We start from the raw sequence: 111,106 nt of genomic DNA, 5'->3' as shown, positions 1-111,106 counted from the left end.
GTCCTCCGCCTGCGCAGTCAGCGCACCGGCCGACGTCAAGGCGGAAACGCTGATGGATCTGCTGGGCAACCGCGAGTCGAGGTCCTGCCCACGCTATCAGCGGACCGCGAGCGACCCCTGCAACATCGTGGTCCATCGATCCGGGGGAAATCCGACCCAGGACATGACCGGGTCGATCGGCCATGCGAAGTCCTGGCAGGGTAATGGCGGCCCGCGCTGCAAGACGATCTGCCGCTTCACCGGCACGCAATACTGAGTGCGCCAAGCCGGCGGATCCGGGCCTCGCCCGGTTCTCGCCGGCTCCTATAGGCCCTCGCCGCGCCGGCGAGCGCCTCAACCCTGTCCGGCGTGGGACAGCAATGCGCGCAGGGTCCGGCCCGCGGCCTCGCCGGTCACCGGCAGCTTGGCGCCGCGCTCGAACTTTTCGATCGCCGCCCGGGTGCCCGGCCCCATCGCACCGTCCGGCTTGACCGGATAGCCGAGCTTCGACAGCGCCTTCTGCGCGCGCAACACCGGATCGGCGTCCTTTTCGGATTTGGCCGTCTTCGGGGCCTCTTTGGCGGTCTCCTTCGGTGCCGGCTTCGCGGCAGACCGGGTCGGGACGGCCCTGGGCGTCACCGAGGCGGTCGTCTCGTCGGAGCGGATCAGCTCGGCGATCGGATCGCGGACGACCTGCTTGGCCGCGGCGCGCTCGGGTTGCACCGACTCCTTGACGACATCCCGGATCGCCTCCTTCGGGGCCGCCGCCGCCTCGCGCGGGGGAGGGGCCTTCTGGGCCGCGACCTTGGGCAGGATCGGCGCCGGATGGCGGCCGGATTGATGGCCGAGGGCGTTGAAGCAGATGAAGCCGGCCGCCCCCACGGCCACGAGGCTGCTGACCACCGTGCCGGGGCTGTTCCGGCACGAGGCGCCCGTGGCCTTCATGGCCCCCACCAGCACGCCGCGCCAGTCGCTCGGGGCGGCGCGCCGCTGGACGGGACGGCGGGCGGAGCGTGCCTCGCCCGGGACGGTGATCTCGCGGTAGCCTGACATCGTGTCTCCTTCTCGCGGATCGCTGGCTCAGCCGGCGCGGCGCAGGGCCGGCTCCGACGCGGCGCCGGGTTCCGCGTCGAACAGGCCGAGCGGCAGGCGCACCACCGCCGGCGCAGGGGGGCGCCGCGCCGCGCACGGCCGTGCGGATCGGGGCGGGGCCGGCGGCGGCCGCCGGATCCCGGCAGACGAAAGGCAGCGTCACGGTGACGGCGGTCCCGGCACTCGGGGCGCTCTCGATCAGCATCGCGCCGCCGTGCAGGCCGACGAGGCCCTGCACCACCGAGAGGCCGAGGCCGGTTCCCTCGTGCTGGCGCTTGTAGCCGCCGCTGCCGGCCTGGAAGAACGGCGTGCCGAGCTTGGGCAAGTCGCCCTCGCCGACGCCGACGCCGGTATCGGCGACGACGATCTCCAGGCCATCCGGGCCACGGCGCAGGGACAGGTCGACCCGTCCGCCCCGCGGGGTGAACTTCACCGCGTTCGAGATCAGGTTGATCAGCACCTGTCGGCACGCGCTGGGATCGGCCGTGATCTCGATCGGGCCCGGCACGGAGGCCGCCAGCGTGACCCCTGCGGTCTCGGCCTTGAGACGCATCAGGTCGCAGCAGGTCTGCACCAGCGCAGCGGCATCGAACGTCTCCGGCGCGTAGTCGAAGTTGCCGCTCTGGATCCGGCTCATGTCGAGGAGCGTGTTGACGACGCCGAGGAGGTGGTGGCCGGAGGAGCCGATGATCCCGGCATATTCCCGGGCCTGGTCCGGGCTGAGGCTGACCGCGCCTTCACCGGCAAGCACTTCCGAGAAGCCGATGATCGCGTTGAGCGGCGTGCGTAGCTCGTGCGTGACGTTGGCCAGGAACCGCCCCTTGATCGCGTCGGCGCGCTCGGCCTCGGCGCGGGCGCGCTCCAGCTCCTCGGCGTGGCGGTGATGCTCGGTCATGTCGCGGGTCACCGCCACCACCGTCATGGCCGTGTCGTGGGGGCCGTGCGCGATCCGGTGGGCGCGCATCTCGGCATGGATCAGGCGGGCGCCGTCGGGCCGGCCGGCGGCGGGCTCGACGTGGAGGCGCAGCGGCAGCGTGGCCGGGCGCCCGCTGGCGGCGACGTCGCTCACCGCCTTGAGGAAGGCGGGACGGTCGGCGACGTGGACCCGCTCCAGCAGGCCGTGGCCGCGCAGCTGCGCCGCGTCGCTGCCGACCATCCGGCTCGCCGAGACCGACGCCTCGAGCACGCGGCCGTTGCGGTCGTGCCAGGTCACGAGGTCGTCGATCGCCGACAACAGCAACCGGTCGCGGGCCTCGTTGTCGCGCAGCCGCTCGCGCCAGGTGCCCTCGTTGCGCATGTGCTCCAGGGCCTGGGCGGCGACGTGGCCGATCGCGGTGATCGCGAAGACCGGAAGGGCGACGCTGGCGGAGATGTCCACCAGCGGGACGGCGCCGCCCCAGGAGCCCAGGAAGACCACCCCCAGGACGCCGAGGACGGCCAGGAATGCCGCGGCGGCGGTGGCCCGCATCGAGCCGGACACCAGGGCCTCCAGCGGGATCGCCACCAGCCAGACCGCTGCCGGGGATGTGGCTCCGCCGGTGAGGCCCGCGAGGCAGACCACCAGACCGGTCAGGCCGGCCGACGAGATCGCGTGCGCCATCCAGAGGCACCCGGTGCGGGCGAGCAGCACGGCGGCCAGCACCGGCAGCAGCAGGCTGGCGATCGCCACCACCTCGATGCCCGACGGCACCCCGCGCCAGAGCAGGTAAGGCGGCAGCGCCGCCATCATCACCACGCCGGTGGCGAGGCGCGACACCAGGAAGCGCTCATGCCGGAACCGGACGCTCGCATCATCCGCCACGGATTCGTGGACGAGCCCCGCGAGACGGTCGTCGAGCAGAGACGTCAGGGCTTTTTTTACAGGCAAGGCTCACACGCGCCGCGGTGAATGCCAATCGACATTCCCCGCGCCTCCGGCTCGACTTCAAAACGACTACCGGACAGTCGCAGGGGCGGCTTAAACGAGTGTTGCGCGACTTGGCCGAATGCGCGGGATGCTTTCCGTAAGGTAACCAGACTTCTACGCGCGGGCTTCGTTCACCATGGCGCGTGAAAACCGAACCGGTTGAGGCGGAGTTCACGAAACCGGACGGATTTTCGCGTTCGATAGCGCGCGACATCCGCCACGGAGCCCGCCCGATGACTTTCCTGCTGCGCGCCGCGCTGGTGATCGGCGCGCTCTCGTACTGCGCCCTGCTGCGCACCGGCGCGGATCCGGCCGCGGAGACCCGCAAGCTCACGGGCGCGGCCGCCGCGAACGCTCGGAATGCGGTTCCGGCCGCCCTCGACGCAATCCCTGCGGAGACCCGGGACCGGGCGGTGCGTGCGGTGCTGGCCCGGGGCCTGATGGCGGAGCTGAGCCGACGCGCCGGCGTTGACGAGCCCGAGCCGGCCTCGAACGACACGCTGGAAGCCTCCGACCGGCAGCCCGCCTGGCGGGGCCCGTCGGATCCGCGCTGATATCGGGTTTCCAAAGGGCCGAGCCCTTCTGAATCCCTGACCGCGATGGCTCAGCCGGCCTCGCCGCCGGTCGCCCGGAAGGCGCGCATCGGCAGGGGCGGGCGCTGTGCCCCGGCGCGCTCGGGGCCCTGGCGCAGCGTTGCCTCCGGGCCGTGCAGCGGCTGGTGGGCTTCACTGCGTCCGCGCTCGGCCAGCGGCGTATCGAGGATCGCCGCGATCAGGTCGCGGGAGGCCGGCCGGCTCACGGTCCGGAACAGGCGCACCAGGCCAGAGACACGCTCGGCCGAGCGCGCGACGCCCTGGTTGAGGGTGAGGAAGATGAAGACCGCCTCCTCCTCGTGCAGGCCGGCGGCGCGCAACCCGAGCGTCAGCAAGTCGTAGCGTGCCCCGGGATCGGTGACGACGGCGAGGAAGTCGTGGGCAATTCCGAGGCTGTCGGCCAGGGCCGCGATGAAGCGCGGGACGTCCTGGGCCGCCGAGAGGCCGGTCAGGGTCTCCGCCCAGGCCGCGCGGCGGCGGCGGGCAGGGCGCAGGGCGGCGGTCGCCTCGACGGTCCGGCCGATCACCTCGCGGCGAATCGGATCGGCGTGCAGGTAGAGCGGCACGAGGTCGGCGGCCGAGACATCCGGCCGGGCCAGGAGCCGGTGCGCGAGGTCGGCGACGCCGCGGCCGCGGCTCACGAGGCGGGCGAGCGCCGCACCGCGCAGGGTGATGCCGACATTGGCGGCGAGCGCCACGTCGATCTCGAGGCGGTCCTCGCGGGACAGTCCGTCGACCGCCTCGCGGCTCAGCCCAACCCGGGTGGCGATGCGGGCGGCGATGTCGGATCCGTCGGCGAGGGCGGCCTCGATCAGGCTGTGGCTCAGGACCGGGGCGAGCGTCACCACCGTGTCGCGGACGGCGCCGCCGCGGAGGGCGAGCGCCTCCAGGACGGTGGGTGGCGTCTCAGGGAAGGGGGCGAGCTTGCGGGCCACGACCTCGGCGGTCTCGTCGTCCACCGTAGGGATCAGGCCGCAGGCGAGGGATTCGAAAATCTCGACCTCGGCCCGGTCCCGTCCGGGTGCCCGAACGAACAAGTCGGTCTGCACGCGGAGGATCACCGGCTTGAGATCGAGATTCTCGATCCGTGCCAATTCGAGGAGCCCGGACAGGTCCGGCGGAGCGTCGACGGATGGGGGCATGAGGATCGGTTTACGCAAGACTGCAGTAAGCTCACGCTAACCGCATCGACGTGAATCGACCTTTAAGCCGCCTCCAGCGGTGCCGTGTCGTCCTGCATCATCCCGGGACCCCGCGGGGTCCGGCCCGGAGCGCTCAACGTCGGCGTAGATGCCGGTTCGGCCTCAGCGAGCGCGTCGGATCTAGGACGGAGAGCCGTTCCAGATCGCAACGCGATCGGGAACGGCCCTAATGCGTCAGCCAGAGGGACACCGTCAGCACCACCGCGATCGCCACGATGGCGCCCGCGAAGGCCGGGGTGATCCAGGGCGTGCGCGTCTGCATGATCCCGGCCGCCGCCTTCTCGGAGGGCGCGCGCTCGTTCTGCCGCGCCAGGCGGACTTCCTGGGAGGTCGGCGGTGCGCCTCCGGCCTCCTCGCAGGTGCCGAGCGGGGCGGCGCCGACATCGACATGGGGAATCTTGTCGCCGGTTCGCCCGCTGTCGATATCGCCCTTGAGCTGCGCCGAGGTCGGGTTATTCGAATCCGGCGGCGGATCGGCCTGAAGGTTTCCGGGTGACGGCGGGGTTTCGGATCTCAGCAGCATCGGTGGAACTCCAGTATCTGCGGGTCAACGCCCGATATCCGCTGCCGGCTGCGCCCATGGTGTCGCGGATCTCAAGTCTCGCCGGATCCGCGCTTCAGCAAGGGCCGCGCGAGGCTGTGCCCGTCGGCGGCGAACCCGGCGGCCTCGCAGAAGGCGCGCAGGTCGTCCTGGCCGGGCCCGACGCTCAGGACCAGCCGGTCGCAGCCAGCCTGGCGCGCCGCCCGCCCGGCCGCTTTCAGGAGCACTCGGCCGATGCCCCGGCGCCGGGACTCCGCCCCGACGATCAGGGTGGTGATCAGGCCCGTCGCCCTGGGCGCCTCCAGGGTGCGGACGGGACTGAGCGCGATCAGGCCGCTCGGCGGGCCCCATTCCACCGCCACCAGGGCCGTGCCGCCGCCGCCCTGGAGCGCGTCGAGCCGGACCGTCAGATCCGCCGCGCCGACCGCGACACCGGCCGCACCCAGGAGTTCGGCGAGACCCGGAGCGTCGGACCCTGCGGCGGCGCGGATCTCCAACCCGTAGCGATTGCCCAATCCACGCTCCCGTACCGTGTTGCCGGGCGGTCAACGCGAGCCTTCGCGATCGGTCCCATCCGGTGCATCTCAGATCCGGCGCCAGCCGGGTCGGGCCGGCTCGCCGCCGTCACGATACGGTGTGCGTTCCGCTCGGTCTGCGGAGCGGCCGACCCCGGGCAGGCCGGTGAGCCGCGGGGTCGAGATCCGGTCCGCCGCCGCGCCGGCACGCCTCGAACGGGATCACGCAGAGCCTGTCCGTCACCGGACGCGCAGTGGTGGGTTCGGAACGGGTGTGTCGTTGGGGGCTTTGCACCCCAGCCGAACGGGCCATGGGAGTGCGCAGCATGTCGAGCCGGATGCCGGACCGAACCAAGGACGGGCAAGGCGTTGATGCGCCGGACGCGGATGGGCGGTCGACGGCGCCCGGCCGTCAGCCAGAGGCCGACAAGCCTGAGAAGAGCGAGGCCGAGAAAGCCGAGACGGAGCGCGCCGCGGGGGATGTGGCCGACGATCTCGCCGACTTCGCCTGATCGGTTTCCACGGTGGGCGGGGCGGGCCCCGGAACGCAGATATGGTTCGGGCGGCGCACGGGATGTGCGCCGCCCGAACCATCAGTCGGATCGAGGCTCCGGGATTGGGGCCGCCCGAGACCGGGCGACCGGCTGGATCAGGCGGTTTCCTTGGCCTTGCGCGGACGGCTCGCCTTCTTCGGCTTCTCGGCCGGCTCCTCCTCGGGCTCCTGCACGGGCGCCGCGGACTTGCGGCGCTGCTGGCCAAGGCCAAGGCTGCGGGCGAGCTCGGAACGCTGCGCCGAGTAGCTGGCGGCCGTCGAGGGGTAGTCCCGCGGCAGGCCGAAGCGCTCGCGATACTGCTCGATGGTCAGGCCGTTGCGCGACAGGTGACGCTTCAGCGTCTTGTAGGGCTTGCCGTCGATGAACGAGATCAGCGCGTCCGGGGTCACCGACTTGCGGATCTGGGCCGGCGTGGGCTTGTCGGCCGTCTCGGTGACGGCAGCCGCCGGAGCGGAGAGCTTTGCCAGAGCCGCGTGAACGCCGGCCAGGAGCGCGGGCAATTCGCTGATCGGGACGGAATTGTTCGAGACATACGCGGACACGATGTCCGAGGCCTGCTCGATAAAGGTCTGCTGCTGATCTGTGGCGATGTCGTCCATCGATGACTCCCTCTATCCGACGGTGGGGCACGGTTCTATCGTCTGTGCAACAAAATCAAGTCGTCGTCGAGAGTTTCCTTACATAATGCGTCGGCCATGAACACGCATATTACTCAAGCCGTCGGTGCAGCTGAAATCGTCGGCCGAGCAACGCGACAGCGGCGAGCCGCACTTGAACGAGATCCGGTCCTTGCGGTCTGCAGGCGTTACGCCTTTGGGACGCGTCGATTCCGCGGCTTCGTCTGAGAAAATCGTTGCCCGGTCTCGCAACAGACCGGAAACACGTCGCACGCGGCGGGATCCGGGGCGTGAGCGGGTCACGGGATTGTATACTGTCGGCCCGATGACGATGTCGGCGGAATCAGATCTGGGGATGGCGGCGTGGATCAACCATCGGAGCAGGGCACGGTCTTCGGCGCCCACATCCCGTTCGTGGACCATTGCGGGATCGAGGCCCTGGACGTGCGGGAGGGCCGCACCCGGCTGCGCCTCGTCCTGCGGCCCGAGCACGCCAACAACCTCGGCATCGCCCATGGCGGCGTGATCTGCACGCTGCTCGATGTCGCCCTCGGGACCGCCGCCCGCCTGAAGGCCGGGCGGCCCGTGGTGACCCTGGACATGCAGACCCGGTTCCTCGCACCGGGGCGCGGAACCCTGATCGCGGAGGGGCGCGTCACCCGGGCCGGGCGCTCGGTGACCTTCTGCGAGGCCGAGATCCGCGACGCGCAGGGCGAGCTGGTGGCAAGCGCCACCGGCCTGCTCAAGCCCGTGGGCGAGGGCGCCCCGCGCTGACGCCGGTTCCGGTTCGGCGAATTGACGCCCACCGATTGACGCCCAATCGGCGCAGTGGGAAAGCCTACCGCATGACCATGCCGGACGCCGCCCGCGCAGCCCTGACTGCCCCCCTGTCCGAGGCCGACGTGACGGCCATGAAATCCGAGGCCGCGGCTTGGTTCGCGACCCTGCGCGACCACATCCTGGCGGCCTTCGAGGCCCTGGAGGCCGAGGTCGAGGGGCCGTTCCATCCGGATGCCCCCACGGGACCCGGCACCTTCGAGAAGACGCCCTGGAGCCGCACCGACCATACCGGTCGGCCCGGCGGCGGCGGCGTCATGGCGATGCTCAAGGGCCGGGTGTTCGAGAAGGCCGGCGTCCACATCTCCACGGTTCACGGCGAGTTCGCCCCGGAATTCCGTGCCCAGATGCCCGGGGCCGCCGAGGATCCGCGCTTCTTCGCCACCGGCATCTCGCTGATCGCGCATCCATGGAACCCGCATGTGCCGACGGTGCACATGAACACCCGCTTCGTGGTGACCACGAAGGCGTGGTTCGGCGGCGGCGCCGACCTCACGCCCGTTTTGGTGCGGCGGCGCAGCCAGGACGATCCTGACAGCCGGCATTTCCACGCCTGCCTGGAGCGCGCCTGCGCGGCCCACGGCGTCGACCATGCGGCCTACAAGGCTTGGTGCGACGAATACTTCCATCTCAAGCACCGCAACGAGCCCCGCGGCATCGGCGGTATCTTCTATGACTATCGCTGGACTGGAGATCCGCAGGCGGATCTGGCCTTCACCCGCGACGTGGGGCGCGCCTTCCTTGAGGCGTATCCGAAAATCGTGCGCGACAACGTCCACACCGCCTGGACCGAGGCTGATCGCGAGGAGCAGCAGGTCCGGCGCGGGCGCTACGTCGAGTTCAACCTGCTCTACGACCGGGGCACGATCTTCGGGCTGAAGACCGGCGGCAACGTCGCCTCGATCCTGTCGTCCCTGCCGCCCACCGTGCGCTGGCCATGAGGGTGTTCCGTTGAGCGCCGGGTTGCCGGCGGCTTTCGCGCCCCAGCAGGATGCGGCGCTGAAGGCCATCGCCGCCTGGCGGAAGGCCGGCGGAAGCCAGGTGTTCCGGCTGTTCGGCTATGCCGGCACCGGCAAGACCACGCTCGCCCGCCGGATCGCCGAGGATGTCGACGGCACCGTGGTCTACGGCGCCTTCACCGGCAAGGCGGCCTCGGTGATGCGCCAGAAGGGCTGCTACGACGCCGCCACGATCCACTCGCTGATCTACCGCACCAAGGAGGCGGAGGAGGGCGGCCCCACCTTCACGCTGAACCGGTCCGGCCCGGCCGCGAAGGCCGACCTGATCATCATCGACGAGTGCTCGATGGTCGATTCCGACCTCGGCAACGACCTGCTGTCCTTCGACCGGCCGGTGCTGGTGCTGGGCGACCCGGCGCAACTGCCCCCCGTGCGCGGCGGCGGCTTCTTCACGGAGGCCGAGCCCGACGTGATGCTCACCGAGGTGCACCGGCAGGCCAAGGACGACCCGATCGTCCGTATGGCCATGACCGTGCGCGAGGGCGGGCGGCTGGAACTCGGGACCTACGGGCAGAGCCGGATCGTCTCCCGGCGCACGCTGGACCCGGCCGAGGTGCTGGAATGCGACCAAGTCCTGGTCGGCCTCAACAAGACCCGCCGCCTCTACAACAACCGGCTCCGGGAACTCGCCGGCCACACCGACCCGATGCCGGCGGTGGGCGAGAAGCTGGTCTGCCTGCGCAACGACCGGGTGAAGGGCCTGCTCAACGGCTCGACCTGGACAGTGCAGGCCCTGCGCGCCCCGCCGCGCCCGGACCTGATCCGCCTCGACGTCGTGCCCGAGGACGACCCGGCGCTGCGCCGCCGCGCCACCGACATCAAGGTGCTGCGCGCGATGATCTCGGGCACGGACGAGGAGATCCCGCTGTTCCTGCGTCGCGAGACCGACGAGTTCACCTACGGCTACGCGCTGACCGTCCACAAGGCGCAGGGTTCGCAATGGGACCGGGTGACCTTGTTCGACGAATCCTACGCCTTCCGCGAGCACCGTGCCCGCTGGCTCTACACCGGCCTCACCCGGGCCGCGCAGGCGATCACGATCGTGGTCTGACCGGCCCACGCCGCAGCTTGTGAAGCCCGACCCCGCGTGCTACGCACCGCCCGTCTCATTGAGGCACCTCGCGGAGAGGTGGCAGAGCGGTTGAATGCACCGCACTCGAAATGCGGCATGCCTGCAAGGGCATCGGGGGTTCGAATCCCCCCCTCTCCGCCAAGTACCCCCTTAAGTGCTTGATCCGACACAAGCTATTGGTGCGTAAGGCTTTTTTCACCGCCTGGTGGTACACACAGGTGGTACACATTGCCCTTGCCGATGGCTCGACCCTGGAAGCATCCCAAGACCGGCGTCTACCATCTCCGCAGGCGCGTGCCCGCGGACTTGGTTAAGCTCGTCGGCAGGGAGATCGAGAAGCGCTCCCTCGGTACCAAGGACCCGACCGAGGCGAGGGCCCGGCACTTCGCCGCCACCATGGAGGTCGAGGAGCGCTGGGCGAACCTCCGCAAGGGGAACCAGCCGCTCAGCAACCGGCAGGTCCAGGCCCTGGCCGGCGAGATCTACAGCAGGAAGGTCGCCGAGCACGCCGACGACCCAGGCGCGCCCGAGGAATGGCGCCGCCGAACCTTGGCGGACAGAAGCCTGCAGGGTCTGCGGAAACTCAGCGCAGGGAAGCCGTCCGCCCTGCGGCTGGCGACCGGGTGGTCCGAGGCCGAGGCGGTGGTTCGGTCCCGTCACGGCGACGACGTCGACAGGTTCATCGCCAACAAGGGCCTGATCGTCTCGGAGGCGGATCACCGCCGCATCGTCCTGGCCGCCGCGGAGGCGAGCGCCCTGGCGAACGAGAGCCTTCTCCGCAATGCCGAGGGCGACTACACCCCTGACCGGAAGGCGGAGCGCTTCCCGGAGCCGTTCGCCGCGGCCGGGGCGCTCAAGCTCGATGTCCTCTGGATCGAATACAGGCGGTCGCTCCAGCCAAGCGAGGCCACCGTCAAGCGGTGGTACCCGATCCTGACGAAGTTCATGGCCTTCGTCGGCACCGAGGATATCCGCCGCGTCACGACCGCCGACGTCATCCGGTGGCGAGACAAGATGCTCGACGAGGCCATGGACCTGAGTCCTCTCACCGTCAGGGACGTCTATCTCGCGGCCCCGAAGGCCCTCTTCGGGTTCGCGGTCTCGCAGTCGAGGATCGGGAGCAACCCAGCCGCGGGCGTGGTCGTGCGGGTCAAGAAAAAGAAGAAGCTCCGCAAGTCGGGCTTCTCGTCGGAGGAGGCGGACTTGATCCTGTCCGCATCCCTGGCGCCGCAGAACGGCCTCGCATCCCGCGAGCTGAAGGACGCCCGCCGATGGGTGCCCTGGTTGTGCGCCTACTCCGGCGCGCGGGTGAACGAGATCACGCAACTTCGTGTTCAGGACGTCAAGCGGAGCGAGGGCGTGTGGGTCATGAACATCACCCCCGAGGCCGGCAACACCAAGACCGGCCCCCGCGAGGTGCCGCTCCACGACCATCTGGTCGAGCAAGGTTTCCTCGACTTCGTACGCTCCAAGAAGGCCGGCCCGCTGTTTTACAGCGTCGCCCGCCAGCGCGGCGCCTCGGCCGGCAACCCGACCTACGTGAAGGTCGGCGGGAAGCTCGCTGAGTGGGTTCGGGCCGTCGGCGTCGACGATGAGAACGTGCAGCCGAACCACGGGTGGCGACACCGGTTCAAGACGATCGGGCGAGCGGTTGGGATAGACTCAGCGAGGCTCGATGCCATCCAGGGTCATGCCCCGGCGACGGAGGGTGACAAGTATGGCGAGTTCCTCCCGAACGCCCTGAAGCTGGAGGTCGATAAGATCCCTCGCTACGAGGTCGTGGCAGGCGCCGCCATCGACAGGCGCAGGAAGTCGGTGACCGCGAAGGCATCGGACGGCTTGCTCGCCGTTGCGGAGGACGAAGGCCCGACATGAACCCGAACGCTTAGGGCTTGGCTCCGTGCACTTTCGTTCGACGTCCTTGGAACGCCGGACTGGCGTGCCGATCCGACACGCTTGCCGCCCGTTAAACGGCTGGGGCTTCCAAGCCCGTCTGGGGCGACGCTGGCAAGTCAGCCCCGGGTTGGTAGGCGTGAAGCCGGCGCGGAGTAGATCCCTAAGCCTTGGGACATAGCGTCTTCGCCCGGAAACCTTGCCATTCGGTGACCGTACGCGCAGTTGACCAGCGTCTTCACCACGGCGCCCGTTCCCAATCGAGAGCAGAACCGCGGCAACTACGAGATCCCGGCCTGGCGCTCCGTGAAGACCTCGACCACCAGGGGACCGGGTTCGCGATCCATAGCGTGATGTCGTGACCCGGTCGGCCCAACATGTCGTGACAGATCAGGGTGCTCGACCGAACGAGTTCGACGGCGATGTGACGAAAGTGTTCTTCATCGTTCGTGTCCAGGATGGCATCGACCATCCGAGCCGGACGCCCATGATCCAGCAGCACGTCGTCGACACCCTGGCCGACGCCCTCGTGGCCGAGGGGACGCTCGTGTCCACCTCGACGATCCAGAAGGCCCTGAGGCGGTATAATCGCCTGCCGGGGGAACCGGAAGGCAAAGGCGTCTCGAACCGGGACCTGCAGGACCCTCTCGCGGACTGGAAGAAGCGACGGCGCTACAAGGGTCATCTCGCGACGCTGGACCTGCCGGAGGAGATGGAGAAGGCTATCGCCTCATTCGCCGAGTTGGCGATGCGGATCGCGGAGGAGCGATCGGCCGCGGCGCACGAGCCGACGAAGCCATCGATGGAAGGTGCCGCGCTGCTAGGTCAGATGGAGCGCCTGGTCGGTCGGTTGGAGGAACGACTGGCCGGTCTGGCAGAGGAAAACCGCGCGTTGCGCGAGGCCATGGCGCCCACTCGGTCGGCATCGACCACCCCGCCCCCGGCAATCGGGGTCCCGAGCTTCGTCACCACCATGCCGCATGTCCGGATCGGACGCAGGAATGGCGTCTCCGCATCCGCGTCGAGGCATTTCTGGACCCGTCTCATCCTTGAGTTGACCGCCTTCATCAGGCGCTCGGGTCCGAAGACGGCAACGGAGTTGGTGGACGTGATCGACGACGAGACCAAGTCGCTTGCCGCATTGGCCTTCGACCCCATCGGCGTCGGAATGCTCGTCGAGAAACTCAAGTTCCGTCTTGAGAGGCGCAACCCCACCTTGGTGCTCAAGGATTGCCGTTACGACGTGAAGCGGCGGGATGCACCCAACCGGACGCGTCCCGAGGCTCAGGCGGCCTGATATCCTGAGAGGGCGAAATCGCGATCCCCTCGATGGCCCGGGCGAAGCTTCCCTCACGGTTGGGTCGCGGTCGGCGGTCTTCCTTGATCCGGCAGGGACTCCTCAAGGTAGAGCGGCTCAAACGTTCGGTCATCGGTAACGGGTAACGTTGGCAACTACCATTTGTCGATCGGACAGGATCCGGGGCGCCCGTCACCTTGGATGGCGCGACCGCTCGATGTGGCCTGAGCGGTCGTTAATCTCTCCCCAAGCCCTCGAAGTTGCGCCGTGACGCTTGAAGCGAATATCGGGTGGGATCAAATGCCGGGACGCCATTGAAGGCCGGGGAGATTGAAGGCAATCCTCGCCGAAGAGGGTCGCTGATCCGACAAGGCGTCAAAAGAAACAATGGGCGGGGGAATGTCGGGTTGGATCGAGCAGAGCGAAAAGCGTAGACACGCCGAGCTGTCTGGCTACGCCATCCTCGACACGGCCGCAGAGGCGGAGTTCGACGACATCGTGAAGGTGGCGTCAGAGGTCTGCGGCATGCCGGTGTCGCTGATCTCGCTCCTCGACGGCGACCGGCAGTGGTTCAAGGCCGAGACCGGTTTCGGCCAGGGCGAGACGCCGCGGTCCCAGTCGATCTGCGCCCACGCCGTGCAGCAGGACGGTGTCTTCGAGATCGAGGACCTGACGCGGGACGCCCGCACCTTGGCCAATCCGTTGGTGACCGGCGGTCCCCAGGTCCGCTTCTACGCGGGAGCCCCGCTGCGAACCCCAGACGGCGTGGCCCTGGGCGCCCTGTGCGTGCTCGATACCAAGCCGAACAAGCTCACGCCCTCGCAGGCATTCGTGCTCCGCACGCTGGCGCACCAGGTCGTGACGATCCTGGAACTGCGCCGTTCGCTTCGCCTGCGCAAGGAGAGCGACCGGCGCAACAAGGCGATCCTGGAAAGCGCGGTCGATTACGCCATCGTCTCCTTGGACATGAAGGGGATGGTGACGAGTTGGTCACCCGGCGCAGAGCAGATCCTCGGCTGGGACGAGGCCGAGATGTGCGGCAAGCCCGCCCATGTCTTCTTCACCGAGGAGGACGTCGCGGCCGGCATCCCCGAGCAGGAGATGGCCTCGGCCCTGCTGCACGGTCGCGGCACCGACAAGCGCTGGCACCTGCGCAAGGACGGCAGCCTGTTCTGGGCAAACGGCGAGATGATGCCGCTCAGGGACGAGGAAGGCCGCCACGAGGGCTTCCTCAAGATCCTGCGCGACCGCACGGATCAGCGCAACGTCGCCGCCAAGGGAGCGGCCGATGCCGCGTTCATGCGAAGCGTGCTCACGTCCTCGGCCGACTGCATCAAGGTCCTCGATCCGGACGCGAGGCTGACCTACATGAACGAGGGAGGCCTCGCCGTGATGGAGGCCGACGACTTCAACCAGGTCAACGGATGCGACTGGACCGGGTTCTGGCATGGCCAGGCCAGGGTCGACGCAAGGTCGGCGTTCTGGGAGGCCCTGGCCGGCGGCACCGGGCACTTCCAGGCACCCGCCGAAACGCTGAGGGGCACGCCGAAATGGTGGGACGTGCAGGTCACGCCGATCCGAGGGGCGGACGGCCAGCCCGAGCGGCTGCTTGTGGTCTCGCGCGATATCACCCGGCAACGGACGTCCGAGCATCAGGTCGCCGAGAGCGAGAAGCGCTGGCGCGGCCTCTTCGACGGCATGCAGGAAGGCTTCTTCGTCGGCGAGTTGGTGCGCGATGCGGACGGGCAAGCCGTCGACTACCGGTTCATCGAGATCAATCCGGCCTTCGCGAGGCAGTCCGGCCTTCCGGCCGACAGCATCGGTCGGACGATCCGGAGTTACGTGCCGGATATCGAGCAATGGCTCATCGATAGTTACGCGCACGTCGTCGACACCGGCGAGCCAGCCTTGTTCGAGATCGGTGTCCCCGGCCTGCACAGGTGGTTCGAGGTCCGTGCCAACAAGGAGACCGGCCAGCGCTTCGGCTGCCTGTTCCTCGACGTCACCGAACGGAAGCAAGGCGAGGTGCGGCGCGCGGCGATGGTCGAGCTGGGCGACCGCATGCGCAACTCGAACGATCCCGCCGAGATCCTGCGCGTGGCATCGGACATCCTCGGCCGTACGCTGGGTCTGTCCCATGCCGGTTACGGGGCGGTGGAGCACGACCGGGAGACCATCCTCGTCGACCAGGGATGGACGGCACCGGGACTACCCAGCATCGGCGGCACTCACGGCTTCCGGGACTACGGCACCTACATCGACACCCTGAAGGCAGGCCATGCCGTGATCATCGACGATACCGGCGACGACCCTCGCACCGCCTCGGATGCCGGCACGCTCGCCGCAATCCACGTGCGGTCGCTGTTGAACCTGCCGGTGATGGAGCACGGGCGGTTCGTAGCGTTGCTCTATGCCCTGAAGGATGTCCCGTACGCCTGGAGACCCGAGGAGATCAGCTTCGCCAACAACATCGCCGACCGGACGCGTGCTGCACTCGCGCGGATCGAGGCAGAGGAACGACAGAGGACGCTGAACCTCGAACTCAGCCACCGCATGAAGAACATGCTTGCGATGGTGCAGTCAATCGCCACGCAGACCATGCGCACGGCGACCGACCTCGACGCGGCCAAGGATGTCTTGGCCGGTCGGCTCATCGCCCTCGGCAAGTCCCACGACCTGCTGCTGGGCGGGGCGGTCGGCTCCGCGCCCATCGAGACCCTGATCAGCAGCGCCCTCGAAACCCACCAGGACAACTTCGGGCGCTTCGTCCTGGAAGGTCCGAGCTTCTCGATCGGATCCAAGGCGGCGATGTCGCTGTCGCTGATATTGCACGAGCTCGCCACCAACGCGGCCAAGTACGGCGCCCTGTCGACGGCCCAGGGCAAGGTGTCGATCGCCTGGTCCCTCCGCGACGAGGGCGGCGAGCCACACTGCGCCCTGCGGTGGTCAGAGCACGAGGGCCCCGTCGTAGTCCCTCCGACGCGAACCGGCTTCGGGTCCAGGCTGATCGGGCGTGGCCTCGCCGGCAGCTTCGGCGGCGAGGTGGACCTCTCCTACCCGCCCTCGGGCGTGGTGTGCCTGATCGACGCCCCACTCAGGGGCCTGCAGGCCGAGGACACGCCGGGGATCCGCCGTTAACACGTCGAAGTCAGGTCTCGGTGCCGGGCCAGGCAAGCTACGATGCTCGGCCAGGCGAACTACGGCCGTAGGGACTTCAGGGGCATGGGCTGGCGATCGACCGGCATCACCTCGCGCACGAATTGTCTTGCGATCCGCGCACTGAAGGGTTTCTCGATGAACGTCGCACCTTCCGGAAGGTCGCCCGCAGCGGGGCAACGCTCGCCGGACGCGACGACGATAGCCACGTGCGGCCAGTGCTCCGCCGTATGACGAGCCAGGGCGAACCCGTTCTCATCACCCGGCATCTGAACATCGGTGAACATCAACACCACCTTCTCGTGGTGCTGAGCCAGTACCCGCATGGCCTGCGCGGCGTTCATGGCCTCAAGGACCCTGAACCCCGCATCCTCCAGGATGCAGGTGGTCTCCATAAGGATCAGGGGGTCGTCGTCGACGACGAGGGCGAAGGGCGCTTCGCTGGCATTCGATTGGGTCACCGAGCCCAAGCGTCCGCCAGCTCCATGGTTGCAAGATAACATAGGTATATTTCGGAAAGGCACGAACGGCCTCGATAGGAACCTACTGCTGATGTCTCGCGCCTCGACCCGACCGGCCGTCCAGCGACTGCCGCCAAATTGGTCGCCGCTGAAACGGTAAAGGCTTTCATCGAGGCGGATCCTGGTGGTCGAGCTGGGGAGTGACCGGGAACGCATGTAACGGGTTTTACAATGTGATCCCGAGAAGCTGGTACGGCGAAGTCACTCGCCGACCTTCGTTGTTGCGCTGGCATCAGGGCGACCCCCGCGTTCCCGCCCGGCGAGCGTGATGGGAGGCATCCCAACGATGTCGTAGGTCGCCGAGGCGATGCCGATCCCGGCGTCGTCCAGCCCGGCCAGGATCTCGCGGCTCATCGCATCCTTGGCACCGCGGATCTGGTGTGTGCCGAGGATGAAGCGGACCGTGAGCTCCAGCCAGTTGTCGGTGATGCGGAAGAACACACGCGGTTCGAGATCGGCCGGGTCGACCCCGAAGCGTTCATGCAAATTGGCCTTGGCCTCCGCGGCCATCCCCGCGGCATCGAGGGCGTGCCGATGCGCGGCGGCGAGCATGATCGCCTCAACCCTCAGCCGGTCCGCCTCGTAGGTAATCGGAATGGCCATTTCCTCCCAAATGAACGGAAAGTCGCGGGTGTAGTTGAACACCGGCTCGGAGAAGATCTGCGCGTTGCTCACCGTGACGATGCGACCGGTGAACTGGCGGCTCCGGACCCACATTGCGGGCGACGCACCCTGGACGGACGGAGGCTGGCCCATCTCCATGATGGTGGTCTGGATGAAGCCTAGCCGGAGCACGTCGCCGCGCACCCCCCCCATGGTGATGCGATCGCCCACCGTGAAGGTCGAGCCGCGCAGGATCACGAAGTAGCCGGCGAGCGAGGTGACGACCTGCTGCAGGGCGAAGGCGAGGCCGGCCGACATCAACCCGAAGGCGGTGGCGAGCCTCGCGGGATCGTTGAACCAGATTGACAGCAGGCCGAGGACGAGCAGCACCGCCGCGACCAGGCTTATACCCTGACGTGTCCAGAACTTGGTCTGGAGCGTGGAATGGTCGGCGCGGGTCAAGACCAACCCGACCAGCGCGCGCAGGCCTATGCCGCCTCCCACGACCACGGCGACGAACACGAGGGAAAGAACCAGCTTGCGTCCGTTCTCGGCGTTCACGCCGACCCAATCGATTCCAAGGAAATGCAAGTCTTCGCCTTTCAGGTGGGTCGACGCTCTGCCGGATCAGTTTGCCTTCGGGGCCGTGACAGGCGCCGGCGGCTGGGGGGGAACGGGCTGCCCGGTCGCGGCCGGTGGCTGGTCCGAGAGCTTCTGCCGCGCCTCCGCCAACTGGGCCTGGGTCGCTGCCAGTTCCTGACGTGTCGTCCCAAGACGATCTTCAATGGCGGCCATTTCCTTGTTGCGGCCGGCTAACGCCTCGGTCAGCGTCGCGAGCTGCGCCTGGGCATCCGCCTGCTGCTTCCGAAGAGCCTCCACAGCCGAGGTCGCGCCATCACGGTCGGTCGTGAGCTTCTGGATGGCTTGCTCGGCCTGACCGCGCTCAGAGATCACCCGGTCCCGCTCGGACTTGGCGGTGGCCAGATCGGCCTGGGTCGACGCCAGCCCGTCCTTGGCCTGCTGCAATCGCTGTCCAACCTGGGTGATCTCATTGGCCAGCTTGTCCCGGTTGGCATTCAGGCCGGCGATGGCCTGTTCCAGGTCGGCGCGCTGCTTCGTCGCCTGCTCGGTTGCGGTCCGTGCTTCGGCGAGGTCCTTCTGAGCCGCAGCCGAGCCCTCGCGAGCCTTCTGCTGGCTCTCCTCGGCCTTGGCGAGGTCTGCGGTCTTCGCGGTCGCTTCCTGGGACATCGCGGCGATGTCGGCCCTTAGCTTGGCTTCCTGCTGGCGCGTCTCCTCAAGACGGCGCCCGACGTCGGAAAGCTCCTTCGTCCGCGCCGTCGCCGCCTGCTCGGCCGCGGTGGTGGCCTCCTTCATCGGCGCGAGCTTCAGCTCAGCCTGGCTGACCTGCCCCTGTACGTCGGCCAGCTTCTTGGTCTCCGCATCGGACGCCGCCTTGGCCTCGGTCGCCTTGGTCTCCGCCGCCTGCTGCTCCGAGGCGAAGTTCGCCGCCTTGGCCTTGGCCTGCTCGCCGGCCTGGGTGGCCTCACGGTCCTGCTGCTGAGCCGAGGCGATCCTGGCCTGGAGCGCCGCCAGGGTGCCGGCGGTCGACCTCTGTTGGTCGAGATCGCCCTGCAGAGCCGTCCGGCGCGCCTCCAGGTCACCGATGCGGTGGTCCCGCGCCGTCCGCTGCTTGGCGCCTGCGATGGAGGCGACAATCAACCAGATCAGAAGAACCGCCGCCACGACGGCAAGGCTGAACGGGAGGGGTCGGCGCAGTTCCGAACGGTAGTCGATGGCCATGGCGGTCTCGCGGTCTTGGAGGGGCGTATGGGTCAGATCGAGGCGGCGGCCTCGCCGGGGGTCGGTTCGGCACCGGCGGCACCGGGCCCGGGGCCGCGGACGGAAGCGGTCGAGCCGGCATGCCCGGCCTCGACCAGGGAGCCGATCATCGTCAGGAGCGCACGGTGCTCCGGCGATCCGCTCCCAGAGACAAGGAAGGCGGCAAGCTCGATCCGGGACGGAGACCCGCCGGAGAGCACGTTCGGCTCATGGTAGACGAACACGTCTGCCGGATCCTCGCCTTGGCAGAGGAACCAGTGGTCGTCGTTGCCGCCGGCGTGGATCGGCGTATGCAGAACGGTCATGTTAGGGCTCCCGATCCCTACGGTCCCGACGGCTTCGGGATCGCGTACGTCCGGGCCCGGATCGGACCAATCCCCTTGGTCGAAGGAGCGTGTCGGTCGGGGTCACGAACGGCACGATATGCGGTGGCTGGGCGCTGCCCGTTCCCCTTGAGCAGCATCACGGCACCGAGGCACATCATAAGCACCGGCACCGGATTGCGGCGGACCGCCTCCAGAGCGCCGTCGTACAGGCCGGCTCCGGTCGCGTCGCGTCGGACGGTGCCGAGCATGTCCTCGACGATGCCGGTGGGGGTCAGGCGCTGCGTGAGCCTGTCCAATGTCCGGTCCAGGCGGCCGCGGCTCGCCTCGATCTCGCGCTCCAGCGCATCGGCGTCGCTCGTCATGCGTCCACGTGCTCCTTGACGACGGTAGCGTCCTGCCGGAGCTGGCGGCCCGTCCGGGTCGGGACGAGTGCGCCAAATGAGAACAGGCTTTTCGTGATCAGTGCCAGGACGATGCCAACGACGAGGAAGACGACGCCGACGATCAGGGCGGAGAGCGCTTCCGAGCCGACGACAGTGGCAAGCCACGTCACCAGAGCGTCGACCAGGACCAGGAAGCCGACGACGGCGAATACCGCCGCGCCGGCCGTTGCCGCCAGGCCAACGATCATGCTTCTCAGGCTGGCGGCCACCTCCTGCCGGAATAAGGCGATCTCGGCGCCAACGACTTCTCCAGCAGCCCGGAGCGCCTCTGCCAATAGGCCCTGGAGCCGACTTGCCTGCGGTGGCGGTGGGACTGCGCTCATGGATACCCGCCCCATGCCTGCTTGCGCTCCGGTGCCTGGGACTTGCAGGCATCGCCTTCGCCGGACCGCAGCAGGTGGAAGGCGCCGTATCCTAGCGCCCCCACCACCAGGGCCGTCGCCAGCGGATGGCCGCGTGCGACCGCCTCAGCATCGCGATACAGGTCGCGCCAGCCGCGTCGCGCAACCTGGTCGGAGAGGGCATCGAGGTTGTCGGCGACCGTTTGGACGAACGGTTTCACCTGTGCCTGTCCGTCGAGTTCGCTGCCGCCCGAACGCAGCGCACGGGCAAGATCGGAGAGGAAGCCGGCCGCCTCGGTCTTGCGCCGGTCGGCATAGCCGCTGGCCTGGTCACGCACGGCATCGGCCAAGCCGGCCGGCGACCTGGCCGCCTGCATCGGGCCATCGGCGACGGGGGACGGACCCGCAGGTCGGATGGGATCGCTCATGGTGCTGCTCCTGACCTGCGGGACGCTTTGGAGGCGGGGCCGGACCTATCGGCGGCCGTGGACGACCATCGCAAGGAGGTAGCCGAGCGCGCCGGCCATCGCCGCCATCATCAGCGGGGACTCCTTGGCGTAGCTCGTCACCGTGTCGGCGCCCTGGCGGTAGGCGCGCTCGGCGTCGGGGAAGGCATCGCGGCCCTGCTTCAGGGCACCCTGCGCGAGGTCGCCGGCTTGGTCGGCCACGTCGCGCACCGCGTCCTTGGCCTGCCCGTACAGGTTCTCGACGTTGCCTTTGGCCTCGTTGGCGGCGCCCTTGGCCTGGGTCTCGCGGTCGCCGGTCACGTCACCGACGGCGCCCTGAACCTTGCCGCCGAATTCCTTCGCGGCGCCGGTGATGCGGTTCTCGTCCATGGTTCTTCTCCTGGGTTCTCGGACCGGACGGCGGTATGCCGAGGGCCCGGGGTGAAGGTCGTAGCGGGCTGGGCGCAAGCGTCAGTGCGCCGGCAGCCTTCCGTCGGGGGTATAGCGATCGACCGCCGAGGGGAGCTCACGGGAGAGCCTGGACAGTAGTTCGTCGTGCGAGAGGCCGGTCTGGCGGGACAGGGCGTCCATGACGTCGGGACCGATGGCCTGCCGCAGCTGTGGCGGGGCGATCTCGTGGTTGGGGCCATGGTTCACCCACGAGTCTGCTGCCGCGCCGTGTCCGTTCTGACGGAAGCTCTCGACCAACTGACCCAGTCCCCCGCCGAGCACGTTGCCGACGCCGGCCCCGCCCAGCGCACCACCGATGTTGCCGAGAAGGCCGCCGAGGCCGGTTTGCCCGGGGGTGGCCGCTGATCCTGAAGCGGCATGGCCGCCGCCGAGCATCTCGGCGATCTTATCCTTGTTCTGGAACCCGGCCACGGCCAGCAGCCCGAGCAGGGCGGTCATGGAAGGAAAGCCGTCACTCATGATCGTCTCCTCAAGGTGAGTTCCGCGCTCATCGTGACTGCGAGCGCCGTTCGTTCGTGGTTTCCTGGACGCGGTATCCAGCAATGGCACCGCGGCAACCTTCGGAGACCCTCGCCATCTTGGCGCGGAAGCAAGCCTCGACGTGGTCGCCGTTCGGATCGATGCCGGCGCAGAGCCGCAAATAGTCGCCGGTACAAGCCGACCGCAGTGCCTCCTCCGAGACACCGAGATCGCGCGCCTCGGCCGTGACGGTCGGCAAAGCGACGAGGGCCGCCAGGGTGAGGATGCGAAGCAGGGACATGTCCGCGGCGTCCGATGGTTTGGGGTGGACTGGTATTGGGGCGGCCGAAGGCCGCCCCCGGAAGCGAGGCTCAGACCGGCTTGTGCGGGACGGTCCCGGTGGCGGTGCCGGCCGTACCGGTACGCTCGACGTTGCCGCGCTCGTCGGTGACCTCGACCTCGGTGTGGCGCACCTTGTCGGTCACGGTCTCGACGCGGTCGGCCGCCTCCTTGCGGATGCCGACTTCGCCGACGACGCGGGCTTCCTTCGAGACCACCGCCTGCTCACGCATCTCGGTGGCTTCGATGACCTTGTCCTCGAACAGCGCCATGTCGCCCGGCGTGACCGCACGGTCGACCACGCGCCGGTCGACGTGCACGGTCTCGTCCCGCAGCGTGACGTTCTCGCTCACCGCCTTCTCGGCAGCGTAGGACCGCACACGGACGCGGCCGCTGTCGACCATGCGCTTGCCGACGTTGAGGCGCTCCTCGACCACCGGGATGTATTCGGTGCCCTGGGCCGTGCCGTGGGTGGCGACGGACTCGGTGGATCCAGCCGCATGCAGGCCGGTGGTCCCCGTCGAGCCTGGGATGGAAGCGGCCATCGCCGGCGCACCGGTCGCCTGGCCGCTCCAACCGTCCTTGCGCCAGGAGGCCTCGCGCTCGTCCATGTTTATCGAGCCGTGCTCCTCCAGGATGTCGTAGGTCCGCTCGGCGTATCCGTCCTCGACGGTCGCGGTAAGCATGGTGCCGCCGCGGTGCAGGCCCTCGGCATGAACGTGGCGATCCTCCTCCGGCATGAAGAACTCCTTCAGCGAGCCCCACATGCCTTCCTCGTGCGTCGTCGTGCCAGCGGTACCGGCCTCGCTGCCGGACAGGATCCGGACGCCGACCTCGGGGATGCCGAGGGCGACGAGCTTCGCCTTGGCGGCGGTCGCCTCGGGGTAGGTGTCGTACATGGCGGTGATGGTCTGGGTCATGGTTCGATCTCCGATGAGGGCGTGGGGGATAGGGCCGTGACGTGCCCCTCGGGGGACACGCGTTCGATCACGGCTTGCTGCCTGCGCAGCGTCACCGGCATCTCGACGTCCTCGCCCGCCGTGGTCTGGCGGACATGCACCTCCTCCCGCAGGACGAGGCGCTTCTCGACGACGAGGATCTCTTCCAGGACCGGGATGATGGTCACCCCGTTCTCCTCACGGACCACCGGTGGCGTCTCGCCCTCGGCCAGGGTCCGGTCGATCGGCACCCGGGTGACCCCGACCATGTCGCTACGCAGGGTCTCGCGCAGGACCTGGTCGGTGGTCTCGGTTCGGGTCGAGACCCGGATCCGCCCGGTCTCCACCGCCCGCTTGTCGATGCGGGCGGTCTCGGCGATCAGCGGCAGCGTGACGTGCTCACCTATGGCGACCTCCGTCGCCTCCTCGCCTCGTGAACCGAGGTGTTGCGGCTCGATGACGACGGGGTCGCTCACCGTCAGCCCCGACGCTGGGTCGTGACGACGGGGGCGGTCCGGGTGAGCACCGGATCGACGGCCGCACCACGGCCAGCGAAGAAGGCCGACAGCGCACCCAGGATCAGCGCCAGGGCACCGTAGAGCGCGCCCTGCGAGCCGACGCGTGCGGCGGTGTCGGCCGCTTGCTTGGCCTGCTCCTTGGTCTGGGCGACGGTGTCGTTGAACTGCTTGGTGTAATCGGCGACCTGGGTCCGGGCCTGCTCGACCGGGATGTTCTGCGCCTTGGCCAAGGCCTGGGCGGCCTTCTCCTGGGCGTCCTTCTGCTGGGCGCCATCACCGGTCACGGCGGCGCGCATGGCGCTGACGGCGGCGTTCTTCAGGGCCTCCGGGTCGTTGCCGGTGCCGTTGCGGACCTTGCTCTCGATGTTCGAGAACGGGTTGTCCATGCCGGGCAGCGAGGGGCCTGCGGTCTGCGCGGCGGTCTTCACCGAACCGCCGATCAGGTTTCCGGCGCCGCCCAGCGTGCTCGACACGGCACTCGATGCGCCGCTGACGATGCCGCCGACCGCGGAGGACAGCAGGTACACGACGACGAGCGTCGAGACCGCCCAGGCGAGCAGGCCGTGGTAGGCGGTGGTGGTGTTGGCGGGCTTGCCCGATAGCCGCCCGGCGAGCCAACCGCCCGCGGTGGCGGCGAGGATGCCGGAGATCACGAACCAGATCCCGGCGCCCGACGACAGGCTACCAGCGGTCGGGGTGCCGTTGCCGGCTGGGTCGACGGTCGACAGCCCGATGCCGAGCCCGACCATGTTGAGGATGACCTGGGCGACCAGCGCGATCACGGCGCCGGCGATCACGGCGCCCCAGGAGACGGAGTGCAGCGCCATCGTTCGCATGTCCTCGGCCGGGGTGGCGAGGCTGGTGGTGGGAAGGTCGCGGTCGTAGGCCGGACGGGTGGTATCAGGAGACAACGCCATAGTCGGAACTCTCTCGTCAGGAATTGTAAGGGCAGTCTTCGGCCGCTGCCGGCGGAAGCGGGTTTGGCCGGATCACAGGACCCGGCGGCGGCCTGCGAGGGCGTGATAGAGCCACAGCAGCAGCACCGCGCCGACGACGGCGACGAGCAGGCTGTAGAGGTTCACCCCGGAGACGCCGGGCTGGCCGAACTGGTTGAACAGGAAGCCGCCGACGACGGCGCCGACGACGCCGAGCAGGATGTCGACGACGAGCCCCTGACCGGTGTTGTTGACGATCTTGCTGCCGATAAAGCCGGCGATCAGGCCGAGGACGATCCAGGCGAGGAGGGACATGGTGCAGTTCCAATTCATGCAGTTGGGTGGGGGCCTGCCTCTGCGGACATGCTGACGGCGTGCAGAGGCTGAGTGCAGCCCGCGCGCCTACTCGCGGCCCAGCATCACCTGTGGGTCGAGCGCTTCGGTCTTGCTTTGGGGATCGACAACGTGTGTGCAGCTTCGATGGCGGCGATCTCGGCGGCGGCTTCCGCCTGGATCGCGTGGTCGCCCTCGATGATGCCGATGGCTTCTTTAATCAGCGCACGGGTATGGTCGGGTGAGAGCACCTTCCGACGCCCAGCCAAGCGGATCTCCTCATATCAGCCCGAGGGATGATCTTTCGAGATGCTCGCTTGAGCAGAGCTACCACTGCGTAATTAGGTATCCTACTCGAAGTTCCGACGATTCACATAAAGTACAATTGTACCAAATCGCCTTGGTAGTTTCGTCACGGTTTTGGCTCGTCTCAGCGCTGGCGCTGCGTGGTCGCACCAATCCCACGTTCCTGCGCCCACACCAGAACGGCGCTGCGACGGTTGACCCCGAGCTTGCGGTAGAGCGCCGAGACATGGTTGCGTACCGTGTTCGGCGACAGCTTCAGCTCGGCGCCGATCTCCCGGTCGGTGGCGCCCTGGCAGATCCGGGTGAGCATGTCCCGCTCGCGGATCGTCAGGTTCTCGACCGCAACCGATGGCCGGCCGGAGCGTGCCGGGTTGCGCAGGGTCGCCAACTTGTCGATCACCCCATGGCTGAACCACGATGCGTCCGCCATCACCGCCTCGATCGCGGTGATCAGCTCGCGCTCCGAGCGCTTGCGGCCGGTGATGTCCTGTAGGACGCACAGCACGCAGGCCTCGCCGTTGATGATCACCTGCTCGGCCGAGACCAGGCAGTCGATCTCAACCCCTGCCGCATCCTGCAACACGGCCTCGAAGCCCCGCACACCGCCAAGCCGCCTCAGATCGCGTGAGAACTTGCGCTGCTCGGCGCGATCGACCCAAAGCGCGAGATCCGCGAGCGATTGGCCGTCCACACTCTCGGGGGCGTGTCCGAACGCGGTCACGAAGGCCTGGTTGACGCTGGTGATCTGCAACCCGTCCGCACTCATCAATGCGCTCGGCACCGGTGAGAGGTCGAAGGCCTTGGCAAAGCGCTCCTCGCTATGGCGCAGGGACATCTCGGCTTTCCGGCGATCCTCCAGGTCGGCGAAGGTGAACAGCATGCATGGCTCGGTACCGCCCGGGCCCGGCATCTCGATCGCGTGCCCGGCCACGATGACGTAGCGCCCCTTCCCGCACGGCGTTGCGAGTTGCGCTTCCATTTGCGGAATGGTGTGGCCCGCGTGCAGGCGATGGATCGCCATCTCCCGCCGCTCGGCCTCGCGCAGCAGATCGATCTCGCAGAAAGTCCGTCCGAGCACGTCGTCCCGATGGTAGCCGGTGAGGTCGAGGAAGCCGTGGTTGACCCGCACGAAGCGCAGATCGGCGATCCGGCAGATGATCGCCGGGGCAGGGTTTGCGTTGAACATGCGCTCGAACCGGGCCTCGGCTTGGTAGCGCTCGCTCACATCCTGCATCACCAGGGCAAGGCCGGTCGGCGTGCCATCCGCATCCGTGGTCACCAAGCTGCGGATGCGGTGCATCCACCTGTGCGATGGATTTCGGGTCGGAACCAACTCGACCACGACGTCGCGAAACACCTCGCCAGCGAGCACGCGATCGAGGGGATGCTGCAGCGGTCCGATCTCCCGGTGATTGCGGTAGTGCAGCGTGAAGTTCGCGCGGTACTCGGACACGGTAGCGCCGAGATCGCTCGCATCCGCAACGCCATGCATCATCACGGCGGCGGCATTCGCGTATGCGATCGTCTGATCCGGCTCGATCAGGATCACGCCCTCAGACAGGCCGGCCACGATCTGCCGCATCTGCGTGTGGTGTGCTTCGTCGATCATCGGCGTGTCCCTCAATCAACAGAGCACAACACGCTCCAACCGTCACGTTCGGCCGCAAGGACCGCCAGCCGCCGTCCGAGATAGGGAAGCATGTCCCGCGAGGCTACGAGGTGCCTCGGTTCGGGACACGTTCCCCACCGTCCGCTTGGCGGTCGTCGAGCTTGCGGAGTTCGGTGGCGATGTCCTGAAGGCTGGCGTCGCCTTTGCGCAGGACACTGTCGGCCTCCGCGAGTTGTCTCCGTTCGGCGGTGGTGACGTCGCGTGCGCTCAGTACGACGACCGGGATCTCGGCGCATTCCGGCATGCCCCTGAGGCGATGGAGGAACGAGAAGCCGTCCATCACCGGCATGGTGAGGTCGAGGAGAACCAAGCGCGGCGTCGCCTCGCGGACCCTGTCCAACGCCTCGGCCCCGTCTCCGGCCTCGCGCACCGACCACCCGTTGCGTTCGAGCACGGCGCGGAGCCGCTCGCGCATGTCGGCGTCGTCGTCGACGACGAGCACGTCCCCAGCCCCCGCCCCGAGCCGGTCGAGGACGCCCTTGAGCCGTGCCCAGTCCACCGGCTTCGGCACCGCGTCCGCTGCCCCGAGCGAGGCGCCGAGTGCCGCGTCGGCGACGAAGCTCACCATCACCACCGGGATGTCCCGAGTGGCCGGGTCACCCTTGAGCGTGGTGAGCACCGTCCAGCCGTCCACCTCCGGCATCATCACGTCGAGCAGGATCACGCGCGGTGCGAGGCTACGCGCCAGGTCCAGGCCGGTGCGCCCATCCCCGGCCGTGCGCACAGAGAACCCCTGCCGCGTCAGGAACCGGCCCATGAGGTCGCGCTGGCTCGCCTCGTCGTCGATGACCAGGACTAAGCCGCGCGCGCCCGGGCCGGTGGCCTCGTCCGACGCCGGCCCCTCGATCACGTCCGAGCCATCGGGTTCCGGAAGGGTCGCTGGCACGACAAGGGTGAAGCAGGTGCCGTTGCCGACCTCGCTCGTGACGGTGACGTCGCCGCCGAGGAGTTGAGTGAAAGCCTTCGTCAGGGCCAGGCCCAACCCGGTCCCGCCGTACTTGCGGGTCGTGCTGTCGTCGGCCTGGACGAAGCGCTGGAAGAGCCGTTCGACCTGCTCCGGGCTCATGCCGATGCCCGTGTCCTGAACCGAGAAGACGAGGCGGTCGCCGTTCTCATCCGGTTCGCGGTGCGCGCGCAGGATGATGGTCCCGGCCTCGGTGAACTTCGCGGCGTTGGACATCAGGTTGAACAGGCACTGGCGCAACTTGGTCGCGTCGGTTCGCGCGACGGCGAGCCCTTCGCTCAGATCGAGCACGAGGCGGTTGCCCTTGTTGGCCACCAGGGCCTCGACGGTGCCGGCGGCGTCGCGCACGAACGCCTCGACGTCGATGTCCTCGGCGTAGGTCTCCATCTTGTCCGCCTCGACCTTCGACAGGTCGAGCACGTCGTTGATCAGCCCGAGCAGGTGCTTGGCGTTCGACTTGATCTTTCCGAGGTCCTTGAGCAGGCCGTCTTGCCCGAGCTCCTCCGCTTCCTCCTCCAACATCTCCGAGTAGCCGATCACGGCGGATAGCGGCGTCCGCAGCTCGTGGCTCATGTTGGCGAGAAAGCTGCTCTTGGCCCGGTTGGCATCCTCGGCAGCCTCGCGGGCGGCTTCGGCGTCGCGACGCGCATCCTCCAACGCCGCCTGGCTTGCCCGAAGGCCGGCATTGGCGGCGTCGATGCGTCCGAGCACCTCCTCACGCTCGACCATCGAGCGGCGCAACGCATCGCATACCCAGACCATGGCGAGCCCGACGACGAGATACTGCACCAGGGCTACGACCTGCCCGGAATCCAGCCCGACCGTGTCGTCGGACCGGCGGAAGAACCATGCGGCCGCCAGCAGGGAGGCCGCCATCGCGAGGACGCCCGGCCCTCGGCCAAGAGCAAGCGCGACGAGGAACACGATAGGCAGGTACAGGAGGAACGGGGCCGTATCGAGCGGCGCCAGGAAGCGCAGAAGCGTGGCAGCCGCGATCGCCGCGAAGGGTATGGCGTGGCGGACGACCAGACCGAACCCATGACCCGAGAGAATCTCCATGAACCTACGCAAGCCCTTAACTCTCCATGCGCGCTCGACCCTTCCTCACGCAGCGTCGCCGGCCTGGTCGGTGATCACCGTGAAGCTTGCGAGCGGAGCAGGTCCGAAGCTGGTTGTGATTGAGCAGTACGTTGGGTCGCGACCGTAGGCCATCACGATACGGCCGATCCGAGGCCGCTTATGCCGGGCATCGAACGTATACCAGCGCGGTCCCGCTGGACCATTGAGATAGACCTCGAATTAGGCGTGGAAGTCCATCTGCGCCGGGTCCTGAGGAACGCCGATGTCACCGAGATACCCCGTGGCGTAGCGCGCCGGGATGTTCATGCATCGGGACACTTCCGAGACACGGTGGGCTCGACCGTCGACCTCACCGGCGCCCCGGTGAGGTCGGTCACGGGCATGGCCCGACTGCGCGTCGGCCACGCCGTGTTCAGGTGACGCGTGACGGTACGGTTTCGAGCGGCCCCGCGTTCATCCTGCAGGCGCCACGCCTGCCGACCACCCACCATGCCCAGCCGTCGATCTATCCGGCGCTGGCTGGATATGAATCAACTCGCAACCAGGGATGCCACGGAGTATCGATGTCACGGGTACTGACGCTCGACTTGGCCCTAGGCCTCGCTCTTGCCGCACCGGCCACGGCGAGGCGAGGAACGGACGTCCTCAAACACTACTGCTCCGGCGACGCCGTGACCTTCTGCGGCGACCTTGATCCGGGCGGCAAGGAAATGAAGGCGTGCTTCATATGACACCGGGCCGAGCTGTCGAAGGGTTGCGGCCGGGCCATCAATGCCTACCGGGCAAAGGGCGGCCGATGATCGGCCGTCGTGCCGTACTGGCCGCCTCGCTCCTGGTGGCCGGCACGATGGCCTGCGCAGCGCAGAACCAGCCGATCACGAGTCCCCAGGACGCGCAATGCCGCGACGAGGCACGCAACAAGGTGTTCACCGCTCCGAATCCCAGGTACCTTTCCCCGTTCGCTCTCGGGGCGGAACTCTACCATGCGTGCATGCGCCGGCTCGGAGCCGAACCCAAGCGGTCGCCGCGCCGATAGCGCGGCGACCGTCGTCACCAAGCGTCGATGGGGCCGGGCGGCTGCGGCGTTGGCGTATCCGGGGGCGGGTCACCCTCGGGGGTCCCGGTACCTGGCGGCGGGTCGCCGATGGGCGGGACCGGATCGCCTGGGGTCGGCGTGTCGGACATGGGCTCGTCTCCCTTTCGCCGGCGATGCGCGTGCCGCCGGGTCCAGGGAAACGCGCGAGCCCTGCATGGGTCCCGGCGTCAGGGGACGACCGGCGTCTCCTCGAAGTGCACGTGGGTGATCACACGGCGCATCTCGGCGACGAGCGCCTCGACCTCGGCGGTCGGAATGCCGGGCTTCAGGTCAAACGCGAACGGCTTCATCGTGTCCGCAGCCGCCGCACCTGGCATGCCCTGCTGCTCCAGCAGGATGTAAGGGTTCCCGTTCTCATACTCCTTCACGCGGACGCACAGATCGATAAGTTGGGTCATGGTCGACTCCGAGGTCGTCGCTATGAGGAATGCGGGATCAGGCCGCGATGGCCCAAATGGCGTCGGACGGTACGGCACGTTGGTCATGACGCTCGGCGACGACCGCTCGGTCGAGGGCGTTCCGAGCGACCTCGATGTGTGCGGGAGATTGGCTTGCCTGCGCCAGCATCAGGAGATTGGCGACGTCGAGCCACGCGTGGCGGGACCGGACGACAGGCAGCCGCATGGCGTCGACGACACGACGCGCCTCGGCCACGTCGTGAAGGGCATCCGGAAATCCCGCGAGGCCCGTGGTGGTGACCGGGGACGGGAACGTGATGTCCTTGGGGCTCATGACTATGTCTCCTCCTACCGCGCCCATAGCAGAGCCCGGCAATTATGGTCGCACGATTGAGAAACCGTGGCCTTAATCGGATCGGTGTTTGCGCCTTGGCTTGAACAAAGGCGTCAACTGGCAGTCAGGTGATTTCCACCCGACGGAGCGCTGGAGCGCCGAGGATGTGCTATCGCTCGATTTCGAGGTGATGCGCACGAGCTCCCGGCCGGTTTTCGGACGGTGTCCGGGCCTACGACAGTTTGGCCTGGAGTGCCTTCATGGAAACCAGCGTGGCAGCGGCGGTGCTGTGCATCGTGGGTGGTGGCATCGCCGCCCAGGTCCTCGCGGCGCGCCTGCGCATCCCGGCCATCGTGCTCCTGCTCGGGGTCGGGTTCCTTGTCGGGCCCGTGCTCGGCTGGCTGCAACCCTCCGCCGACTTCGGACCGCATCTGCGGCCGCTGATTGGCCTTGCGGTAGCCATAGTGGTGTTCGAGGGCGGCCTCGCCCTCGACTTCCGCGAGCTTCGTGCGTCCGGCGAGGGCGTGCTCCGGCTCACCGCCTTCGCTCTGCCCATCAACTTCGTTCTCGGCACGCTCGCCGCCCACCTGATCGGTGGGATGATGTGGGGGCCGGCGTCCGTCTTCGGGGCCATCCTCGTCGTCACCGGTCCAACCGTGGTCCTACCGCTCCTGCGCCATGCCCGTCTGGAGCGGCGCTCGGCCGCATTCCTCAAGTGGGAGGCCATCGTCAACGATCCGGTCGGCGCGATCCTCACGGCGGTCGTGATCGAGATCCTCGTCGAGGTGCCCAACCATGCGGCGGAGGAGGCGGTGGGTTCCCTCGCGCTCCACCTCGCGGAGGGCGTGCTCGTCGCCAGCGGGCTGGGCGTCGGATCGGCCCTCTTCGTCGCCTGGGCGTTCCGCCGCGACCTCGTTCCGGAAACCTTGAAGACGCCGGTGCTGCTCGCGCTTGCCCTCGTCGCCTACGTCGTGCCGAACCTGCTGATGCACGAGGCCGGCCTGATCGGCGCCACCGTGTTCGGCATCGCTCTTGCCAACCGGCACGTGCCAGGGCTGGGGGAGCTGCGCCGCTTCAAGGAATCCCTCGTCGTCTTGCTCGTGTCCTGCTTGTTCGTGGTGCTGACCGCCGACCTTGACCTCGCGGTTCTCGGCAAGCTCTCCCTGCCGATCGTCGGGCTCACGGCGGCGGTCCTATTCGTGGTACGTCCGGCCGCGATCTGGCTCGCGACCCTGCGCAGCGACCTCTCGTGGCGCGAGCGATTGTTCGTCGGGTGGATCGGGCCGCGCGGCATCGTTGCGGCCGCCGTTGCCGGCTTGGCCGGTCCCCGTCTCAGCGATGCCGGGTATGCCGGCGGCGACCTGATCCAGCCCACCGTCTTCGCGGTCATCGTGGCTACAGTGCTCGCCCACGGGTTCTCGCTGGCACCGCTCGCGCGGAGGTTCGGCCTCTCGACGGCGGCTGACACGCAGCGCCTCGCGGTCGTCGGTGCCTCCCCATGGGCAAGCGACCTCGTGACCGCGCTACACCGGGCAGACGTCCCCGTCGTCCTGATCGACACCTATCCCGGCGCCTTGAAGGCCGCGCGGGAAGCAGGCGTGCCGACGCTTCAGGCCGAGCTTCTCTCCCGACATGCCGAGGAGGGTCTCGCCGATCATCCGCCGGACCATCTGCTCGCTGCGACCCGAGACGAACTCTACAATGCCCTGGTGTGCACGAGGCTGGCCCCCGAGCTCGGCCGGGAGCGGGTCTATCAGCTCGCACCATCGGCCGACCACCTGCTGCACGTGGACACCGGGGTCAGCCGGGACGCGCGCGGCAAGGTGCTAGGAGACGGGGAACTCGACTTTGATGCCCTGGCCGGCCGACACGAGGCCGGGTGGGGGTTCATGATCGTCCGTGCCGAGGAAGACCGCACGCAGGCCGACCTTCACCTGCTCTCGGTCGGCGCTGACGGGACCCTCGACATCATCTCGTCCGACCACGAGGCCAGGGAGGCATCAGCAGGTGCCAGGCTGCTTATCCTTCGCTCCCCGGCGCCCAAGGTGTCTTGAGCAAAGGAAAGCAGCGTCGCGGACGCGGCATCGGAAAAGATCTCGGATTGACAATCCGCAAGCGGTGTAAATCAACATTGTGCCGAAACCTGAACAGCCATATGATCTTATTTGTATTACTGGGTTGTTTCAGGTCACCGCTGCTGATTCATGATTTTGAAGCGAGATAATCGGTCGCGCCGGGCGTAACGGCGCTCACGATTGTCCTGATTAAAGCAAGGGCGAGCTTGCAGGCAAGAAGGACTGATTGCTCAACAGTTCGCTACCGAAGCCTCACGCGTTTATTATTGTTTGTCCCTTGCAAGAGCTCACTTCGTAAATGCGGCTCCATTAACCGTTATATTTTTAATATTATTGCTAACATATCGGATCTGCATGAACACGACATCTAGTAACAGCCAAATCTCACATTCAAACTAGGCGAGCCGAGCTTCAGTTAAAGGTGACCTCGCTTTACTCCAAAAGGGTTGGGAAAAAATTTGGTCCCGAAAGCGGACCAGTGCGCCGAAGATCATGGCGATGAGCGGCTCGGACCGCTTCCGCTGGAATAGGGCGATTAGCCGTCCGAGGTAACGTCTCGCGATCTCCTTGTTTGGGACCGAGGGCGCTTCGGCGTCTTCAAGCGGGATCAGGCCTGCCGCATCGTCCCTCTCCGCCATCGCCTCGCGGTATCCCATGCTCGCGCTTGACAACTTCAACCGCCAAGGTTCGTTACCAGGGGGATCGCGCGCTCGGCCGGGGGAAGCGGACGTATCCCTACCGGTCAGGTGCGACGCAGGCACCCCGTCATGAGGTCCGGACCCCTGCATGACCATCGCGGAAGGTTCGTCGCTGCGTTAGCCCGGCGTCCGACATCGAGCCGTCCCCTCTAGGCACAAGAGGTCGAGCTCAGGCGGACGCCGCGACGGTGTCTGCCATGCGTGCCCGACGCGCACCTAGGGGCTTCCGGTCGCCCACGGTGGTGTCCATGGCGGTCTGGTGCTCCATCTCGGCGTTCAGCTCTGCGCCGAGCAGCACGATGGTCGTCGAGATCCAGATCCACGTCATGAAGCCGATGACGGCACCCAGCGAGCCGTAGGTCTCGTTGTACTTGCCGAAGCTCGATACGTACCAGGAGAAGACGGCCGAGACGGCGATCCAGAGGAAGGCGGCCACTGCGCTGCCCGACGTCACCCAGCGCCACTGGGCTTTGTCCCGGCTGGGACCGTAACGGTAGAGGAGCGCCAGGCTTCCGAGGACCACCAACAGGAGGATCGGCCAACGCAGCAGGGCGATCACCCATTCCATCGAGCCGAGGTTCAGGAAGGCCAGGACCGCCGGAACCACCACGATGCCTACGAGGGCCAGGACCGCGAACAACAGCGCGCCGGCGGTGAAGGTGAGCGAGCGCAGGTTCAGCCAGACGAAGTTCCGCTTCTCCTTCTCCTCGTAGACGATGTTGAGGGCGTCGAAGATCGCCTTCATCCCGCCGTTGGCGCTCCAGATCGACAGGAGGATACCGAAGGCGGCAGTGAAGCCGAGTGTGCCTCCGCCCTTGGCAGCGATCCGCTTGACCTGCTCCCCGACGATGTCGAGGGCGCCGCTCGGCAGGATGCCCTGCAGGTTGGCGAGCTGCCCGTTGATGGTTTCCGGATCGGCGACGAGGCCATAGATCGAGACCAGGGCGCCGATGGCCGGGAACAGGGCGAGGATGGCGTAGAAGGTAACGCCGGCCGCAACCAGCAGCACGCGGTCGTTGCCGAACTCCTGGGCGACGCGCTTGCCGATGTCCCACCAGCCCTTGGCCGGGATCTCCGTCGGACCCTCCGCCTGCCGGCCTCGGTCCGCCTCGGTCCGGGCGACGCGCTCAGCCACTTCGCCCTCGTGGGCTAAAGGCCCATCCTCGGGACCGAGCTGGTCCCCGCGGTTCGCCCTCGGAGGCATGGAGCCACTCCGCGGTAACGCCACGACGCCGAGGAGCGCAGTGCCCAGGAAAATCGTCCACGCCAGGGATACGGTCGCGGAAGGCGAGGTGTCCGCAGGTGCCTTCGAAGCATTCGACATGAGCCGGCCCGCTGGTTGTGCCTAAGCCGGAAGCTCGGCCGGCATTCCAACGTGCGCCTGGCTTGTTCGTTGCGATAAGGTCTTGGCCGAACGATTTAATTCCAGAGAGCGGCAAGCGAACGATATCCCTTGACCCAGTGCCGGTTCGGCGGGTCCGCGAGCTTTCTCGATAACAAGATTTTCGGTTGGCGATGCCGCCATGCAAATGAATTAAAACTTAACATCAGACGGCAATTATGTTTTAGTGGCGATGACAGCACGTAATCCAAATGAAATGTTAGAGGCAAAAATATAGCAGAATATTTGCTTACTGAACGCTCTCACTCCAATCAGTGTTTCTTTTCGGTTCAATCGCCATGGTGTCGGGGGCGATTGCCTGGTTCCAATCCGCCCTGTCCTGCGTTTAGGGCTGGTGCTCCATGGAAGGGCACGGCGTCGAGGAGTCCCGCCAAGCATGTCGACCGCCGAGATGGGCGCCCCGCGCCAGCCAGCCCAGGTTCCTCCTCCGCTCTTGCCCGGCCTTCATGGGCTGCTGACCCTCGCCATCGGCGTCGTGGTCGTTGCCGCCCTGTACTTCGGACGCGAGGTGTTCATCCCCCTGGTCCTGGCGGTCCTCCTCAGCTTCGTCCTGGGACCCGTGGTCAACCTGCTCCGATGGGCGCGTCTCGGACGGGTGCCGTCCGTAATCGTCGCTGTCCTGCTCGCGCTCGGCGTCATCGGCGGCATCGGCGCCGTCATCGGCACCCAGGTCGCGGGTCTCGCCGGAAACCTGCCGCAGTACCAGGCCACCGTGCAAAAGAAGTTCGCCGGCCTGCAGCAGGGCTGGCTCGGTGAAGCCAACCGCGTCATCTCCAAGTTCAGCCACGAGGTCCACGACGCCACTCAGAAGGCGGATGCCGCCGGTACGAGCGCCGCGACCGGACCGGGTGGGGAAACTCCGAAGGCGCAACTTGTCCGGGTTCAGGAACCTGAGATCTCACCTTTCGCGCTCGCCGAGAAGGTCCTGGGCCCGGTGTTCGAGCCGTTGACCACGGTCGGCATCGTCCTCGTCGTGGTGGTGTTCCTGCTTCTTCAACGCGAGGACCTGCGCAACCGCATGATCCGTCTATTCGGATCGAGTGACCTGCACCGCACCACTGTGGCCATGGACGACGCCGCGGGCCGGCTCGGCACCTACTTCCTGGCCCAACTCGGGATGAACGCCGCCTTCGGCGTCATCGTCGGGGTCGGTCTCTGGATCATCGGGGTGCCCAACCCGCTCCTATGGGGCGTGTTCTCGGCACTGATGCGCTTCGTTCCCTACATCGGCGCCTTCATTTCCGGGATCCTGCCCGTGGCGCTGGCCGCCGCGGTCGACCCGGGCTGGTCGATGGTCATCGCGACCGCGGCGCTGTTCCTCGTCGCCGAACCGATCTTCGGGCAGGTGATCGAGCCGCTGCTCTACGGGCACTCCACCGGCCTGTCGCCGTTCGCGGTGATCGTATCGACCCTGTTCTGGGGCTTTCTGTGGGGACCCATCGGCTTGATCCTGGCCACCCCGTTCACCGTCTGCCTCGTCGTGCTCGGCCGGCACGTCGACAGCCTGGAGTTCCTCGACATCCTCCTCGGCGACCGGCCGCCGCTGACCCCGGTGGAGAACTTCTACCAGCGCATGCTGGCCGGCGACCCGGACGAGGTGCGTGATCTCGCCGAGGCGATGCTGAAGGAGCGCTCGCTGTCATCGTACTACGACGAGGTCGCCCTGAAGGGGCTTCAACTCGCCGCCAACGATTACGCGCGCGGCGTCGTGACCCCGGCGCACCTGGAGAACATCCGGGCGTCCTCCCGGTCCCTGGTCGAGGACTTCGAGGACCACGAGGACGTCGAGCCGGCGGGCAACGACAAGGCGGTCAACCCGAGCGACACCCTGACGCTTGCCGAGCGTACCCACACCCGGACCGAGGCCGTGCCCGGCCAGGCGCCCCCCCGCGACGCCCTACCCGAGGCGTGGCGCGGCGAAACGCCAGTGCTGTGCGTGGCCGGGCGCGGCCCGCTCGACGAGGCCTCCTCGGCGATGCTTGCGCAACTGCTGCGCAAGCACGGACTCGGGGCTCGCGTCGCCGGCTACGAGGCCGTCTCGCGCGACCGCATCCGCGAGCTCGACCTCACGGGCGTGGCGATGGTGTGCATCTCCTATCTGGATATCTCCGGCAACCCGGCGCACCTGCGGTACCTTCTGGAACGCCTGAAGCGGCGGGCGCCGGACATGCCGGTGCTGGTCGGCCTCTGGCCGGTGGGCGAGAAGATCCTAATTGACGCCGCCATCGGCCGCAAGGTCGGAGCCGACGTCTACGTCGCCTCGCTGCGCGACGGCGTCGAGGCCTGCCTGAGGATGGCGGGCGGCACCGGCAAGGTCATGGACGCTGCCTGAGCTAACTCGTTAGGCGCGACGACCGGAACTCGACTTTGTCCCCGCCATGCAGGGCACCGGTGCGGCTGCTTCGGGATCACGATGCCCAGGGATAACGCGGCGCTACCGTCTTGCGCGTGGTCGCCGTCCAGGCGATCGATGCGCCACGATCAGGAGAACGACACCATGAAAGCCGCCCCGCGCCACCTTTCCGACTGACCTGGAGAGCCGCGCCGCGTGCCGAGCCTCCGAAATCGATGGAGGCCATCATGGCTACCTACTTCACCGCGGACACCCATTTCGGGCATCCGCTCGTCATCTCGGACAAGGTCCAGGCCCGGCGTCCGTTCGCCTCGATCCAGGAGCACGACGAGACCCTGGTCGCACTCTGGAATGCGGTCGTGCGTCCGGGGGACACGGTCTGGCACCTGGGCGACTTCGCTCACAAGTGCACCGAGGCTCATGCGCTGGCGATCTTCAAGCGCCTGAACGGACGCAAGCTCCTTATCCGGGGCAACCACGACAAGGTCGGCGAGCGCCTGCCCTGGGCCGAGCCGGTCCGCGACGTAGCGCGGATCCACCTCCCCGATCCGGACGGTGGGACGCAGGAGATCTGGCTCAGCCACTACGCCCATCGGACGTGGCCTGCCGCCCATAGAGGGGCCATCCACCTCTACGGGCACTCCCACGGCAGCCTCCCCGGCACCGCGGCGAGCACCGACGTGGGCGTCGATTGCTGGGACTACGCGCCAGTGACCCTGGAGCGGATCCGCGAGCGCCTGGCAGAGAACGCTTCGGCCGAGGCCGAGGGAGCCGGGGGCGTGTGACGGAAGCCTGTCGTCCGGGGTTTGGAAACCCCGGACGACGGCCGGGGCCGTCCGCGCGGAGCCGTCGGGACGACTCGCCGAGTAGCGCGTAACGGGTAACGCTATGCGCTACATGACGCGCGGCGACGGGGTCGATGATCGTGGGTGGGAAAGGTCGCGGTGCCGTCACCATGTCTAGGTCCGTGGGGGGCGATGGCCTCGAAGGACGAGGATGGACGATGGGCACGGAGAGAGCGATCCTGGCCGGCGGATGCTTCTGGGGCATGCAGGACCTGATCCGGCGCCGGGAGGGCGTGGTGTCGACACGGGTCGGGTACACCGGCGGCGACGTGCCGAACGCCACCTACCGGAACCACGGCACCCACGCCGAGGCCATCGAGATCACCTACGACCCGGAGCGTACGAGCTTCCGGCGGATCCTGGAGTTCTTCTTCCAGATCCACGATCCGACGACCCCGAACCGTCAGGGCAACGACCGAGGCCTGAGCTACCGGTCCGCGATCTACTTCGTCGACGATGGGCAGCGCCGGGTCGCCGAGGACACCATCGCGGATGTCGACGCCTCCGGCCTGTGGCCGGGGAAGGTGGTCACCGAGGTGGCGCCGGCAGGGCCGTTCTGGGAGGCCGAGCCGGAGCATCAGGACTACCTGGAGCGCCGGCCGGATGGCTACACCTGCCACTTCGTCCGACCCGGATGGACGCTGCCCGTCCGGTCCCCGGCCACGCAGGAGGCCTGAACCGACCTCGGGTGTTCGCGGGCTCGCCGGGTGGAACGGCGAGCCCTGGGCTTCAGAGAACGGGCATCGCCCCCGCGACGGTGACCAGCGCGCCGGAGGTGTAGCTGCTCTCGTCGGAGGCCAGCATCACGTAGGCCGAGGCGAGCTCCGCCGGCTGGCCCGGGCGGCCGAACGGCACCTTCGAACCAAACGACTTCACCGAGTCCTGATCCATGCCGGAGGGGATGAACGGCGTCCAGATCGGCCCCGGCAGCACGCCGTTCACGCGGATGCCCTTCTCGGCGAGCAACTGGGAAAGGCTAAGGACCATGTTGCTCAGGGCGCCCTTGGTGGCGCTGTAGGCGAGCAGCGAAGGCATCGGGTGCTTGGAGTTCACCGACGAGGTGAAGATCACCGAGGCGCCCGGCTTCATGTGCTCCATGGCCGCCTTGGTCACGTAGAACGGCCCGAAGACGTTCGTCCGGAAGTGGTCCTCGAACACCGCATCCTCGATGCCGTCGAGCCCTTCGTTGGGATGCTGGAAGGCGCCGTTGTTGACGAGGAGGTCGAGCCGTCCGAACGCCTCGGCGGTGCGTGCCACGATCTCGCGACCGTAGGCCGGATCCTTGAGGTCGCCGGGCAGGAGGAGCGCCTTCCGTCCGGCCTTCTCGATCCAGGCCTGGACCGCCTCGGCGTCGGCCTGCTCCTCGGGCATGTATGAGATGGCGACGTCTGCGCCCTCGCGGGCGAAGGCGATGGCGACCGCGCGTCCGATGCCGCTGTCGCCGCCGGTGATCAGCGCGGCCTTGCCGTCGAGCTTGCCCGATCCCTTGTAGGTCTCCTCGCCGTGATCGGGCTCGGGCGCCATCTTGCCGGTCTTGCCGGGGAAGCCCTGGGGCTGGGCCTCGAACGGGGGACGGGGATACTTATGCAAGGGGTCGGTCGTCATGTCTGTCTCCGGAGTGAATGCCGGTGAAATAGGGGCACGACGATGGCGTTCCCGGGTGCGTCGACGGACCCCTCGGGCGAGGACCGGGCGGCTTCGAGGTGCCTCAACCCTTGTCGGGGTGGGTCGAGTAGCGGCCCTTGCCGGTCTTCCTGAAGCGGTCGGATCGGGCGTCCATCCATTCGGCGAGCTGGCCACCGGTGAGGCGGAGTTCCTGGCCGATCCGGGGCGACAGGCGCTTGGCGATGACCGAAAGGGCCATGGGGAAGCCCTCCCGGTCCAGCAGGCCTGCGACCTCGGTGAGTACCCGGTCCCGGTACGCGGCGCCCAGGTCGGCGGTGCGCGACGCCAGGTCGAAGCCAGTCCTGCCCTCGACGAGACCGCCGGCCGGCCCGGTGAAGCCGCGCAGCCAGTGCCGGAGCCAGCCGGCCTCCAGGGGCATCTCCATCCGCTCGGCGCGGCGACCTAGGTCGCCCTGCAGGTGGAAGTGCAGCAGCCCGGCGGTGAGTGGGCCCCGCTCAACGAGGAGGGCATGGACGGCGGTGCCGACCTCGGCGAGCAGGGCGTCGGGATCGTCCGACCTGGCTTTTTTCTCCTTGAGGTCGGCGATGCCGGCGGTGATGGGATCGAGACCGAGCGGACGCGAAGACGGGGATGTAGGCTCCGCCTGCGCTCCGGCCCCGCCTTGGGCCCGCGCCAGCGCCTCGTGCAGCCGGACGATCTCTTCGCGCAGGCCGACGATCTCCTCCTCCATGCGGTCGGCTGCCAGGGCAAGCTCGTCATCGCCTTCGAGCAGGAACTCGGCCTGGCGCGCGAGTTTGCGCTCCTGTTCGGACAGCTTCCGGCGGGCCTTCTCCTCGCCCTCGCGCAGGATGAGGTGACCGAGGGCGAGGAGTCCCTTCTGCACGGACTCCGGGAGGTCGGGATCGCCCTCGATCCTCGCCATGTACTCGGTGTCGGCCTTCCACTCGGCCAGGACGGGTTTGAGGGTGGTGTAGGAGCACTTGCCACCCGCCGCCTTCAGCCGACCACGCACGGCCTTGTAGGTGACGCGCTCCTTGCCCCTGAGCCCGTCGGCGATCTTCCTGACCTGATCCCTGAATTCCATGAAGGCCGCCCCGTCGTATGGGTGGCATCATGCGCCCGGTCCGATGAAGGAGTGGTCACCGCGGGCGGGGCATGCGTCGGGCGACCAGACGTCAGCGAGACGGGGACGGAGCACGGCTGACGAAGATCGAAGGAAGTCACCACGAGGACTGTCGCCTGACATAATCAGTCCGCTGCACCTCCGGCCTGTATTCAGACCGTCGGATCGGTTGCACGATGGTGTGGTCGAACCCATTTAGAAGCCAAGCAAGAAGCTTGGCGGGTGGGAAATGTGGGCTGACGTCGAGACCGACCAGGATTTCCTCAATTTCCGCGTGATGGCCGGCCTCGCCGGTCAGATGATCCGGGACGCCGGGGGCAAGCCTCTCAGCATCGGCATCTCGGGTGGCTGGGGCGTCGGCAAGTCGTCGATGGTGAAGCTCATCTCCTCGGACCTTCGCGAGAAGAACCCCGACAAGCTCGTCTTCCTGACCTTCAACGCGTGGCTCTATCAGGGCCACGACGATGCCAAGGCGGCGCTGATGGAGGAGATCGGCCGGGCCTTGCTGGAGCGGGCCAAGGGGGACGAAACCCTGTTCGCCCGGGGCAAGGACCTCGTCTCGCGGATCAACGTGTTCAGGTGGACCAGGTTCGGCGCGGAGGCCGCCGTCAGCTACGCCATGGGCGTGCCAGTCACCCCGCTTCTGAAGGGCGCAGAGGCGATCTACGAACACCTCACGGACGGCGACATCTCCTCGGACGACGTCGAGGAAGCGAAGAAGTTCGCCAAGGACAACAAGGACGAGGGCAAGGGCTTCTTCAAGCCGAAGAAGAAGCCCGAGACGCCTCCCGAGATGATCCACGCCCTGCGCAACCACTTCCAGAAGCTGCTCACCGATCTCGACGTCACCTTGGTGGTGTTCGTCGACGACCTCGACCGCTGCCTCCCCCCGACGGTGATCGGGACGCTGGAGGCCATGCGCCTCTTTCTATTCATGGAGCGGACCGCGTTCGTCATCGCGGCCGACGACAAGATGATCAAGGAGGCGGTCCGCATCCACTTCAAGGAGGCGAGGCTCGATGACGACCTCGTCGTCAGCTACTTCGACAAGCTCATCCAGGTGCCTTTGCGCGTCCCTCCGCTCGGCGTGAACGAGGTCAGGGCCTACCTGATGCTGCTCTTCGTCGAGAACTCGTCGCTCGGGGACGAGGCCAAGGCCGAGGTTCGCCGCGCCGTCAACGCGCGGCTGGCCCAGAGCTGGAAGGGCGTGGCGGTCAACGCCGAGTTCGTCACGGGGTCGATCGCGGATTGCCCCACGACGCTCAAGGCCGAGTGCGCCCTCGCGGACCGACTCGCGAAGCAGATGGCCACCTCGCGCCGGATCGCCGGCAACCCGCGCCTGATCAAGCGCTTCCTGAACACCCTCTCGATCCGACGGAAGCTCGCGGCCATCCAGGAGATCCCGATGGACGACGCCGTCCTGGCGAAGATCCTGCTCTTCGAACGCTGTGCCACGCCGGCGGCCTTCGACTTCCTCGTCCAGTCCGTCACCCGGACCGTCAGCGGCAAGCCCGAGAACCTCCTGTCGGTCGAGCGCACGGTGCGTGGCGGGGGCGACCTGCCGGGCGACGGCAGCGACCCATGGTCGACCGACAAGGCCTTCGTGACCGAGTGGCTCAGGCTCGACCCTCCCCTGGCCGACGTCGACCTTCGCGGCGTCCTTCATGTCGGACGGGAAAGCCTTCCGCTGATCTCGGCCGACGACCGGGTCTCGAAGGAAGCGCAGGACGCCCTTGGCGAGATCGCCTCGCTACGCATGCGCGGCACGCCCGACCTCAAGGAGCGGTTCGGCCGGCTCGTGCCCGACGAGCGGACCTTCGTCATGGACAAGCTACTGGAACGGGCGGCGTCCGAGAGCGCGTGGGGCACCCCCGAGATCCTATGGGGCCTCGCGCTCGCAGCCGACGGCGACGTGGATCAGGCCAAGCGCCTCGTCGTGTTCCTGTCCAACCTGCAGAGTTCGTCGTTGCAGCCCCCGGTGGTCCTCCGCATCCGTGAGACCGCATGGGGAGAGGAGGTCCTGGCCGAGTGGAAGGAGCGGAGCGACCTTCCCGAGACCATGCGCAAGATCATGGCCCGCAAGCCCAAGGCGGTGGCCTGATGGGAACATCACGATCCAGCAGCGGCCCCGGCAAGGGTGTCGGCCTCGTGCCGCAGATGCTCGACGTCCCGGGGGCGCCGCATCCGCGACCGCCCCCGCCCGCGGCGCCACCTCCGGGGGGTGGTGGTAACCCTGCCCCGGCACCGGGTCCCCAGCCGCCGCCACCCGTCCCGCCTCGACCGGTCCAGGCGCCACCGCAGGTCGGGCAGGCGTTGCCCCGTCGGTTCTCCGACGCCAGGCGGGCCGTCCGTGATTTCGTCGAGACGGGAAGCGAGGGCCGCCTTCGCGCCGGTCTCGGAAGCTACGTCCGCAAGGGATACCGCGGGTCCCGGACCGCCGCGGCCCGTATGGGACAGGCGGCGACCTCGGCTGGGCGGGCCTACGATGTCCTGAGCCGGGTCGCCGACGGGTCGATCACCCCCGCGGAGCTCGGGTTCGATCCGGCCACTTTGGCCGGCGGTCCGGTCGAGGACATCATCGACGCGCTCGTCGATGCGATCTGCGCGAACGACACCACGCTCGACGACGGGGCCGGTCGCATCGCGGTCAACGAGGCCCTCGGCGAGGTCCTGGGCGAACACCCCGACATCGACGCCTTCGCGATGCCGGTCGAGCATACGCGCGAGGTCTGGCTCAGGACGCTGGCCTATCACGTGTTCGACAACATCATGCTCGACCTCGGTCCGAGCCTCCAGCGGGGAGCGAGGGGGAACGCCGTCCTCTTGAACGACCGTCGCTTCGAGATCAGGGGCTTCGTCCTCGAAAGCTATCGCGAGCAGATGACCGCGTTCGAGGCCCGGGGCCGCGTCGTCGACAGGGCGACGTCCGACGCCGTCGCGCGCGAGGTGAACGCCGCGGTGTTCGACGTGTACGGGGAGTGGGCGGAATGAGGATTGCCGTCCTTCCCAATCACGTGCCAGCCGCCGGGCTCGATTTCGACGCGCGGATCGCGTTGCTCGAACCGCACCGACCCGGAATGGTCGGCAGCGTCGGCACCCAGGTCATCCGGGAAACCCACCGTGCGCTCGGTAGGACGCCCCCGCCACAGGCCTGGGACTTCCTGGCCCTCGCCATGGCGACCATCGCCGCCGACCGTCACGTCAATCGGGCCGCGGTGAGCGAGGATGGTTGGACGCGACCGATCCACCTGACCGTCGCGGTCACGGATCCGCACCGTTGGAACCGGCTGGCCCCATCCGTCCAGGCGATGCTGCGCTTCCTCACCGGCGACGTCTGGACGTTGTCGTTCGTGGGGGACGGCATCCAGCCACGTCCGCCCGCCCATGCCGTCGGCCGACGTCAGGAAACGTGCGTGTCGCTTCTCTCCGGCGGCCTCGACAGCCTCATCGGTGCCATCGACCTCCATACGGCCGGGGAAATCCCCCTCTTCGTCAGCAACCGGGTGAAGGGGGATTGCGAGAAGCAGGACACCTTCGCCGAGGCGGTCGGCGCTCAGGACAGGGTCCTGTCGCTGAACCACAACGCCAGGACTGACGCCCCCAACCCCGAGATCTCGCAGCGGCCGCGCTCGCTCGCCTTCCTGGCCTTCGGCATCCTCGGCGCCACGACGCTCGACCGCTACAGGGACGGCGGGACCGTCGACCTCCACGTGCCGGAGAACGGGTTCATATCCCTCAACGTCCCCCTAACGCCGCTGCGCCTGGGAAGCCTGAGCACCCGCACAACACACCCCCGCTTCCTCGACGCGATGCAGGCGTTGCTCGGTGAGCTCGGGATCAGGGTGCGGCTCGTGAATGACTACCGGCACAAGACCAAGGGCGAGATGATGCTGGAATGCTCCGACGGGGCGCTCCTGAGCCGCCTCGCACCGTCCTCCATGAGTTGCGGGCGCGGCGGTCGGATCAACCGGCATTGCGGGCAATGCCTGCCGTGCCTCGTGCGCAGGTCGGCCTTCCTGAAGTTCACCGGATCCGTGGCCGGGGACATGACCACCCCGTCATATAAGAAGCCCGAGCCGGCCGGGGCGTTCAGTCAGGAGGCGTTCAGCCGCTACGACGACGTGATGCAATGCCTGGCGGCTATCGATACGGTACGGCGTCGCGGCGCGCGCCGTTGGATCGGCCCCGCGATCTCGGCGCTGAAAGTGCCGGACCCTGAGCCCTATCGAAGGGTCGCGGAACGCGGGTTGCTGGAGATCAGGGACTTCATGCACGCGGTCGGACTGGCTTGATCGACTTCCACTGCCACCTCGACCTGTACACGAGACCGGCCGAGGTCATCGCGGAGGTGGCCAGGCGCGGGACCTACGTCCTCGCCGTGACGACGACCCCGAGGGCGTTCGAGGGAAACCTTCGCTACGTCGGCGACGTCGCCCGCATCCGCGTCGCGGTCGGCCTCCATCCCGAGCTGGTGAGGGAACGGCACCACGAGGTCGGGCTCGTCTGCGCGACGCTGGTCAGGACCCGATACGTCGGCGAGGTCGGTCTCGACGGCTCCCCGGACCATCGCTCGTCGATGGGCCTCCAGCGCGAGGTCCTTCGTAGGATCCTCGGGACCTGCGCGAGCCAGGGTGGCCGGATCGTCAGCCTCCACTCCCGGATGGCGGCGTCCCAGGTCCTCGACGAGATCGAGGTGGCCGGCGCGGCTGCCATGGGCACGCCCGTGATGCACTGGTACTCGGGCTCGCCCAAGGAGCTTCTCCGCGCCATGGACCTCGGATGCTGGTTCAGCGTCGGACCGGCCATGTTGGCCTCCCGGAACGGCCGGACGCTGGCGGCGCTCATGCCGAGGGACCGCGTCCTGCCCGAGACGGACGGACCCTTCGGGCAGGCCGATGGCAAGCCCCTCTCGCCGTGGGACGCCGAGCGCGTCGTGCCGATCCTGGCGGACCTTTGGGACGAACCGGCGCATGTCGTTTCGTCGACCCTCAGGTCCAACCTACGTCGGCTGGTCGCTTGACGACCCAGGGCTCCGACGTCCCACGGGAAACCGAACGTCAGCCACGCCGTATGACGTAGCGTGTAACGATACAAACTACGCGCTACGCCGCGAGCCGCGCTTCCGAACCATGGTGGGATCGCCACGCTCCCACGAACGAATCGACCGAGACATGCGTGGGCATGTTCGCGCGCCCTCCCGAGGCGGAGATCCAATGGGCGAGGCGCTACGAGACAACCTCGGGTGCGCACTTGGTCGGGCGCGCGGACATCGGACGGTCCATCATCGTCGATAACGGCGATCCACTGCCCGCGGCGGAGTGCCTCGACCACGTGAGCGTCCTCCGGCGAACGACACCCGGTAGGTCCTTGCGATTGAATCGTTTTCAGGATCGCTACGCGATTTACTTTCCACTTGCGTCCACTTGCAGACGACAAGAGAGAACGAGTTTTCCACAGTGATCGCTAGATCCCCTTTCGAGAATACTTGCATTTTCGACGCTTTACCCGCACTTAAGAGTCCATGTTCGCGACGATGAAACGCCAGGCGAGCCGGACGGGAAAACCCGAGCCGGTGCGCGCCGATTCCCCCTCACGCAGATAGCCGCACGCCTCGTCGCGCCGCTCCGGGAGGCCCCTTACGGACACCACCCGATGATCCCGATCCCCACCTTTCGAAAACCGGTCGTCCTCGTCCGAGCCCCGCTCGGGCGCGACCCGTCACGGGCGCCCATGCGCCCTTCCGACATCTCCCGGGGCTGACCCGGCGCCGAAGCGCGCCCGGCTGCCCCTGCGCGGAGGCAGCCGTCATGATCGAGAGTTCCACCGCCACCACCGAGGACCGCCCCCGAGGCGATGGCGATCCATCCAAGGTCGGCGACGCCACCGTCCCGTCGGGTCTCGTCACTTCCCCGCCCGACACCGAGGACCGGGCACGGCACGTGGGCGAGATTTTCCGCCGTCTGACCATGGCCGCCGAGACCTTCCCCGCGCAGGCGTTCGCCCGGATCGTGGCCGCGGTGCTCGTGGCCCTCGGCAGGGCCGCCATGATCGAGGCCGAGCGGCAGGCCGAGAGGCTTCGCGAGCGGGCCGCGCCGGCCAAGGCAGGCATCCAGGTCTCGGCGTCGGCCCGCCGGATCGACTTCGACGGGTTCGACATCGCCCCCGCCGAATAGGCCACCACCGTCCAGGAGCATCCGATGTCCCCCCACGAGCGCTCGAAACCGCGTGCTGCCGACAGGCAGCCCGGCCGCCGCACGACCGCGGTGCGCGATCCTTCCGTCCGATCCGAGACACCCCGCCGGGCCTGACCGACGCGCATCGACGCGCACGGCGGCCTCGCGATGGAGGCCGCCATGAGTTCCACGAAGAAGCAGTCCCCGCGAAAGCGGCTCGACCACCTGAACCGGGCCGCCCGGAAGGGTGCCTTCGAGCATGAGCGCGCGAGCGACCCGTTCGCCGCCGAGGCTTTCCTCGAAGGCGAAGACGAGCCTACGGAAGCCGCTCCGGTCACCGTCACCTCCCCCGTCCACACGTTGGCGAAGGCCGCGCTCACCGCGGCGATGACGCGGGCCCAAGCGCGCCGCTTCGCCACCACCCGCGGCCTGTCCGTCTTGATCGAGGCCCCGACGCCCGCATGGGTCCAGCCCCTACGCCGCGCCGTTTCGGCGATGGGGTCATGGACGCATTGCGAGGCGCGCGATGCCGCCGCCAAGCCCAAGCTCCTGGCTTCGGAAGGAGAGACCGCCTTGGTCGAACTCCTCGCGATGGGCAGTCGCGTCGCCGTCGTTTCCTGGCTGCCGGGACGCTACGTGCCGCGGTCGTACATGGACGCGTGCGACCTTCGGGTGAGCGTCGGCCACCCCTCCGCCGCGGTCCTGCGGTCCGTGATCCGCGACGCGACCGGTACGCGTCCGCGCAGGATGCCGACGTCCGTCCAAGGCTTGGACTACCCCGATTTCCTCGCGGCCATCCGGACCGGCGGCACCGCCTCGGCCGCGGTCAGGCGACTGGAGGCCACCGCCGGCGCCAGGACCATGGTGGCCGGCGGCTACGACGACGCGCCGCCGGTCGAGGATCTCGTCGGCTACGGAGAGGCCGGTGCGTGGGCACGGCGCGTCGTCGCCAGCGTCCGTGCATGGCGCCGGGGCGAGGGGCCATGGCCCGCCGGCACGCTCAATGCCTGCCTTGCGAGCGCTCCGGGCCTCGGCAAGACCACGTTGATGCGCAGTCTCGCCCGGTCCTGCCAGATACCGGTCGTGACCACCTCCGTCGCAAGCTGGTTCGCCGGCTCGGGCTACCTGGACGATGTATTGCGTCGAATGCAGGAGGATCTGCTGCGCGCATCGTCCTCTGCGCCGTGCATCCTGGCGTTCGACGAGGCGGACGCCCTCCCGACGAGGGCCGGCGGCGAGGATAGGCATGCATCGTACTGGATGCCTATACTTGGATCCTTTTTGTCGTTCCTCGACGGCCTGGGCCTGAACGGGGCAAATGCCTCGCGCATCATCGTGGTCGCCGCCACGAATGCGCCGCACCGGATCGACGCAGCGCTGCTGCGACCCGGCAGGTTCGGCGGCGTCATCCGCATCGAGCCCCCGGACGCCGTCGCCCTGGCCGGCATCCTGCGCCAGCACCTGCGCGACGACCTCGCCGACGCGGACCTGGACGGCGTCGCCGCGGTCGGGGTCGGGGCCTCCGGGGCGGAGGCCAGGTCGTGGGTGGAAAGCGCCCGGCATGCCGCGCGGCTCGACGGCAGGGCGATGACGGTCGAGGACCTGATCCGCCGGGCCGCGCCCGCCGACGGACGTTCCGCGACGGCGATCTGGCGCCGGGCGGCCCACGAGGCGGGTCACGCCGTCTGCGTGCATGTTGGTGGCGGCGGCACCGTCCAACGGATCAGCATCGTCGCGTCCGGCGATACCGGTGGCATGACCGTCTCCACGCCCGGCGAGGACGCGATGGTGACGCCGGCCGGGATCGAGACCCACGTCGTCGGCCTGCTGGGGGGACGTGCCGCCGAGGAGGCCCTCGGCCTGGGCGTTTCCTCCGGAAGCCACGTCGACCTTGGCGAGGCGACCACGCTCGTCGCGGCGCGCCACGTGGCGCTCGGAATGGCCGGCACCCTCGTGCGACGCTCGTCCATCGAGCGCGCCGCCGAGGTCCTTGAGCGCGATCCCAGGATCCGCGCCGCCGCCGAGGAGGATCTACAACGGCTGTACGGGGTCGCCCTCGCCCTCGTCCACCGTCACAGGCCCCTCGTCGAGGCCGTCGCACGCCTGCTGGTCGAGCGGCGCGTCGTGGACGGGGCGGCCTTCCACCGATTGGCCGACATTCATGGCCATAGGTCCATCGCCCCCAGGCAGGGGGAGCCGCGCCATGGATGAGCAAGTCCTGGCCCTGCTGGGTTCCCTCGTCGAGATCAGGACCGAGCTCGGCGCCGGCGTCTACGAGGCGGCGGTCGAGCGCGCGCGGCTCGCGGTCGCGGCCGAGGTGATGGTCGAGGCCGAACGCAGGGCCCTGAAGCGGAGGCGGTGCCTCCCGCCCGACGGCAACGTGATCGATCTCGCCGGCGCGAGACGAAGTCGGGGGGAGGAGCGATGAGCCGAGAATGGATCGGCTCGGTCCGAGGACGGGCCGATGCTCCGACGGCCGTCGCGACCGCCCCCGAAAAAAAATTCCGTCCCGGGCAGGGGGGAGACGATCGTCCGTCCTTCCACGCCGGCGGGACGGAGGCGCGACCCGCTCGGGGCATGATGCCCGGCGCCCCGATGCAGGCCAAGCCGTTGGCGTCAGCTGGGAATCGGCCAGGGATGCATCCCGCGGACGGTCGCGGCCTGGCCCTCCCGTGGGTCCGTCCGGCCCGGACGTGCAAGGACCGATCATCCGAACCAATGGACAAAGGCGTAAGGATTGCCGATGTGCATCAGTCAAGTAAACAAGAACAAACTATTCAATACTTGAAACCTGCCTGTTTGACTGCAACCATGCAAGATGAGAGAATATCTTGGCCTTGAAGAACGGACGTCCCGACCGGATCGCTGCGAGGCCAGGGCCATCGGAATGGGGGGAGGACGAGCTGCTGACCCTGGCCGAGGCGGCGAAGTTGTTCTGGCCGGGCGGGCCGATCACGGTGACGACGCTCAGGACGGCCGTGCGGCAGGGCGACCTGGACGTGGTGGTCCTGGCCGGGAAGTTCTTCACGACCCCCGCCGGCATCAGGGCCATGGGCAGGGGACGTCGCAGGCAGGGAGGCGCGAGGGAGGAAGCGAAGTGTCCGGGCACCGTCCCATGACGGGCCCATGAACGAGAAACCCCGCCGGCGAACCGACGGGGCTGCCGCCCTCACGGGCAGATCGAAGACGATCCGGCGAAGCTTTGGCGAGACGAGCCGGATCGTCGTGCGCGCAACGCGGCCCGAGGGCCGCATCGACACGAGGACGATAGCGACATGAGCGGGAATTCGCAAGAATCCGCGGCCCCGAAGGCCAGGTACAAGTTGGCGGAGCGCCTGAGGGCTGCCATCGGCGAGCAGCTCGGGCAGGCGATGGGCCATGCCTGCAAGGGCGGGCCCAAGCCCAAGATGCCGGAAATCATCACGCGTAAGGACCGTCCCGTCGACGGGGAGCCCCAGTGCTGCCTGAGGACGAACGGGAAGGTCCGCTCCCTCGGGCTGCCCGCATCGCGACGGGGCGAGGCGGAAGCCGCGCTCGCCATCGCGCTGATGACGCGCAGGCTCGAAGACGACGGCAAGGTGCGCGCCTCCGAGGTCACCCTGGGGGAGATCATCGACTGGCGCATCGACCAGACGAAGCCGGCAGCCAACAGTTCGAAGCGCGAGGGTGCGAGGTACCGGGGCCTGAAGGGCCGGCTCGACACCCTCAAGCGATTGCTCGGGGCGCGCAAGCTGCGGGGCATCGACGAGAAGTCCGTCACCGGGTACGTCAACACGCGGATGCTGGAGCCGAATGCGACGTACAACGAGGCGGAGACCGCCCCGCGCGTCTCGGAGGCGACGGCGCGCAACGAGCTCGGCGACCTTCGCCGCGCCATCGAGGCCTTCCACAGGCAGTTCGTCCTGGATTGGACGCCCGTGATCGACGACCGGAGGCGTCGCAACCGGCGCACCTTCCTCCTCACGCGCAACGGCATGGCCCGCGTGCTGATGGCCTCCAGGGGCTACGTGTGGGATCCCCACGGCGATGGCTACCACGTGATCCTGGTCGGCGGTCACCGCGATCCCGACGCGCGGTTCAAGCGCGTCTTCCTAAAGGGCAGGGGCGGCTGGAAGACCGAGACGGTCGAGGATCCCGAGACCGGCGAGACGGTCGTCCGGTACGTCCGCCGCACGCGCAAGACCGTCAGGCACCGTCGCGCGGTCGCGCGTCTGGCGCTGGTCGGCGTGTACTCGGGCACCCGCCACGGCGCGCTGACCGGCCTGTCCTGGGTCCTTCATAAGTCCCGCGGCTGCATCGACGTCGTGAACGATACGATCCACCGACGCGGTCACGGAGAGGATGCCCGGGAGGGCAAGCCGCGCTGGTCCTCGGTCATGCGGCCGAAGCTCGGGGTCTTCGCCGACATCTGGCTGAGGGCTGACAACAAGCGCCACATCGACTTCGTAATCCACCATCCCGACGGCACCCAGTACAACAGCCACATCCAGGACACCTGGTGGGAGACCGTCGCGGATGCCGGCCTGCCCCATCTCCAGGTCCACCACCTCAGGCACGCCGCCGTCACCTGGATGATGCTCGACGGCAGGACGGTGTACGAGACCGCCCAGGCCATCGGCCTCAGCGTGCGCACCATCCAGGACACCTACCTCCAAAGCACGCTGGCCGGCCAGAAGGTCAACCGCCGTTGGGGAAGGGACCATGTCGCGAAGGGGTGGGATACCGTCGAGACCGAGGACCCCGCCGCCGAGGCCTACCACGCCCGGATGAACCGGCCGAGGCCCCTCGGCGCCCAGCGGGTCCGGCGCAACCATCAGAAGCCGCTCGCCGGGCGGTCCGTCAGGCAGCCCCTCCGCCGGCGGAAGCCGCTGACCCCGCGTAGGGGACCCCGCGCCTCCTGAGCGCCGAACCCTGCACGTGGACGCCGCCCCGCACGCCGGGGCGGCGTTTCCGTTTCGGGATGGGATCTCGCCCCGCCGAGGTCGAGGCACCTCAATGGTATACCTTCTCGGGCTCGCCCACCCTGGCGTATGAACGTTCGGGGAGCTGTGCTCGAAGCCACATGCTGCGTCGAGACCGCGGGCTTGGGCCGTCTGCTTGGCATGAGAAGACCGGATGTTGCTTCCATCATGATAGGGATGGGCTGCTTCCGACCGAGGCCGTGTCAAAACGCATTGATCGTGGCCGCTAGCGCCGATCCGCAAGATGATGACGGCAGCGCGGTGGACCGCTTCAGGCTCGAATGGCCTGGATGAGCCAAGCTGCGCCGAACAAGCGGATCATCCGCTTCACGTTGTAGGCGAGGATCGCGAGGCTCATCTCGGTTCTCACGCCTTTCAAGCCCTTCGTCAGGAACGGCGTACTGCCCATCCAAGCTTTCAACGTTCCGAAGACGTGCTCGACCGTGGCGCGCCGTACCGCCATGGCGTCGGGCATGGAATCGAGCCGCCTCTGCATGGTCTCCAGCACCGCCTCATGCTTCCAGCGCTTGAAGCGCTTGACCTTCTCGGTCGTGCAGTGCGCCCGCATCGCGCAGGCATGACAGGCCTCCAGATTGCGGTATTGGTCGATGTCGCCGTGTCGATCGGAGCGCGCGGCAGACTTCGTCAGCACAGCGCCGGCGGGACAGACGTAGTGATCGGCCGCGGCGTCGTAGACGAAGTCGGCGCGCACGAAGAGCCCCTTCTTGGCTCGACCCGACGTGTCGGCCCGCGGCATAGCCGGCAGGATGCCCGTGCCTTCGCAGGCCAAAACCTCGTCGCCGTTGTAGTAGCCGCGATCGGCCAGGACCGTGACCTCCTCCGCGCCGATGGCCTGTTTGGTCTGACCGCCCATCGAAACGAGCTGGGTTCGGTCGTGTCCCTCGTTGATGACGTCATGGGCCACGACGAGATGATGCTCGGGATCGACGGCGATCTGGACGTTGTAGCCGACGATGCCCGTGCCGCGCCCGCTCGTCGCCATCGAGCGCGCGTCTGGATCGGTGAGTGAGACCTGTCCGTCGTCCGCGGCCTCCACGCGCTCCTGCATCTCGCGCAGGAAGGCCATCTGTCGGCGCAGAGCGGCGATCTTCTCGCCGATACGCTGCGTCCGCGCCTCGGGAACGTCGTTGCCTTCTCGATCCGCTCGGTCGAGCGCCGCGAGGTAGCGGGCGATGCTGGCATCCACCTGTTCCAGGCGCTTGGCGACCTTGGCCACAGTGTAGTTGCGGTCCCGGTTGTTGACCGCTTTGAACTTCGAGCCGTCCAAGGCGACGGTCGCCCCGGCGAAGAGCCTCAGATTCCGGCACAGCACCACGAACTGCCGGCAGGCCGCCTGGATCGCAGGCCCGTTGTTGCGCCTGAAGTTGGCGATCGTCTTGTGGTCAGGAGCCAGGCAACCGGTCAGCCACATCACCTCGATGTTGCGCTGCGCTTCACGCTCAAGCCGCCGGCTAGACGGCACCCGGTTGAGATAGCCGTAGAGGTAGAGCTTCAGGAGCGTGGCCGGATCATACGCGGGCCGCCCCGTCGCTGCGGGCTCGAAGCGGTTGAAGCCCAGTGTGCCCAGATCGAGGTCGTCGATGAAGGCCTCGACCACGCGAACCGGATTATCCGCGGTGACATAGTCGTCCAGCGAACTGGGCAGCAACCAGGATTGCCGACGGTCCTGCCCTTCGACGAACCGACCCATGCCGACCTCCGCAGATGAGGCCGTAAGTCTATCTCAGACCGGACTTTTGACACAGCCTCGACCCGAAGCAGCCTTTTAGCAGCTACTCGGCCGGGGCTGGATGGGCTTCCTCACCGTCGCGGTACTCCGCCCATGCCTGCCTCAGGATCTGCACCGACGACGTGAGAAAGATCCCCGCCATGATCGCAGCGACGAGCAGATCCGGCCAAGCCGTCGCCGTGCCCCACACGGCCAGCGCCGCGCCCATGACGATGACGTTGCCGATGGCATCGTTGCGCGAGCACAGCCAGACCGAGCGCACGTTCGCGTCTCCGTCCTTGTAGGGCCGCAGCAGCAGAACCGAGGCGAGATTGGCCGCCAGCGCCAGCTCGCCCACAATGCCCATGACCTCCGCCTTTGGCACGCCGAGGATCAGCGTCTGGTAGACGGTCGAGCCGAACACCCACAGTGCCATCAGGAACAGAGAGACGCCCTTGGCCAGCGCCGCCGTAGCCCGGGTGCGCAGGCTCGCGCCGATGACTGCCAGAGATAAGCCGTAGGTCACGGTGTCGGCCAGGAAGTCGAGCGCATCGGCCTTCAGCGCCTGCGATCCAGCAAGCTGGCCCGCCGCCATCTCGCCGAAGAACATCACGCCGTTGATGCCGATAACGGTCCAGAGGATGCGCTTGTAGCGGGGGTCCACCCCGTCGAACACCGGCACACCCTTCGGGCAGCAGGTGTCCGCCGCCGTGCCGCAGGCTGCGGCAGGCGTTGCCTGCACGGGCTGTCCCAGCAACGCGAGCGCGGGCGACTCGCAGCAGGCAGTTTCGCTTTTGCAGCAGCTATCAGCCATCGGGTGTCTTCCTTCCGGCTCCTCAGATAGGCTCTCTAGCCACTAGAGGTTCAAGGGCCATGAGCGACATTTCAATCGGCGAGCTGGCTCGGCGCACGAGCGTGAAGGTGGCGACCATCCGCTATTACGAGCAGGTCGGGCTGCTCACCGTCCCAACGCGCACCGAGGGCCAGCAACGCCGCTACGATGAAGCCGCCGTGGTGCGGCTGAACTTCGTCCGCCACGCCCGCGAACTCGGCTTCGACGTGCCTGCCGTGCGTGAGTTGCTAGCGCTGAGCGATCAACCCGACCGCCCCTGCGCCGAGGTGGATGGCATCGCCCGCCGCCACGTCGAGGACATCGACCGTCGTATCGCCCGGCTTGTTTCTCTGCGCCGCGAGTTGCAGCATTCCCTTGATGCCTGCGGGCGTGGGCGGGTAAGCGACTGCCGGGTGATCGAAGCGCTTGGTGATCCAGCTTTAATCGCCGGTTAGCAAACAGTTTGCCTTCCACCCAAACCGGACGAAGCTCCCACGATCATACCAACGAACGGCGGTCCCTTCTCACTTCGTCCGAGTGTCGTCGTCCTAATCGTCCCGGTGGTAGGCATCCATGAACCGGCCAAGCGTGTCGCGGCCATTCCCGTCAACATCCAGCGTGGTGTCCCAGCGCCCTCGTAACGTCGCCACGAGCTCGCTCGGATCCTGGAACGGGTCGTCCGCGACGCCGGCGAAGGCCTTGCGCATCCGCTGGAAGAGAAGCGAGTTGCTCCTGCGCTTCATGCCCTCGACGTGAAGCTGGCGCGCCAGGCTGGTGACGAAGGCCCGCCAGGCCCTGACGTCGTCACGGAAGCGAGGGACGTCGATGACCTCGCAGCCGGTGACGTAGCGGTCGCGGAACTCGGGATCGTCGACGAGGACGAGATGATGTCTCACGAGATCCTCGAACTGGCCGGCGTAATGGTCGCGATCCAACCCACGGCCGGCGGACCGGAGATAGCTCGCCGCATCGCGCCCCAACGCGGACCAGAGACGTCCCAGGTCGGCGAGGTGGCGGGCCTTCCCCTGCCTCAGGAGCATCGGGTCGGCGAGCCGGCGCAGTCGTTCCAGGGCCTGCAGGCGACCTCGATGGCCGGCCTTGACGAACAGGTGCCCGTGCTCGGCGCGGCAGGACGCCGAGCACCACGCGCCGAGCTGGGTCCAGGCGAAGTACCTCGCCTTCCAGCGTTCGTCCCCGCCGCCGCCGCCCGGGATCGGCACGTAGGGCCTGGTGAGCCTGCGCCTGGGCGCGGTCTCGAACCCGAGCGCGTTCACGCTGCGCTCCAGGACGCCGGGCGGCAGGTCCCTGAGGAGCTCGACGGAGATGCGCAGGAACCCGGGGTCGGGACGGTACTCCGAGACGATGTGGCCGCGCTGCAGCCACAGGTCGAGGCTGCCGGCGGGCGCGTCGGCCGGCTCGACCCACATGGCCGGCAGGCGGACGACGATGCCTTCGGCGAGCCGGACGTCGGGATGGGGCCCGATCCGCGTGCGGCGCCCGTCGCAGGCGGCCGTCACCGCCGTCCTCCACGCCCTCCGCCCAGCGGATCACGGCGGCGTGGCGCCTGGCGACGAGGCGGGCCCGGCACATCATCTCGGCGTTCCCGCCGCCGCCGAACGCGGCCCGGGTCGCGTTCCCGGAACCGTACACCAGGGTGTGGGCGCGGGTGCCGCCGGGCGTGAGCCAGGCGACGTGGTAGACCTTCGCGTGGACCAGGCCGCGGACGCGTCCGAGCGCCGCCTCGACCACGGTGCCGCCCGACCCCAGCGACCGGATCATGTCCATGTCCCCGGGCCGGCAGTTGCCGTCGACGACGGCGGACAGGCGCGCCGGCCGCAGGTCGGCCAGGAGCCGCTCGAAGAACGCGCGCCCGACGTAGGGCGTGATCACGAGGACGGAGAGGGCCGTCCAGCCGGGGCGCCCGAGCAGGTCGTGATGGTGGCGGTTCATGCGATCCCGTTCCATCCGCGGGCGTTTGGGTGTACCACGGTCACCACGTCGCGGGCACGGATGCGGTCGGCACGATCAGGGTCTCTCCACCGCGAGGGCGATGCCGGTCCGGATCGGTCGGTGGACGGGCACGGGGCGAGGCCGCCGCTACCGATGCGTCACCCGGTTTTCGCCGCGGGCGGCTCAAGTGCCTGATCGGCCATCGCTATCGCCCTGCCCCGCGCGGGGGGCGCGGGGACGTGACACCACGCGTTTCGGTGTCGAACGATGGCATCCCATGCCGTTTGGCTTCGTCGAAACCTAGCGCGAATGACCCGATACCGTCCAATTCGCATACCAGACCGAAACCGACGCTGCGTTGTTTCACGGTATCCAACTACCGCAGACCCTCCTCGTCCTGGTATCCGATGCCACGGGAAGTCGGCTGGCTCGTGCGAGGATCATGCGGAACCCGCGCCGTTTCGGCGGGCCGTGAAACCATACCCGCAGTGGTTCTTTTCGTTCATGCGAAGGGCATCACCGTCCGCGATGACCCGACGACCTCGGGGCGGAAACGGTCACGGGGCCTCCGCTTGGCCGGCTGCGGAGGTACGTCCGGACGTGGGAAACATCCCTTGCGTTCTGGCCCGACCCCACGGATCGGATCACAACCCGCAACGCAGCGTCTCGCGGTATCTAACTACCGCGAACCCTCCTCGTCCCGGTGTCTCGCGCCGCGACCGGTCGGCGCGTGCCAGAACGAACGGTCGATCTGCCAGATCGCCAGGCGAGCCTTGAACATGGTCCGGAGCGAGGCCGTCGCCGGGTGGGCGTCGGCCCATCTCGACCCGTCCGGGGGCATCGCGCCGACCAGGTACTCGACCAGCCCGTGCTCGTCGTCGGCCCGTCCCACCGAGGTGACGAAGGCCGCGGCGAACGCGGGCAGCGTCAGCCTCACCCCCGACCGGCGTGCGGGATTGCGCATCTGGACCATGACGCTCGTGACCGTCGCCGGGTTTCCGTCGTCGTTCCGGAAGAGGCGGTCGTCCGGTTCGATGCCCGGCCATGCGGCGAGATACGCGTCGATCATCATGCCCAGGTAGGGGGCCACGGGCAGGATCCGCCTCCTCGACTTGACCGGGCTGCCGTCCACGGTCTCGTCCGCCAGGTCGACGTCCACGACATCCTCGCCGCCCGGCCGCCAATGGCGCCGGCGAAGGGCGACGATCTCCATTCTCTGCAGCCCGCATCCGAACGCCAGGGCCACCATCGCGGGGCCTCGCCGGGTGATCGGTCCCGTCGACCTCGCCGTCTCGTACCCGGAGGCGAGGAGATACGGTTTCGCTTCGTCCAGGGTGATGTGCGCCATTCCCAAAGCATCGCGGCGCCGGATGAAGGCGAGGTTGCCGAGGGCTTCGAGGCGATGTCCCAAGCTGCAGGAGCAACGACCTCGCGTTCAGGTTAGGCTCGGCCCCGGATGCCGTCATGGGGTGCGTCCGACCCTTGCGGCAGCATGGCCTCCCATGATCGGATCAGCTTCGGGCACCTCTGCCGGAACGCGTCGCCGGCGGGGGTAAGCGAACCGGTCCTGCGGACCCGGACCTCGAAGAACGGGATGCCACCGAGCGCTGTCTCCACGCGGTCGATGGCCGCCATCACGACGGCCCGCCTGACCCCGAACGCGACCGCGCTGCGCTCCAAGGCTCCGCGGCCCGCGCGATGGGCCTCCTCGACGGCTCGGCTGGCCATCCGAAAGTCGACTAGGGAAACGCGGACGTCCATGTCCGCGAGCGTGGCCGACCTTCATTTCGAAACCCACAACGTGGTCCGTTCGGGCGCGGGATCCGAACTCGCCCCCTTCGCCCCCGCGCGACCGACCGTTGTTTGCATTCCGCCAACAAACCATGGAGCCGTTGCTCCCGGTCGGCCAACAAACCGTCCCCGTCTTGTTGGCGCAAACCGAACAAAGATCGGCTGGGTTTGTTCGATTTCCGCCAACAAACTTAGAGGCCTTAGTTGGGGGTTCGCCAACAAACCTACCTGAGATGGCGCCTCAGTCGAAGAGCTCGGGGTTCGACGAGAAGCCGGTTCCCCAGCCTATCGACCATTGCCTCCAAGACATCGAGCGGCCGGCGACCGAGGAGCACCTGTTCCGCTTAGGGCAAGCGCCCCTCCACCTTCGGCATCGGGGCACGCATCCGGATACCGATCCGGGACCATCGACGAACCAGCGCTGGTCTTCGCAGCGCACGAGGCCAACACCGGGCAGCGTGGCCTTCGCGGTCTCGGTGGCCTCCGACGTCACGCCCGCGCCATGCATCGCCATGGCCAGATCCCCGCTCGCTAGACCGGCCGGTCCGCCGTCCCAGAGGATGCCGAGCAGGGCCTTAACTGCCTCGGCCGCCTTGGTGCCGGCCTCGCGTGCCGGCGGGATGCGCCGACACGGTCTCGACGGATAAGCTCACGCCGAGCGACCGAGCATGGCCTTCCGCGCATCGTCGAGCGCCCGGACGACGTCGGCGTGCCTGACGGTCATCACGGCCTCGTCCAGGACCAACAGCCCCCTGATGCGCGCTTCGATCGCCCTCCGCTCCGACCTGTCGCCGTCGTCGATGGAGTAGGCCGAGCGCGATAGCACGATGCGCCGATCCTCGGCGTCCAAGGTCCTATCCGAAATGGTCTGTTTCCTCAGGTCCACCTTCGCTTCGCGAACGACAATGGGCAGCTTTGCGTCGAATTCCTCGACGTACAACAGCGAGACCACCAGCCTGTCGCTGTCCAGGCGTATGATCTCGACGTCGTCGAGATCGCCGTAGAGGACGCTGGCGCAACCCACCACGCCGCGCAACGGCAAAGGAAGGTCGTCCTTCCTCTCTCGGCGAAAATGGATCATGCCCCGCCGCTCGGCATGCGCCACGCCGGCCTCCATGGCGGCATCGCAGGCATCGCGGATCCGGTCCGGATCGCGGAGCGTGAACAGGAAGGCCATCGCGGCTTCCTTTGCCTTGGTCACCCCGCCGAAGAACACCCGTGCGTCGCGCCGCAGTCCGGAGGCGAGGTCGCTCAGGGCCACGGACCTCGTGAAGGTCCCGAGCGCAAAGTACAGAAGAAGGTCCTCCCGTCGCGCCGCCGCGGCCCTATCGAGATCCTCGCGGTCGTAAAGGCCCTCGCACCATGCAAGCGCCCGCGGGATCGAAACGTTCGATCCCCTGAGCTCCCGCGCGACGTCGGGCGGCAGCTCCTCGGTCGCCGGTTCCCGCCCCAGGTCCATAACGGTGAGCCAAAACCTTTCGAGGGTCGGCCTCATCCGCTCCGCGAGCGGCTCCCGAGAGTAGGTCGCACGCTCCCTGGGAGGCGGACGGAACGTGATGGCTCGCTCGACGCGCCGGACCTGACGCCGGTAGAGGAACGCCCGCTCGTCCGCCGGGTCCCGGAACGCCAGGACTACGCCCAGTCCCACGACGAACCCGTCCACCCCGAGCGCGTCCCGGACCATGTCCTTGAGCTCGGTCGGGGTGAAGTACCTCTGGAAGGTCCCGCGCGAGGTCACGAAGCCGTCCCCGTAGGGCCGAAGGCCAGCCGTAGGGCGGTGACCGGCGACCATGACCGCGACGGCGAGGACGCGGCGGCAGTGGGACCACGCCAGCCTCAGGGTCTCGATACGCTCGGCCGGCTTCTCGATGACGTTGAGGACGAAGCCTAGGTTGACCGCGTCCGCCGGGGCGCGCCTCCCATCGGGCCGGAAGTGGGGGTCCCAGCCGAACGCGTCGACGCCGCCGTCGACAAGCGCGCGCACGTCGTCGCCTTGGCCACACCCGTAATCCAGGACGGTGGTGCCCGGCCCGACGAAGTCGTGCCGCACGAGGGACTGCATCGGAGCCGACAGCCTGTTCCTGGCGATGGCCGTCCGGTGGCGGGCGATCTCGACGGGCGGCGGCGCCACGGGAACCAACTCGTGCCCATCCAGTGGCCTGCCCCCATTCGGTGGCCCAGGTTCGAAGTTAGTGCATCGTCGGTCGCGTGACGATGGCGGGGTGAGCGAGCGGCCCTGAGCCGCTCGGTTCGGTTGGCCAGATGACGACCTCGGGCGCAGGTGGCTGGTAGCCGAGTGAGGAGTGTGGCCGGATGCTGTTGTAGTGCCTCCGCCATTGCTCGATCACGACGCTGGCCTCTTTGAGGGTGTAGAACACCTCGCCGTTGAGAAGTTCATCCCGCAGCTTCGCGTTGAAGCTCTCGCAATAGCCGTTCTCCCACGGACTGCCCGGCTCGATGTAGGCGGTCGCTGATCCAACCGCCGCGATCCAGTCCTGAACGGCCTTGGCGATGAACTCCGGCCCGTTGTCCGAGCGGATATGCCCTGGCACCCCGCGCAGGCTGAACAGGTCCGAGAGTACATCGATCACGTCCAATGCCTTCAGCTTACGAGATACGCGGATGGCCAGGCACTCGCGTGTGAACTCGTCGATGACGTTCAGCATCCGGTACTTGCGTCCATTGTGCGTGCGGTGCTCGACGAAGTCGTAGGACCAGACGTGGTCGGGACGCTCGGGCCGTAAGCGAAGGCAGGAGCCGTCGTTGAGCCAGAGGCGCGACCGCTTCGGCTGGCGAGCGGGAACCTTGAGGCCCTCGCGGCGCCAGATCCGTTCGACCCGCTTCACGTTCACCGTCCAGCCATCGCGCCGGAGCATCGCGGTGATCCGACGGTAGCCGTAGCGCCCATACTGCAGAGCCAGGGCGACGATAGCAGCCGTCAAAGCAGCCTCGTCCTCGACCATCACGGCGACTTTGCGCTGCGTCGAACGATGCTGACCCAGGACACGGCAAGCGAAGCGTTCGGACACACCGTGCTCGGCAACGACGTAGTCGACACAAGCCCGGCGGCGAGCCGGGCTCAGAAGTTTCCCGAAGCTGCCTCCTTCAAAATGAGCTTCTCCAGCGTCAGGTCCGAGATCGCCCGACGCAGACGCAGGTTCTCCGTCTCCAAGGACTTCAGCCGCTTGACCTGATCACCCTTCAGACCGCCGTACTCGGAACGCCAACGGTAATACGTAACCTCGGTCACCTCGATCGACCGGATTGCTTCAGCAACCTTGCGACCCTGCGAGACCAGGACATCGACCTGCCGCAGCTTAGCGACGATCTCTTCAGCCGTATGCTTCTTCCGTCCCATAAAAACATCCTCCAAATGGCCCAAAGCCATACATCAGGGAGGACCACTTTTCAGGGGGCAGGCCACAGCCCCGTTGCAGCTCGCCGAAACAGCCGGAAAGGCAGGTGCTGCCGATCAGGAATGAATGGTCGGATTATCCCCTTGATCGATTGATCGGATCCTTGCGGACCGTAGCCCAATGGTGCATTGCATAGGTACACATGTTTTATAGGCGCACGTGACAAGTCTCTGCGACCAAAAGGCTTTTCGGATCGGCTTCGAGAGTCCCCCCCCTCTCCGCCACTTAAAGCTCTTCTGACTTGATCAACTAGACCCTCTGACAGAGGGAGACCGCGCTGAGCCGACGCCCAATAGAGGCGTCATTTTCGTGCGTGTATCAACAAATGTACCAGCCGGTTCGCGGTGTCCCAGGTCGCTTCGATACCTAACGGCATCTGGTTCAGGTTGGTGCTTTCAGATGCGCGTCCCGGCCTTCTTTCGCTCCGATTTTGGCTTTGCGAGACCGCTTCCTATTCTCCGTCCCTCTCCCGGTCCGCTTGCGAGACGCGACGCTGAGCGATTGGCCGGTCGGCTCGTGGCGCCCTGCCTCTATCGCCTAACGTGCGCTTGCGGGCGGTCGGTCAATATCCGCATCTCACCCCGAGCCGAAGTCGCCGGCCGTTTGACGAACGACCGCTTTGGGGGGAGCGGCCGCAGAGCTCCCGACGGCTGGGTTGGGTCCGGTAGCAGATCCTTCCTACAGGTGCCGAGCGTCAGATCTCGCCCCTAGTAGGCACCCTCGTCGGGGATGTTGAGGAGGGTGCCGCAGGCCTTGCAGTGCACGGCGTCCGGCTCATGGCGCTGCAGCCCGCATGCGTTGCAGGGGAAGCGAACCTTGTAGGGGCGGAACACCACCTGCGCGAGGCGGAAGAACAGCGTCACGCCGCAGATCATCACGAAGACCGACAACAGCCGGCCGGTCGGCCCCGGCAGGGTAATGTCGCCGTAGCCCGTCGTCGTCAGCGAGGTCACCGTGAAGTACAGCGCGTCGACCGGCGTCTGGATGGCCGGGTTGGAGCCGTGCTGCGTGGCGTAGACGATGCCGGTCATCGTGAACACGAAGACCACCAGGTTGGTCGCGGCCAGGATCGCGTCCTCGTTGCGGCGGAACAGGTCGCTGTCCTGCCGCAGCCGCTCCAAGAGGTGGTAGGTCCGCAGCAGGCGCAAGGTCCGCAGGATGCGCAGGAAGCCGACGCCCTCGACCAGCACGGGGGCGAGGAACGAGGCCACCGCCACCACGTCCGTCCAGGTGCTGAGGTGCCGGAACTCGCGCAGCGGCGCTGGGCTGATGAACAGACGGGCCGCGAAGTCCAGCAGTACGCACAGGCCAAGCGCCACGTCGCTGGCAACGATCCAGGGGCTTAGCGGCAGGAACGAGGTGACGACCACGAAGACGATGGTCGCGACGTCGAAGACGAGCAGGCCGTAGCGGAAGCGATGTGCGCGTCCGGTGTCCTCCTCGTAGAGCTCGCGCAGCGTCGCGGTGAACGTCGTCATTGGTTGAAGGGCCGTAAGGGGTGGATCTCAGAAATCCCGCGTGATGCCGTACCCGGCCACGGCGCCCGCTTCATCCCCCAAAAGCCACGACAGCACCATCACGGCACCCATCCCGAGGAGTAGAACCCCCGTCAGGGCGAGGATGATATCGGACAGACGGCCGTCGATGGCGCCGGGACGGCGCCCTGGGAACTGAGGCGGCACGATGCTTCACGCGGTTCTGGGAGGTCGAGGAAGGCTGATGCGGCCGGGTGCAGCGGCTGGGCGCTGGCTGAGGTCCGGGCCGGGCCGGCCGGGGCGAACCGCAGCACCAGCGCCCCGGGGGCCATGCAGGCCAGCAAGCCGATCAGCACGCCGACCTGGGTCTCGGCCTCAAGCCCGGGCGCCTTTGCGCAGGCGCGCAGACCGATGAACAGGCTCACGGTGAAGCCGACGCCGCAGAGGAGCGAAACGCCGTAGACCCCCCACCATCCGGTATGGGGGGGCGCTGCGCCAGCCCGAGCCTCACGGCAGCGGGGGCGAGCCCGCCCCCCCCCGGCCTGCTTGCCCACAAACAGGCCGAGCGCAACGCCGAGCCGTTCGTCTTCAACTCCGGTCGCCGGGTCGAGGAGCACCCGCGGCGTGTTTCCCGCCAGCGATACGCCCGCGTCGGCGCAGCCGAAGGCCGGCAGGATCAGGTCAGCTGACCCGGGATGGACCGCGTGCTCCAGGATGTGCAGTGGCGAGGTCGGATCGTCCGCCGACCGGCATACCCTCTGGCCCTGTCGGCGAAGGCTTGCAGGCCAATCGGTGACGGGAGGGCGATGTCGGTTCTCACGGCTGGGTTTCCTCGACGAGCGGCTCGCCTTCGTCGAGCGCCGTGACGATCCGGGTCCGCACGAGCTTCAATGCGGCTTGTACCGGATCGGCCCAGTCAGGCCGTTGGGCCTTCTGGATGGCCTCAGACGGCACGACGACGAAGAACCGCGTCCGACCCCGTGAACGGGCATGCCAGAAGCCGCGAACCTCGATGCCGTCCGCGACCGGCCGCGCCTTGACGATGAAGTCCTGCCCAGCGTGTGAGAATGAGAGGCGAGGAGGCGTTGATGGCATGTAGTCTTCTGAGGTCCTAAAATGGATTTTTATCGGAAAGTAGACCGTCGCGCAGGAGGTGACAACGTTATCGCGCTGCCACGTTGTAACGTGGTCACGTGGCGACGGGATCTCGACGATATCATGTGGCGCACACCAGCCGCGGACGCGGTGGGAGCGTGCGCGCGGGCCGGGCGAGCCGTGATGTTATGGCCGCCCGGCCGACGTAGTCGCTGTTCAGGTGTTCGTCGGGGGCTTGCTGGGTTTGAAGCTTCTACCCCTTGGCTCAGCCTTCTGCGGGTCGGGCTTGTTTGCGAGCAGGCGCTTCACCCGCTCGTTGAAGTCCTCTGCCGTGACGCTCTGCGCTTTGCCGGTCTTGAGTTCGAGCGCCATCTCGGCCTCCGTGTCGTGGCCCAGGGCACGGGATTGCGCTGAGGGATGAGACCCTATGCGCCCTATCGGGGCTGAAACCTAATACGGCCAAGCTGGCGTCGAGTGGCGGCCTGATGGACGCCCCGGGCAGGGCGCTGTAGCTCTACCGCATGGCCAAAGAAATCCCCAGCGTCGTCGACCTGCGCCGCAAGTCCGAGGTGACGGACGACGAGATCGCAGCGGCTACGACCGCCTACCTGACGGATGCCAACGCCGAGCCGTTCGTCTTCAAGTCCGGTCACCGGGTCGACGTAGCCAAGGCGATCGAGATGCACCCCCAGGCCAAGAAACTGCTGGCGGAAGAGGCCACCACCCCGGGGCTGAGGCGCACGATGGTGATGACCGCTGTCCTCATGGGCTTCCCGGTCCAGGGATGAGCGATGAACCGTCCCCGCCCGATCGGACTGCAACGCAGCATATGATGCGCCGCCTCGATGGGTTCGCCCGCGGCCTTGGGTTGGACGAGGCGATGACGCGCGAGATCGTCGAGAAGGTCGCGGCCGACATGCCCGATGTAGCGGACGACGAGCGCCTTGCTGAAGCGCGCCGCCGGATGACCGTGGCGTCGGCATAGCGCATGCTCGAGGATTCGGACCCGATCGCCGAGGCCGTGGCCGTCATCACGTCCCGCGGCCACACCGTCGAGGCCGATGACGATTTCGAACACTGGCGCGTGGATGGCGGTGTGTGGCTCACCGCCGGCGATCTGCTCGCGCTGGCCATCTGCCTGGGCCTGAACGCCGGGACCGGGAGGTTGCAGTAGCGGCGTGCGTGGAACGCACCGGCACGCGGCTGCGCAAGAACACACGCGCCAGGATCCTGGTGTTGCTGACGTGCGAGCCTCCGATTGCCGCCCAGATCGCGAGCGCGCCGGCATGCCGGCCGGGAACGGGGATGCGAGGCCAGCCTGGCCCTTGCTCGCGCCGGAGTGCTTGGGCGTGCAGGCAGGAAGAGGTGTCTGCGGGTTATTCGGTCAGCATTCGGCAATCTCCCCAGCTTTCGTTCTGAGGGCACGCATCGCTTTCTGGTTCTCGTGCGTTTCTGATTGGCAATCGCTGAGAACCGAGCGAGTTGGACGAACGAGTGGAGGCGGACATGCTACGCGGTGGGTTGCTATGGCTGATCGGAATACCGTTGCCGATCATTTTATTGCTATGGTTTTTTGGTGTTTTTCACTGAACCAGGGGGCGTACGGGCATGTCTTACACGATCGAAGTCACGATTGCCGAGCCTGCCTCATCCGATGAGGAGGTAGAGACGCGCATGTATCAACTGCCGGATCCCTACGAGACGGTAGCGAGCGCTAGAGAGGCCGCTGTCGCACATATCGCCAGCCTCGACGCGGCGCCGGCGGTGGTGATCTACACTGTATTCGATCGTGAAGGCTTCACCGTCGCCTCCAGTGTCGATGAATTGGCCGAGGCCGGGTGACGACGACGCTCTAAATCCCGGCTCTCGACCGCCTCGACCACGCTTAGATACGAAAAGGCCACGCCCGAAGGGGCGGCCCGAATACTTGAGAGGAAACGCCCTTGGGAGGAAACGCCCTTGGGAGGGCTGCAGGACAGCGGCGCCATCGCGATCCGACGTGATCGACGTATGCCGACCGACCTCAGCAAACAATCGCCGGCAGGCTCCGTTTTACGCAGCCGTGAAGCTGACGTCCTTCCCAGGCTGCATTCACACCATCGCTTCGGGCCATAGTCAGGTGTGGGCTATCGGCAGGGTGCCCACCTGGGTGGTGTAGCGCTGGGTGCGCATCTCGAACGTCGCGTTCCCTTCCTGCTTGGCCACCAGTCCCGCACGGGCCGGCACCATTGAGCCATGCCCCCAGCGTGCATTGCAGGCGTCCATCGCTGCCATCAGCGGCTCGGATCGTCGTGGGCGTCGGCGCCGAAGCAAAAGTCGAGCGCCGATTCGCGCACCGTCGCCCATCGCGCCGGGGTCCGGTGGCGGCACGGCGAGGCACGTTCGGAGATGTTCTCGCTGGCCCCGTGCCACATCGCGGCGGGGTTCGGGATCAACGTGGAGGCGAGACCGGATGACATCCGGTCGAGCTACGCCGAGGGCAGCCACTGAGCCATGCGACCAGAAGCGGGGTTGCCCAGCAAGGGGTTGGCGCGGTCAGGCGCCCCCTTCGTAGCCGCCCCGCCTGGCCTCCTGCCGAGCTATCTCCAAGACACAAGCACGGCCTCGGCTTGCGAGGATGCAACCTGATGGCTCCGGCTGACCGCGGCATGGTCGAGGCGTCGAGAGCCGGATACCGCTTCCGCTACCGGGAGCCCTGCTCGTTGCCGGTTCACGAGATCATCACCTTCTGGCGTCGTACTCATGCAATGGAATGGGCCAGGGACTGTCACCGGATGACGCTCTGGTTCATGCGTCGCGTCGATACAGGGTTCGAGGTATAGCGGCATGCTGTTTTGGGCCTGGTTCGACTCCCTGTCGCTGTTCGACCAGATCGTGATCGGGACCTGCATCGCCGCGATCCTGTCTGGCATCTACAAGGTCGGCTACAAGCATGGGTTTGCGGCCGGTGAAGCCTCGACCAGGACCCGATGGAAGATCCCATGGCCCTGATTCGACTCCGACGAGTTCCGGTTCCGCATAACGCGACCAACACGTCCGCGATTGGGGCCGCGCCGATGGTCTTGGTGCGGGTGGGCGCCGGCCGCTGGTGGACGCTCAGATAGCCCGGAAGCAAGCAAGGGCTGCCCATCCGGAACGCTGACCGATTGAGGTAGGCCAGGAACGTCGAAGACGCCGCTACGCTTGACCGCTCGACATGCGTGGGAGGTGTGGTGATGAAGGTGTTTCAGATCCGTCAGGGCGCGACCGGCACGATCCTCTGGACCGGCTCGGCCGCCGACCCGATCGCCGCGTTGGACGCCATGGCCCACGAGGCCGGATACTACGATCACGCCGACATCCCCGATCACCTGCGGGCTGGTGGCCTGCATGCTGAAGAGATCCGGGTCTGACGACATCGCGCGTCACGCCGGCGATCGATCGGCTGACAATCCGAGGTGGAGGTCGATGGCGTGGGGAGCGCTGTCAGCCTGCTGGACGCGCGGCCCGATCCGATCACGGGCTGGCGGGGGAGGTCGTCTATCGCACCGGCGCCCGTGTAGGGTGCCGGGATCCGGTTAGCGCACCGTGACCTGGGCTGGCACTGGGTCGGAACAGACGGTGCGGGTCTGCGGGAGTCCGGCATGGCGAACGCAGAACGAGCGCTCGGACTTATTCAGCTACGACGTTCTGAACCGGCTCGATGGCGCGAGGTCCAGTTCGAACCAGGGCAGCCATAAGCCTCATCGCGGCTGCTGCGGCATCAGCGAGCTCGACCTCAACCCCCATACGGTCGAGCAGCGCCCCGGCGACAGCGTCCGGCACGAGGTAGGTCATCGCACCGTTGCCAAAGCCCGGCTCCAGCACCGGACCGCACTCGATGACCTCGAGACCGGTATGGCGCAGGTCGCAGCAGATCCGATCGAAGATCGCCTCCACAGCCGCAGGCGACCCCTCCAGGGCCTGTACGAAGAACAGCCCGGTGAACATCAGCGTACCCGTGACGCCGGCCTGGACGTTGCGGCGCTGCGAGGTGGCGACCGCCGCGTCGATGGTTTGCTGCACCGCCTCGGCGTCCCCGGCGATCGTACTGCGGCTCCGATAGACCAAGCGGAACAGGTCGGTATCGTCGGGCGGTGTCATGCAGCCTCGCGCGCATCAACGAACGACAGGAACTCGCCGAGCGGCAGCGGGCGGCTGACGTGGTAGCCCTGCACCTGATCGCAGCCTTCCGCGGTCGTGAAGGCGAACTGCTCTGCCGTTTCGACCCCCTCCACCGTGATGCTCATCCCAAGGCACGTCCCCATGGTGATGATCGCCCGCACGATTGCGGCGCTCTCCGGATCGGACGGGAGCTGGCGCACGAACGACTGGTCGACCTTGATCTTGTCGAACGGGAAGCGGCGGAGATAGCTGAGCGAGGAATAGCCTGTCCCGAAATCGTCCATCGAGATGCTCACGCCGGCTGCCCGCAACCGGGTCAGCGTGGCGAGCGTGCGTTCCTCGTCCGACAGCAGCACGCCCTCGGTGATCTCGAGTTCCAGCCGGTCGGCGCTCAGGCCTCCGGCTGAAAGCGCAGCCTTCACGGTGTCGGCGAGCCGCACGTCCCGGAACTGGGCCGGCGAGAGGTTCACGGCCACGCGGATATGCGTCGGCCAACGCGCCGCCTGGGCACAGGCGGTGCGCAGCACCCATTGCCCCAACGGTCCGATCAGACCGGTTTCCTCGGCCAGCGGGATAAAGTCGGCCGGCGAGACCAGGCCACGATCCGGATGATGCCAGCGCACCAGCGCCTCGGCGGCGTTGATACGGCCGGTGCGCGCGTCGACGAGCGGTTGGTAGTACAGCTCGAACTCCTGAACGGCGATGGCGCGCCGCAGATCGGCCTCCAACCCGCGGCGGGCCTGCATTCGCGCGTCCAGCGCGGGCTCGAACCTCCGGAACGTACCCTTGCCGTCCGCCTTGGCCTTGTAGAGCGCGAGGTCGGCATTGCGGAGAAGCTGATCGGGATCGATGCCATCCATCGGGGCGAGCGCAGCGCCCACCGATGCGCCGACGTTGACGAGCATGCCGTCGATCAGGAACGGCCGGCCCATCAGATCGATGATGCGAGTCGCCAGCGCGTGCGTGGCCTCGGAGCCCGCAACGTCGACCTGAAGGACCGCGAACTCATCGCCGCCAAGGCGTGCGACGATGTCATGCGCGCCGAGCGCTGATTTCAGGCGCTCGGCGGTCTTTCGCAGGAGCGTATCGCCAAGGCCGTGACCGAGCGTGTCGTTGACCAATTTGAACCGGTCGAGGTCGAGCATGAGGATCGCGAAAGCACGCCCGTGCTCATGGTACGACGCCGCGTGCTGCGCGACCAATTCGTGGAAACGGGTCCGGTTGGGCAGATTGGTCAGCGCATCAGAAAAGGCCAGCAGGCGCATCCGGGACTCGGTTTGCAGGCGCTCCCGCTGGTCGCGGACGGCCAGCACGGTCTGCGGCTTGCCGCCCAGTCGGACGTCGCTGCGCAGGACGCGCACCGGGACGCGCTGCCCGTCGGCGCCGATCAGCTCCGCCTCCCGCTCCTCGCGCTCAGGCATCGTGGTGACGTCGAGCCCGGGGAACAGCTCGGACAGGTGGCGGCCGTTCAGCGCGCCTGCGCCCAGGCCCGAAAGACGCTCGAGGCTGCGGTTCGCGGTCGTGATCACCATCCCGTCACAGACCGCTAGCCCCTCGACCGCGAGGCTGGCCAATTCGCGCAAGCGTTCCTGGTCTCGCCGAACCTGGGCGCGGAAATTCAGGGTCAGGCGCAGCCCGACCAAGGCCAGAGCCAGCAAGCCGAGCGATACGCCCGCCACCACGGGCGCCATCAGCTCCGGCGGGACGGCCTCGGGGGGCAGCAGGCGCGCCGGATCGAAGGTGAGCGTCATCGCGGCCATCCCGCAGAAATGCAGGATGGCGATGGCAGCGATCAGGAGTGGCGCCCCAGCGCGTCGGAGGTCGCGGCGCCGCTCGCCCGTAACGACCATGGCGGTGCCGAATACGAGCAGGCTCGTGGGGATGGACAGGGCCAACAGGTGCGGATCCCAGGCGACTGTGCCGGCGACGACGTAGGATGCCTCGCCGAGGTAGTGCAGAGCGGCGACGCTGGCGCCGAGGAGGATGCCGATCAGGAAGCGATAGGCACGACTGCGCTGGCCGATCGCCAGGGCGACGCTGATCCCGATCCCCGCTATGGCGACCATCAGCGACAGGGTGGTCAGATAGGGATCGAACGCCGCGGGCATGCCTGGCTGAAAAGCCAGCAGGCCGATCATGTGAGTGGCCCAGGCGGTGCAGCCCGAGGCGATGATGCTAGCGCACGCCCAAACCGCAGCCGCGCGCCCTTCGGAACGCGCCGCATGGGTCGCGACGGAAAACGAGCCGTAGACGCCAACGATGCAGACGCCTGCAGCGAGCAGGATCAGCCCGTGATCGTGCGCCTGGGTGAGACACGTATAAACTGATCGCATACCAAGCTCCGGGGCCTAAAACCTAAGCTTGGTCAGTTAATAAAAGCTGCAGAATTCGAGGTGCTAGAAGATGCATCACAGTTATTGGGCGACGTGGACCAAGAACTCGAGTCGCCAATAACATAAGTTATAATGCCGCTGGTCCTTGGCTGGCTGTGCGGGAGGCGGTCGCGACATTGGCCTGCCCTCATTCGGTGGCCCAAGCTCGACGTTAGTGCATCGTCGGGGCGCGACGATTGCGGGGTGAGCGATCGGCCCTGAACTGCTCGGTTCCGTTGGCCAAATGACGACCTCCGGGGGAGGCGGGTGGTAGCCGAGCGACGCGTGCAATCGGATGCCATTGTAGTGCCTCCGCCATTGCTCGATCACGACGCTGGCCTCCTTGAGGATGTCGAACATCTCGCCGTTGAGGAGTCCATCCCGCAGCTTCGCGTTGAAGCTCTCGTAGTACCCGTTCTCCCATGGACTGCTCGGCTCGATGTAGGCGGTCGTCGATCCGACCGTTGCGATCCAGTCCTGAACGGCTTTGGCGATGAACTCCGTTGGCCTGCCCCCTGAAAAGTGGTCCTCCCTGAGGTATGGCTTTGCGCCATGTTGGAGTTGACCCCGTTTGTGGTCCACGGCCTATGCAGGTTCTCGGGCTGTGACAGCTTGGTTGGCGAAGGCTCGGGGCGTCAAGCCGCCCAGGGCCGTGTGGGGTCGATCTTCGTTGTAGTGGCACCTCCAGTCCTCGATGCGCTCGCGGGCATCGGCCAGTGACAGGAACCACGAGGCGTTCAGGCACTCCACTCGGAGGCGGCCGTTGAACGACTCGATGTAGGCGTTGTCGGTCGGCTTGCCCGGTCGGGAGAACTCGATCTCGACCCCGTTCAGGTAGGCCCACTGGTCGAGCATGCGCCCGGCGAACTCCGGTCCATTGTCGACCCGCAAGCTCTGGCCCGTCCCCTCAGCTTGACCAAGGCGTCCCGAGCCTCGGTCACCTGGAAGGCGCGGAAGTTGGCTCTTGGCGTGAGTGAGAGCGCCTCTCGCGTGTGGCAATCGACGACCGTCAGGATCCGGAACGGACGCCCGTCGAACAGGCGGTCGGACATGAAGTCCATCGCCCAGACCTCGTTGGGTCCACCGATTGCCAGTCGCCCCTGGCGACAGCGCCAAGCCCGCTTACGCTTGGGCAGTTTGGGCCGGATCGACAGCCCCTCGTCGCGGTAGATCCGGTAGGTGCGCTTGTGGTTCACCTTCCAGCCCTCCCGTCGCAACAGGATGTGCAGCCGTCGGTAGCCGTAGCGCACCCGCGCGGCGGCCAACTCCTTCAGCCGCATGCGCAGCGCTACTTGAGGGTCCGAGCGCTTCCTGTAGCGCTGCGACGAACGGCCGAAGCCGGTGGCCTGGCAGGCCCGACGCTCGCTGATGTCGTAGGCCACCTGCAGGTGGCCGGCGACCTCACGGCGAGCGGCGGGCCTCACCACTTTCGCTTGAGCACATCCTGCAACATGGAGCGGTCCAGCGTCAGATCGGCGACCAGCCTCTTCAGCTTACTGTTCTCGTCCTCTAATTGCTTGAGCCGGCGGATCTCCGGCACGCCCATGCCGACGAACTGCTTCTTCCAGCGGTAGAACGTCGGCTCGGACACGCCCATCTTCCGGCAGACCTCATCCACCGTCGCACCATTCTCCGCCTGCCGCAGGGCGAAGGCGATCTGTTCGTTCGTGAAGCGTTTGCGAGGCATGGCATCCACCCTCCTTCAGGGTTCAGGATGCCCGAAAAACTTGCGCTCAGCGCGGACCAGTTTGGTGGGTCAGGGTCAAGAACCGTCCCCAAAGAGTTAACGATCCGCCGGGGCTCTTCGGCCGATGTTCCTGACCGTCACCAACGATAGCGCAGCGTCGCGAGGATCGTCTGCCTATTACCGTAGAAACACCCGGTGGCAGCGATGCACGTCGTCACGTAGGTTTTGTCGAAGAGATTCGTCGCGTTGAGCGCGAGATCGATGCCCTTCAGGGCGGGGTAGCGATACCCGAAATCATACCGCAAGGCCGCGTCGACGAGCGTGACGACCGGTGTCCGATAGAGATTGGCGTTGTCGCCCACCGAAACACCGATGTAGCGAACGCCCGCTCCCAGGCCGAGGCCCGCCCAGTCGCCCGTCCGGATCGTATAGTCGAGCCAGACGGACGCCTGATGGCGCGGAACGAACGGCAGTTCGTTCCCGACGATGCTGGCTCCCGTCGCATCGGCGTTCGCCTTGGTGAATCGACTGGTCATGGCCGCATAGGAGGCGACGAGGTCGAGACTGTCGGTCAGGCTCGCCTTGGCCTCGAGTTCCAGCCCGCGGACCCGTGCCGCGCCGGCCTGGGTATTGAAGCGGAAGTCGATGGCATCCGGCGTCAGCACGTTCTGCTGCCTCAGGTCGAAGACCGCCCCGGTCAGCAGGAGGTTCGTTCCTGTCGGCTGCACCTTGATGCCGCCCTCGATCTGATCCCCGGTGGTGGGCGCGAACGGTGAGCCGTGCCGGTTCGTGCCGGAGGTCGGCTGGAACGAGGTCGCGTAGCTCACATAGGGGGCGAAGCCGCCGTCGAAGAGATAGCTCAGTCCGACCCGACCGGTGAAGGCGGCATCGTCCTGCTTCACCCGCGCCAATGCACCGGTCGCTGCCGTCCGGGTGCGGGTGACGGCGTCGGCCCAGTCCTGCCGCCCGCTCAGCGTGAGGCTGAAGCCGCCGAAGCGGATCTCGTCCTGCGTGTAGAGGCCGACTTGGTTGCGGCCTTGCGTGATCCGCGTGCCCAGCGGCGGCCGGGTGACCGTACCCGCGTAGACCGGCGCGAAGATGTTGACCGAGGGGACGACCCGCAATTGCGATTCGTCGTAGCGCGCATCTTCGCGCAGGTAATCGGCGCCGAGGAGCAGGGTATGGTCGAAGGGCCCGGTGGAGAAGCGCGCCTCCGCCTGATTGTCGACGTTGAACAGGTTCGAGTGCTCTGGGAAGGCCCAGGCGTAGCGGGAGAGCGTGCGGCCGTCGGCCCCGAGCCCGATGGCCTGAACCCGCTGGGTGTCGGCTTCGACATGGGCGAAGCGCAGGTTCTGGCGCACGGTCCAGACGTCGTTGGACCGATGTTCGAAGGTGTAGCCGATGAAGCCCTGGTCGAGCTTGAAGCGATCGTAGTTCGGCTCACCGATGAACCGGCTGGTCGGAATGCGCCCGCGCGGGTTCGTGTACAGGGTGCCGAGCGTCGGCAGGCCTTGTGGCGCGCCGCCTCCGGGCGAATCGATGTGCAGGTATTGCGAGAGAATCGTGAGCGACGTGTCGGAATCCGGCCGGAACGTGACGCTCGGTGCGATGAAGACCCGATCCTCCTCCAGATCGTCGACCTGGGTGCCGGTGGTGCGCGCGAGGCCGGTGAGCCGGTACAGGATTCTGCCGTCCGGATCGATCGGACCCGACAGATCGAATGCGGCCTGTGCGCGTCCGAAGCTGCCGGTCTGGAGCTGGATCTCACGCACGGGAACCGCGCTCGGCCGCTTGCTGACGAGGTTGAGCAGACCGCCCGGCGAGTTCTGCCCGTAGAGCCCCGAGGCCGGGCCCTTCAGCAATTCGATGCGCTCCAGGCCGTAGGATTCGATGCGCGGCTGCGAGTATCCGCGAGCACCGAACGGCAGGCGCAACCCGTCGAGGTAGCGCCCGGGCACGAAGCCGCGGACGTAGAGCCAATCGTAGCGCACGTCCGTGCCGTACTGGGTGAGAACCCCCGGCGTGTAGAGAAGCGCTTGGCTGACGCTCTGCGCCTGCCGATCCTCGATCTCCTTTCGGCCGATGACGTTGACCGCCTGGGGCGTTTCGAGAAGCGACGTGCCGGTCTTGGTCGCGGTCGTGCTGCCGCGGGCGACGTAGCCATGTGTGGGTCCGACGGCGGTTTCGCTGGTCACCTCCAGCGCATCCAAGACGACGCCGCCGTCCTGGATGCCGGCGGGCTCGACCTCGGCGACGATGCCCACGAGGGTCGCCGAGCGCTGCGCCGTGAATTGCGGCACCAGCCCCGTACCCGCGAGCAATCGGCGGAGCGCTTCCACCCGGTCGTAGCGTCCGGTGATCGGTGTCGCGCGGAGCCGGCGAGTCGCGTGACTGTCGTAGATCAACTGGACGCCGCTGATCGCTCCGTAGGCCGCCAGGGCCTCGTCCAGGGGCTGAGCCGCGATGGCGAAATCCAGGGTCTCGTCCGCGTCCGCGTCCGCGACGATTGCGGCAATGCGGGTGATCCGCGCGCCGATGGCCGTCCCGTCCCGCGCCGCATGGTCGATGGCTGCCGAGGTCGGCGTCGGAATGGCGAGCACCAACGCCGCGACACCACTCAATCCGATGACCATGCGACAGCCATTCCCCGTCCGGTTCGCCCCGCGTTCTTGAACCGTCATTCGCCCCACCGTCCCCGCGCGGTTTGCAACCGCGGCCCGGCGGGTCATGATCGCCCGCCTGACTCTTCAGACGTGCCCCGGGTGACGAGCCCGCAAAAAAACCCAATGGCTCCCGCGCCGGCCTCGCCGACCTCAGCGGAGAATGACGAGCCGGTCGCCGAGCCGCACCTCCGAGAGGGCGAGCGCGGTGCGGATGCTGCTGAGGGCCTCTTCCGGACGTGCCAGATGAAAAATTCCTGTCACGCGTCTCGCGGCGGCCGCCGAACCGGCCAGGACGATCCGACCGGGGCGGTATCGGTTGAGATCGTCCACGACCTCCGACAGGGGCGTGTCGCGGAAGACGAGAAGGCCACGCCGCCATGCCGCCACATGGGCGACGTCGATGAGGTGAACGCCGCGCGCATCCGGCCCGATCCTGATCTCCTGTCCCGCCATGAGGCGCGTCGTCGGCGCTCCCGCGGCGGGAACGACCGTGACGGCGCCGGACAGGCAGGACATGTCGGCGTCCAGGGCGCCGACCCAACCGGAGAGGCCTTCGCTCGGCCTGCAGCGCACGATGAACTCCGCGGGCCGACCCAGCTCGGTGACGAGGCGCCCCCGGCCTGCGCCCAGGATGAGCGCCGCACCGCTGGCCGGGACCGTGACAGCGACCGAGCCCGCCTGCAGGGCCATGTCGTGTCCCTCGTCGTCGAGGCGGGCGTCCAGGGCGGTTTCGGCATCCAGCTCGATGCGGATGCCGCCCGACAGGACCACCGTTCGGATCTCACCGGTTCCTGTCCGATAGGCCGCATTCAGCACCGGCCATCGCAACGCGAGCGTCGCGCCGGCGGCGATCGAGGCCGATGCGATGCCTCCCGCGGCCACCCGGCGGAGCATGCGGCGCCGGGTCATCGCCAGCAGGTCACCGCGGCTGGCAGGCGCGCGCGCTGGGCCGGCAAGGGCGTGGCCCGCCTGCTTCCAGAGTCCTGCTGCAGCCCGGAAGGCGGCGTCCTGCTCCGGATCGGAGCGCCAGGCGGCAAGCGCCTGTGCGTCGTCCTGCGTCGCGGTGCCTGACGTCAGGCGAACCACCCAGGCGCGCGCGTCCTGCGCGATGCATCGGTCCCTGTCGGCGGACGGTCCGCCATGATCATCCGGCGCGCTCATTCGTCTCTCGCCGTTTGCCGCGAGCGTTTCAAGCGATCTCCTGAAGGGCATTCCATGCCGGGGACCATTGTCATCAGGAGGATGCCGCGATCAATCCGGCGATCGTCCGGATCGCAGACGGTCGGCACAATGATCGAGAGCCATCCTGACCTCTGCCTCCACGGTGCGGAGCGATACGCCAAGACGGGCGGCGATGGATGCGTGACTTAGACCTTCGATCCGGCTGAGCCGGAAGGCCTCGGCGCGCCGGAGAGGCAATTCGTGCAGTGCCGCGTCGAGAGCCTGCACCTCACCACGCGACTGAGCGAACTGCTCCGGGCCCGGCGTCTCGTCGGCAACCATCAAGAGCTCGTCTATCTCAATGGCCGTGAGGATGCGAGAATGGCGCAACTGCGCACGCTTGTGGTCGAGGACCAGGTTCGCTGCGATCTGAAACAGGAAGGCGCGCTCGTTGTGGAGACGTGTCTGGCTATGTCCCGAATGTGCGATCCGGAGGAATGCCTCGTGCGCCAAATCCGACGCATCGTTTTGGCCGACCTTCCGACCCAGAAAGCGCAGCAAGGCTTTACAATGGGTACGATAAAGTCTCGCTAAATGACTTGCGCGCGCCTCGCGCGAAGGAGTGACGACAGCCATCGACCTCTGCCAGCGACAAATCGCCGGAGCAATTAAGCAACGTCATCGCGTATCGTGGCGACACGCCATTTGGCAAGAACATAAAAGCTACACGTTAGAGCGTAGCATCAGTTTATATTTATTCTACGTTCAAGGTGATCAATCGGCGGCGGTACTTCGATCGCGAAGAAGCTTTCATGTGAGGTCGCCAGTGAGCGTGATCGGCCCCCACAGGATGCTCCAAGGTTCAAGTTAGTGCGCGGTAGGCCGCTCCACCACGGGTAGTTTGGCCGGCGGAGCGGGTCGGGCGAGCGCGGCCGGCCAAGCGGAGAAGGCTGGACATGAACACTTCCGGTGCAGGCGGCTGGTATCCCAGTGAGGCGTGGGGGTGCACGGTGTTGTAATGACATCTCCAATTTTCGATGACGATCCGCGCCTCCCTGAGTGTGTATAAGATCTCGCCGTTGAGCAGTTCATCGCGAAGCCGCACGTTGAAGCTTTCGACGTAGCCATTCTCCCGCGGTGAGCCCGGAGTGATGTAGGCGGTTTTGCTGCCGACGCCGGTGATCCAAGATTGTACGATCTTCGCAACGAACTCCGGGACGTTATCCGAACGGATATGGCTAGGTACGCCACGGAGGATGAACAGGTCCGAGAGCACGTCGATGATATCGGTTGCCTTCAGCTTGCGGGCGACTCGGATCGCCAGGCATTCATGCGTGAACTCGTCGACGACGTCGAGCATCCGGATCTTGCGTCCATCATGTGCGCGCGCCCCGTCGGGACTGTCAGGAATTTCGTGTGCGGGCGGCCATAGTGGATCCGATGGAGGTTCCCGATGGCACGACGCAAAGCACCCCGTATTCCTGACACGCTCCTGGATCAGCTTCTGGCCGGGGCCGATCCCAAGACGGCCTTCGAGGCCGACGGCCTGCTGAACGAGCTGAAGAAAGCCCTGGCCGAGCGAGCGCTCAACGCCGAGATGGACCACCATCTGGCGGGCGAGGATGCTGGCAACACGCGCAACGGCTATGGCCGCAAGACAGTCACGACCGAGACTGGCCGGATCGAGCTGGCGATCCCGCGCGACCGGCAGGCGACGTTCGATCCGCAACTGATCGCCCGGTATCAGCGCCGCTTTCCCGGCTTCGACGACAAGATCGTGTCGATGTACGCCCGCGGCATGAGCACCCGGGAGATCGTCTCCCACCTGCGCGAGCTCTACGGCATCGAGGTCTCGCCCGACCTGATCAGCGCGGTGACCGACGCGGTCCTGGAGGAGGTCGCCGCCTGGCAGGCCCGGCCGCTGGAGCCGGTCTACCCGATCGTGTTCTTCGACGCCCTGCGGATCAAGGTGCGCGACGAGGGCGTCGTTCGGAACAAGGCCGTCCACATCGCGCTGGGCGTGCGCGCCGACGGCTCCAAGGAGATCCTCGGCCTGTGGCTGGAGCAGAACGAGGGCGCCAAGTTCTGGCTACGGGTCATGAACGAGCTCAGGAACCGCGGCGTCGAGGACGTGCTCCTGGCCGTGGTCGATGGCCTGAAGGGCTTCCCCGATGCAATCCGGGCGGTGTTCCCCGAGGCGATGGTCCAAACCTGCATCGTTCACCTGCTGCGCCACAGCCTCGACTTCGTCTCCTACAAGGACCGCAAGCTCGTGGCGGCCGCGCTGAAGGACATCTACCGCGCGCTCGATGCCACAGCTGGCGAGGCGGCCTTGGCGGCCTTCGAGGCGGGCGAGTGGGGCAAGCGCTACCCGGCCATCGCCCAGAGCTGGCGACGGGCCTGGGGCGAGGTGATCCCGTTCTACGCGTTCCCGGGCGAGGTTCGCCGGATCCTGTACACGACGAACGCCATCGAGGCTCTGAACGCCACCCTGCGCCGGGCCGTGCGCGCCCGCGGTCACTTCCCGACCGACGAGGCCGCGCTGAAGCTGCTCTACCTGGTCTTGAACCGCTTCGAGAAGGCGTGGAAGATGGGCCCGCGTGAGTGGGTCATGGCCAAGGCGCAGTTCGCCGTCATCTTCGGCGAGCGCTTCACCCGGGCCATGGCGGCCTGATGTTCAACACGCCGCCCGCACACGAAATTCCTGACAGTCCCCGGCAGCGCCACGACGACGGAGGCGATCCGTCGAACGATCCAGCATAGTCAAGCGAGCCTGAGGGCGCTCTCGAAGCGCTACGGGATCAACCCAAAGACGGTCGCTAAGTGGAGGCAGCGAACCTCGGTCGCCGACCAGCGCACGGGGCCGAAGGATCCGCGTTCGACGGTGCTGTCACCCGAGGACGAAGCGGTCGTTGTCGCCTTTCCCCGTCACACGCTTCTGCCGCTCGAAGACTGCCTCTACGCGCTGAAGGCCACGATCCCGCACCTGACCCGCTCGTCCCTGTACCGCTGCCTGCAACGCCACGGTATCAGCCGATTGCTGGAGGTCGACGGCGACAAGCCCAAGCGGTCGCGCTTCAAGGCCTACCCTCTCGGCTACTTCCACATCGATCTGGCTGAAATACACACGGCCGAGGGTCGGCTCTACCTATTCGTCGCCATCGATCGCACGACCAAGTTCGCCTTCGTCGAACTCCATGAGAAGGCAACGCGGCGGGTCGCAGGCGACTTTCTCCGCCATCTTATTGAGGCCGTGCCTTACAAGGCGCACACGGTGCTCGCCGACAACGGCGCCCACTTCACCACGCCCGGCAACATCGCCTCGGCCGCTTCCATCATCAAGGAGGCGATGGCAGCCGGCGAGACATTCCGAGCCGGCAGCTTCGAGTCCGCCTGCGCCCGAAACGATATCGACCATCGTCTAACCAAGCCGCGTCACCCCTGGACCAACGGTCAGGTCGAGCGAATGAACCGCACGATCAAGGACCTGACGGTCAAGCGCTACCACTCCGACAGTCACGCGCAACTCCGCACTCACCTGGCCGACTTCGTCAGCGCCTACAACTTCGCACGCCGCCTCAAGACCTTCCGTGGGCTCACCCTCTATGAGGCCATCTGCAAAGCATGGTCCGCCGAGCCCAGCCGCTTCAGGTCAAGCCCGATCCACCAAATGCCGGGACCAAACACCTAGATCCAGCGTTGGCCCTGATCCATCGCGGCGAGAGAATGTCGCCGTTCTCCGTGATGATCCAGGGCTGCGCGTCTTCTGCGTCTATGGCTCTAGCGGCTGCCGCGAGAGCCTGGCGCAGCGTTGGGAACTCGTGACCCTGCGCGACGTGCGCTGGGCCATGGCCAGGCCACACGGTCAGCGCGGTGCGCTTGTCGAGGTCGGCGCGCGTCATGCTCTGCTCTCGGCCGTTGCGGGAGCGAGAGTGCCTACCGCCGACATGCGGCGAGCGAGGGACAATCTGGTTAACGGTCGGTGTCTACAGGACCGTATCGCGACCAGGCGGATGCGACCGCACGCTCCATTGGAAGCGCTAAGCCGTGAATGGGGAGGCGGTGAGGCCGCCCCATTCGAGGGACGTTCAGCGGTTGCCAGGCGTTCCGCTGGTCCCGTTTGGCTTCGAGCCTGACCCAGCGTCGTTGGCCCCCGTGCTGTTCGTCGTGCCGGAGCGGCTCATCCCGCCAGTTGAAGGGCCGCTGCCGGCCGCACCCGGGGATGAGCCTGAGCCCGCATCGTTCGGGCCGGTACTGTTCGCGGTTCCTGAACGGCTTGAGCCGCCAGCTCCACTTTCAGCAGCGAAGGCTGTGCTTCCGAGGGCGAGAATGGCTGCAACAACAAGCAGTGATGCCTTCATTAGCGTTCTCCCGTTGACCCGCCTCCCGAGTGCTTAGGGACCCTTGGGCGGTACTAGGGTAATCGTGCTCCCGTGAAGCTGTTCCTCGACGGGATGGTAGCTGCCCGGAGGCTTCGTCAACCCTTCGTGGCTCCCGACGAGAAGCCTTCGTGAAAGCTCGGATCGTTCCCGCCGCCGGGCTGAGCGGCATCCGTAAAGTCACGGTTAGCTATCCCGGGAGAGCAGGCGGAACGGCAAGCTTGGCCGTCGGTTCCACCGACATGGAACACTACAGATCCACCCTCGTCACCACCGCGATTGCTGCCTTTGGGCTGCTCGCCGCCGCCCATGTCCTACATCCGGGCAACGACGAGAGGCCGGAGCGCACGGTGCGGGTTGTCATGGTCGCCAATGAAACGGCGGCCGGGCCGACGATCTGGGCCGATCCTCCGCGTAGGCTACATGGCAGTGAGCCTGCTGCGTTGATGGCGGACAGCGGCGCGCTGTTGGCACGTCGCCCAACGATGCCCCTGCCGCCGGGGGTTGGGGCATTGCCCAGGCTTTCGAGCACCTTGATACATCCAGCTGCCCAAAGCGGGACCGCCGACGGCGATCCGATCGGTGACTTGATCCGCAATCTCGACCGCGATGAGGATAGCTGACGGCTTTCTCGACCGTATCTCGGGCGTAGGGTCCACCGAATGGATCCCCCATCGCCTTCCGCTGGAACAGCGTGCGTCGGCGTCGGCGTTGGTGCTCCGGTCTGTCGCGGATCATGTGGCCGCGATGGCAGGAGGCTGCGCGGTTGGCGTCCGCGTTGTCGGCCGTGTCGTGATCCCGGTGGGCGGCTGCCGGGACGACACGGGTTCGGCGGTCGCGGCCGAGGATACCAGCGCCAGACCTGACCCGGATCCTACGGCTCCAGTCATCGCGCCGGCGGCCGGGTCTAGCATCCCGCCGACGCCCATCGCCGAGGTGGTAGACTATCTGCCCGTGCGGTCGCCCGCAGCGCTCACAGCGGCCCTGCGCCCGACCAAAGCGGATTGCCATCGACAGCTCGCGCCGGTCGAGCGGGTAGAGTGAGCGGTGCTCGGGCCGGATCGGCCTGGTGGCGGCATTGTGCCACCAGGTGTGAAGGAAGCGTCGCGGTAGGAAAGCCCCTACCTACCGCTCATGAACCTGTCCGACGTCGAAGTCTGGGCGTTCCTCACCATCGCCATCCTCGGCCTGTTCGTGCCGGTGATCATCGTGTGGTGGAAGGACCGCCCGATCCTGCCGGTCGCGGTGCTGAGCCTCGCGTTTTGGCCCGGCGCTCTGATCCTGGCGCTGCGGTTGCGACGGCGTCAGGATCTGTAACGTCAATCAGCGTCGGTGCCTGAACGATACCGACCGCGGGGATGTTTGCTCCTGGGCTGATCGAACCGATCGGTCTGGAGGAACGTCCATGTCGATCAAGACAATCGCTCTCGCTGCCGCGCTCACCGTCGCGATGGCAGGAGCAGCGATGGCGCAGACACCCGCCGGGGGCGGTAGCGCGGAAGGCAACATGAATAACCCGGGCAGCGTGAAGAGCTCGTCCCAGAAGCGGATGGGTGGCCAGACCGGCATGATGGGGCGGCGACACATGACCCGTCACCGGCATCATCACATGCGCCGCGCCCGCATGTGATTCCATGGTTTAGCCCCGCGGCTGCGAAACTGCGGGGCTCCTTCCCATCAGACGGGGCGACCGGCCACCTTCGCGGCTGACCCGTCTGCGATCTGTGCCTCGAGCTGTGCCCGGAAGTCGGCGATCCCCAGCACCTGCATCGTGCGCCCGTCCTTGTCGAGGAACTCGTAGAGCGCGTCTTCGATGTTGCGGTTGCTGAAGAAGACGATCGCATCCCGATCTCCGCCGCCCTCCTCGTGAGGTTCGCCATGGGCGGGCCCGGAGACGAAGCTGCCGCTGGGGCGGATCTCCTTCAGCGTACCGTTCGGGCGGTAGAACCGCAGTTCGCCCTGCATGACCAGCGTGACGTAAGGGCAGTGATGCCGGTGCAGCATCACCCGCTGGTTGGCGGCAAACTTGAAGAGCACGTCGACGATCCGGTTCTCCTCGTCGACCTTGTAGACGAAGAAGGCGATGTGATCGAGCCAATCCAGGGTGCGCCACGTGATGTTGGTCTGGTCGAAGCTGTGCCGATCCACGTATTTTCCTCCGTATTGTTTTATACGGAGCGATAAACGTAGCTATATCGCTTATGAGCCCCGCTAAATGCGGAGACTGGGACTTCCGTATCGCTGGGTCAAACTCGTTCGGTGCAGGTCTGCTACCCAGGGCGATACTCGCCACCGACCGGATCCACGAAAGCCTTCCTCAGGAACAGCAGCGACCGCATCTGGAGGCGAGGACCGGAATTGTTGGCCGTATCATGCTCCCGAGGTGCAGCGGCCGGCATGACATGTGTCCGGCGGGCGCGGCCGGATAGGCATGGTGTGGCGTGAAGCCCCCAAGTGAAGTGCCACCTTGCAGTGAGCCTCACAATCCAAGCTATGACTTGCGGGTCACAGTTCGCGGGCGCCGCCGCTGCATGATGCAACCAAATCGCAACCTTCTAGTCACGGCGCATGACGCAGTACATTGCGAAATACTTAGCGCGCACAAAGCCGCTTCATAAATGGTTTACTACGCCGTCTTGCTTCATCGGCGACAAGTGTGTCCGTAAAACTACAGCTATTTGGCTCATGGGCCGGTAGCCTTACCGTCAGATAGAAATCCCGGACCCAACACGATGACCAAGCTTCTCGCCTCCCTGGCCGCCTTCACCGCCCTGACCGGCGCCGCTGCCGCCGCCGACCTGCCGCGCCGCGCCGCCCCGCCGCCCGTGTTCACCCCGGTGCCGGTGTTCACCTGGACCGGCTTCTACGCGGGTTTCAACGCCGGCTACGCCTTCGACGCCAGCAGCCGCTCGAACAACTCCACCTTCGGCATCCCGGCCCCGTTCGCCGTTCCCGGCACCACCGCCACCTTCCGCAACCGCAGCCAGGACGGCTTCTCCGGCGGCGCGCAGATCGGCTACAACGTCCAGTTCACCCCGGGTTCGGGCGTGGTCGTCGGCATCGAGGCCGACGCCCAGTACCTCGACTTCGGCCGTAGCCGGAACAACGCCTTCGTGAACGGCGCCGTCGCCCCGGGCTACTACGTCACCGACCCGCGCGGCCTGTCGAGCCTCGACTACTTCGGCACCGTGCGCGGCCGCCTCGGCTACGCCTTCGACCGCACCCTCGTGTACGGCACCGGCGGCTTCGCCTACGGCTCGGGCAGCGCCGACCGCTCGTTCGGCGGCTACGCCGGCAACGACAGCTTCCGCACCGGCTACGCCGTCGGCGGCGGTGTCGAGTTCGCCCTCCCCACCGAGTCGTTCCTGAACTTCTTCCGGTCCTCGGCCGTGACGTTCAAGATCGAAGGTCTGTACGTCAACCTGGAGCGCGGCAACCGCAACCAGGGCGCCCTGGTCGTCAACGCCGCCAACCTCGTCCCGGTGGCCTACAGCGCCATCGGTCGTCGCGACGACGAGTTCGCCGTCGTCCGCGCCGGCCTGAACTACAAGTTCGGCTCGTACTAGTATCGGATCGCGCTCCTCCCGGCCTCAACGCCGGGAGATGTGGCCGGCGGGCGAGAGGTGTTGGTCCTCCTCCTCGCTCCCCGCCGCGGAAGGCGCCGGCAACTTGTCGGCCTCCGGATCCCCAGCCCGATCAATCTGGCCGTGAGGTCGGCAACACCCTGGGAGCACCCGCTCCCGGGGTGTTTTTCATTTCTGTTTCGGCCTGGCGCGCTGATCCCGACGCTGCGTTTGCAACGCTGTCACGATCCGTCACTTCAATCCGTGTGGGAGCCTGAACCGCGATGGGGACGGGCCCCCGGGCTGACTGGATCAGACGTCTTCACAGTGTGGTCATGCTCACGCCTTTCCCGGGCTCATCGCCGGTCACGATTTCGGCTCCTGGGTCGCGGGCTTCTGCTCCCTGGCCCGGCCCGACGTGTTCGGATCGGTCGTCCTGATGAGCGCGCCGTTTGCGAGGGCGCCCACCCGCGACGCCCTCGCGGACAGTCCGCGACCGCCCGCGCAGGATCCGATCCACGCCGCTTTGACCGGTCTGCCGCGCCCGCGCGAGCACCATCACCGGGACTTCGCCTCCCCCGCCGCGGCGCCCGACATGGCCGGCAGCCCGACACAGGGCGCCGCGTTCCTGCGCGCCGACTTCCATCACAAGAGCGCCGACCGGCCGGGCAACCCGCCGCATCGGTGCGCTGCGTGGCCCCATGGGTCTGGGCATCGCTGCGATTCCCCCGCATGTCTCGCGCCCGAGAGGTTCGTCGCGCGCCTCCTCCTAACCCGCAGTCACCAACACAACAGGATTTCCCATGGCTGGCCTCAAGGACAAGCGTGGCTTCATCGATAAGGACCGGCTCGATCTGTCGGAACGCAAGGCCGTCGAGTTCTGGATGAAGCGCTGGGGCGTCACCCAGGACCAGCTGACGGCGGCGCATCGGAAGGTCGGCCGGATGACGAAGGACATCGCCGCGGAGCTGGGCAAGAAGCGGTAGGCGCATCTGCGCCCCGACGGGGCAGCGCGTCAGGTCGGGGCGCCGATCGTGAGTTGGAGGCAGCATCCGGCGTCGTAAGCGCGATCCCGCGGGACAAGCGCGACGGCGGCCTACAGGTTCGGGTGCAGCCCACGCACCGGGCTCGCCGCCTCCAGCAGCGCGGCGACGTGCAGGATCGTCGATTCGGCCTGCCAGCTGGCAACGACCTGGACGTTGATCGGCAGTCCCTCGCCGCTCGTCCCGAACCGCATCGACAGGCCGGGCAGGCCGGTGACGTTCAGCGGCACGGTCGCGCCCTGGAGGTAGGTGGCGTCGACGGTCTGCCCGTTGATGACGAAGTGCGTGACGCCGTGCTTGTGGGCCGGGATCGGCAGGACCGGGGTGATCAGCGCGTCGTAGCGCCGGAAGTAGTCGGCGTAGCCGTCCCGCAGCCGCTCCGCCGCCTGCTCGGCCGCGATGTAGTCGTCCATCGACGAGTCCGGGAGCGCCAGCATGGTCCTGGCCATGGTGTAGATCTCGTCCCGGCTCCGGCCCTCCGTCGCCTCCCTGAAGGCCGGCTTCATCTCCATGACGTGCAGCGTGTTGAAGACGTCGAGGGCGAAGTCACGCTCCAGCGCCGGGATGCGCACGGCCTCCACGACGCAGCCCGCGGCCTTGAGGGCCTCGGCCGCCGCCCGGACGGTGGCGGCGACCTCGGGATCGATCGGGCCGAAGCCCGGCTCGACCAGCCAGCCCACCCGGAGCGGACGGCCGGGCGCGGAGCCCAGGCCGGCATCGGCGGCGACGGTGCGGGACGCGTAGCCGTCCTCGCCGTCGGGACCGGACAGGAGCGAGAAGGCCAGCGCGAGGTCCCGGATGGAGCGGGCCATCGGGCCGACATGCCAGAAGCGCCGCGGCGCGCGCGGCCAGATCCCCGTCATCGGCACCCGCCCGTGGGTCGGCTTCAGCGAGACGATCCCGGTCTGCGCGGCCGGGCCCCGGACCGAGATGGCGAGGTCGGTGCCGAGGCCCAGCGGCGACATACCCGCCGCGATGGCCGCCGACTCGCCCCCGCTCGACCCGCCGGGCGTCCGCTCGAGGTCCCAGGGGTTGTTCGAGCGACCGGAGAGCAGGTTGTCGCTCTCGATCCAGTAGGAGAATTCCGGCAGGTTGGTCTTGGCCAGCAGGATCGCCCCGGCGGCCTTGAGGCGGGCGACGCTCGTGGCGTCCGCGGTGGGGATGCGGCCCCGGAAGATCGGCGACCCGCGCTGGGTCGGGACGCCGGCGGTGTCGATCGAATCCTTGACGGTGAACGGCACCCCGTGCAGGGGCCCGATCTCGCCCCCGGCTAGGATCGCGGCTTCGGCCGCGCGGGCGCCGTCGAGCGCCCGCTCCGCCACGGTGACGATGGCGTTGACCTTGGGATCGACGGCCGCGATGCGGTCGAGGTGGGCCTGCATGACCTCCACCGGCGAGACCTGGCGGGTGCGGATCAGCGCGGCGAGCTGGGTCGCGTCCGAGAAGACGATATCGTTTGTCATGGGCCGGTGTCCTTCGCGATGGATGTCGAGGGGGGAGGCTTCTGCCGACGTGCGGACCTCTGTCGGGCCGGCGGCGTCGCCCCGGGGCCGGTCGCCGCCCGCGCGGATGCGCGGGCGGACGGTGTCCGGGGACGGAGGGTGGTGTCGTCAGCCGTTCGCGAGATGCGCGAGGAGACGCTCGGCGGCCGGCCCGGAAGAGGCCGGGTTCTGGCCGGTGATGAGCAGGCCGTCGGCCACCACGTACGGCGCCCAGTCGCCGGCCTTGGAGAACCGGCCGCCGTTCTGGCGCAGCGCATCCTCGACCAGGAAGGGAACGACCTCGGTGAGGCCGACCGCCTCCTCCTCGGTGTTCGTTAACCCGGTGACGGCCTTGCCCTGGACGAGCGGCGTCCCGTCGGGGGCCTTCGCGTGGCGCAGGACGCCGGGGGCATGGCAGACGAGGGTGACGGGCTTGCCGGCCGCCAGCGTCGTCTCGATCAGCCTGATCGAGACCGGGTCCTCGGCCAGGTCCCAAAGCGGACCGTGGCCGCCCGGATAGAACACGGCGTCGAACCCGTCATGGGAGACGGCATCGAGCCGGGTCGTGGTCTCGAGCGCCGTCAGCGCTTCCTCGTCCGCCTCGAACCGGCGCGTCGCGTCGGTCTGCGAACCCGGCTCGCTGCTCTTCGGGTCCAGCGGCGGCCGTCCGCCCCGGGGCGAGGCCAGCACGATCTCGGCGCCGGCATCCTTGAACACGTAGTAGGGCGCGGCGAGCTCTTCCAGCCAGAAACCGGTTTTGCGGCCGGTGTCGCCGAGCTGATCGTGGGAGGTCAGCACCATCAGGATCTTCATTGTCGTTCTCCGTGATCGTTCAGGTCGAAGGGAAGCTTCCGGCAGCCGATCGATCGATCGGCCGGGATTTCACATGGCATGGGGGACGCCGAGGCGGCGTCAGTGCGCCTTCGACGGATCGTCCGCGCGCTGCTCTTGCGCGGATCCCGTCTCGGCCGGCCGAACCTGCGGGTTCACGCGGTGGCCGTCGTCGAGCCTGCTGCCGGCCATGCGGACTGCGCCGATGGTCTCCAGGGTGATCCGCTCCTGCGCCGTGGCCGCGGAGGTGCCGAGCAGGGCGGCGCTCATCAACCCGGCGGTGACGAGGGCGGGGACGGCTGCAGTCTTCGTTCCGTGGGGCATGAGCTCGCTCCTTGCGTGGTGTCCTCGCCTCCGCCGGTTCGGGGAGGCTTCATTGTTCGCTTGAGTAGACCAGTCGTCTAAAAGTTCGGCACGAGCAGGCACGGTTCGGCCGCCCGCGCCGTACCTCGGGCTCGCGTCAGGCGAGTCCGAGGATCTGTCGCGTCGTCGTCATCGCGGCCTCGAACGGCGCGTCGGTCCGCACGATCTTCGCCATCAGGCTCGCGCCGAGCCACACGTGATAGAGCGCCTCGGCGGTGGCGTGGGACGTGCCCTCCACCTTCAAGGAGCCCTCCGCGGCCCCCGCCTCGATCGCCCGCGCCAGCCGTTCGATGATCCCGGCGGTCCCGCCCTTGAGGGCGAGCCGCATGGCCTCGGACAGGTCCGAGACTTCCGCGGCGAGCTTCACCGCCAGGCACTTGCGCTGATAATCGACGCTGCCCTGCGTCGCCTGCCATTTGCGCCAGTAGTTCATCAGGCGCTCGGCGTGGTCCAAGCCGGGCTCGGCGAGCGTCGCATCCAGAGCGGCGAGATACCCCTCGAAGTAATCGGCCAGGAGCGCCTCGCCGAAAGCCTCCTTCGAGCCGAAGTAGTGGTAGAACGATCCCTTCGGGACCCCGGCCGAAGCCAGGATCTCGTTGAGCCCGACCCCGGAAAACCCCTTCGCGCCCACCAGGCCGTAGGCGGTGTCGAGAATCTCCTGCCGGGTGTCGGTATGCGTGTTGAGGCGTGCCATGACGCTGAGATAGCCCTGATTAGACCGGTCGTCTAGTGGCTGGCCCCTTCTTTTTTCGCCGAGGCTTCGAAAGCCTCCCGGCGAAGCGAATCCGTGGCGGGGCCGCGCTGGCGCAGCACCACGGACCTCCGGTCGGCGCTGGTCCGTCTGCACGAGCCGGCCTCAACCTGTGCGACCAAGGCCGCCGGGCAAGGGGGCCGGGCAAGGGGCCAGGCAAGGGGAGGCGGGCAAGGGGAGGCGGGTCGAAAGACGTGCGCCTCACGCGCCGCGACAGCCCGCCTAGCGGCTCCGCCCGTACCCGGCGACCCACGACGATCGCCGCGGTCGCGATGCCGACGAGCAGGAGCATCGGGTGGAGCCCGGTTCGTGCCGAGGCCCGGTTCAAAGCAACTTCCACACCGCCGGCGATATTGACGACGGCCGGCACCACGCGCGTATCCAGGAACATCTTCGGGGCACTGGGTCCCGAAGGTTTCCTCAGCATGTAGTCGTATCCAACGGTCATATTAACCTCTGTTATAAACATAAGATATGGGTGGGTATTATTCGCAAGTGTGTGCGGTTTTCGGGAAACACGGATCGACGGCAGGTGTTTCCTTGTCATTCAGGTTCGGAGTGCGCCTCTTGGAAAAGCCGACGTTCAAGCCCTACCGACGTCCCTCCGGCGGATGGGGATCGGCGTTCTCGGTCGGCAACATCCTGAGGCGTGAGGGCGTCCTGGCGAGTGTCCCGGTCGCGTTGACGCGTCACAACAAGGTCGACGGCTACCAGTGCAACAGCTGCGCCTGGGTGAAGCCGGCAAGCCCGCTCCCGTTCGAGTTCTGTGAGAACGGGGTCAAGGCCGTCGCCTGGGAGCTGACATCCCACCGGTGCACGCCCGACTTCTTCGCCGCCCACACGGTGACCGAACTCCGCGACTGGGACGATTACCATCTCGAACAGACCGGCCGCCTGACGCATCCGCTGCGCTACGATGCGACCAGCGACACCTACGTGCCGGTGTCATGGGGCCATGCGGTCGAGGAGATCGCCCGCGAATTGCGCGCGGTCGAGGACCGCAAGAAGGGAACGGTGTTCTACAGCTCCGGCCGCCTGTCCAACGAGGGCAGCTACCTCTACCAGCTCTTCGCCCGGATCTACGGCAACAACAACCTGCCGGACAGTTCCAACATGTGCCACGAGACGACCTCGGTCGCCTTGCCGGCGAGCATCGGGCAGGCCATCGGCACCGTGGCGCTCGACGACTTCGCCAAGGCCGACTGCCTGCTCTTCTTCGGCCAGAACCCGGGCAGCAACTCGCCGCGCATGCTCCACCCGTTGCAGGAGGCGAGTCGGCGCGGCGTGCCGATCATCACATACAACCCCCTGCGCGAACGCGGGCTCGAGCGCTTCCTGAACCCGCAATCGCCGACGGAAATGCTGACCCGCAAGGACACCCGGATCAGCTCGCAATACCATCAGGTCAAGGCGGGCGGCGACCTCGCGGCGCTCACCGGGATCTGCAAGGCGGTGGTGGCCCTGCACGACGAGGCGCTGACGGCCGGCGGGGCGGCGGTGCTCGATGAAGCCTTCATCAAGGACCACACGCACGGCTTCGAGACCTTCGTGGCCTGGTTGCGGGCACAAGACTGGGACGTGCTCGAGCGCCGCTCGGGGCTGCACCGGGCGGACATGGAATCGACCGCGATGGTCTACAGCCGGTCGCGGACCGTGATCGGCGTCTACGGCATGGGGCTGACCCAGCACCGGGCCGGGGTCGAAACCGTGCAGATGCTGGTGAACCTCTTGATGCTGCGCGGCAATATGGGTCGCGATGGCGCCGGGATCTGCCCGGTGCGCGGGCATTCCAACGTCCAGGGGCAGCGCACGGTCGGGATCACCGAGAAGCCCGAGCTGTTCCCGCTCACGCGGCTCGGCGAGCAGTTCGATTTCGAGCCGCCCCGCGAGCCCGGATACAACACGGTCGAGGCCTGCGAGGCCGTCCTCAAAGGCGATGTCCGGGCCTTCGTGATGCTCGGCGGCAACTTCGTGCGCGCCATCCCCGATCACGGTCAGATGGAGCCGGCCTGGCGCCGGTTGCGCCTGACCGTCAACGTGATCACCAAGCTCAACCGAAGCGCGCTGCTTCCGGGGGAGATCAGCTACATCCTGCCGGTGATCGGGCGACTGGAGATCGATGAGACCGCGGCCGGCCAGCAGGTCCTCTCCATGGAGGACACCTCGGCATGCGTCCACGGCAACCGCGGCCTGCGCAAGCCCGCCTCGCCGCACCTGATCAGCGAGATCCGCCTGATCTGCGAACTCGCCCTCAAGGTGCTCGATCCGAACCCGCGGGTGCGGTGGACGGATTACATGACCGACTACGCCGAGATCCGCCGGGAGATCAGCGCGACGCTGCCGGATTCGTTCTGGGACTACGAGCGGCGCATGTGGGAGCCCGGCGGCTTCCAGCGCGACCTGCCGGTGAAGCGGCGCGAGTGGCGCACCGATACGGGCCGGGCCAATTTCGTCACGCCGGGCGGGCTAGACGAGGATGCGGACATGCCCGATGTCGGGCACGACGTGCTGCGCCTGATGACGCTGCGCAGCAACGACCAGTTCAACACCACGGTCTACGGCTACGATGACCGGTTCCGCGGCATCAACAACACCCGCAAGGTGGTGCTGATGAACCGCTCGGACATCGACCGCCTGGGTTTGAAGGTCGGGCAGGCCGTGACGCTGAAGACATGCGCCGACGACGGCGTCGACCGTCGGCTCGCCGGCATGCTCGTCGTCGCCTACGACGTCCCGATCGGGTGCATCGGCGGGTACTACCCGGAATGCAACGTCCTGATGCCGATCTGGCACTATGCCGTCGGCAGCAAGACGCCCGCGGCCAAGACCGTCCCGGTCACCGTGCACCCGGAAGGCGACCGCGTGCTGGAACCGCAGCTGGCGGACGCCGCAGGCTAGCGCATCGTCCCGAAAGGTGGCCACCGGCTTTCGGAAGGAGACGATGCGGATCGAGGAGATCAAGCATCGTCCCGAAAGGTGGCCACCGGCTTTCGGAAAGAGACGATGCGGATCGGGAAGGTCGCGCATCGTCCTGGACGACAGGAACCGCGCCCCGGCGGCCTCACCCACGCTCTCATGGCGAGATCCGACCGGCGCGCCCGGCCCGATCCCGCCCGGCGCGGGTCGCACTCAGACGACTTGAAGGCCGAGCCGTCCGCAGATCCAGTCCTGCGCCGCCTCGATGTCGGCGAATGTCGGCGGGCACGGATCGTCCACCACGCCGAACCCGGCCTCGAGGAACCACTTGCCGGCATCGGCCTCGTGCAGGTCCGAGAGCCGCACGAGGACCGCGACGAGGAAGCCTTCGTGAAAGACGAGCTGGCTCTCCTGATCCTCGCTCCCGGTGCCGACCTGCACGGGTTGAAGGCGTAGGCTCATGCCGCGTCCCTCCCCCCGAGATGCAGATAGTTCGGCTTGAACTCGGCGAACGCCTCCAGGCCCGCGAGATCCGAGATCGTCACCTGCTGCCCCGAGAACGCGATCAGGCCGCGCCGCTGCAGGTTGATCAGGACGCGGTTGACGTGCACGGCGGCCAGCCCGGTGGTGTCGGCCAGATCATCCTGGGTGACCGGAAGCGCGTAGCTCTGGCCCTGGCCGGCCGTGCGGCCGACGGCGCGCAGCCGCAACAGCAATTCGCAGAGCAGATGCGCGATGCGCTCGTCCGCGGAGCGGCGGCCGATGTTGACCAGCCATTCGCGCAGGGTCGCCTCGTCCACCAGGGTCGCCAGCCGCAGGGCGTGAGTGATGCCGGGATGGCGTTCGAGCAGGCCCTGGATGGTGAGGAGGTCGATCCGCACCACGTGACACGTGGAGAGCGTGCCGATCGCATGGTCCATGGCCTTCAGCAGCGCCACGTCGAGGTCGCAGTAATCGCCCGGAACCAGGTAGGCCATGATCTGGCGCGCGCCGCTCGCCCGGAGCTTGTAGCGGCAGGCGATGCCGTCGAGGATCAGGTAGACGCCGTCCGGTTTGTCACCCTCCCGGATCAGGGCGGTCCCGGGCTCGATGACCTGCGGGTTCGCGCTGATCCGCTGCAGCACGTCCTTGTCCTCCGCCGAGAGCTTGGCCAAGCTCTCGAGCTTCGCGATCAGAGGATTGTTCGTTGCCCCGGCGGGAGGCTTCGCACCGCCACCGGTATTCGTCCTATCGTCGTCCTGCATCGCCTCTCACCTGGGTCACGCACGGGGAATACGATCCCGTATTCGCCATCCGGCGGGGGCTGTTTAGATCAGCGCTTCGTGCATCGATACCCTGTCCAACGGTCGCAATACAAAGCGTCGGATATCGCACACGGGGTGCGGGCCGAGCGGCCCTGTCCGCCGCAGATCGCCTGATCCGCGACGGATGCATGCGGGCATGCGCCCGCTCGACTCTGCGACCCCTTGCACGGCCATTCCACCCCTGCATCGCCTGCTTCAGCGCCACGGGCGGACATGTCGGCGCCACGGAGCCGATGTGCAGAATAGGCGCCAATTCGCCGGCCGAATCTAAACCAGGATATTTTTCGGTTCGATTTTCAGAGGTAAGTTGAACAAATCGAAGGCTCTTTCAGCAGCATAGCGCCTGCTGTGTCAGGTTGTCGACTGCAGCCGATTGCCGGTCCCGCGGGTGTGGGGCGCGATCTACTGTAACCGGGGCTTCTTCTGCGAAGCTTCGATCCACCGAATTGGACCTGTGCCGGACCGCATCCCCGCTTGGGCGTGCGAGCATGGAGGCAGCGCGTTTGAGAGAGACCGTCCTCATCACCGGCGGCGCCGGTTTCATCGGATCCCATCTGGCGCGCGCGCTGCTGACCCGCAACTACAGGGTCCGTGTCCTCGACAGCCTGATCGAGCAGGTTCACGGGACGGAAGCAGAACCGAAACGGTTGCCGCACGAGGTCGAGTTCATCGAGGGCGACGTCCGCGACGCAGCCGCTTTGATACGAGCCCTGGACGGTGTGGGCGCGATCGTACACCTCGCCGCCGAGGTCGGCGTCGGCCAGAGCATGTACGCGGTCGAGCGGTACGTCTCGGTCAACGATTGCGGCACCGCCGCACTGTTCCAGCAGCTCATCGACCGGCCGGTGCGACGCGTGGTTGTCGCCTCCTCGATGAGCATCTACGGCGAGGGTCTCTACCGGGCCGGGGACGGCAGCATCGTCCAGGACGCGGTGCGCGGGCCGAGGCGCCCGGGCGAGCCCTGGGACCCGGTGGATGCGCAAGGGCATCCGCTCGTGCCCGTGCCGACCCCCGAGTGGAAGGCCCCGACCCTAGCGTCGGTCTACGCCCTGACCAAGTACGTGCAGGAGCGCCTGACCCTGACGCTCAGCCCGGTCTACGGCATGGAAGGCGTCGCCCTGCGGCTCTGGAACGTCTACGGGCCGGGGCAGGCGCTCTCGAACCCCTACACGGGCGTCCTCGCGATCTTCGCCGCGCGGCTGCACAACGGGCAGCCGCCGATGATCTTCGAGGACGGCGAGCAGCGCCGCGACTTCGTCCATGTCGAGGACGTGGCCGAGGCCTTCGTGCTGGCGCTCGAGCACCCGCGGGCACCCGGGAACGTCTACAATGTCGGGAGCGGCCGGGACCGGTCGGTCCGCGAGGTCGCCGAGATCCTCGCGCGGGCCATGGGCAAGCCGCATCTCGCGCCGGAGATCATCGCCCAGGCCCGGACGGGCGACATCCGGCACTGCATCGCCGACATCGGTCGGATCCAGCGGGACCTGGGCTTCGCCCCGCAGCGCGATTTCGCCGACGGGGTCGCCGAACTGGCGGCCTGGGTCGCCGAGCAGCAGGCCGTCGACCGCGTGACCGAGGCCCGCCGGGAACTCGAAGCCCGGGGGCTCGTCGCGTGACGGCGGCCCGCCCCCGTCCGCCGGGCGACCCGGCCGGCTGCAGCGTCCTGATCACCGGCGGCGCCGGCTTCATCGGTGCGAACCTCGCCGACAGCCTGGCCTCGGCCGGACACCGCGTCGTCGTCCTCGACACCCTGGCGCGCCCGGGCGTCGCGGCGAACCTGGCCTGGCTGGTAGAGCGCCATCCCGCCGCTCTGACGGCGGTGACCGGCGACGTTCGCGATGCGGACCTGGTCGCGGATTGCGTGGCCGAGGCGGATGTCGTCTTCCACCTCGCGGCCCAGGTCGCCGTGACCACGAGCCTCGTCGCGCCGCGAGAGGATTTCACGGTCAATCTCGGCGGCACGATCACGGTGCTCGAAGCCGCGCGCGCGCGGCGGGTGCCTTTCGTCTTCGCGTCGACCAACAAGGTCTACGGCAACCTGCCCGATCTGCCGGTGACCGCCGCGAACGACGCCTACGTCCCCGCCGATCCCGAGATCAGGCGCTGGGGCATCGCGGAGCGCCAGCCCCTCGATTTCCACACGCCCTACGGCTGCTCGAAGGGTGGCGCCGACCAGTACGTCCTCGACTACGCCCGCAGCTTCGGCATCCCGACCGCGGTCCTGCGGATGAGCTGCATCTATGGCCCGCGCCAGATGGGCACCGAGGACCAGGGCTGGGTCGCACATTTCCTGATCAGCGCCCTCGCGGGCCGGCCCATCAGCATCTACGGGGACGGGCGGCAGGTCCGCGACATCCTGCACGTCTCGGACGCGGTCACGGCCTACCGGGCGGCCTGGGCGCGGATCGAGAGCATCGCCGGCCAGGCCTTCAACCTCGGCGGCGGTCCGGACAATGCCGTGAGCCTGCGCCAGGTCCTCGCCCATATCGAGACGCTCGTGGGGCGCCCGGTCGATCACCGCTTCTCGGAGTGGCGCGCCGGCGACCAGCGCTACTACGTGTCCGACACGCGCCGCGCCGCCGCGATCCTCGGCCTTCCGGCCCCGATGCCGTGGCGGCAGGGCGTGGCCGATCTCGCCGCCTGGCTCACCCAGGAACGGGACGGCGGCGCGACCCACGGCCTGCGCGATCGGGACAGGCCTCTGATGGGAGCGGCCGGATGAAGGTCGCCCTCGTCAATCCCGCCTGGGATTACCGCAACAGCATCTATTTCGGCTGCCGCGAGCCCCATCTCGCGCTCGAACTCGGCTACAGCGCCGCGCTCCTGACCGCCGCGGGCCACGACGTGCTGATGCTCGATGCGCACCTCTGCCGGCTCACGCACGCGCAGGCCGCCGAGAAGGTCGCGGCGTTCGGCGCCGACATGACCGTGGTGACGACCGCGCCGACCTACCTGTTCTGGCGCTGCGCCCCACCGGAATTGCGGGTGCCGCGCGCCTTCCTGGACGCCCTCGCCGGGCGCGGAGGCCGCACGGTCGCGGTCGGACCGCACGGCTCGGCGACCCCGCGCCCGACCCTGGAGAAGCTCGACGTCGACGCGGTCGTGCGCGGAGAGTGCGAGGAGATCGTCCTGCGTCTCGCACAGGCGCAGGAGCTCCGGAGCGTGCCGTCGATCGCCTACCGCGACGACGACGGCGTGCGGATTACCGGGGGCCCGCACGCGGCCAGGTTCAGCGATGCCCCGGCACTGCGCTGGCCGGCGGAGTGGATCGCGCGCCACACCCACCACCACCACCGCTTCGACCGGGAGCCCGACGGTCCCGGCGCCGAGGTCGAGGCCTCGCGAGGCTGCCCGTATACCTGCAGTTTCTGCGCGAAGATCGACTTTCGCGACGCGTATCGCCGGCGCGATCTCGAACCCGTCCTCGCCGAGATCGACGGGCTGATCGCCCAGGGCGTCACCTACGTCTACTTCATCGACGAGATCTTCCTGCCCCAGAAGCCGCTCCTCGAAGCCCTGGTCGCGCGCGACCTGCGCTTCGGCATCCAGACCCGGATCGACCTGTGGAAGCCGGACATGCTGGATCTGCTCGGGGCGGCCGGATGCGTCTCGATCGAGGCCGGCATCGAGAGCCTGACGGTCGAGGGCCGGGCCGCCCTCGACAAGAAGTGCCGCGCCACCACCGACGAACTCGCAGAGCGGCTGATCCACGCCCGCAGGACCGTGCCGTTCGTGCAGGCGAACCTGATCAAGGTCGCGGGCGACGACCCCGCGATGGTGGCGCAGTGGCGCGATCGCCTGCGCGGGCGGGGCGTCTGGGCGAACGATCCCGTGCCGCTCTACCCCTATCCCAGCTCCCCCGATTACCGGCGCCTCTGGGGCGAGCCGGACGATGCGGCCTGGGAGCGGGCGCACGCCCATTACCTCGGCCTCTTCGACGCGTTCAGCGACATCCAGGACGAGCGGCCGCTGACGCTTCGCGAACTGGAGGCGGCATGCGGACGGACCTGACGCGGCAGCGCTTCCACGTCCTGATGACCGCCGACGCCGTCGGCGGCGTCTGGTCCTACGCGGTCGACCTCGCCGGGGGGCTCGTCGAAGCCGGTGTCGGCGTGACGCTCGCCGTGCTCGGTCCGGACCCGTCCGCGGCGCAGGCCGCACGTGCCGAAGACGCCGGGTGCCGCCTCGTCAGGACCGGGCTGCCCCTCGACTGGATGGCGACGGATCCCGGCGCGGTGACGGGGGCCGGCGAAGCGCTGGCGCGGACGGCCCGCGCGGTCGGGGCCGATCTCGTCCACCTGCACAGCCCCGCCTTCGCGGCGGCTGCGGACTTCCCGGTGCCCGTCGTCGCGGTCTGCCATTCCTGCGTAGCGACCTGGTGGGCGGCGGCCGGGACCGGGCCGCTCCCCGGGGATCTGGCGTGGCGGGCGGAACTCGTCGCACGCGGGTGCCGCCGCGCCGACGCGCTCCTGGCTCCGAGCCGGGCGTTCGCGGACGCGACGGCCCGCGCCGGTCTGTCCCGGCCGCCGAGGGCCGTCCACAACGGTCGGCGGCAGCTGGCCCCTGATCTGGCTTCCGTCGCTTCCCCCGGCACCGATCCGGTGCCCTTCGCCTTCACGGCCGGCCGGTTGTGGGACCGGGCCAAGAACTGCGCCGGTCTCGACCGCGTCGCGGCCAGGACCGCCCTGCCGGTGCGGGCGGCCGGTCCGGTGACGGGCCCCAACGGCGAGCGCGTCCGGCCGGTCCACCTCACGGTTCTGGGCGAACTCGACGAGGCCGGCATCGCGGCGGAACTCTCCGGGCGACCGATCTTCGTCTCGCTGGCCCGCTACGAGCCGTTCGGCCTCGCCGTCCTGGAGGCGGCCCAGGCCGGCTGTGCCCTCGTGCTGTCGGACCTGCCGACCTTCCGGGAAGTGTGGGCGGATGCCGCCCTGTTCGTCGAGGCCGACGACGCGGACGCGGTCGCCGGCCTGCTGGATGGCCTCGCGACCGACCCGGACCGGCGTGCGCGCCTCGGGCGGGCGGCGCAGGAACGGGCGGGTCGCTACACGGTCGCCGCCGCGACGGCTTCCGTCCTCGACGTGTTCGAGGCGCTCCGCGCCGGCCCCGGGATTCGCGCCGCCCGACAGGGAGCGGCCGCATGAGGATCGCCTACTTCACCCACTCGCTCGCCGCGTGCTGGAACCACGGCAACGCCCATTTCCTGCGCGGCGTCCTCCGCGAGCTGATCCGGCGCGGGCACGAGGTCCAGTCGTTCGAGCCCCGCGGGGCCTGGAGCCTGGCGAACCTCCTGCGCGACCACGGCGAGGCGGGGCTTGCGCCGTTCCGGGCCGCCTACCCGGAGCTGCAGGCCGAAATCTACGACGCGATCGAGCCGGCGGTGGAGTGTGCCGCGCGGGCCGACCTCGTCATCGTGCACGAGTGGAACGCGCCCGCCCTCGTCGCGGCGCTCGGCGCGGCCCGCAAGCGCGGCGCGTTCGACACGCTTCTGTTCCACGACACGCATCACCGGGCGGTCAGCGAGCCGGAGACGATGCGGCGCTTCGATCTGTCGGGCTACGACGGCGTGCTGGCCTTCGGCGAAGCCCTGGCCGCGGTGTATCGCGATTGGGGCTGGGGCGACCGGGTCTTCGTCTGGCACGAGGCCGCCGATATCCGGCTGTTCCATCCGCCGATCGTGGAGGGCCCGCGGCAGGGTCTGGTCTGGATCGGCAACTGGGGCGACGACGAGCGCGGCGCCGAGCTGGAGAGCTTCCTGTTCGGGCCCGCGCAGGCGGTGGGCCTGCCCCTCGACGTCTACGGCGTTCGCTATCCCGAGGCCGCCCTGGCGACTCTCGCCCGCTACGGCGCGCGCTATCACGGCTGGGCCGCCAACGCGGCCGCCCCGGCGCTGTTCGCCCGTCACAGCGCCACCGTGCACGTGCCGCGCCGCTTCTACGTGGAGCGGCTGCCCGGCATTCCGACCATCCGGGTGTTCGAGGCGCTGGCCTGCGGCATCCCCCTGGTCTGTTCGCCCTGGGAGGATGCCGAGCGCCTGTTCCGGCCGGGCATGGATTACCTCGTCGCCCGCAGCGGCGCGGAGATGGAGCGTGCCCTGCGCGCCCTGCGCGACGATGCCGAACTGCGGCGCAGCCTCGTCCAGAACGGCCTCGCGGTGATCCGAGCCCGTCATACCTGCGGCCACCGGGCCGAGGAGCTTCTGCGTGTCGTCCAGCGGCTGCGCGCCCCAACCCTGCAGGAGAGGTGCGCATGAGGATCGCTTTCTACGGATCGAGCCTGCTCTCCTCCTACTGGAACGGCGCGGCCACGTATTACCGCGGCCTGCTGCGGGACCTCGCGGCGCGCGGCCACCGCATCACCTTCTACGAGCCGGACGCCTACGACCGGCAGAAGCACCGCGACATCGACCCGCCGCCCTACGCCGACGTGCGCGTGTATCCCGCGACGCCGGAGGCGATGCGCGCCGTCGTGGCGGAGGCGGCCCAGGCGGACGTGGTCGTGAAGGCGAGCGGCGTCGGCGTGTTCGACGACGCGTTGCTGGCCGGCCTCGTCGCGGCCTCCCGTCCCGACGCGATCCGCATCTTCTGGGATGTCGACGCCCCCGCGACCCTCGCCGAGATCGCGCAGGATCCGGGGCACGCCCTGCGCCGCGCGATGCCGGCGCTGGACCTCGTTCTCACCTATGGCGGCGGTCCGCCGGTGATCGCCGCCTACGAGGGCTTCGGCGCGGCGCGCTGCATCCCGATCTACAACGCGCTCGATCCCGACACCCATCACCCGGTTCCGGCCGATCCGCGCTTCGCGGCCGACCTCGCCTTCCTGGGCAACCGCCTGCCGGACCGGGAGGCGCGCGTGGAGACGTTCTTCCTCGGCGCCGCGGCGCGGCTGCCGGATCGGTCCTTCCTGATCGGCGGCAACGGCTGGGACGGCAAGGCCATGCCGGCCAACGTCCGCGCGCTCGGGCACGTCTACACGCGCGAGCACAACGCCTTCAACACGACGCCGCGCGCGGTGCTCAACATCGCCCGCGACAGCATGGCGGCGGTGGGCTTCTCGCCCGCGACCCGCGTGTTCGAGGCGGCGGGCGCCGGCGCCTGCCTGATCACCGACGCCTGGACCGGGCTCGAGCTGTTCCTCCGGGACGGCGCGGAGGTTCTGGTCGCCCGCGACGGCCAGGACGTCGCCGACCACGTGGCCGGGCTGACCCCCGAGCGCGCGCGTTCGATCGGAGCCGCCGCCCGCGCCCGGATCACCCGCGAACACACCTACGCGCATCGGGGCGCGGAGGTCGACGCGATCCTGCGCGCGGTCTGCGCGCGCAAGCGCGAACGGAGCGTCGCGTGACCGGCGCCCCGCTCCGTCTCGTCGTCCTCGGGCTCAGCCTGTCCTCGTCCTGGGGCAACGGCCACGCCACCACCTACCGGACGCTCCTGAAGGCCTTCGCCCGGCGCGGGCACGCGATCCTGTTCCTGGAGCGCGAGGTGCCCTGGTACGCCGAGCACCGCGATCTGACGGCCCCGGATTATTGCGACCTCGCCTTCTACCGCGATCTCGCGGATCTCGAACGGTTCCGCGACCGGATCGCCGCCGCCGACGCGGTGATCGTGGGCTCCTACGTGCCGGAGGGTGCCGCGGCCGGCCGGCGCGTCCGCGCCTGGACCCGATCGGTCTGCGCCTTCTACGACATCGACACGCCCGTCACCCTGGCGAAGCTCGAGGCCCGTGACCACGGGTATCTCACGCCCGACCTGATCCGCGCCTACGACCTCTACCTATCCTTCACCGGCGGTCCGACCCTGCGCCGGATCGAGGCGCGCTACGGCTCGCCCGCGGCGCGCCAGCTCTATTGCTCGGTCGATCCCGAAGCATATCCGGCGCTGGCGCGGGACGCGCGCTGGGACCTCTCCTATCTCGGGACCTACAGCCCGGATCGGCAGCCGACCCTGACGCGGCTCCTCGTGGACGCGGCCCGGCAGGCCCCGCACCTGCGCTTCGTGGTGGCGGGCCCGCAATATCCCGACGCCGTGGACTGGCCGCGCAACGTCGAGCGGATCGAACACGTCGCGCCGCGGGATCACCCGGCCTTCTACGCGGCGAGCCGCTACACGCTGAACGTGACCCGGGCCGACATGATCCGAGCCGGCTACAGCCCGAGCGTCCGCCTGTTCGAAGCCGCCGCCTGCGGCACGCCGATCCTCACCGACCGCTGGGACGGCCTGGAGACCGTGCTGGCTCCGGGGCGCGAGATCCTGCCGGTCGAGACCGCCGGGGAGGTCCTGGGCCTGCTCGAAGGGCAGCCCGAGACCGAGCGCCGGAGGCTCGCGGACGCCGCGCGCGCCCGGGTTCTCGCGCGCCACAGCGCCGGGCACCGGGCCGCGGAACTCGAGGCCCACCTGCGCGAAGCCGCCGGCCGCCGCGGGAACATCGCAGCGCGACCAGTACTTGGCGAAATGTCGCCGATGGTCTGATCAATAGAGATTGGTCTCAGAAAAGGATAGCGTCATGCCGGGAGAGAGGGAACTCAAAGTTCTTGTGGCAGGAGGAGCCGGTTTTATCGGCTCTCACCTGACCGATGCTCTGCTCGCCGACGGCGCACGCGTGACCTGCCTCGACAACCTTCTGACCGGGCGCCAGGCTAATCTCGATCATCTTCGGCGCGAGCCCCGCTTCGACTTCCTGGAGGCGGACCTCGTCGATCCGCTGCCGCACCTGCCGCGGTTCGACCGGATCTTCAATTTCGCCTGTGCGGCCTCGCCGCCGCACTACCAGGCGAACCCGGTCCACACGATGATGACCAGCGTGCTGGGGACCAACCGCCTGCTGGAACGGGCCCGGGCGGACGGAGCCCGCTTCCTCCAGGCCTCGACCAGCGAGGTCTACGGCGATCCCGATGTCCACCCGCAGCGGGAATCCTACTGGGGCAATGTGAACCCGACCGGCCCACGGGCCTGTTACGACGAAGGCAAGCGGGCGGCGGAGACCCTGGTCTTCGATTTCGAGCGCGGCCACGGCACGGACGTGCGGGTGGCCCGCATCTTCAACACCTACGGGCCGCGCATGCGGGCGGATGACGGGCGCGTCGTCTCGAACGTCATCTGCCAAGCCCTCGCGGGCTCGGACATCACGATCTACGGCGACGGCAGCCAGACCCGTTCGTTCTGCTACGTCAGCGACCTGGTCGACGGCCTGATGCGCCTGATGGCGCGGGACACGGTGCCGGGCGGCCCGGTGAACCTCGGAAACCCGAGCGAGCTGACGATCGGCGACCTAGTCGAGCGCGTCGTCGGCCTGACGGGGACCGCCTCGCGGGTGGTCGAGCGGCCGCTCCCGATCGACGATCCGCGCCGCCGCAAGCCCGATATCACGCGGGCGCGGGACCTGCTCGGCTGGTCCCCCACCGTGGCCCTCCAGGACGGACTCACGGCCACGATCGCCTGGTTCGCGCAGGAGGTCGCGCCCCAGGAGGTCGCGCCGCCGGAGGTCGCGACACCGGCGCAGCCGCCGCGGGACCGCATCCTTGCCGCGGAGTGACGGCGCCCCCGCGGGAGAACATCGATCGCCGTCCGCAACCCGAATGCCAGTGCGCCCGTGGAGGTCGTGATGGGTGGACCGAAAGTACGCGTCGGCCTCGTCGGCGTCGGCAACTGCGCCTCATCGTTTGTGCAGGGCCTGCACTACTACCGTGCCGCGAGCCCCGAAGAGACCGTGCCGGGGCTGATGAACGTCGCGCTCGGCGGCTATCACGTCGCCGATATCGAGGTGGTCTGCGCCTTCGACATCAACGCCGGAAAAGTCGGGCGCGACCTCGCGGATGCGATCCTCGCGCCGCCGAACAACACGCAGCGTTTCGCCGACGTGCCGGCGAGCGGGGTCGTGGTGCGGCGCGGGCCGACGCTCGACGGGCTCGGGACCTACCTGCGGGCCGACGTGCCGGAATCGGACGAGACGCCCATCGACGTCGCGGCGGAACTCGAGCGGACCCGCACCGACGTCCTCGTCTGCTACCTGCCGGTCGGCTCCGAGCGCGCCGCCGAATACTACGCCGACTGCGCCCTGCGGGCGGGCTGCGCACTGGTCAATTGCATCCCGGTCTTCATCGCCTCGAACCCGGCATGGCGGGCGCGGTTCGAGGCGCGCGGGCTGCCGCTGATCGGCGACGACATCAAGAGCCAGGTCGGCGCCACGATCGTGCACCGGATGCTCGCCAACCTCCTGCGCGAGCGCGGCGTCCGCCTCGATCGGACCTACCAGCTCAACTTCGGCGGCAACGCCGATTTCAAGAACATGCTGGAGCGGGAGCGGCTGGAATCGAAGAAGCTCTCGAAGACCCGCGCCGTCACCAGCCAGCTCGACGTGCCCCTCGCCCCTCACGACATCCATGTCGGTCCGAGCGACCACGTGCCGTGGCTCACCGATCGCAAATGGGCGCATATCCGGCTCGAGGGCACGGCCTTCGGCGGAACGCCGCTCAACATCGAGCTGAAGCTCGAAGTCTGGGATTCGCCGAACTCGGCCGGCATCGTGATCGATGCCGTGCGCTGCGCCAAGCTCGCCCGGGACCGTGGCACCGGAGGCGCCCTGATCGGCCCGTCGAGCTACTTCATGAAGGCGCCGCCGCGCCAGTTCACCGATCACGAGGCGCGGGAGCGGGCGCTCCGCTTCATCGCCGGCCTGCCCGATCCGGAGCCGTCCGGGTCGCCGGAGCCGACGTGACCCGGGCCTACCTCGTGCGCCACGCCTCGCACGACCGCGTGCACGGGGTCCTGTGCGGGCGGATGCCCGGTGTTGCGCTCGGTGCACGCGGCCACGCCGAGGCGGCGGCGCTGGCCGGCCGGCTCGCGGGCTCCGGCGCCACCGAAATCCTGTCCAGCCCGCAGCGGCGCGCCCTGGAGACCGCCGAGCCCATCGCGGCTCGCCTGGGCCGGCCGATCGCCGTCGCGCCGGAACTCAACGAGATCGCGTTCGGCGACTGGACCGGCCGCAGCTTCGCGGACCTCGCGGACGACCCGCTCTGGCGGTGCTGGAACGAGGCGCGTGCGACGGCCCGTACGCCGGGCGGGGAGAGCATGGCGGAGGCGCAGGGCCGCATCCTCGGGCTCCTCGAGCGGCTCAGCGGGACCTGCGTGCTGGTGAGCCACTGCGACGTGATTCGGGCGGCCCTCGTGACGGTCCTCGGGCTGTCCCTCGACGCCTACGACCGGATCGCGGTCGATCCCGGCTCGCTGAGCCTCGTGGAACTCTGGCCGGGGGGCGGGCGCCTCCTCGGCCTGAACGAGCAACCGGCCATCGCATGAGGCCACGATGAAGCTGATCGTCTTCGGACTCACCGTCAGCTCCGCCTGGGGCAACGGTCATGCGACCCTGTGGCGGGGCCTCTGCCGCGCCATGGCGGAACGCGGGCATCACGTCGTCTTCTTCGAGCGCGACGTGCCGTATTACCGCGCGCATCGCGACCTCGCCGCGCTGCCAGGCGGCCAGCTCGTCCTGTTCGAGGCCTGGAGTGCGGTCGAGGCCCGCGCGGCGCGCGAGCTGGCCGACGCGGATGTCGCCATGGTGACGTCCTATTGCCCGGACGCGGGTGCGGCCACCGATCTCGTGCTCAACGCCTCTCGGGCGAAGCGCGTCTTCTACGACCTCGACACGCCCGTGACGCTGGCGCGCCTGCGGCGCGGCGAGGCGGTCTCGTATATCGGGCCCGACGGTCTGGCCGGCTTCGACCTCGTGCTGAGCTACACCGGCGGCCGCGCCCTGACCGCCCTGCGGGACGAGCTCGGGGCAGGCCGGGTGGCGCCGCTCTACGGGCATGTCGACCCCGCCGTGCACCGCCCCGCGGCCGCCATCGTGCGCTACCGTTCGGACCTCTCCTATCTCGGGACCTACGCGGCCGACCGGCAGGCCGGCGTCGCGGACCTCCTCGTCGAGCCGGCCCGGCGCCGTCCGGAGCGCCGCTTCCTGATCGGCGGGGCGCAATACCCCGCGGACTTCCCCTGGGGGCCGAACATCCACTTCGTGCATCACGTCGTCCCCGAGGAGCACGCTGCCTTCTTCTCCTCCTCGCGGCTCACGCTCAACGTGACGCGGGCCGCCATGGCCGAGACGGGGTGGTGCCCGTCCGGCCGGGTGTTCGAGGCCGCGGCCTGCGGCGCCGCCGTGCTGAGCGACGACTGGGCCGGGCTCGATGCCTTCTACCGGCCCGGCGCGGAGATCCTGATCGCGCGCGACGCGGACGACGTCTGCGCCGCCATGGACCTCACCGATACCGAACTCCGGCGGGTCGCGGAGGCGGGCCGCGACCGGACCCTGACCGATCACACCGCGGCCCGGCGGGTCGATGCCCTCGAGCGGATCCTCGCGGACCTGCCCGGATGCGCATCCGCCGTCGATGCGCGCCAGCCCGAACTCAGCGCGGAGCCTTGAGCATGTGGGGAATCGTGCCGGCGGCGGGCCTGGGCAGCCGCATCCAGCCCCTTGCCTTCTCGAAGGAGCTGCTGCCGGTCGGAAGCCGCCTGCGCGAGGGCGCGGCACGCCCCTGCGCCGTGAGCGAATACCTGGTGGAGCGGATGCTGCGCGCGGGGGTCACGCGGATCTGCTTCGTGATCGCACCGGGCAAGTCCGACATCGTCGAGTATTACGGCGCCGGCTACGGCAGCGTTCCGATCGCCTACGTGGTTCAGCCGCGGGCGAGCGGGCTGTGCGACGCGGTGTTCCGTGCCCTTCCGCTGATCGGCCCCGACGAGCCGGTGATCGTGGGGCTTCCCGACACGATCTGGTTTCCGGAAGACGCCCTGACGACGCTTCCGGACGCGATCCTCTCGTTCCTGCTCTTCCCCGTGGATCGGCCTGAACGCTTCGACGCGGTCGTCCTGGATGCGCAGGACCGGATCACGGAGATCCAGGTGAAGCGCAGCGATGCCACCTCCCGCTGGATCTGGGGGGCCTTCAAGATGCCGGGGCGAACCCTCGGCGCGCTGCACGCGCTCTGGCAGTCGCGGGGCTGCGCCGACGACTATGTCGGCACCCTGGTCAACGCCTACCTGGCCGGGGGCGGGCAGGCGCGGGGGATCCGGGCCGGACGATCCTACGTCGATGCCGGTACCCTCGACGGGTATCGCGCCGCCATCGCGCTCCTCGGCGAGGCCGAGCGGACCGGAGGACCCGGACGCCTCTCCCTCGGCGAGCCCGCCGCGAAAGCCTGCGCGCTGTCCATCCCCTGACGCCCGGAGGAAGCCTGATGATGAGCCTGGCCGAGGAGAACGCCATCCTGCGCCGCGAGATCGACGCGCTGGGGGACTGGTTCCACAACATCGAGCTCGACGGCGTGCCGACCGCGCCGAACCATTTCCTGGGGGATTACCCGCGGGTGAAATGGCGGCGCTTCGCCGACGCGATCCCGGCCGATCTCACCGGCAAGAGCGTGCTGGACATCGGCTGCAACGGCGGCTTCTACGCCATCGAGATGAAGCGCCGCGGCGCCGCGCGGGTGCTCGGTCTGGATTCCGACGCGCGCTACCTGGAACAGGCCCGCTTCGCCGCCGCGCGGACCGGCCAGGACATCGAGTTCCGCAACCTCTCGGTCTACGATGTCGGGGCGCTCGGCGAACGCTTCGACGTCGTGCTGTTCATGGGCGTGCTCTACCACCTGCGCCACCCGCTCCTGGCCCTGGACCTGATCCGCACGCACGCGGCCCGCGACCTGCTCGTGTTCCAGTCCATGCAGCGCGGGGCGCCGGACATCGCTCCGGTCGCCGAGAATTACGATTTCTGGGATGTCGGCCATTTCGCCGAGCCCGGCTACCCGAAGCTGCACTTCATCGAGCATCGCTACGCGAACGACTGGACCAACTGGTGGGTCCCCAACCGGGCCTGCACCGAGGCGATGCTGCGCGCGAGCGGCTTCGCGATCGCCGCCCACCCGGAGGAGGAGGTCTACGTCTGCCGCTGCGCGCCCCTTCCGCCGGGCGCCGGTGCCGTCCACCCGGCGCCGGCACCCGGCCCGCGGCCCGATTCCCCGACAGCCGAGGATTCCCACCTGTGATCGAAGCGGTGATGCTCTGGAACGAGCCGAACAACAAATCGCACTGGGACCCCGAGATCGATCCCGACTGGTTGCGCTTCGGCGCCATGGCGAAGGCGGCCGGCGAGGCGATCCACGCCGTCAATCCGAGCGTGCCGCGGGTCCTCGGCGGCATCTCGCCGATCGACCCGCTCTTCATCCGCCGCATGGAGAGCCAGGGCGTCCTCGATGCGGTGGACGCGGTCGCGGTGCACGGCTTCCCGCTCGACTGGAACCTCTGGCAGATCCACGAATGGCCGCAGAAGATCGCGGAGATCCGCGCCGTCACGCCGCTGCCGATCTGGGTCTCGGAAGTCGGCGTCTCGACCTTCGGAGCTGAGGAGGTGCAGGCCTGGGGGCTCGCCCGCACCGCCGAACTGCTGATCGGGCGCGCGCCGCGCATCCACTGGTACAGCCTCTACGATCTGCCCCGCGAGTGGGAGGCGACCACCCGCCACCGGGAGGCGGAGGGCTCGTCCTACTACCGGCACTTCCACATGGGCCTGCTGCGCCAGGACGGCACGCCGAAGCTCGCGCTCGCGGCTTTCGCCAAGCACACCCCGGCCCTCGGGCTCTGCCAGTGGTTCCACTTCGAGGATCACCGCCTGGACGATGCGGTGGCCTGGATGAAGCGCCTCGGCGTGACCTATCTGCGCACGGGCCTGTCCTGGGCCGACAGCTTCCGGCCGAACGCCCTCGACTGGTTCGACCGGCAGATGGACGCGCTGCGCGATTTCGACGTCACCGTGACCTTCTGCTTCACCCCGGAGCATCGCGGCATCGCACCCCATCACACCAGCGCGCCGCAGGAGCCCGCGGAGTTCGCCGCGTTCTGCGCCGACATGGTGCGCCGCTACGCACCGGCGCGCGCCGGATGAGCGGCAGCCGTGCTGGTCTACGGTAAGGCGAGCCGGACCGGCGATCCCCGCGACCGGCTCGCCACGCTGGCGACCCTGCTGCGCGCCGTGGCGGAGGAGCCGCCCGGCATCCGCCGGCACGGCGCCCGGGTCGCCGCCCTGATCGAGGCCGGGGAACTCGCGCAGGGGATCGCCGACGCGACGTTCCACGATCACGGCCGGGACTTGGCCTGCCCCGCCCGAGACGCCACGACCGCGCTGCTGTTGGACCTTGCCCGATCGGTCTGGGACTCGTGGCGGACGGGGTTCGGAACGCCGCCCGGCACCCCGGACCTGTCCGCCCTGGCCGCGACGCGGCTGCCCGCGCGCATCACCACGCGCTGGGCCGAAGGCTTCGCCTTCTACGCGCTCTATCCTGAGAGCTACGCGATAGCCGCGGCGGGGGCCGCCCTGGCCGCGACCACCCGCGTCGTCGGCATCCGCAGCATCGGGGTCCCCCTCGGCGCCATGGTGGCGGCCGGCCTCGGATCGTCCGACCTGCGGACGGTGCGCCCCGTCGGCCACCCGTTCCGGCGTGCGTTGGCCCTGGACGGTGCCTTCGCGGCAGCCTTGACCGCGGGCGACCCGGCGGGATTCGCGATCGTCGACGAGGGACCGGGCCTGTCCGGAAGTTCGTTCGGCGCGGTCATGGACACCCTCGCGCATCTCGGGATCGCCGAGGATCGGCTTACCCTGTTCCCGAGCCACACGGGGACGCCGGGACCGCAAGCGACCGAACGGGACCAGGCACGCTGGCGGCGCGCGACGCGCCACACCGTTCCGTTCGGGGATGTGGTGCTGGCCAATGGCGGGCTCGCGTCCTGGGTGGCCGATCTGGTCGGCCCCGTGCAGGCGCCCCCGATCGAGATCTCGGGCGGGCGCTGGCGCGCGTTCCAGGGCCGCGGCGCGGATGCGTGGCCGCCCGTCAATGCGCAACAGGAGAAGCGGAAATTCCTGCTCCGGGCGGGCGGCACGCTCTGGCACCTCAAGTTCGCCGGTCTCGGCCCCGCCGGCCGCGCGAAGCTCGACCGCGCCCGCGCCCTGCACGCGGCCGGGTTCACGCCGCCGGTCGCAGGGTATCGCCACGGCTTCCTCGTCGAGCGCTGGGTCGCGGATGGCCGGCCCCTCGATCTCGGCCCCGTGGCGCCAGGCGCGCTCATCGACTGGGTCGGTCGCTACCTCGGCTTCCGGGCCCGACATTTCCCGAGCGGGCCGGAACGCGGCGCACGCCTGAGCGAACTCGTCGCGATGGCGCGACACAACGTCGGCGAGGCCCTCGGGCCGGACTGGGCCGAACGGCTCGACGCCTGGGTCGGACCCCGCATGGCCGGATCCCGCATGGCCTTGCTCGCCGACCGCGCGCGTCCGGTCGAGATCGATGGCCGGATGCAACCCTGGGAATTCCTGGTCCGACCCGATGGCGGCCTGCTGAAATGCGACGCCCTCGACCACCATGCCGCCCACGATCTCGTGGGGTGCCAGGACATCGCCTGGGACATCGTCGGAGCGGCCGTCGAACTCCCGCTTCCGGAGGACGCGCAAGGGCACCTCGCCACGATCGTGGAACGCGTGGGCGGGTACCCGGTCGACCCCGAACTCCTTGCCGTCCTGACGCCCTGTTACCTCGCCTTCCAACTCGGCGCTGCGGACATGGCGGGGGAGGGCGCGCACGATCCGCTCGAAGTCGGTCGTCATCGACGATCGTGCGCGCGCTACACGCAGCAGCTGCGGCACGTGCTCGGGGGCTGACGCGGGTGGCCGACAAAAGGGCCACCCGCGATCCCGCTCAGTGCGAGCGGCTCGCGGCCTTGCCGGCGGCGGTGTGGGTATGATGGCTGTCACGCTCCCCGCCGCCCCCGGAGACGTGCGACCGGGAATCGCTGGTCGGGCTGCCCGGGGCGGGGCCGCGATGCGCCTCCGGCTGCGGCTTCGAGGCATCCTGATGGCTGCTGCCGGGGCCGCCGTGGTGGCGGTCGGCCGCGGGCGTCTTCTGCGAGCTGCTCATTAGCGGTCCTGCTGATAGCCCTGGTTCGTGGTGTTGATCTTCGAATTGCCGGACTGACCCACCGAATCGGGGTTCTTGGTCTGGCCGGATCCCTTCGGACCGGTGGCCACCGGCGTCTCGGGTGCGCTTCCGGGCCCCTTGTCGGACTGGTTGGCCGGTGGAACGGGCGGTGGCTTCGCCGTCATGCTGGGCTCCTCTCGTCACGAGACCGATACATCGATGGCAATCGCTGTCACGGCGCGCCTGTTCCCGTGATCGGCGATGGCGCATGGAAGATCTGTCGTCTTACGCTAAAGCTTGCGGATGTTCTGTGCGATACGCTTCGCCTCCGCTTCGTCGACTTGAACCGGACGGCCGCTGTCGTCAGGAATACCTTCGCCGGTCTGGGCGATCGTGCTCTTGCGCGGTCGCGCGTTGGGCCCCGTGGAATCCGGTTTCCCGGACACCGGCTCACGGGTTTCGCGGGTCATGCCAGCCTCCTGGAATGCGTATCCGGCGCGAGCGCGGACGCTCGACAGGGATGCCCGCGCGCCTCGGGCATCTCCGTCGCGCGCAGGCTCCGCCTGCGGTCGGCAGCCATCGGGATCAGAGGATCGGCTTGCCGCCCGTCACGGCGATGGTCGCGCCCGAGACGTAACTCGATTCCGCGCTCGCCAGCAGGACGTAGACGGGGGCGAGCTCACACGGCTGGCCGGGGCGTTGCATCGGCACCTGCGAGCCGAAGGTCCGCACCTTCTCGGGCGGCATCGTGGAGGGGATCAGAGGCGTCCAGACGGGCCCGGGCGCGACGCAGTTCACCCGGATCTCCCGTTCGGCCAACATCTGCGCGAGGCCGCCGGTGAAGTTCTGAATGGCGCCCTTGGTGGTCGCGTAGGCGAGCAATTGCGGGCTCGGCGTATCGGCGTTGACCGAGGTTGTGTTGATGATCGCGGCGCCCGCCTTCATGTGCGGCAGCGCCGCCTTCACCAGGTAGAACATCGCGTGGATGTTCGTGGCGAAGGTGATCTCCCATTCCGTATCGGAGATGTCTTCCGGCGACGCGAAGGTCTTCTGGTGCGCCGCGTTGTTGACGAGCACGTCCACCTGCCCGAACTCGGCCACCGCCCGATCGATGATCGCGCGACAATGCGCGGCGTCCTTGACGTCGCCCGGCACCGCCACGGCCTTGCGACCGGCCTCCTCGACGAGGCGGCAGGTCTCCTGCGCGTCATCGTGCTCGTCGTAGTAGCTGACCAGCACATCGGCGCCCTCGCGGGCGAAGGCGAGGGCCACCGCGCGGCCGATGCCGCTGTCGGCGCCGGTGATCACGGTCTTGCGCC

Annotated in this window: 107 protein-coding genes, 1 tRNA gene and 8 pseudogenes (2 of these 116 cut by a window edge); 53 read left to right on the top strand and 63 right to left on the bottom strand. The window is 68.1% G+C overall.

Translation table 11 applies throughout. From position 1 onward, the window contains the following. Positions 1-256: the 3' portion of a hypothetical protein gene (locus tag FVA80_RS20810; RefSeq protein WP_147897041.1), read on the top strand. It extends 35 nt beyond the left edge of the window; the window shows 256 of its 291 coding nt (coding positions 36-291); its start codon lies beyond the left edge, outside the window; its stop codon occupies positions 254-256. Between the two features lie 77 nt (positions 257-333). On the opposite strand, the gene FVA80_RS20805 is transcribed toward FVA80_RS20810, so the two are convergent. Together FVA80_RS20805 and FVA80_RS20800 are read right to left on the bottom strand one after the other, a co-directional pair. Next, entirely contained in the window at positions 334-1,032 is a 699-nt protein-coding gene (locus FVA80_RS20805) for a peptidoglycan-binding domain-containing protein (RefSeq protein WP_147906467.1), read from the bottom strand. A 27-nt stretch (positions 1,033-1,059) separates the two neighbouring features. Then, positions 1,060-2,938 (bottom strand): annotated as a pseudogene (locus FVA80_RS20800) (PAS domain-containing sensor histidine kinase). Positions 2,939-3,210: 272 nt separating this feature from the next. Between FVA80_RS20800 and FVA80_RS20795 the strand changes: the two are divergent. After that, entirely contained in the window at positions 3,211-3,531 is a 321-nt protein-coding gene (locus FVA80_RS20795; RefSeq protein WP_147906465.1) for a hypothetical protein, read from the top strand. A 50-nt stretch (positions 3,532-3,581) separates the two neighbouring features. On the opposite strand, the gene FVA80_RS20790 is transcribed toward FVA80_RS20795, so the two are convergent. The 3 genes from FVA80_RS20790 to FVA80_RS20780 all read right to left on the bottom strand — a co-directional run bounded on the left by FVA80_RS20790 (position 3,582) and on the right by FVA80_RS20780 (position 5,828). Continuing rightward, the gene (locus tag FVA80_RS20790) at positions 3,582-4,712 is read right to left on the bottom strand and encodes a DUF2336 domain-containing protein (RefSeq protein WP_147957865.1); all 1,131 of its coding nucleotides are present in this window, start codon (positions 4,710-4,712) and stop codon (positions 3,582-3,584) included. A 226-nt stretch (positions 4,713-4,938) separates the two neighbouring features. Further along, entirely contained in the window at positions 4,939-5,295 is a 357-nt protein-coding gene (locus tag FVA80_RS20785; protein ID WP_147906463.1) for a hypothetical protein, read from the bottom strand. 71 nt (positions 5,296-5,366) lie between these two features. Next, positions 5,367-5,828, bottom strand: a complete 462-nt coding sequence (locus FVA80_RS20780; protein WP_147906462.1) for a GNAT family N-acetyltransferase — start codon at positions 5,826-5,828, stop codon at positions 5,367-5,369. Between the two features lie 311 nt (positions 5,829-6,139). On the opposite strand from FVA80_RS20780, the gene FVA80_RS20775 reads away from it, so the two are divergent. Continuing rightward, positions 6,140-6,340, top strand: a complete 201-nt coding sequence (locus FVA80_RS20775; protein WP_246692055.1) for a hypothetical protein — start codon at positions 6,140-6,142, stop codon at positions 6,338-6,340. 137 nt (positions 6,341-6,477) lie between these two features. Here FVA80_RS20775 and FVA80_RS20770 read toward each other — a convergent pair whose 3' ends face one another. Continuing rightward, on the bottom strand, positions 6,478-6,981 hold the full coding sequence (locus FVA80_RS20770) for a MucR family transcriptional regulator (protein WP_147855615.1): 504 nt from the start codon (positions 6,979-6,981) through the stop codon (positions 6,478-6,480). A 381-nt stretch (positions 6,982-7,362) separates the two neighbouring features. On the opposite strand from FVA80_RS20770, the gene FVA80_RS20765 reads away from it, so the two are divergent. From FVA80_RS20765 to FVA80_RS20735, 7 genes are all read left to right on the top strand, one after another. Then, positions 7,363-7,773 carry a PaaI family thioesterase gene (locus FVA80_RS20765; RefSeq protein ID WP_147855614.1) on the top strand — a complete coding sequence of 137 codons (411 nt, stop codon included), beginning with the start codon at positions 7,363-7,365 and terminating at the stop codon, positions 7,771-7,773. Between the two features lie 77 nt (positions 7,774-7,850). After that, positions 7,851-8,777 (top strand): oxygen-dependent coproporphyrinogen oxidase, encoded by a 927-nt coding sequence (gene hemF / locus FVA80_RS20760; RefSeq protein ID WP_187193734.1) that lies wholly within the window; start codon positions 7,851-7,853, stop codon positions 8,775-8,777. Between the two features lie 10 nt (positions 8,778-8,787). Then, positions 8,788-9,906 (top strand): AAA family ATPase, encoded by a 1,119-nt coding sequence (locus FVA80_RS20755; RefSeq protein WP_147906460.1) that lies wholly within the window; start codon positions 8,788-8,790, stop codon positions 9,904-9,906. Positions 9,907-9,978: 72 nt separating this feature from the next. Next, positions 9,979-10,068, top strand: a tRNA-Ser gene (locus FVA80_RS20750). Positions 10,069-10,167: 99 nt separating this feature from the next. Beyond that, entirely contained in the window at positions 10,168-11,802 is a 1,635-nt protein-coding gene (locus FVA80_RS20745) for a DUF6538 domain-containing protein (RefSeq protein ID WP_147906459.1), read from the top strand. 376 nt (positions 11,803-12,178) lie between these two features. Further along, positions 12,179-13,117, top strand: coding sequence for a hypothetical protein (locus FVA80_RS20740; RefSeq protein ID WP_147906458.1), 939 nt, complete (start codon positions 12,179-12,181; stop codon positions 13,115-13,117). 399 nt (positions 13,118-13,516) lie between these two features. Further along, positions 13,517-16,255, top strand: coding sequence for a PAS domain-containing protein (locus FVA80_RS20735; protein ID WP_147906457.1), 2,739 nt, complete (start codon positions 13,517-13,519; stop codon positions 16,253-16,255). Positions 16,256-16,314: 59 nt separating this feature from the next. Here the strand turns inward: FVA80_RS20735 and FVA80_RS20730 are convergent, their stop codons facing one another. The 18 genes and pseudogenes from FVA80_RS20730 to FVA80_RS31470 all read right to left on the bottom strand — a co-directional run. Beyond that, a complete protein-coding gene (locus FVA80_RS20730) occupies positions 16,315-16,734 on the bottom strand; it encodes a response regulator (protein ID WP_246692054.1) in 420 nt (139 codons plus the stop codon). Between the two features lie 261 nt (positions 16,735-16,995). Continuing rightward, the gene (locus tag FVA80_RS20725) at positions 16,996-17,958 is read right to left on the bottom strand and encodes a mechanosensitive ion channel domain-containing protein (RefSeq protein WP_246692053.1); all 963 of its coding nucleotides are present in this window, start codon (positions 17,956-17,958) and stop codon (positions 16,996-16,998) included. Positions 17,959-18,024: 66 nt separating this feature from the next. Then, positions 18,025-19,197 carry a chromosome partitioning protein ParA gene (locus tag FVA80_RS20720; protein ID WP_187193448.1) on the bottom strand — a complete coding sequence of 391 codons (1,173 nt, stop codon included), beginning with the start codon at positions 19,195-19,197 and terminating at the stop codon, positions 18,025-18,027. A gap of 32 nt (positions 19,198-19,229) precedes the next feature. Next, positions 19,230-19,541: a hypothetical protein gene (locus tag FVA80_RS20715; RefSeq protein ID WP_147906454.1), complete on the bottom strand. Its 312-nt coding sequence runs from the start codon at positions 19,539-19,541 to the stop codon at positions 19,230-19,232. A gap of 17 nt (positions 19,542-19,558) precedes the next feature. Next, positions 19,559-19,924 (bottom strand): DUF3618 domain-containing protein, encoded by a 366-nt coding sequence (locus FVA80_RS20710; protein ID WP_147906453.1) that lies wholly within the window; start codon positions 19,922-19,924, stop codon positions 19,559-19,561. Beyond that, positions 19,921-20,328 (bottom strand): phage holin family protein, encoded by a 408-nt coding sequence (locus FVA80_RS20705; RefSeq protein ID WP_147906452.1) that lies wholly within the window; start codon positions 20,326-20,328, stop codon positions 19,921-19,923. Before FVA80_RS20705 ends, FVA80_RS20710 begins: the two co-directional genes overlap by 4 nt. After that, positions 20,325-20,774, bottom strand: a complete 450-nt coding sequence (locus FVA80_RS20700; protein ID WP_147906451.1) for a hypothetical protein — start codon at positions 20,772-20,774, stop codon at positions 20,325-20,327. Before FVA80_RS20700 ends, FVA80_RS20705 begins: the two co-directional genes overlap by 4 nt. Positions 20,775-20,819: 45 nt before the next feature. Beyond that, the gene (locus FVA80_RS20695; protein WP_147728134.1) at positions 20,820-21,182 is read right to left on the bottom strand and encodes a CsbD family protein; all 363 of its coding nucleotides are present in this window, start codon (positions 21,180-21,182) and stop codon (positions 20,820-20,822) included. An 81-nt stretch (positions 21,183-21,263) separates the two neighbouring features. Continuing rightward, complete coding sequence (locus FVA80_RS20690; RefSeq protein ID WP_147906450.1) at positions 21,264-21,722, bottom strand: YidB family protein; 459 nt, start codon at positions 21,720-21,722, stop codon at positions 21,264-21,266. A gap of 28 nt (positions 21,723-21,750) precedes the next feature. Next, the gene (locus tag FVA80_RS20685; protein WP_147906449.1) at positions 21,751-22,023 is read right to left on the bottom strand and encodes a hypothetical protein; all 273 of its coding nucleotides are present in this window, start codon (positions 22,021-22,023) and stop codon (positions 21,751-21,753) included. A gap of 70 nt (positions 22,024-22,093) precedes the next feature. Beyond that, on the bottom strand, positions 22,094-22,981 hold the full coding sequence (locus FVA80_RS20680) for a YsnF/AvaK domain-containing protein (RefSeq protein ID WP_147906448.1): 888 nt from the start codon (positions 22,979-22,981) through the stop codon (positions 22,094-22,096). Beyond that, positions 22,978-23,475: a YsnF/AvaK domain-containing protein gene (locus tag FVA80_RS20675; protein ID WP_147906447.1), complete on the bottom strand. Its 498-nt coding sequence runs from the start codon at positions 23,473-23,475 to the stop codon at positions 22,978-22,980. The genes FVA80_RS20680 and FVA80_RS20675 overlap by 4 nt, the downstream gene beginning before the upstream one ends. 2 nt (positions 23,476-23,477) lie before the next feature. Continuing rightward, complete coding sequence (locus tag FVA80_RS20670) at positions 23,478-24,434, bottom strand: PhnA-like protein (protein WP_147906446.1); 957 nt, start codon at positions 24,432-24,434, stop codon at positions 23,478-23,480. Between the two features lie 72 nt (positions 24,435-24,506). Further along, the gene (locus tag FVA80_RS20665; protein WP_147906445.1) at positions 24,507-24,767 is read right to left on the bottom strand and encodes a GlsB/YeaQ/YmgE family stress response membrane protein; all 261 of its coding nucleotides are present in this window, start codon (positions 24,765-24,767) and stop codon (positions 24,507-24,509) included. 104 nt (positions 24,768-24,871) lie between these two features. Then, entirely contained in the window at positions 24,872-25,036 is a 165-nt protein-coding gene (locus FVA80_RS20660) for a hypothetical protein (protein ID WP_246692052.1), read from the bottom strand. Between the two features lie 179 nt (positions 25,037-25,215). Beyond that, the gene (locus FVA80_RS20655; protein ID WP_147906443.1) at positions 25,216-26,700 is read right to left on the bottom strand and encodes a helix-turn-helix transcriptional regulator; all 1,485 of its coding nucleotides are present in this window, start codon (positions 26,698-26,700) and stop codon (positions 25,216-25,218) included. Positions 26,701-26,803: 103 nt separating this feature from the next. Then, the gene (locus FVA80_RS20650; RefSeq protein ID WP_147906442.1) at positions 26,804-28,795 is read right to left on the bottom strand and encodes a response regulator; all 1,992 of its coding nucleotides are present in this window, start codon (positions 28,793-28,795) and stop codon (positions 26,804-26,806) included. Positions 28,796-28,828: 33 nt separating this feature from the next. After that, positions 28,829-29,116, bottom strand: a pseudogene (locus tag FVA80_RS31470) (transglutaminase family protein); the annotation flags it as partial. 484 nt (positions 29,117-29,600) lie between these two features. Here FVA80_RS31470 and FVA80_RS20635 point away from each other — a divergent pair. After that, positions 29,601-29,840 (top strand): hypothetical protein, encoded by a 240-nt coding sequence (locus FVA80_RS20635; RefSeq protein ID WP_246692051.1) that lies wholly within the window; start codon positions 29,601-29,603, stop codon positions 29,838-29,840. A 227-nt stretch (positions 29,841-30,067) separates the two neighbouring features. Here FVA80_RS20635 and FVA80_RS20630 read toward each other — a convergent pair whose 3' ends face one another. Together FVA80_RS20630 and FVA80_RS20625 are read right to left on the bottom strand one after the other, a co-directional pair. After that, the gene (locus tag FVA80_RS20630; RefSeq protein ID WP_147906440.1) at positions 30,068-30,298 is read right to left on the bottom strand and encodes a hypothetical protein; all 231 of its coding nucleotides are present in this window, start codon (positions 30,296-30,298) and stop codon (positions 30,068-30,070) included. Positions 30,299-30,335: 37 nt separating this feature from the next. Then, positions 30,336-30,632 carry a hypothetical protein gene (locus FVA80_RS20625; RefSeq protein ID WP_147906439.1) on the bottom strand — a complete coding sequence of 99 codons (297 nt, stop codon included), beginning with the start codon at positions 30,630-30,632 and terminating at the stop codon, positions 30,336-30,338. A 260-nt stretch (positions 30,633-30,892) separates the two neighbouring features. Here FVA80_RS20625 and FVA80_RS20620 point away from each other — a divergent pair, with 260 nt between their 5' ends. Then, a complete protein-coding gene (locus FVA80_RS20620) occupies positions 30,893-32,686 on the top strand; it encodes a sodium:proton antiporter (protein ID WP_147906438.1) in 1,794 nt (597 codons plus the stop codon). Between the two features lie 888 nt (positions 32,687-33,574). On the opposite strand, the gene FVA80_RS20615 is transcribed toward FVA80_RS20620, so the two are convergent. Continuing rightward, positions 33,575-34,729 carry a YihY/virulence factor BrkB family protein gene (locus tag FVA80_RS20615; RefSeq protein ID WP_147906437.1) on the bottom strand — a complete coding sequence of 385 codons (1,155 nt, stop codon included), beginning with the start codon at positions 34,727-34,729 and terminating at the stop codon, positions 33,575-33,577. A gap of 454 nt (positions 34,730-35,183) precedes the next feature. Here FVA80_RS20615 and FVA80_RS20610 point away from each other — a divergent pair, with 454 nt between their 5' ends. The 3 genes from FVA80_RS20610 (at position 35,184) to msrA (ending at position 38,682) form a co-directional block, all read left to right on the top strand. After that, positions 35,184-37,139: an AI-2E family transporter gene (locus FVA80_RS20610; protein ID WP_246692050.1), complete on the top strand. Its 1,956-nt coding sequence runs from the start codon at positions 35,184-35,186 to the stop codon at positions 37,137-37,139. 248 nt (positions 37,140-37,387) lie between these two features. Then, on the top strand, positions 37,388-37,945 hold the full coding sequence (locus FVA80_RS20605) for a metallophosphoesterase (RefSeq protein ID WP_246692049.1): 558 nt from the start codon (positions 37,388-37,390) through the stop codon (positions 37,943-37,945). A 218-nt stretch (positions 37,946-38,163) separates the two neighbouring features. After that, positions 38,164-38,682: a peptide-methionine (S)-S-oxide reductase MsrA gene (gene msrA, locus FVA80_RS20600; protein ID WP_147906436.1), complete on the top strand. Its 519-nt coding sequence runs from the start codon at positions 38,164-38,166 to the stop codon at positions 38,680-38,682. Between the two features lie 52 nt (positions 38,683-38,734). Here msrA and FVA80_RS20595 read toward each other — a convergent pair whose 3' ends face one another. Both FVA80_RS20595 and FVA80_RS20590 read right to left on the bottom strand, forming a co-directional pair. Next, positions 38,735-39,610, bottom strand: coding sequence for an SDR family oxidoreductase (locus FVA80_RS20595; RefSeq protein WP_147906435.1), 876 nt, complete (start codon positions 39,608-39,610; stop codon positions 38,735-38,737). Between the two features lie 103 nt (positions 39,611-39,713). Continuing rightward, on the bottom strand, positions 39,714-40,715 hold the full coding sequence (locus FVA80_RS20590; RefSeq protein WP_147906434.1) for a DNA-binding protein: 1,002 nt from the start codon (positions 40,713-40,715) through the stop codon (positions 39,714-39,716). A 268-nt stretch (positions 40,716-40,983) separates the two neighbouring features. Here FVA80_RS20590 and FVA80_RS20585 point away from each other — a divergent pair, with 268 nt between their 5' ends. The 9 genes from FVA80_RS20585 (at position 40,984) to FVA80_RS20545 (ending at position 51,828) form a co-directional block, all read left to right on the top strand. After that, a complete protein-coding gene (locus FVA80_RS20585; protein ID WP_147906433.1) occupies positions 40,984-42,855 on the top strand; it encodes a P-loop NTPase fold protein in 1,872 nt (623 codons plus the stop codon). 347 nt (positions 42,856-43,202) lie between these two features. Further along, a complete protein-coding gene (locus tag FVA80_RS20580) occupies positions 43,203-43,745 on the top strand; it encodes a hypothetical protein (protein WP_147906432.1) in 543 nt (180 codons plus the stop codon). Beyond that, the gene (gene qatC, locus FVA80_RS20575; RefSeq protein ID WP_147906431.1) at positions 43,742-45,046 is read left to right on the top strand and encodes a Qat anti-phage system QueC-like protein QatC; all 1,305 of its coding nucleotides are present in this window, start codon (positions 43,742-43,744) and stop codon (positions 45,044-45,046) included. Before FVA80_RS20580 ends, qatC begins: the two co-directional genes overlap by 4 nt. Next, on the top strand, positions 45,043-45,774 hold the full coding sequence (gene qatD / locus FVA80_RS20570; protein ID WP_147906430.1) for a Qat anti-phage system TatD family nuclease QatD: 732 nt from the start codon (positions 45,043-45,045) through the stop codon (positions 45,772-45,774). The genes qatC and qatD overlap by 4 nt, the downstream gene beginning before the upstream one ends. A 787-nt stretch (positions 45,775-46,561) precedes the next feature. After that, a complete protein-coding gene (locus FVA80_RS20565) occupies positions 46,562-46,927 on the top strand; it encodes a hypothetical protein (RefSeq protein ID WP_187193446.1) in 366 nt (121 codons plus the stop codon). A 180-nt stretch (positions 46,928-47,107) separates the two neighbouring features. Continuing rightward, positions 47,108-49,138: an AAA family ATPase gene (locus FVA80_RS20560; RefSeq protein WP_147906429.1), complete on the top strand. Its 2,031-nt coding sequence runs from the start codon at positions 47,108-47,110 to the stop codon at positions 49,136-49,138. Continuing rightward, complete coding sequence (locus FVA80_RS20555; protein WP_147906428.1) at positions 49,131-49,355, top strand: hypothetical protein; 225 nt, start codon at positions 49,131-49,133, stop codon at positions 49,353-49,355. The genes FVA80_RS20560 and FVA80_RS20555 overlap by 8 nt, the downstream gene beginning before the upstream one ends. Before the next feature lie 403 nt (positions 49,356-49,758). Next, positions 49,759-50,046, top strand: a complete 288-nt coding sequence (locus tag FVA80_RS20550) for a hypothetical protein (RefSeq protein WP_147906427.1) — start codon at positions 49,759-49,761, stop codon at positions 50,044-50,046. A gap of 156 nt (positions 50,047-50,202) precedes the next feature. Next, positions 50,203-51,828 carry a hypothetical protein gene (locus tag FVA80_RS20545; RefSeq protein WP_147906426.1) on the top strand — a complete coding sequence of 542 codons (1,626 nt, stop codon included), beginning with the start codon at positions 50,203-50,205 and terminating at the stop codon, positions 51,826-51,828. Positions 51,829-52,159: 331 nt separating this feature from the next. Here the strand turns inward: FVA80_RS20545 and FVA80_RS20540 are convergent, their stop codons facing one another. Together FVA80_RS20540 and FVA80_RS20535 are read right to left on the bottom strand one after the other, a co-directional pair. Next, entirely contained in the window at positions 52,160-53,599 is a 1,440-nt protein-coding gene (locus FVA80_RS20540) for an IS1182 family transposase (RefSeq protein WP_147911022.1), read from the bottom strand. 82 nt (positions 53,600-53,681) lie between these two features. Beyond that, positions 53,682-54,431 carry a cation transporter gene (locus tag FVA80_RS20535; RefSeq protein WP_147910740.1) on the bottom strand — a complete coding sequence of 250 codons (750 nt, stop codon included), beginning with the start codon at positions 54,429-54,431 and terminating at the stop codon, positions 53,682-53,684. A gap of 59 nt (positions 54,432-54,490) precedes the next feature. Between FVA80_RS20535 and FVA80_RS20530 the strand changes: the two genes are divergently transcribed. Next, positions 54,491-54,904 (top strand): helix-turn-helix domain-containing protein, encoded by a 414-nt coding sequence (locus tag FVA80_RS20530; protein ID WP_147910739.1) that lies wholly within the window; start codon positions 54,491-54,493, stop codon positions 54,902-54,904. 93 nt (positions 54,905-54,997) lie between these two features. On the opposite strand, the gene FVA80_RS20525 is transcribed toward FVA80_RS20530, so the two are convergent. The 9 genes and pseudogenes from FVA80_RS20525 to FVA80_RS30640 all read right to left on the bottom strand — a co-directional run bounded on the left by FVA80_RS20525 (position 54,998) and on the right by FVA80_RS30640 (position 64,548). Further along, the gene (locus FVA80_RS20525; protein ID WP_147957864.1) at positions 54,998-55,966 is read right to left on the bottom strand and encodes a hypothetical protein; all 969 of its coding nucleotides are present in this window, start codon (positions 55,964-55,966) and stop codon (positions 54,998-55,000) included. A 1,112-nt stretch (positions 55,967-57,078) separates the two neighbouring features. Next, the gene (locus FVA80_RS20520; protein ID WP_147910737.1) at positions 57,079-57,747 is read right to left on the bottom strand and encodes a hypothetical protein; all 669 of its coding nucleotides are present in this window, start codon (positions 57,745-57,747) and stop codon (positions 57,079-57,081) included. A 92-nt stretch (positions 57,748-57,839) separates the two neighbouring features. Further along, a complete protein-coding gene (locus FVA80_RS20515) occupies positions 57,840-58,127 on the bottom strand; it encodes a hypothetical protein (protein WP_147910736.1) in 288 nt (95 codons plus the stop codon). 712 nt (positions 58,128-58,839) lie between these two features. Then, a complete protein-coding gene (locus FVA80_RS20510) occupies positions 58,840-60,321 on the bottom strand; it encodes a DNA phosphorothioation-associated putative methyltransferase (RefSeq protein WP_187193445.1) in 1,482 nt (493 codons plus the stop codon). 58 nt (positions 60,322-60,379) lie between these two features. After that, positions 60,380-61,548, bottom strand: a protein-coding gene (locus FVA80_RS20505; RefSeq protein WP_147911033.1) for an IS3 family transposase whose coding sequence is annotated in 2 segments (ribosomal slippage) — positions 60,380-61,284 and positions 61,284-61,548 — 1,170 coding nt in all. Because the reading frame shifts where the segments join, the coding sequence is not laid out codon by codon here. Positions 61,549-62,313: 765 nt separating this feature from the next. Then, a complete protein-coding gene (locus FVA80_RS20500) occupies positions 62,314-63,084 on the bottom strand; it encodes a potassium channel family protein (RefSeq protein ID WP_147909899.1) in 771 nt (256 codons plus the stop codon). A 131-nt stretch (positions 63,085-63,215) separates the two neighbouring features. Continuing rightward, a pseudogene (locus FVA80_RS20495) lies at positions 63,216-63,824 on the bottom strand (Na+/H+ antiporter NhaA); the annotation flags it as partial. 73 nt (positions 63,825-63,897) lie between these two features. Further along, positions 63,898-64,176, bottom strand: coding sequence for a hypothetical protein (locus FVA80_RS20490; RefSeq protein WP_147909900.1), 279 nt, complete (start codon positions 64,174-64,176; stop codon positions 63,898-63,900). Positions 64,177-64,392: 216 nt separating this feature from the next. Next, positions 64,393-64,548 carry a hypothetical protein gene (locus FVA80_RS30640; protein WP_187193444.1) on the bottom strand — a complete coding sequence of 52 codons (156 nt, stop codon included), beginning with the start codon at positions 64,546-64,548 and terminating at the stop codon, positions 64,393-64,395. A 149-nt stretch (positions 64,549-64,697) separates the two neighbouring features. Between FVA80_RS30640 and FVA80_RS20485 the strand changes: the two genes are divergently transcribed. The 3 genes from FVA80_RS20485 (at position 64,698) to FVA80_RS20470 (ending at position 66,018) form a co-directional block, all read left to right on the top strand. Further along, entirely contained in the window at positions 64,698-64,964 is a 267-nt protein-coding gene (locus FVA80_RS20485) for a hypothetical protein (RefSeq protein ID WP_147909901.1), read from the top strand. A 200-nt stretch (positions 64,965-65,164) separates the two neighbouring features. Next, positions 65,165-65,350: a hypothetical protein gene (locus FVA80_RS20475; RefSeq protein WP_147909903.1), complete on the top strand. Its 186-nt coding sequence runs from the start codon at positions 65,165-65,167 to the stop codon at positions 65,348-65,350. Between the two features lie 434 nt (positions 65,351-65,784). Beyond that, complete coding sequence (locus FVA80_RS20470; protein ID WP_147909904.1) at positions 65,785-66,018, top strand: hypothetical protein; 234 nt, start codon at positions 65,785-65,787, stop codon at positions 66,016-66,018. 273 nt (positions 66,019-66,291) lie between these two features. On the opposite strand, the pseudogene FVA80_RS20465 reads toward FVA80_RS20470, so the two are convergent. Continuing rightward, positions 66,292-66,465, bottom strand: a pseudogene (locus FVA80_RS20465) (DUF4113 domain-containing protein); the annotation flags it as partial. Positions 66,466-67,002: 537 nt separating this feature from the next. Here FVA80_RS20465 and FVA80_RS30635 point away from each other — a divergent pair. Next, positions 67,003-67,167, top strand: coding sequence for a hypothetical protein (locus tag FVA80_RS30635; protein ID WP_187193443.1), 165 nt, complete (start codon positions 67,003-67,005; stop codon positions 67,165-67,167). A gap of 224 nt (positions 67,168-67,391) precedes the next feature. Continuing rightward, positions 67,392-67,568, top strand: coding sequence for a hypothetical protein (locus tag FVA80_RS30630; RefSeq protein ID WP_187193442.1), 177 nt, complete (start codon positions 67,392-67,394; stop codon positions 67,566-67,568). 259 nt (positions 67,569-67,827) lie between these two features. Here the strand turns inward: FVA80_RS30630 and FVA80_RS20455 are convergent, their stop codons facing one another. From FVA80_RS20455 to FVA80_RS20420, 8 genes and pseudogenes are all read right to left on the bottom strand, one after another. Beyond that, a complete protein-coding gene (locus tag FVA80_RS20455) occupies positions 67,828-68,298 on the bottom strand; it encodes a BLUF domain-containing protein (protein WP_147909907.1) in 471 nt (156 codons plus the stop codon). Next, positions 68,295-70,652, bottom strand: coding sequence for an EAL domain-containing protein (locus tag FVA80_RS20450; RefSeq protein WP_147909908.1), 2,358 nt, complete (start codon positions 70,650-70,652; stop codon positions 68,295-68,297). The genes FVA80_RS20455 and FVA80_RS20450 overlap by 4 nt, the downstream gene beginning before the upstream one ends. A 211-nt stretch (positions 70,653-70,863) precedes the next feature. Next, positions 70,864-71,192 (bottom strand): annotated as a pseudogene (locus tag FVA80_RS20445) (transposase); the annotation flags it as partial. 84 nt (positions 71,193-71,276) lie between these two features. Further along, positions 71,277-72,378 (bottom strand): annotated as a pseudogene (locus FVA80_RS20440) (IS3 family transposase). A gap of 137 nt (positions 72,379-72,515) precedes the next feature. Further along, on the bottom strand, positions 72,516-75,011 hold the full coding sequence (locus FVA80_RS20435) for a TonB-dependent siderophore receptor (RefSeq protein WP_246692047.1): 2,496 nt from the start codon (positions 75,009-75,011) through the stop codon (positions 72,516-72,518). 180 nt (positions 75,012-75,191) lie between these two features. Then, positions 75,192-76,202 carry a FecR domain-containing protein gene (locus FVA80_RS20430; protein WP_187193440.1) on the bottom strand — a complete coding sequence of 337 codons (1,011 nt, stop codon included), beginning with the start codon at positions 76,200-76,202 and terminating at the stop codon, positions 75,192-75,194. Positions 76,203-76,292: 90 nt separating this feature from the next. Beyond that, positions 76,293-76,838: an RNA polymerase sigma factor gene (locus FVA80_RS20425; RefSeq protein ID WP_147909911.1), complete on the bottom strand. Its 546-nt coding sequence runs from the start codon at positions 76,836-76,838 to the stop codon at positions 76,293-76,295. 231 nt (positions 76,839-77,069) lie between these two features. Then, positions 77,070-77,589 (bottom strand): annotated as a pseudogene (locus tag FVA80_RS20420) (integrase core domain-containing protein); the annotation flags it as partial. Between the two features lie 66 nt (positions 77,590-77,655). On the opposite strand from FVA80_RS20420, the gene FVA80_RS20415 reads away from it, so the two are divergent. Further along, entirely contained in the window at positions 77,656-78,876 is a 1,221-nt protein-coding gene (locus FVA80_RS20415) for an IS256 family transposase (protein ID WP_147909912.1), read from the top strand. Positions 78,877-78,906: 30 nt separating this feature from the next. Next, positions 78,907-79,893, top strand: coding sequence for an IS481 family transposase (locus FVA80_RS20410; RefSeq protein ID WP_147909913.1), 987 nt, complete (start codon positions 78,907-78,909; stop codon positions 79,891-79,893). On the opposite strand, the gene FVA80_RS31465 is transcribed toward FVA80_RS20410, so the two are convergent. Together FVA80_RS31465 and FVA80_RS32205 are read right to left on the bottom strand one after the other, a co-directional pair. Continuing rightward, positions 79,850-80,104 (bottom strand): hypothetical protein, encoded by a 255-nt coding sequence (locus tag FVA80_RS31465; protein WP_147909914.1) that lies wholly within the window; start codon positions 80,102-80,104, stop codon positions 79,850-79,852. The genes FVA80_RS20410 and FVA80_RS31465 overlap by 44 nt on opposite strands. Positions 80,105-80,290: 186 nt before the next feature. Beyond that, positions 80,291-80,563 (bottom strand): hypothetical protein, encoded by a 273-nt coding sequence (locus FVA80_RS32205; protein WP_147909915.1) that lies wholly within the window; start codon positions 80,561-80,563, stop codon positions 80,291-80,293. Positions 80,564-80,802: 239 nt separating this feature from the next. Between FVA80_RS32205 and FVA80_RS20395 the strand changes: the two genes are divergently transcribed. Next, a complete protein-coding gene (locus FVA80_RS20395; RefSeq protein ID WP_147909916.1) occupies positions 80,803-81,204 on the top strand; it encodes a hypothetical protein in 402 nt (133 codons plus the stop codon). 22 nt (positions 81,205-81,226) lie between these two features. Here FVA80_RS20395 and FVA80_RS31460 read toward each other — a convergent pair. Next, positions 81,227-81,592 (bottom strand): annotated as a pseudogene (locus tag FVA80_RS31460) (hypothetical protein); the annotation flags it as partial. A gap of 123 nt (positions 81,593-81,715) precedes the next feature. On the opposite strand from FVA80_RS31460, the gene FVA80_RS20385 reads away from it, so the two are divergent. Together FVA80_RS20385 and FVA80_RS20380 are read left to right on the top strand one after the other, a co-directional pair. After that, the gene (locus FVA80_RS20385; protein ID WP_147909917.1) at positions 81,716-81,898 is read left to right on the top strand and encodes a hypothetical protein; all 183 of its coding nucleotides are present in this window, start codon (positions 81,716-81,718) and stop codon (positions 81,896-81,898) included. 88 nt (positions 81,899-81,986) lie between these two features. After that, positions 81,987-82,211 (top strand): hypothetical protein, encoded by a 225-nt coding sequence (locus FVA80_RS20380; protein ID WP_147909918.1) that lies wholly within the window; start codon positions 81,987-81,989, stop codon positions 82,209-82,211. Positions 82,212-82,258: 47 nt separating this feature from the next. Here FVA80_RS20380 and FVA80_RS20375 read toward each other — a convergent pair whose 3' ends face one another. Then, positions 82,259-82,729 (bottom strand): regulator, encoded by a 471-nt coding sequence (locus FVA80_RS20375; RefSeq protein ID WP_147909919.1) that lies wholly within the window; start codon positions 82,727-82,729, stop codon positions 82,259-82,261. 584 nt (positions 82,730-83,313) lie between these two features. On the opposite strand from FVA80_RS20375, the gene FVA80_RS20370 reads away from it, so the two are divergent. Continuing rightward, complete coding sequence (locus FVA80_RS20370) at positions 83,314-84,147, top strand: porin family protein (RefSeq protein WP_147957863.1); 834 nt, start codon at positions 83,314-83,316, stop codon at positions 84,145-84,147. 800 nt (positions 84,148-84,947) lie between these two features. Next, positions 84,948-85,130, top strand: coding sequence for a DUF3606 domain-containing protein (locus FVA80_RS20365; protein ID WP_003600567.1), 183 nt, complete (start codon positions 84,948-84,950; stop codon positions 85,128-85,130). A gap of 110 nt (positions 85,131-85,240) precedes the next feature. On the opposite strand, the gene FVA80_RS20360 is transcribed toward FVA80_RS20365, so the two are convergent. The 4 genes from FVA80_RS20360 to FVA80_RS20345 all read right to left on the bottom strand — a co-directional run bounded on the left by FVA80_RS20360 (position 85,241) and on the right by FVA80_RS20345 (position 88,556). Continuing rightward, complete coding sequence (locus tag FVA80_RS20360; protein WP_147910856.1) at positions 85,241-86,650, bottom strand: amidase; 1,410 nt, start codon at positions 86,648-86,650, stop codon at positions 85,241-85,243. Between the two features lie 147 nt (positions 86,651-86,797). After that, entirely contained in the window at positions 86,798-87,481 is a 684-nt protein-coding gene (locus FVA80_RS20355) for a type 1 glutamine amidotransferase domain-containing protein (RefSeq protein ID WP_147910857.1), read from the bottom strand. A 99-nt stretch (positions 87,482-87,580) separates the two neighbouring features. Beyond that, positions 87,581-87,823: a hypothetical protein gene (locus FVA80_RS20350; RefSeq protein WP_147910858.1), complete on the bottom strand. Its 243-nt coding sequence runs from the start codon at positions 87,821-87,823 to the stop codon at positions 87,581-87,583. 136 nt (positions 87,824-87,959) lie between these two features. Next, a complete protein-coding gene (locus tag FVA80_RS20345) occupies positions 87,960-88,556 on the bottom strand; it encodes a TetR/AcrR family transcriptional regulator (RefSeq protein WP_147910859.1) in 597 nt (198 codons plus the stop codon). Between the two features lie 624 nt (positions 88,557-89,180). Between FVA80_RS20345 and FVA80_RS20335 the strand changes: the two genes are divergently transcribed. Further along, positions 89,181-91,511 carry an FdhF/YdeP family oxidoreductase gene (locus FVA80_RS20335; RefSeq protein ID WP_246692046.1) on the top strand — a complete coding sequence of 777 codons (2,331 nt, stop codon included), beginning with the start codon at positions 89,181-89,183 and terminating at the stop codon, positions 91,509-91,511. 231 nt (positions 91,512-91,742) lie between these two features. Here the strand turns inward: FVA80_RS20335 and FVA80_RS20330 are convergent, their stop codons facing one another. Next, entirely contained in the window at positions 91,743-91,991 is a 249-nt protein-coding gene (locus FVA80_RS20330) for a hypothetical protein (RefSeq protein ID WP_147908051.1), read from the bottom strand. Next, positions 91,988-92,773 (bottom strand): Crp/Fnr family transcriptional regulator, encoded by a 786-nt coding sequence (locus FVA80_RS20325; RefSeq protein ID WP_147908052.1) that lies wholly within the window; start codon positions 92,771-92,773, stop codon positions 91,988-91,990. The genes FVA80_RS20330 and FVA80_RS20325 overlap by 4 nt, the downstream gene beginning before the upstream one ends. Before the next feature lie 563 nt (positions 92,774-93,336). Between FVA80_RS20325 and FVA80_RS20320 the strand changes: the two genes are divergently transcribed. The 15 genes from FVA80_RS20320 to FVA80_RS20250 all read left to right on the top strand — a co-directional run bounded on the left by FVA80_RS20320 (position 93,337) and on the right by FVA80_RS20250 (position 109,531). Beyond that, complete coding sequence (locus tag FVA80_RS20320) at positions 93,337-94,449, top strand: SDR family NAD(P)-dependent oxidoreductase (RefSeq protein ID WP_147908053.1); 1,113 nt, start codon at positions 93,337-93,339, stop codon at positions 94,447-94,449. Next, positions 94,446-95,555, top strand: coding sequence for an SDR family NAD(P)-dependent oxidoreductase (locus tag FVA80_RS20315; RefSeq protein WP_210249192.1), 1,110 nt, complete (start codon positions 94,446-94,448; stop codon positions 95,553-95,555). Before FVA80_RS20320 ends, FVA80_RS20315 begins: the two co-directional genes overlap by 4 nt. Beyond that, positions 95,552-96,844, top strand: coding sequence for a TIGR04295 family B12-binding domain-containing radical SAM protein (locus FVA80_RS20310; protein WP_147908054.1), 1,293 nt, complete (start codon positions 95,552-95,554; stop codon positions 96,842-96,844). The genes FVA80_RS20315 and FVA80_RS20310 overlap by 4 nt, the downstream gene beginning before the upstream one ends. Next, the gene (locus FVA80_RS20305; protein ID WP_210249463.1) at positions 96,829-97,977 is read left to right on the top strand and encodes a glycosyltransferase family 4 protein; all 1,149 of its coding nucleotides are present in this window, start codon (positions 96,829-96,831) and stop codon (positions 97,975-97,977) included. The genes FVA80_RS20310 and FVA80_RS20305 overlap by 16 nt, the downstream gene beginning before the upstream one ends. Continuing rightward, entirely contained in the window at positions 97,974-99,086 is a 1,113-nt protein-coding gene (locus tag FVA80_RS20300; protein ID WP_147908055.1) for a glycosyltransferase, read from the top strand. Before FVA80_RS20305 ends, FVA80_RS20300 begins: the two co-directional genes overlap by 4 nt. After that, entirely contained in the window at positions 99,083-100,177 is a 1,095-nt protein-coding gene (locus tag FVA80_RS20295; protein ID WP_147908056.1) for a glycosyltransferase, read from the top strand. Before FVA80_RS20300 ends, FVA80_RS20295 begins: the two co-directional genes overlap by 4 nt. Continuing rightward, a complete protein-coding gene (locus tag FVA80_RS20290) occupies positions 100,174-101,301 on the top strand; it encodes a glycosyltransferase (protein WP_147908057.1) in 1,128 nt (375 codons plus the stop codon). Before FVA80_RS20295 ends, FVA80_RS20290 begins: the two co-directional genes overlap by 4 nt. Positions 101,302-101,335: 34 nt before the next feature. Further along, on the top strand, positions 101,336-102,364 hold the full coding sequence (locus tag FVA80_RS20285) for a UDP-glucuronic acid decarboxylase family protein (RefSeq protein ID WP_147908058.1): 1,029 nt from the start codon (positions 101,336-101,338) through the stop codon (positions 102,362-102,364). A gap of 69 nt (positions 102,365-102,433) precedes the next feature. Further along, entirely contained in the window at positions 102,434-103,546 is a 1,113-nt protein-coding gene (locus FVA80_RS20280) for an inositol-3-phosphate synthase (protein ID WP_147908059.1), read from the top strand. Then, positions 103,543-104,127 (top strand): histidine phosphatase family protein, encoded by a 585-nt coding sequence (locus tag FVA80_RS20275; RefSeq protein WP_187193438.1) that lies wholly within the window; start codon positions 103,543-103,545, stop codon positions 104,125-104,127. The genes FVA80_RS20280 and FVA80_RS20275 overlap by 4 nt, the downstream gene beginning before the upstream one ends. Before the next feature lie 7 nt (positions 104,128-104,134). Then, entirely contained in the window at positions 104,135-105,250 is a 1,116-nt protein-coding gene (locus FVA80_RS20270; protein WP_147908060.1) for a glycosyltransferase, read from the top strand. A gap of 2 nt (positions 105,251-105,252) precedes the next feature. Further along, positions 105,253-106,047 (top strand): nucleotidyltransferase family protein, encoded by a 795-nt coding sequence (locus tag FVA80_RS20265; protein ID WP_147908061.1) that lies wholly within the window; start codon positions 105,253-105,255, stop codon positions 106,045-106,047. A gap of 20 nt (positions 106,048-106,067) precedes the next feature. Further along, the gene (locus FVA80_RS20260; protein WP_147908106.1) at positions 106,068-106,868 is read left to right on the top strand and encodes a TIGR04290 family methyltransferase; all 801 of its coding nucleotides are present in this window, start codon (positions 106,068-106,070) and stop codon (positions 106,866-106,868) included. After that, positions 106,865-107,764 carry a beta-xylosidase gene (locus FVA80_RS20255; RefSeq protein WP_147908062.1) on the top strand — a complete coding sequence of 300 codons (900 nt, stop codon included), beginning with the start codon at positions 106,865-106,867 and terminating at the stop codon, positions 107,762-107,764. Before FVA80_RS20260 ends, FVA80_RS20255 begins: the two co-directional genes overlap by 4 nt. 9 nt (positions 107,765-107,773) lie before the next feature. After that, the gene (locus tag FVA80_RS20250) at positions 107,774-109,531 is read left to right on the top strand and encodes a hypothetical protein (protein ID WP_147908063.1); all 1,758 of its coding nucleotides are present in this window, start codon (positions 107,774-107,776) and stop codon (positions 109,529-109,531) included. A gap of 37 nt (positions 109,532-109,568) precedes the next feature. On the opposite strand, the gene FVA80_RS20245 is transcribed toward FVA80_RS20250, so the two are convergent. From FVA80_RS20245 to FVA80_RS20230, 4 genes are all read right to left on the bottom strand, one after another. Continuing rightward, on the bottom strand, positions 109,569-109,787 hold the full coding sequence (locus FVA80_RS20245; protein WP_147908064.1) for a hypothetical protein: 219 nt from the start codon (positions 109,785-109,787) through the stop codon (positions 109,569-109,571). Then, positions 109,787-109,972, bottom strand: coding sequence for a hypothetical protein (locus FVA80_RS20240; protein WP_147908065.1), 186 nt, complete (start codon positions 109,970-109,972; stop codon positions 109,787-109,789). The genes FVA80_RS20245 and FVA80_RS20240 overlap by 1 nt, the downstream gene beginning before the upstream one ends. Before the next feature lie 105 nt (positions 109,973-110,077). After that, a complete protein-coding gene (locus FVA80_RS20235; protein ID WP_147908066.1) occupies positions 110,078-110,257 on the bottom strand; it encodes a hypothetical protein in 180 nt (59 codons plus the stop codon). A 115-nt stretch (positions 110,258-110,372) separates the two neighbouring features. Next, on the bottom strand, positions 110,373-111,106 hold the 3' portion of the coding sequence (locus FVA80_RS20230) for an SDR family oxidoreductase (protein ID WP_147908067.1). 127 nt of this gene lie beyond the right edge of the window; the window shows 734 of its 861 coding nt (coding positions 128-861); the start codon falls outside the window, past its right edge; it ends in the stop codon at positions 110,373-110,375.

Source organism: Methylobacterium sp. WL1, assembly GCF_008000895.1.
Classification (GTDB): Bacteria; Pseudomonadota; Alphaproteobacteria; order Rhizobiales; family Beijerinckiaceae; genus Methylobacterium.
This window is presented reverse-complemented; position numbering and strand designations above follow the sequence as displayed.

What these genes read in the sequence shown, in the direction of transcription:
- FVA80_RS20635 (WP_246692051.1), top strand. Translation starts at nt 29,601, where the DNA reads ATGATCGGCCGTCGTGCCGTACTGGCCGCCTCGCTCCTGGTGGCCGGC.
- FVA80_RS20350 (WP_147910858.1), bottom strand. Translation starts at nt 87,823, where the DNA reads ATGCCCCACGGAACGAAGACTGCAGCCGTCCCCGCCCTCGTCACCGCC.
- FVA80_RS20680 (WP_147906448.1), bottom strand. Translation starts at nt 22,981, where the DNA reads ATGACCCAGACCATCACCGCCATGTACGACACCTACCCCGAGGCGACC.
- FVA80_RS20715 (WP_147906454.1), bottom strand. Translation starts at nt 19,541, where the DNA reads ATGACCGTTCTGCATACGCCGATCCACGCCGGCGGCAACGACGACCAC.
- FVA80_RS20625 (WP_147906439.1), bottom strand. Translation starts at nt 30,632, where the DNA reads ATGAGCCCCAAGGACATCACGTTCCCGTCCCCGGTCACCACCACGGGC.
- FVA80_RS20620 (WP_147906438.1), top strand. Translation starts at nt 30,893, where the DNA reads ATGGAAACCAGCGTGGCAGCGGCGGTGCTGTGCATCGTGGGTGGTGGC.
- FVA80_RS20805 (WP_147906467.1), bottom strand. Translation starts at nt 1,032, where the DNA reads ATGTCAGGCTACCGCGAGATCACCGTCCCGGGCGAGGCACGCTCCGCC.
- FVA80_RS20595 (WP_147906435.1), bottom strand. Translation starts at nt 39,610, where the DNA reads ATGACGACCGACCCCTTGCATAAGTATCCCCGTCCCCCGTTCGAGGCC.
- FVA80_RS20560 (WP_147906429.1), top strand. Translation starts at nt 47,108, where the DNA reads ATGAGTTCCACGAAGAAGCAGTCCCCGCGAAAGCGGCTCGACCACCTG.
- hemF (WP_187193734.1), top strand. Translation starts at nt 7,851, where the DNA reads ATGCCGGACGCCGCCCGCGCAGCCCTGACTGCCCCCCTGTCCGAGGCC.
- FVA80_RS20280 (WP_147908059.1), top strand. Translation starts at nt 102,434, where the DNA reads ATGGGTGGACCGAAAGTACGCGTCGGCCTCGTCGGCGTCGGCAACTGC.
- FVA80_RS20665 (WP_147906445.1), bottom strand. Translation starts at nt 24,767, where the DNA reads ATGTCCCTCCTCGCCTGGATCGTCCTCGGCCTGATCGCCGGCTTTATC.
- FVA80_RS20430 (WP_187193440.1), bottom strand. Translation starts at nt 76,202, where the DNA reads ATGAGCGCGCCGGATGATCATGGCGGACCGTCCGCCGACAGGGACCGA.
- FVA80_RS20380 (WP_147909918.1), top strand. Translation starts at nt 81,987, where the DNA reads ATGTCGATCAAGACAATCGCTCTCGCTGCCGCGCTCACCGTCGCGATG.
- FVA80_RS30640 (WP_187193444.1), bottom strand. Translation starts at nt 64,548, where the DNA reads ATGGCGCTCGAACTCAAGACCGGCAAAGCGCAGAGCGTCACGGCAGAG.
- FVA80_RS20615 (WP_147906437.1), bottom strand. Translation starts at nt 34,729, where the DNA reads ATGTCGAATGCTTCGAAGGCACCTGCGGACACCTCGCCTTCCGCGACC.
- FVA80_RS20735 (WP_147906457.1), top strand. Translation starts at nt 13,517, where the DNA reads ATGTCGGGTTGGATCGAGCAGAGCGAAAAGCGTAGACACGCCGAGCTG.
- msrA (WP_147906436.1), top strand. Translation starts at nt 38,164, where the DNA reads ATGGGCACGGAGAGAGCGATCCTGGCCGGCGGATGCTTCTGGGGCATG.
- FVA80_RS20455 (WP_147909907.1), bottom strand. Translation starts at nt 68,298, where the DNA reads ATGACACCGCCCGACGATACCGACCTGTTCCGCTTGGTCTATCGGAGC.
- FVA80_RS20720 (WP_187193448.1), bottom strand. Translation starts at nt 19,197, where the DNA reads ATGGCCATCGACTACCGTTCGGAACTGCGCCGACCCCTCCCGTTCAGC.
- FVA80_RS20490 (WP_147909900.1), bottom strand. Translation starts at nt 64,176, where the DNA reads ATGCCATCAACGCCTCCTCGCCTCTCATTCTCACACGCTGGGCAGGAC.
- FVA80_RS20775 (WP_246692055.1), top strand. Translation starts at nt 6,140, where the DNA reads ATGGGAGTGCGCAGCATGTCGAGCCGGATGCCGGACCGAACCAAGGAC.
- FVA80_RS20565 (WP_187193446.1), top strand. Translation starts at nt 46,562, where the DNA reads ATGATCGAGAGTTCCACCGCCACCACCGAGGACCGCCCCCGAGGCGAT.
- FVA80_RS20295 (WP_147908056.1), top strand. Translation starts at nt 99,083, where the DNA reads ATGAGGATCGCTTTCTACGGATCGAGCCTGCTCTCCTCCTACTGGAAC.
- FVA80_RS20545 (WP_147906426.1), top strand. Translation starts at nt 50,203, where the DNA reads ATGAGCGGGAATTCGCAAGAATCCGCGGCCCCGAAGGCCAGGTACAAG.
- FVA80_RS30635 (WP_187193443.1), top strand. Translation starts at nt 67,003, where the DNA reads ATGCTGTTTTGGGCCTGGTTCGACTCCCTGTCGCTGTTCGACCAGATC.
- qatC (WP_147906431.1), top strand. Translation starts at nt 43,742, where the DNA reads ATGAGGATTGCCGTCCTTCCCAATCACGTGCCAGCCGCCGGGCTCGAT.
- FVA80_RS30630 (WP_187193442.1), top strand. Translation starts at nt 67,392, where the DNA reads ATGAAGGTGTTTCAGATCCGTCAGGGCGCGACCGGCACGATCCTCTGG.
- FVA80_RS20425 (WP_147909911.1), bottom strand. Translation starts at nt 76,838, where the DNA reads ATGGCTGTCGTCACTCCTTCGCGCGAGGCGCGCGCAAGTCATTTAGCG.
- FVA80_RS20450 (WP_147909908.1), bottom strand. Translation starts at nt 70,652, where the DNA reads ATGCGATCAGTTTATACGTGTCTCACCCAGGCGCACGATCACGGGCTG.
- FVA80_RS20300 (WP_147908055.1), top strand. Translation starts at nt 97,974, where the DNA reads ATGAGGATCGCCTACTTCACCCACTCGCTCGCCGCGTGCTGGAACCAC.
- FVA80_RS20605 (WP_246692049.1), top strand. Translation starts at nt 37,388, where the DNA reads ATGGCTACCTACTTCACCGCGGACACCCATTTCGGGCATCCGCTCGTC.
- FVA80_RS20540 (WP_147911022.1), bottom strand. Translation starts at nt 53,599, where the DNA reads ATGGGTCGGTTCGTCGAAGGGCAGGACCGTCGGCAATCCTGGTTGCTG.
- FVA80_RS20770 (WP_147855615.1), bottom strand. Translation starts at nt 6,981, where the DNA reads ATGGACGACATCGCCACAGATCAGCAGCAGACCTTTATCGAGCAGGCC.
- FVA80_RS20260 (WP_147908106.1), top strand. Translation starts at nt 106,068, where the DNA reads ATGAGCCTGGCCGAGGAGAACGCCATCCTGCGCCGCGAGATCGACGCG.
- FVA80_RS20485 (WP_147909901.1), top strand. Translation starts at nt 64,698, where the DNA reads ATGGCCAAAGAAATCCCCAGCGTCGTCGACCTGCGCCGCAAGTCCGAG.
- FVA80_RS20245 (WP_147908064.1), bottom strand. Translation starts at nt 109,787, where the DNA reads ATGAGCAGCTCGCAGAAGACGCCCGCGGCCGACCGCCACCACGGCGGC.
- FVA80_RS20790 (WP_147957865.1), bottom strand. Translation starts at nt 4,712, where the DNA reads ATGCCCCCATCCGTCGACGCTCCGCCGGACCTGTCCGGGCTCCTCGAA.
- FVA80_RS20435 (WP_246692047.1), bottom strand. Translation starts at nt 75,011, where the DNA reads ATGGTCATCGGATTGAGTGGTGTCGCGGCGTTGGTGCTCGCCATTCCG.
- FVA80_RS20355 (WP_147910857.1), bottom strand. Translation starts at nt 87,481, where the DNA reads ATGAAGATCCTGATGGTGCTGACCTCCCACGATCAGCTCGGCGACACC.
- FVA80_RS20385 (WP_147909917.1), top strand. Translation starts at nt 81,716, where the DNA reads ATGAACCTGTCCGACGTCGAAGTCTGGGCGTTCCTCACCATCGCCATC.
- FVA80_RS20330 (WP_147908051.1), bottom strand. Translation starts at nt 91,991, where the DNA reads ATGAGCCTACGCCTTCAACCCGTGCAGGTCGGCACCGGGAGCGAGGAT.
- FVA80_RS20240 (WP_147908065.1), bottom strand. Translation starts at nt 109,972, where the DNA reads ATGACGGCGAAGCCACCGCCCGTTCCACCGGCCAACCAGTCCGACAAG.
- FVA80_RS20325 (WP_147908052.1), bottom strand. Translation starts at nt 92,773, where the DNA reads ATGCAGGACGACGATAGGACGAATACCGGTGGCGGTGCGAAGCCTCCC.
- FVA80_RS20235 (WP_147908066.1), bottom strand. Translation starts at nt 110,257, where the DNA reads ATGACCCGCGAAACCCGTGAGCCGGTGTCCGGGAAACCGGATTCCACG.
- FVA80_RS20285 (WP_147908058.1), top strand. Translation starts at nt 101,336, where the DNA reads ATGCCGGGAGAGAGGGAACTCAAAGTTCTTGTGGCAGGAGGAGCCGGT.
- FVA80_RS20590 (WP_147906434.1), bottom strand. Translation starts at nt 40,715, where the DNA reads ATGGAATTCAGGGATCAGGTCAGGAAGATCGCCGACGGGCTCAGGGGC.
- FVA80_RS20580 (WP_147906432.1), top strand. Translation starts at nt 43,203, where the DNA reads ATGGGACAGGCGGCGACCTCGGCTGGGCGGGCCTACGATGTCCTGAGC.
- FVA80_RS20310 (WP_147908054.1), top strand. Translation starts at nt 95,552, where the DNA reads ATGAAGGTCGCCCTCGTCAATCCCGCCTGGGATTACCGCAACAGCATC.
- FVA80_RS20785 (WP_147906463.1), bottom strand. Translation starts at nt 5,295, where the DNA reads ATGCTGCTGAGATCCGAAACCCCGCCGTCACCCGGAAACCTTCAGGCC.
- FVA80_RS31465 (WP_147909914.1), bottom strand. Translation starts at nt 80,104, where the DNA reads ATGACGCGCGCCGACCTCGACAAGCGCACCGCGCTGACCGTGTGGCCT.
- FVA80_RS20470 (WP_147909904.1), top strand. Translation starts at nt 65,785, where the DNA reads ATGTCTTACACGATCGAAGTCACGATTGCCGAGCCTGCCTCATCCGAT.
- FVA80_RS20515 (WP_147910736.1), bottom strand. Translation starts at nt 58,127, where the DNA reads ATGGCCAGCCGAGCCGTCGAGGAGGCCCATCGCGCGGGCCGCGGAGCC.
- FVA80_RS20520 (WP_147910737.1), bottom strand. Translation starts at nt 57,747, where the DNA reads ATGGCGCACATCACCCTGGACGAAGCGAAACCGTATCTCCTCGCCTCC.
- FVA80_RS20415 (WP_147909912.1), top strand. Translation starts at nt 77,656, where the DNA reads ATGGCACGACGCAAAGCACCCCGTATTCCTGACACGCTCCTGGATCAG.
- FVA80_RS20265 (WP_147908061.1), top strand. Translation starts at nt 105,253, where the DNA reads ATGTGGGGAATCGTGCCGGCGGCGGGCCTGGGCAGCCGCATCCAGCCC.
- FVA80_RS20700 (WP_147906451.1), bottom strand. Translation starts at nt 20,774, where the DNA reads ATGAGCGATCCCATCCGACCTGCGGGTCCGTCCCCCGTCGCCGATGGC.
- FVA80_RS20270 (WP_147908060.1), top strand. Translation starts at nt 104,135, where the DNA reads ATGAAGCTGATCGTCTTCGGACTCACCGTCAGCTCCGCCTGGGGCAAC.
- FVA80_RS20610 (WP_246692050.1), top strand. Translation starts at nt 35,184, where the DNA reads ATGTCGACCGCCGAGATGGGCGCCCCGCGCCAGCCAGCCCAGGTTCCT.
- FVA80_RS20365 (WP_003600567.1), top strand. Translation starts at nt 84,948, where the DNA reads ATGGCTGGCCTCAAGGACAAGCGTGGCTTCATCGATAAGGACCGGCTC.
- FVA80_RS32205 (WP_147909915.1), bottom strand. Translation starts at nt 80,563, where the DNA reads ATGAAGGCATCACTGCTTGTTGTTGCAGCCATTCTCGCCCTCGGAAGC.
- FVA80_RS20795 (WP_147906465.1), top strand. Translation starts at nt 3,211, where the DNA reads ATGACTTTCCTGCTGCGCGCCGCGCTGGTGATCGGCGCGCTCTCGTAC.
- FVA80_RS20535 (WP_147910740.1), bottom strand. Translation starts at nt 54,431, where the DNA reads ATGGCTGATAGCTGCTGCAAAAGCGAAACTGCCTGCTGCGAGTCGCCC.
- FVA80_RS20745 (WP_147906459.1), top strand. Translation starts at nt 10,168, where the DNA reads ATGGCTCGACCCTGGAAGCATCCCAAGACCGGCGTCTACCATCTCCGC.
- FVA80_RS20710 (WP_147906453.1), bottom strand. Translation starts at nt 19,924, where the DNA reads ATGACGAGCGACGCCGATGCGCTGGAGCGCGAGATCGAGGCGAGCCGC.
- FVA80_RS20360 (WP_147910856.1), bottom strand. Translation starts at nt 86,650, where the DNA reads ATGACAAACGATATCGTCTTCTCGGACGCGACCCAGCTCGCCGCGCTG.
- FVA80_RS20500 (WP_147909899.1), bottom strand. Translation starts at nt 63,084, where the DNA reads ATGACGACGTTCACCGCGACGCTGCGCGAGCTCTACGAGGAGGACACC.
- FVA80_RS20555 (WP_147906428.1), top strand. Translation starts at nt 49,131, where the DNA reads ATGGATGAGCAAGTCCTGGCCCTGCTGGGTTCCCTCGTCGAGATCAGG.
- FVA80_RS20695 (WP_147728134.1), bottom strand. Translation starts at nt 21,182, where the DNA reads ATGGACGAGAACCGCATCACCGGCGCCGCGAAGGAATTCGGCGGCAAG.
- FVA80_RS20630 (WP_147906440.1), bottom strand. Translation starts at nt 30,298, where the DNA reads ATGACCCAACTTATCGATCTGTGCGTCCGCGTGAAGGAGTATGAGAAC.
- FVA80_RS20530 (WP_147910739.1), top strand. Translation starts at nt 54,491, where the DNA reads ATGAGCGACATTTCAATCGGCGAGCTGGCTCGGCGCACGAGCGTGAAG.
- FVA80_RS20655 (WP_147906443.1), bottom strand. Translation starts at nt 26,700, where the DNA reads ATGATCGACGAAGCACACCACACGCAGATGCGGCAGATCGTGGCCGGC.
- FVA80_RS20670 (WP_147906446.1), bottom strand. Translation starts at nt 24,434, where the DNA reads ATGGCGTTGTCTCCTGATACCACCCGTCCGGCCTACGACCGCGACCTT.
- FVA80_RS20370 (WP_147957863.1), top strand. Translation starts at nt 83,314, where the DNA reads ATGACCAAGCTTCTCGCCTCCCTGGCCGCCTTCACCGCCCTGACCGGC.
- FVA80_RS20585 (WP_147906433.1), top strand. Translation starts at nt 40,984, where the DNA reads ATGTGGGCTGACGTCGAGACCGACCAGGATTTCCTCAATTTCCGCGTG.
- FVA80_RS20690 (WP_147906450.1), bottom strand. Translation starts at nt 21,722, where the DNA reads ATGAGTGACGGCTTTCCTTCCATGACCGCCCTGCTCGGGCTGCTGGCC.
- FVA80_RS20345 (WP_147910859.1), bottom strand. Translation starts at nt 88,556, where the DNA reads ATGGCACGCCTCAACACGCATACCGACACCCGGCAGGAGATTCTCGAC.
- FVA80_RS20305 (WP_210249463.1), top strand. Translation starts at nt 96,829, where the DNA reads ATGCGGACGGACCTGACGCGGCAGCGCTTCCACGTCCTGATGACCGCC.
- FVA80_RS20475 (WP_147909903.1), top strand. Translation starts at nt 65,165, where the DNA reads ATGCTCGAGGATTCGGACCCGATCGCCGAGGCCGTGGCCGTCATCACG.
- FVA80_RS20685 (WP_147906449.1), bottom strand. Translation starts at nt 22,023, where the DNA reads ATGTCCCTGCTTCGCATCCTCACCCTGGCGGCCCTCGTCGCTTTGCCG.
- FVA80_RS20705 (WP_147906452.1), bottom strand. Translation starts at nt 20,328, where the DNA reads ATGAGCGCAGTCCCACCGCCACCGCAGGCAAGTCGGCTCCAGGGCCTA.